The organism is Paenibacillus marchantiophytorum (genome assembly GCF_014640555.1).
GTDB classification, from domain to species: domain Bacteria; phylum Bacillota; class Bacilli; order Paenibacillales; family NBRC-103111; genus Paenibacillus_E; species Paenibacillus_E marchantiophytorum.
The window spans coordinates 296,337-411,679 of record NZ_BMHE01000001.1 but is presented as its reverse complement, the minus strand read 5'-3'; the positions used below and the strand labels follow the sequence as shown (position 1 = coordinate 411,679).

Here is a 115,343-nt window from a genome sequence, read left to right as displayed (position 1 = left end):
AGAAGCAGCTACTGGATCGTGGAGCAAGTAAAGGATGGCGAAAGCGGCACGCGAATCGTCAGGTTGAGAAATCAGCAAACGGGACATTACATAACGCAAGGAACGCTATGGGCACCGATTAAAGGTCTTCCTCTGACCAACACGACCAAAAACCAATGGATAATGGCTAAGGGAACGTCGGAGGGCTTACTGACCTTCAGTAATGTTTATGCCAAAGGAACCGATCGCATCCCCGGTGATACCGATGAGATTGATGCCGGCAGTCAAACTTATGTGTTGAATACACAATTCGAAGATACATCAGCTCGTTCGAACAATTGGTCTGTTCTGGACCGTGCCAACGCGCAGTGGCGCATCGAGCTGGTTTCGGAGAACAAGCCCGTTCGTATAGCGAATTATACGAAGGAGCAAGTGAGTGATAAGTACCTTTTCGAAGAGCATGGCATTGTGAAATACGGCGCTTTGGCAGCAGGAACCGTTACAGGCGCAGTGTATCAATGGGTTGTGGAAGATTTCAATGGAAAGAAGCGTATCCGCAATGTAGGCACCGGTCATTACATGACGGAAGCGAATGCCGCACTGCCTGGCAGTCCTTTGCAGAGCTTGGATGGCGCAAGCGGATTGGCGGTCGGTCAATGGTCGATAGCAGCGTCCAAACAATATGATGACTATGCGACGGTACAGAGTGTAGTTTATGCGAATAGTTATTTGCATGTTATGAATGGTCTTGGATTCGCACAGTCCAGTCCGGTGAACCCGGACGCTGATGCCGCACAGTGGCTTTTCGAAGACCCATCGGTCATCGCTGGAGTTGAACAGTTCGTGCAAATTACAAATGCCTGGAATTCCCTGACTTTATTCGAAGATCAAGATGGGAATTTGAAATACGGCAATGTTCAAGAGGACGATCAGCGCGCGCATTGGGTGATTGAGAAGTTCGCTGGACGCAAGCGGATTAAGAATCGGGCCACAGGCCATTTTATCAATATGGAACATCCGGTGAATGGTCATTTGCGGGTGACGCCTGTGGAGGATGGCTGGAAGAGCGCGATTTGGGTCATTGAAACGATTAATGGAAATACGAAACAGATTCACAGTGTAAGTGATCTGAATCAAGATCCCAATCATCAGAAATTTATCAATGTGCAAAATGTAATCAAATATGCGGAATACAGCGAAATTCCCGCTGCCTGGCAAAGCAAGAATTGGCGCTTCGTACCGGTCTCAGAGGGAGTTCCGAAACCAGTTCGCTTTAAAAATAAAGCAACAAATCAGTACCTCTACGAAGATGGCAGTCATTCGCTTAAATACGGGGATAAACCCGCTAGCGATCTAGCTTCCCTATGGTTCCTGAATCCATCGCAGAATGACGCAACTTATAAATATTTGGTGAATGCCCAGACTGGATACGGGGTTACATTGGAAAATGTGGTTCCACATATTGACCAAGATTCACCGCCTGACGCTTTGATTACTTATCAAACGATAGCGACTAATTGGGCTAGCGCGAATTGGAGTATTGAGCAGTCCAGTGTTCCTGGTTATGTAACTTTCAAAAGCGGATGGACGAAAGCCCATTACATCTATGCAGATGTGAACACGCAGGACTTCAAAGTAAGTAAAGTGAAGGGCAATACGGATAGCGCCTTATTTGCTGTAGAAACCGTAACGTTGCCGCCACAGCTCCCATTCGGACAGAAGCGAATTAAGAATGTAGACAATGGAAAATATCTCTACGAAAACAACAGAGGGATTGTGATGTACGGCTCATCTGCTGTGAACGATGGCTATTCGTACTGGATCATCGAGTCTGCTGATGGGGTGCAGCGTTTCAAAAACGCGGTGACAGGTCACTATATGACCATGAATACTGCCTATGAATTCATTGCTTCCCAAGCCAGCGGCGACGCCCAAACCTCGCAATGGATCATTGAAGACATCGCCGGTGCAGGCAAGTTCTGGATTCGCAGCAACAATGGGGCTTTCAGCGATGAGTATTTAAATGTGGTGAACAACGCAGGGTACCCGGAAAGAGGATTATTCGCCCGCAATGCTGGCGGCAATGAGAAGAAGCTGCAATGGATGTTCGAGGAGGCTAAGCTGCCGTTCATTGTGCCGGATCAATCGGAGGTTCGCAATGACAACACAGCCACACCTGTTATCGATGATTCCAATTTTATTCGGATTCGCAATAAAGCGACACATGGACTTATTCAGGAATCACAGGGGGTGTTGTCGAGCGTTGCAAACGTTGATGGTGAGGCATCTGCCAGCACGCAGTGGCTTCTTCAGGACTACAATGGACATAAGCTGCTCAAGAACAGAGCAACAGGTCATTTGCTGCAAGCAATTAGCGGGACAGATGGCGTTGTAAGCAGTACCACGGATGTCCCGAATTTGAACAACCAATGGGTTGTGGACGATTTTCTTGGCTATAAGCAGATTAGAAATACAGGCAATGCACACCATTTATTCGGTGAGGCCTCATCCGTCAAACATGGTGAAATAGAGGGGCGGCTTGATTCCGCGCAATGGCTTTTTGAGCCCGTAATTGGTGATGCCGTCTACGAGGCCGAGAGTGCTTTTGTTGGCGGTGGCGTTGTGGTGGCAGCGGATGCTGCGTCTTTCACTGGTACCGGATATCTCGACCAATTCGCGACTGTCGGGGCTAAAGCGATATTGGCTGTGAATGCGCAAGAAACTGCAGCATATCAAGCAACTATTCGGTATGCAAATCCAACGGCTGCGAATCAAACACTAACGCTTGTGGTCAATGGTTTGAAAATCAAGCAGCTAATCTTGTCCGCGACATCTGGTTGGCAGGATGTGGAAGTGACGCTCCCCTTGCGTGCTGGTTACAACTCCGTTTCATTTGAATTTTTGGCTGGTGACAGCGGTCATGTGCTGCTGGATCGCTTGACTGTGCATAATGCCGTGAACAAACCTTATCGTGGGGCTATTGAGCCTTATACGACATATGAAGCTGAGTTTGGCCGGACAAACGGCAAATTGATCGGACCATCCCGAGTTTACAGAGAACTCGCGACGGAAGCGTCCGGCCGGCAAGCGGTGCAATTGGAGCAAAACGGACAGTTTGTCGAATTCCAATTAGCTCAAAAAGCCAACTCGCTCGTCCTGCGTTATTCGCTTTCCGATAGCGCGGATGGAGCGGGCATGGATGGCAAGTTGGGTCTTTACATCAACAATGTGAAAATAAAAGATCTGGATTTAACTTCGCGTTATGCTTGGGAGTACGGCAACTATCCGTGGTCCAACGATCCAGGGCAAGGGAGTGCTCATCGCTTTTTTGATGAGATTCATGCTTTAATCGGTCAGGTGCAGGCTGGTGACACGATTAAACTCCAAAAAGATGATGGCTCCAGTGTCAGTCCTTATGTCATCGACTTGATTGAGTTGGAACAAGCGCCAGAGACGGCATATCCGATGCCAAGCGGATTCCTCTCAATAACGGATTATGGCGCTGTAGCGAATGACGGGCAGGACGATTCACAAGCCTTGAAGGATGCGATAACTGCTGGCAAGGCGCAGCACAAAGGCGTTTGGATACCAGCAGGTGTATTCAATCTTGCCAATGACCATGGCAGCATTGACGCTGCCCTAAAAGACGGCGAAGAAGATACCACCCAGTTATTCATCTTGGATGACATTACCATTCGCGGTGCGGGGATGTGGTATACAACGCTGAAGGGCGCTAAGTTTTTCGCCAACGGCAGCCGCATCAGCGTGTATGATTTGACCATTGACGGTGAGCTTAACGTACGTAGGGACGATGCGCATACGAATGCTTTTGAAGGCGCGTTCGGCACCGGATCCACGGTTCAGCATGTCTGGATCGAACACACCAAAACAGGCATGTGGATTGCCAGACCTCAGCTTGCCTATGGGTTAAACAGCAACAACTACACCAATGAGTTCTATGTAGGCGGTTTAAGAATGCGCAATCTTATGGCAGATGGCATTAACTTTAGCACGAATACGAAGAACAGCATGGTGGAGCAGTCCAATGTGCGCTATGCTGGGGACGATGGACTGGCGATGTGGTCTACGGTCATCAAAGGCGCTTATCCGGATGATTTCACGGAAAATAATACATTCCGCTTTGACACGGTACAACTGCCTTGGTTGTCTAATAATATGGTCGTGTTCGGCGGTAAAGACAACAAAATGACTGATAATATTTTGAAAGATACCATTGGCTTAGGCGGCGGTATTGCGGTCTCTACACGCTTTAGTCCGCTTACACCGTTCCGTGGAACAACCCGCGTGGAACGCAATACACTCATTCGCACAGGCAGTCGTGATGCAGGACTGAACAGCAACTTTGGAGCGATTTGGGTTTATGCGGATACGAAAGCGATCGATAGCGACGTGCTTATTCAAGACAATGTCATGCTGGATAACACCTACCAGGGCATTTCGATCCAAGGAACATCACCTGTAAGCAAAGTGCTCTTCAAAAATAATGTGATCGACAAAGCAGGTACGAATGGATTGGAAGCAGCGAGTACGATAACGGGATCTGTCCAAGTAGACAATGTCATTATTCGTGGTGCTGGAGTTCAAGATGTGGCCAATAGTGCGGGGACGAATTTGACCCTTGTGGAAACAGGAAATGGTTTCTCCAGCACACATCCTGAAACGCCGATCATTCCTAATCAACCGGGTCAAAGCTCCGGAGGTGGGGGATCGATAGCAGCACCAATTGTCGTGAAGATCGATGACAAAGTGCTAAATGACGCTATTGCGAATAAGCAACAATTAATTGAGATTTCGAGTGGATCGACCAACGCGACTGTAGAAATCGAAGTGACGCTTGCTTCCTTGTTAAAAGCAGCAGCCAAACTGCCAGGGGCTCATGTTATTTTCAAGCATTTGGATGTGAGTTACGAACTGCCTTTAGACATTTCCAAACTGCTAACTGTTGAACAGCTTAATTTGCTGCAGTCAGCAGGCGGTATTCTTAGAGTGACGATAGAGAAGGTATCCGAGGCAGAGTCGAACAAGATTAAACAAAGCGCTATTGACCACAAGAGTCAACTGCTTGGCAATCCGGTTCGATTTGAAATAACCCTTGTTAGCGGTGGTCAAACGATCTCATTGAATTATTTTGGTGATAGCTATGTTACACGTACCTTGAAGCTTGAAGGTTCCGTCGATGGGGCGACTACAACAGCGGCTATCTATCAACCTGAGAACGGTGAGTTCCGTTACGTTCCTGCCGTATTCCGTAAGGATAACGGGCAAACGCTGGTTACCATTCACAGCACAAGCAACTCCATCTACACCGTTATTCAGCAAAAGCGTTCTTTTGCCGATCTTGCTGGTCATTGGGCGCAAAAAGACATTGAGCTGCTCGCTTCGAAGCTCATCGTTAATGGCCAAACAGATGCCCTCTTTGCACCTGATCAGGCGGTTACGAGAGCCGAATTCTCGGCACTTCTAGTTCGTGCTCTTGGCTTGACGGCAAGTACGGCTGGCAGTTCCCGTTTTGGTGATGTCAAGCCTGCGGACTGGTATCATGAAGCTGTCCAATCAGCAGCCCAATTCAGACTTGTCAGCGGGTACGATGACGGCACCTTTCGGCCGAATCAATCCATTTCGCGCGAAGAGATGGCTGTCATGGTTACACGCGCCTGGAAGCTTCGGGCAGGAACGCCTGGAGATTTAGCATCGCGGGATCTCTCCGCCTACACAGATGCCTGGGCTATCAGCACTTGGGCCAAGGAAGCTGTGGCCCAAGTCGTATCCAACGGCATTATCCAAGGCAAATCAGCGACCATTCTTGATCCGGGCGCGAATGCCACTCGCGCAGAGGCGACTGTCATTTTGCAGCGTTTGCTGCTGCTTATGAAATTGATGTAGTGTGCGTGTTCGAGTGATCACCCGATTTGAGAGGGAAACGTCGGAATAAGTGATCTACGTTCCGCGAGAGTGCGGCATAATGAGAGGAAAGGACCGTCAGGATTGCCCTGGCGGTCCTTTTTCTACAACGGCAACCGCAACGGCAACCGCAACCGCAATGGCAACGGCAACCGCCACGGCAACTACAACGGCAACGGCAACCGCAACCGCAACTGCAACTGCAACGGCAACGGCAACTGCAACGGCAACCCAACCGCAACGGCAACCGCAACCGCAACCGCAAACAACCTAGCCGCAGGCTGGGTTGTTCTTCGAAGACGAAGATAAGTGCTTCTCCTACCCGCCACCAGCGGGGAAAGGAGCATAAGTAGCCAAAAAAGAGCAGAGATCCCGGCAAAGCGACGCTAACGAACTGCAAACGCGCTAAGTGGGAGAACAGCGAGCTCACTGATCTAACGAACTGCAAACATGTTAAAAGGGAGAAAATGGCCTCGCAATTTTTCTAACGAACTCAAGCGGTGCTAAAGCGTTACTTAGGAGCGGAAAAGTCAGCTTTTGCGTGGAATAACGTCACTCCAGTTCTTAATTTCTTAAAATGAGCCAATTTTGGTCATATAAGGGGTATTGAGTTCATTAGGCGCGCCAGACACCAATTCAATAGAGTTTACGTCACATTTGGCTGAACGCCGACGCGGACTCCGCGAGCCAAAAAAGAGCAGAGATCCCGGCAAAGCGACGCTAACGAACTGCAAACGCGCTAAGTGGGAGAACAGCGAGCTCACTGATCTAACGAACTGCAAACATGTTAAAAGGGAGAAAATGACCTCGCAATTTTTGTAACGAACTCAAGCGGTGCTAAAGCGTTACTTAGGAGCGGAAAAGTCAGCTTTTGCGTGGAATAACGTCACTCCAGTTCGTAATTTCTTAAAATGAGCCAATTTTGGTCATATAAGGGGTATTGAGTTCATTAGGCGCGCCAGACACCAATTCAATTACGGCACATTTGGCTGAACGCGGACGCGGACTCCCTGAGCCAAAAAAGAGCAGAGATCCCAGCAAAGCGACGCTAACGAACTGCAAACGCGCTAAGTGGGAGAACAGCGAGCTCACTGAACTAATGGCTCATTGATCTAACGAACTGCAAACATGTTAAAAGGGAGAAAATGGCCTCGCAATTTTTCTAATGAATTCAAGCGGTGCTAAAGCGTTACTTAGGAGCGGGAAAGTCAGCTTTTGCGTGGAATAACGTCACTCCAGTTCGTAATTTCTTTAAATGAGCCAATTTTGGTCATATAAGGGGCATTGAGTTCATTAGGCGCGCCAGACACCAATACTGTCACCTCCCATATATCAGACACAATAAACGTAATATTAAACCTGTTCAGCGCCACATGTTGTACACTAGAATAGGATTGATGCATAAAAGAATGACGAGGTGGCCGCATGGTTAATATTTTGGTTGTGGATGACGAACCGATGATTTGTAAAGGCGTTGCTACCATATTGAAGCAATCGAAGCTGGATATTGGGGAAGTATTCATCGCGTATAACGGATTTGAGGCGTTGGATTTTATTCATTTAGAGAAAATTGATCTGGTGTTCACGGATATCCAAATGGAGAAAATGAATGGCATTGAGCTCATTGAAAATATATTTATGGAAGATCCGTCGATTCCAATTGTTATTTTATCCGCTCATGGGGAATTTGAATATGCCCAGAAAGCGATTCGTTTCGGCGCTAAGGAGTATTTGGTTAAACCGATCACGCCGCCTCACCTGGTCAATGTAGCTGCGAAGCTGCTGAAGGAGAAGGAAGAGAAGCAGCAGCATTTCTCCAATTGGGAAGGCAGCGGCGGTCTGCCGGAGCATATTTCACTGGAGCTGAATTATTATCTGAATGAGCTTGTAACCAGCACCCTGCATGCTTCCGAAGTGCCGGCCATTATGGAGAAGCTGGGAAATCGCATGACAGGAAGCTTCTATAGCATGCTGGTGATCAAGTTATCGCTCAGCCGGGGCGGTATCCACGATGAGGAAATCGCCACGCTCAAGGATCGCAGTTTGTTGAAATATGCCGCTTTGAATATCATCGAGGAGACAGCCAAGCAGTGGTGTCATCTCTTGTTCAACACGCATAATTCAACGTTTTCGCTGCTGATGCAAATCCCAGAAGAGGAGAATCGGGGAACCCAGAGCATTAACCAACTCCTGATGGTGGCCCAAATGATTCATACCAATTTGCAGAAATACGTCAACGTCAAATGTCAGATCGGGATCAGCCGGATTCGCGAGGGTGTGACGGAGTGGCCAGTTATTTATCAGGAAGCGACGGAGAGTTTGGCATGGAGCGAGACCAATAAAGGGCACTACATGTTCTACATTGATGATATTGGCAAAACAACGAATGAACAGAATTTATCCAACACGCAAGTGGATGAAGCGAACAATCGCATTGTTTATGAAACTAAAACCTATATTGAAGGTCACTTCAGCAACAAAGGCCTCAAGCTGCAAGATATTGCGGATGCGGTTCATTTGAGCCCGAATTATTTAAGCTATTTGTTTAAAAGAGTGATGGGGATCAACATTTGGGACTATGTTACCCAGCTGCGCATGGAGAAAGGCAGACAATTAATTCTCACCACGGATAAGCGCAGATACGAAATTTCTGAGGAAATCGGTTACGAATCGCCGGAACATTTTAGCAAAATTTTCAAAAAGCATTTTGGCATGAATATTTCCGAAGTGAAGCAAACGGGACCGTAACATGTGACATGATTAGCGTAATACCACACATCGCCTGTCAAGTCCGTTCCCTTTATAATCGAAATTGTAGCAGCAAACTTATAAGGTAACGATTGAAAGGGGAACTACACATGAGAAAAAGAAACGCTTCTGCACTAGGCGCAATTGCGCTCACGGTCCTATTGGCCGGATGCGGCACGAACTCAACCACCACGACAACAAGTCCTAGCCCGGCAGCAACGGCGGGGAGCACAACCGCAGCTACAACCGTTCCTGCGGCCAAGAAGGTGACGATTACAGCACAAGGCTTCAAGCCGGATCAAAAGGAAAAAAATGATCAATTAGATCAGCGTATCACCCGCTTCAAAGCCAAGTTCCCGACGGTCGATTTCAAGAAGGATGACTGGCAGTACAATCCGCTGGAAATTGGTATCAAAATGGCCTCGAACAGTGCCCCAACGGAATATACAACGTATGCAACAGAGGGGAAAGTGCTTGTCGACAAGAAATGGGTAGCCGATATTACGGATTCTATCAATAGCTGGGAACACGCCAAGGATATGAATGATCTACTGTCCAAACCATTTGTCGTGAACGGTAAAACGTATGGTGTGCCAATCGATGGCTACGTGATGACGATTACGCTTAATAAGAAATTGTTCAAAGAAAAAGGCGTGGATCTTCCGCCTATGGATTGGACTTGGGACGATCTGTTGACAGCGGCCAGAAAAATCAATGATCCAGCCAAGGGCATTGCCGGTTTCATCCCAATGGGGAAAGGTCCTGAGGCAGGCTGGAACTGGACGAATTTCCTTTATGCCGCAGGCGGGGATGTTCAAAAGCTTGATAATGGCAAAGTCGTTGGACTATTTAATTCCGAAGCTGGTTTGAAAGCGCTTGAATTCTACAAAAAACTCAAGGATGAAAACTTGATCCCGCAAAACTGGGCGCTTGGCTACGGGGATGCTTTGAATGCCTTCTCGCAAGGTCGCGGTGCGATGGTCATGTGCGGAAGCGGCAATGCAGCAGATACAGCCATTAACGAGGGCGGCATCAGCAAAGAGGATCTTGTTGTCTACCCAATGCCTTCCATTACCAAAGGCGGTAAACATACAGGCGTGCTTGGCGGCAACTACCGTGTTATCAATCCAAAAAGCGATAAAGACCAACAGCAAGTCGCGTTCAAATGGATTACAGATGAGTACTTCACAGACGATTTCTTGAACTCCACGAAGAAGGAAATCGAAGATCGCAAAGGCAAAAATCGTGTTTACATCCCGCAACCGATCAACTACTGGAAGGATTCTTCCGATTTCGGTAAAAAATACACGGATTTGTTGGCTAAATACGATAACGTTTTCAAATATGATCCGCAATTGATCAGCCTTTGGGACGGTAAACCAGAAGCTCAGTACGAAGCGCAAAAGTACTACACAGAGCTCGCTAACGTGATTCAAAAAGTGTTCACAACAAAAGATGTTGATTTGAAAAAGACACTGGAAGAAGCTTCCAACAAAGTTCAAACCGAAGTTTTTGATAAAGTGAAGGTCGAATAAGGACGGGAACAGCGGATCTAAGCCGTTTACCGGTTTAGGTCCGATTTTATAAGGAGTGTTCAAGATGGAGACAGAGCTGAGCGTAAGACCAATTGCAGCCCAGCGTGCTGCCAAGAAGAAAATGAACTGGTATTTATGGGGAACGCTGTTTATCCTTCCGGAGATTGTGTTGTTTATTATTTTTCTATGGGTGCCCATCTTCAAAGGGATCTTTTACAGCTTTTATACGATTGATTTCGTGGATGGCAATCATTTTATTGGGCTGGACAATTACGTAAGCATCTTCAAAGACAGCCTTTTATTTACTTCGATAAAAAACACCCTGTATTATATGATTTTAGGTATTGTACTCGGTTTCTGGATACCACCATTAATTGCGATCATTATCACTGAATTGAAATGGTTTCAGGGAGCAGCTCGCATTATCGGTTATTTGCCAAGCGCGGTTCCGGCTATTGTGCTTTATGGGATGTGGCAGTGGTTTTTTGATGCTGTAGGCCCAATCAACAGTCTTCTGCAGACAATTGGCTTATCCAAAATTGAATTCTTCAGCCCCAAGATGGCTACGATTTCAATTGTTTTGTTGGAAACGTGGCAAAATTTCGGCTCAGCAACGCTCATCTATATTGCGGCTGTCGTCGGCATCCCGAGAGATGTGTACGAAGCGGCTGAGATTGACGGCGCCAGCGTGTGGCAGCGGATTCGCCACATTACTTTGCCGAGCATCAAAACGTTGATGATGCTGCTTTTGCTGCTCCAAGTGATCACAACGTCACAGAACTTCCAGGCGCAATTGTCCATGACGGACGGAGGACCTAACAACGCGACACTGACGTATCTGCTGTGGATGAACCATACCGCATTCCGCGATCTTGATTTTGGCAAAGCGAGCGCGATGGGGAGCTTGATGTTCTTCTTCCTAGTGTTGTTGTCCGTTATCTACAACTTGATGCAGCGTAGGGGGGAAAAGGCATGAAGCCAGCAGATCGGGGCATTATTTCGAATTATGATATGAAAAAGGGGACTGTCAGAGTCGGCTACTTCTTGATGATTCTGATCATGATCGCGATTGCGATTACGACGCTGTATCCCTTCTTTAATACGTTCTTTGGTTCTCTCAAAACGCGGGAAGAATTTTTCTCCTTTCCACCAACCTTTTTTCCGAAAAACTGGATTTGGACGAACTACAAAGATGCCTGGAGCGGGTTCGATCTGCCGCTGCTGACCTTCTTGAAGAACACCATCTTCATTTATGTGGGCAATGTTGTGTGTTCACTGCTGTTGATCGGATTAGCCGCGTACGCGCTTTCTCATCTGCGGGTTCCTTTCAAGCGAATCATCACGCTTTTCTTTTTCTCCACATTATTGATCCCGCCAGCAACCTATATCGTTCCTAACTTCCTGAATTTGCAAAGCTTAGGGATGATTAATACGTACTGGGCTTTCTGGCTGCCAGCCGCAGCGAATGCCTATTTCATGCTGCTGCTCAAAAACTTCTTCGATGGTATCCATAAAGAAATCCTGGAAGCTGCCCGAATCGATGGTGCAAGCGAGTTTAGTTCATTTATCCGGATCGCAGTTCCGCTCTCTACGCCTATCATTGGTACGCTGTTGATGTTAACTTTTTCGACGACATGGAATGAGTTCTACTGGTCCAGCATTGTGATGACCGAGAAGAGCATGTATCCGCTCGCGACAGGGATTTACAGATATGTGATTTATTCTACGTCGGTCATTCCATGGAGTGTGCGATTCGCGATTTTGACCATGGCGATGGCGCCGCCGATCCTTTTTTTCCTTATTTTCCAAAAGTTTATTATTCGCGGTTTATCCGTGTCCGGAGTGAAAGGGTAAGGCAAAGAACGCCCCTCAGAATGTCTATTCTGAAGGCGTTCTCTTTGGCGTAAAGGAGAATGCTTCCGTTATAGCGAAGCTAGATGTACAGGGCTTGGCACGGATCGCCATCTCCGATGATTTGGTTTGAAAGGAAGGTATGCCCACATGCTGAACAGGCTGCGAAATATGAACCTGATGAAAAAGTTGATCGTTCTGCTGATTCTATTCGTCGTTATTCCAATCTTGGTCCTGGATTTGCTTGTCGCCAAGAAATTGGAATCGATTACCGAAGAACAAGTAGGCAATGCCTTGCTGCAACTGGTGGAGGGCAGTCATCTGACATTGGATCGTGAAAGCAGCGATTTTGATGAAAAAACAGAGAAGATTATGATCTCGCAGGAGATCCAGTCGTTGGTCAGTATTTCAACCTCGTCAGAGTACGAACGATTTGAGACGTTTAAGGCGCTGGACAAATACTTGAGCAATTATTCGACGAATGCCGTGCGCTATTCGCTCTTTTTTTCAGATACCGATAAGCAGTACTCTTTTGTGCCTAATTCCGACTTGCTGAATAATGGTATTTTTTATTCGACGAATCTGAATGCGCTCTCTTGGTTTAAGGAAGTCAGTCAAGCCAAGGGCAAAGGGGTTATCAGCGTAATTGATAAATTCGGATATAATCCCTACAACCAACAAACGGTGGCTTATTTGCGGCAATTGAACAGCATATATAACGGCGAGGGCGTCATCGGCTATTTGGCTGTGTCCGGTATCGAAACGCCGCTGCAGATGGATTTTACTCCCTTCGATCGCTATGCGGATGGGGAAGTGATGATGCTGAAAAATGACAATACTGTCCTTGCCACGAACACGGATAGATTCCCGATAGGCGCCAAAGCCTTTGTGCCTGCGGACAAAACGGAAGGTGTGTATAAGCTCAAGGAGGCCGATGGCGTCGAATTCATGTGCGTGCTGCATACGAGCGAAAACACGAATACAAAGCTGCTTATGCGCGTGCCGGTTCAGTCTATTATCAGCGATCACATCAGTGTACAGCGTCTTGTTGATCTCATTATGTTTATCTATTTCTTGATTTTGATTTTGGCCAGTATGTACTTCATCCAGTCGATCCTGAAGCCGATATCGCGACTGGCGCGGATTACGAATTCGTATCATCCAGGCAGACCGCTGGCGATTGCCCTGCACTCAGATAGCAAGAATGAGATCGTGCTGCTGAATAATCAATTTATCCGCATGACGGATCGCTTGAATCAGACTATTTATGATCAATATGAGCTCGAATTGAAGCACAAGGAGATTGAATTATCCATACTCCACACGCAAATTAATCCTCATCTGCTGTACAACACGCTGGAATCGGTGTATTGGCATACCCTCATGGAAGGGGCCTCGGAGTCAGCGGAGATGATTAAAGATCTGTCGCTGATTATGCGCATCGGGCTTAGCAAAGGGAAGCTGCTCATCCCTGTTATGGAAGAAATGAATCATGCGGAGGCTTATGTTCGTTTGCAGTTGTTCCGGTACGAATATGCTTTTCAGGTGCATTGGGATATGCAAGAGGAGGCCAAGCACTATTTGATTCCCAAAGTAATCCTCCAGCCGATTATCGAAAATGCCATTCTGCATGGGATTAAAAATATGAGTCAGGACGGAGAACTATGGATTAAAGTGCGCAAAGCGGACGAGAGACTTATAATCAGCATTGAAGACAACGGGTATCGTCAAGCGAATGTTGAGATGCTCAATGCAATCTTGAAAGGCAAGGAAAACAGTCGCGGCTTCGGTATTATTAATGTGCAAAAGCGGATTCAGCTGCACTTCGGCGAGCATTATGGCCTGCATTACTCTCTAAGGGAAGGGCAAGGCGTGCGGGCATGTCTTGTGCTTCCGGCTTTAACGGATGAGAGCGGACTGAAATAGCCCCTTAGCCAATGAAGTCACAATCGCTTCGATATACGCTTTTTCATGGAGTTAGGAGCCTCAGGAGGCTCTCATCTCCATGAAAATCATTAATTCTGCGGCAACCCAGGCTCCGGATGATCCTCCGAACGCCTATCCTGGCTGTTTTCTGTGACCTCAACAAAATTATCAACGGTATCCAGAACCTGGCTTAACTGCCACCTGCTGAATACAATTCGGTCGGAGAACTCGGCGTTATATATGCTTTCTTGTTTGCTAATTTTAAAACCACGGTAATTTTCATAGATCGTTCTCATACTGATCTCTCCCTCGCTTTGGTGTATCTCTTAAACTACCACCAATCACTGCATTTTGGTAGAGGTGTAAAATGATAGAAATTGTCTTCTTTTGATGACGACAAATTAGTCCAGATTAGTTGAATTTCTGCATGGATGTCGATAATTGGTGTGCGGAATGCCAAATAGAGGATTTGCCCAATCCTTATCTTTCTGCATTCCCACGGTTGACAATTATTGGGCGGGGGTGCTACAATTCATTTACATTCATAAAACCAAGTAAACTCATTGGAATTTAACAATATTTGATCTAATCTAATTCTGACCGGAAAACCGGAAGCGTGGATGCTACTATCCATGCTTTTTTTATCTAAAAAAACGGAGGTGTAATTCATGGGACTCTTATTGGACTCCATTAAACTGCTTAATAAACAAGCCGCGATTACCGATTTGGCACTTGAACATACATGTATACAAAAGGCGATATCCCAAAAACGACAAGGCACAGCATCGGCAGTGTCAACGATTCCAAAAGGTGGTTATGCCAAATGAACAGTACGAACATTTCCTATAATGACGTTCCCGTTGTCGTGAACCTGATCGGCACGGATATGAAGCTGATCCCGTCCTTATTGTCCGCATTGAAACAAAATAAGATCACGTTAGCCTCAATCCAGCATGCACCGCACCAAATTGATCTGTTCAGCTCGGAGGCGCTGCTGTACTCAGATGAGGGGGATACCTACAGGATTCCCATTTTTTAATAGTAATCATGGAACCATGCCATCTACAAAACCAGACAACTGGAGGTGCATTATCCTAAAAGGGATGGATGTGCCTCCTTTTTAATTGTGATTGTTTATTAGTATAGGAGGAAATGTCATGAGAATCGAGTGGACTTTTTCAATGAATCAGCCTTGGACGATCGATCGTGTCTTGGATTTTGTGAGCATAGCCAATCGCTATTCGTGCCAAATTTATGTAGGGTCGCAGGGGAAAATGCTGAATGCCAAAGGCTTGCTGGGCATTGTTTCGCTAAGCTTGTCGCTTGGCGCCAAATCAGCGATTCTGCTGCAGTTGGACGGAGCGGATGCACAGGAAGCTTTCGAACAAGTATCCATTCACTTGCAAAGTGGTGAGCGCCTGAGCACAAACGTCTTATCACATAGTTCGTAGTCGCTTAACCGAGAGAGGAAGATTAGCAGGCATGAACATCGAAAACATTGAAGCATTCGTCTATGTCATCCATTTTAACAGCTTCAACAAGGCAGCGGATGCATTGTTCTTATCTCAGCCTTCGGTAACGGCCCGAATTCAATCCTTGGAGCGGGAATTAAATACACTGCTTTTTGAACGAGAAGGCAGGAACTTTTCGATTACGGACAAAGGCAAGCAGTTCTTGCCCTATGCGCAGCAAATTCTTCAAACGTATAAGAAGGGAAAGCAGCAGTTGCTCAACTTGAATGCCGCCCCCAATGAGCTGAGAATAGGGAGCACGGTTTCGGTTTCCAACTATGTCATCCCCGATATTCTTCCGATTATCAAAAAGAAGTATCGCAATCTTCAAATTAAACTAACGACAGCCCCGACAGAGGTTATTCTAGAAAAGCTGCTTAATAAAGAACTTGATATCGGTTTTGTGCGCAATGTGACGCATCCGCATGTCGATTGTACGGGATTCTATGAGGACCCGATCCGGCTTTTCGTGCATCAAGGACATCCCTTTGTGGGTAAAGAGCATATTACGATTGAGGACGTAAGCCGTGAAGCACTTGTCTTTTTTGAATGCGGTTCATTGGACTGGATGAAAATTCACCGATTATTCGCGGCATTGGATCATCCGCCCAATATCGATTACCAGATCGATAATTTGGAGACCGCCAAGAAGCTGGTTGTCAAAGGGATGGGCATATCCTTCTTGCCTAATCTTTGTGCGCGCAAAGAAGTAGAGGAAGGCTTGCTTGTGCCGATCCATGTTCCTGCGCTAGGCGGGTTATCTTTGCGTACGAACCTTATTTCCCTCAAAGAATCAGCCGTTGACTTCTCGCCGGTCTGTTTGGACGCAGTCAAACAAATCATTTAGCCAAATAGGCTTGCATAGAACATTTCTATCTTACAATAGAACAACCTAATACCAAATTGACCGCTCTTAGGAGCGGTGTTACAGTAAGTACTAATACCGACAAAACCAATTGGAATTATAGATTATTGTTTGTGAGGGGGGACGATGTGGGTATTCGATTAAGTATTCTGGATCAATCTCCAATCGCGGAACATCAAACGTCTGAGGATGCTTTTCAACAGACGATAGAATTAGTGAAGCAAGCGGAAGCGCTCGGGTATCATCGATTCTGGGTGTCTGAGCATCATGACTCCGAGACCGTTGTGGGCTCATCGCCAGAAGTGCTCATTTCCTACTTATTAGCTCAAACACATTGCATTCGGATTGGCTCGGGCGGTGTCATGCTGCAGCACTACAGCCCCTATAAAGTGGCAGAGAACTTCAATGTGCTTGCTTCTCTGGCGCCGGGCAGAGTGGATTTGGGAATTGGCAGAGCACCGGGAGGGCTGCCCCGATCGACGCAGGCATTACAGCAAGAATTCACAGGCCAAGGTCCAACCCTGGCCGAGAAAATCGGGCTGTTAAATCAATATATCCATCATTCACTAGATGAAAATCATGAATTTTATGGCGTCAAAGCAGCGCCCCAACCCGACGAGCCCGCCCAACTATTCTTGTTGGGAGGAGGAGGCACAAGCACGGAGCTGGCTGCCAGCCTCGGGATCCCTTATGTGTTCGCACAATTCATTACAGGGGACGAATCGATCATTGAACGATCCTTTACCTCGTACCGGGAGCATTTCTCGGCTGATGCAGTCGCGAAGCCGCAGGCATTGCTAGCTGTATCGGTGATTATCTCAGATACCGATGAAGAAGCCGAGGCGCTTGCCGCAGGTATCGTTAATACGAAAGTTCATCTGGCAAGCGGCCGCAGCGTGACCGTCAAAACGGCCGAGCAAGCCGAGGAATTCGGCAAACAGTCCGGTGAGCCTTATACGATCGAGGAGAAACAAGCGAACATTATTCACGGCTCCAAGGAGACCGTTAGAAAGAAACTGCTCCATTTGCAAGAGAAATATGAGTTAGATGAAGTGATCATTACGGTTGCCATGAAGGAATTCAAAGAAAGACTGCGTGCGATTGTTCTTTTGCAAGAAGCATTCTCGGAACAGACTGTCTAACCATTGAGGAGGAATTACAATGTCCAAAACAAAACAATTGAAACTCGGCGCCATAATTCATGGTGTTGGAGGTAATATGTCATCGTGGAAGCATCCTGAAGCTGTTGTTGATGCCAGTGTGAACTTTCCCTATTACAAGCAGCAAGCCGAGAAAGCGGAAGCTGGTAAATTTGACCTCCTATTTATCGCAGATGGATTATTCATTAATGATAAATCGATTCCGCACTTTCTCAATCGGTTTGAACCGATCACCATTTTATCCGCATTAGCGGCTGTAACTTCCAAGATAGGGCTAGTCGGAACCTTATCGACTTCCTATAGCGAGCCTTTCACAGTGTCCAGACAGTTTTCATCCTTAGATCACATCAGCAGCGGCAGAGCTGGCTGGAATGTCGTGACTTCACCGCTTGAAGGCTCTGCGCTCAATTACAATAAGAAGCTTGAGGAGCATCCCGATCATCCGAAGCGCTACCGGATTGCTTCCGAATATTTGCAAGTGGCCAAAGGTTTATGGGATTCCTGGGAAGATGACGCATTTGTGCGAAATAAGGAATCAGGCGTCTTCTTCGATCCTGAGAAACTTCATCGCTTGGATCATAAAGGAGACTTCTTCTCAGTACAAGGTCCGCTGAATATCGGAAGATCCAAACAGGGCAGACCGGTTGTTTTCCAAGCAGGCTCTTCGGAAGATGGTAAAAATCTAGCAGCCAAAGAGGCTGACGCGATCTTTACCGGACATCCGACAGTGGATGACGCCAAGCGGTTCTATGACGATGTGAAAGGAAGAGCGGCAGGTTTCGGCCGTAATCCGGATGAAATCGTTGTGATGCCAGGTATCGGACCTATCATTGGTGCGACGGAGGAGGAGGCGGAACGCAAATATCAGGAAGTCGCCAATCTGGTGACGATTGAAGAAGCGCTTGCTTATCTCGGAAGATATTTCGAGCATCATGATTTTACGCAATATGAGGTCGATGCGCCATTCCCGGATCTAGGCGAGCTAGGGAAGAATAGTTTCCAGAGCACAACGGACCGCATTAAGCACAATGCCAAAGAGCAAGGGCTTAGCTTGCGTCAAGTTGCTTTGCAAGCGGCAACGCCTCGTCCGCTTTTCATCGGCACGCCAATTCAAATTGCCGATCGCATTCAAACGTGGTTTGAGAGCGGAGCAGCAGACGGCTTTATTGTGGGTTCAGGCGTTCCGAACGGGCTGAATGATTTTGTGGATTTGGTCATTCCGATCTTGCAAGAACGCGGCATTTATCGGACGGAGTATGAAGCCGATACGCTTCGCGGCAATCTGGGCCTGCCGTATCCAACAAACCGTTATGTGAAGGAAAAAGTAACGCACTAATATTTTAATTCCGACTTATTCGATAAGCATAGTTTAGAGGGGGAGTCAGCATGGGAAAACAAAGGAAATTAAAGCTAGGAGCTAATATAAGCGGTGTCGGAAACAGTATGTCACTGTGGAGACACCCAGACGTTGCGAATGATGCCAGCGTGAATCTGGCTTACTATCAGCAGCAAGCACAAATCGCAGAAGCGGGAAAATTGGATTTTGTGTTCATCGCTGACGGTTTGTATATCAATGAGCATTCGAATCCGCACTTTTTGAATCGCTTCGAACCGCTGACTATCTTGTCTGCACTTGGGGCGGTGACGTCCCATATCGGGTTGGTCGCTACGTTGTCGACTTCCTACAGCGAGCCTTTCACGGTTGCCAGGCAGTTCTCATCCCTGGACCATATCAGTGGAGGGCGCGCCGGATGGAACGTAGTTACATCTCCGCTGGAAGGCTCCGCCCAGAATTTCGGCAAAGGCAAGCACCCGGACCATGCGCTGCGTTACCGTATTGCTGAAGAGTATGTGCAAGTAGTGAAAGGTTTGTGGGATTCGTGGGAAGATGATGCTTTCGTGCGAGATAAGGAATCCGGTGTTTTCTTCGATTCTTCCAAGCTGCATACGTTGAATCATAAGGGAGAATTCTTTTCGATTCAGGGTCCATTGAATATTGCTCGTTCAAGGCAGGGGCATCCCGTTGTGTTTCAAGCCGGTTCGTCGGAATCCGGTAGAGATTTGGCGGCCAGAACTGCCGAAGCCATCTACACGGCACATGAAACTATTGAAGAAGCGCAGCAGTTTTATCAGGATATCAAAGGGCGGGCAGCCGCTTATGGGCGAAATCCGGATGAAATCTTGATCTTTCCAGCTTTTAATCCCGTTATCGGACGAACGCAGGAGGAGGCGGAACGCAAATATCAGGAGGTTGCGGATCTGGTCACGATCGAGAGTGCGCTCGCCTATTTGGGCCGCTATTTCGAGCATCACGACTTCTCGCAATATCCGCTGGATGAGCCGTTCCCTGACTTGGGCGACTTAGGAACGAACAGCTTCCGAGCCACGACGGATAAGATAAAAAGTGAAGCGAAGGAGCTTGGTCTGACGCTTCGTCAAGCAGCGCTTAGAGCGTCGACGCCAAGAGGTGCTTTTGTAGGCTCAGCGGAAACGATTGCCGACTTGGTGGAAAAGTGGTTCACGGAAGAAGCGGCAGATGGGCTGGTCATTCGCACGACGATTCCCCAAACCCTGAATGATTTCGTGGAGCTCGTCGTCCCGATTCTGCAAGAGCGGGGCATCTACCGCACGGAATACGAAGCAGATACACTGAGAGGCAACTTAGGCATCTCAGTTCCTGCAAATCGCTATGCCAAAGAGACTGTACAACAATAGAGGGTGAAAACCTACATAGGGGAGTGTTTGATTTTGAAGAGAGCAAAGGGTTGGGTCAAGGTAAGTACGTTTGCTTTAGCGATGATAATAGGATTAACTGGATGCGGTTCAACGAATAATGGCGATGGGAAGTCAGCTGAGCCAGGGAAACAAGAAGCCAAGCAAGCAGCAGTCGTAGGTGGGGACCTAACCTATGCGTTAGCCACTTCGCCGGATTCCTTGGATCCTCATCGAAGCGGTCTTGCCGTAGCGGTTCGGGTGCTTCGAACGATCTATGACAGCTTGGTTGTACAGCTTCCCGATGGTTCGATTAAACCATGGCTTGCCACGGAGTGGACGACAGCCCCGGATGGTCTCAGCTATACGTTCAAACTGCGCAAGGATGTGAAATTCCACGATGGCACGCCGTTTACGGCAGAAGCTGTTAAGTTCAGCTATGATCGTATCTTGGATCCGGCTACCAAAGCTGCTAATTCTGTAGCTCTGATTAAGCCGTACAAATCGTCCGAAATTATTGATGATTATACGATAAAAATTAACCTGGAAACGCCGTCCAGAGCCTTCCTCGGCAATTTAAGCCAAGCGCTATTAGGGATTGTATCCCCAACATCAGCCAAGAAGTTCGGCGACCAGTTTGGCAAAAACCCGGTAGGATCAGGGCCGTTTACCTTTGTGAAATGGGAGGAAAATGCCACGATTCAAGTGAAGCGCAATCCAGTTTATGCCTGGGCGCCTGAACTTGTAGAGAACAAAGGGAAGTCGTATTTGGATCAAATTACGTTCAGCATTGTGCCGGAAGAAGCGACGCGGGTCGGCAGTGTGCAAAGTAAACAAGTATTAGCCGGTGAGACCGTGCCTCCACAGAACATTGTTTCCCTGAAATCGGATACGAGTGTGCAGGTTCATCAAGTTAATACGACAGGATTACCCTACACCTTGTTTATTAATCAACGTAAAACACCTTGGAATGATGTCAAAGCCAGACAAGCTCTGCAAGCGGCAATTGATGTAGACGCAATTGTGAAAACACTGTATTTGGGCACTTATCCACGTTCTTGGTCACCGCTTACTCCAGGAGTTATCGGTTATGATGCCTCATTGGAAAACGGTATTAAACCAGACGTAGCGAAAGCAAGTAAGCTTCTCGATGAGCTTGGGTGGGTCAAAGGCACGGACGGCGTTCGTGTGAAAGACGGCAAAAAATTAACCTTGCACTATGTCGATGGCTCGCCGAATCGCGAGAAACGCAATGATATTGCGGTCATAATCCAACAACAATTGAAACAAATCGGCGTCGTCGTTGAAGTAGAAATTACCAAAGATACAGCCAATGTGGTTTACACCAAAGGGGACTATGACATTTATGGCAATAGTCAGGTCAACACGGATCCGAATGCGTTATATGCGTTTTATCATACTGGTGACCCCAAAGCCCGTCCAACGCTGCCAGGCCTCGCTGATCCGCAAGTGGACAAATGGCTGGAACAGGGGGCCATTGAGCCTGACGATAAAAAGCGTGTAGAACTGTATAAACAAGTTCAAAAAGCGATTATTGATCAAGCTGTGATCATTCCGATCTATGTATTCCCGTATACCGTAGCCGCATCCAAAACAGTTAAAGGTCTGAAGTTTGATCCGCTCGGATATCCACTCTTCAATGATACGTTTATCCAAAAATAACGAAATGAGGCGTTTATCTCGATGGCCAGGATCATAACAGAGAGGCTGATTGTTTCCTTGCTAGTCATTCTCGGTTCCTTAGTCCTTGTTTTCTGTATCCTCTATCTGCTTCCGGGAGATCCGGTTCTATCTATGATTGATCCCTCTTCCATGACGCCGGAGGCGATAGCGAATCTAAGGAGCCAGCTAGGCTTGAATGAGCCGTTCTATGTCCAATTTGGCCATTATGTCTTCTCCATGCTGCATGGAGATTTCGGCAAGTCATTGTTGAATAGTGAACCTGTTTTGCCCAAAATACTCAAGCATCTGCCTGCGACACTGGCCTTAACATTGGCTAGCACGTTGATATCCACCGTCTTAGGCGTCGGACTGGGTGTGCTGTCGGCCATTCACCGCAATCGTCTGATTGATGTTGTGGCGCGCATTGTTGGTTTGTTTGGGATCTCGATGCCGACTTTCTGGTCAGGGATTCTCTTGATTCTCATATTCTCTGTTTCCCTGGGATGGTTTCCGGCGATGGGGTCCAAAGGGTTGATCACGCTCGTTCTTCCTTCTCTTGCTCTTGGCTTTGTCGGTGCCGGATTCATCGTTCGGATGGTGCGAAACTCGATGCTCGAGGTTATCAACGAACAATTCATTGTGACCCTGCGGGCCAAAGGGGTATCGGAGAAAATAGTGATGTACCGCCATGCGCTTCGCAATGCTTTAATTCCGGCGATCACGATTATCGGGATTCATATCGGTGATTTGTTGGCAGGTACGGTTGTCATTGAGACGGTGTTTTCTAGACAAGGGATCGGCCGAATCCTTGCGGATGCGATTATGTCCAAAGACTTGCCTGTTGTTCAAGGGGTTGTTTTTTTCTCAGCCATCATCTATGTCTTGGTAAATTTATTAGTCGATATCTCCTATGTGTTCATTGATCCTCGAGTTCGGAGAACACAGTAAGCATACACGGAACGAGACACGGTAAGACACAAGAGAGGAGAATGAGGATGAAAGAAGCTGTTTCTACACGGGCTGTCTGGCAGAAGGGTCATTGGCAGCTTCGTTTTCCCAAATTGACACGTAAATGGAATGCGACGGAAATACTCGTTTATTTGGCTGCTATCGTCACTTTATTCATCATTGGCTGTGCGATATTTCCGGGCTGGATTGCCCCTTATGCGCCAACAGCCATGATGACAGATCAAATCCTGCAGGCGCCGAGTAAAACCCACTTGTTCGGAACGGACTATTTTGGCCGAGATATATTTAGCGTCGTTGTGTTCGGCAGTCGGGACTCGTTGTTTATCGGTTTTGCGTCTGTGCTTGCAGGTGGGCTAGTTGGCGGGATCATTGGCTCAATTGCTGGCTACATTGGCGGTGTGCTTGATACGATCTTCATGCGGATTATCGATGTTCTCATGACGATACCGGGCATATTGCTGGCTTTGGCTATTGCTGCCGCACTCGGCCCTCATTTATTCAATCTGATTTTTGCTGTAGCTGCAGCCTCTATTCCCCAATATGCCAGGGTTATGCGTGGGCAAATCTTGAGCATTAAAAACCGCTCTTTCATCACGGCTTCGCGCTCCATTGGCGCTTCAAGGGGGAGAATATTTTTCCGGCATGTGCTGACGAATGCTTGGTCTCCACTGCTTGTGATGTCCACGATTGGACTTGGCTCCTCGATCTTGGTTGGCGCAGGTTTAAGCTTCCTCGGGTTAGGTGTGCTCAAAGAGGTTCCCGACTGGGGAACATTATTATCCCAAGGCAGAGGTTACTTAACGGTTGCTTGGTGGATATGTACGTTTCCTGGCCTCGCGATTACTACATTTGTGCTATCGGTCAATTTAATCGGAGATAAGCTGCGTGACGCCTTGGATCCAAAACAGAGAAGGTCATAACTAGGGGGCGGGCAAGGTGAAGCAATTGCTGGAGATTGCGAATTTAAGTGTTGAATTTACTTCTCATTCCGGCGTTCTTAAGGCTATTGAGGACGTGTCTCTAACGATTGGGCAAGGTGAAACGGTATGTCTTGTGGGCGAATCCGGCAGCGGCAAGTCGGTTACATCCAAGTCGGTCATGCGCTTGATTGACTATGAGAATGGCAAAATTTCCGAAGGTCAGATCTGGCTGGATGGGGATGAATTGACGCGATTGCCGCAGAAAGAACTGCGGGCGCTGCGTGGCAAGAAGATGGCTATGGTTTTTCAGGAGCCAATGGCAGCCTTCGATCCCGTGTTTACCATTGGGAGTCAAATTATTGAAGTGATCATTCAGCACAAACAAGGGAATCGACATCAGGCTTGGGAGCGGGCTGTGCATTTATTGCAGCGTGTCGGCATTCCGGAACCGGAAATTCGGATGAAGCAATATCCCGGTGAAATGTCAGGCGGCATGCTGCAGCGCGCCATGATCGCTATGGCGCTTGCTTGCGGTCCGCAACTGCTCATTGCCGATGAGCCGACAACCGCGCTTGATGTGACGATTCAGGCACAAATTCTGCATTTGCTGCAGGAGCTTAAAGCGGAGTTTAATATGTCGATCCTGCTCATTACGCACGATATGGGGATTGCTGCCGAGATGGCCGATCGCATTATCGTGATGTATGCAGGGCAAATTGTGGAACAGGCTACTGTGCAGCAGTTGTTTACAACGCCTCATCATCCGTATACACGGGGCTTGCTGCGCTCCATTACAACGATAGACAGCGATCGTTCTTCGCGGTTGTTTTCCATTGAAGGGACCATTCCACCGTTATCGGAACTGCCATCGGGGTGCCGGTTTCATCCGCGCTGCCCTTATGCGTCAGATCATTGCAGGCAGGAAAGTCCACCGCTCCGTCAAGTGAATGACCGTTTAACCGCTTGTTGGCATGCGGAAGAGTTCGTTCGGCTGGAGGAATGGCAAGCTGATCGGAAGGTGTCAAGCGAAGCGGTTCCCCTCGCCGAACATCCGCGCTCAGAAGGGCAAGAGACCGTAAGGGAGACTCTTTTCGAAGTCAAAGGGTTAAGTAAATTTTATCCGCTTGGCAAAGGGGCATTCAACCGTTCTCAAGCATCTATCCGAGCTGTGGAGGATGTCTCATTTACCATTAAGAAAGGGGAAACCTTCGGTCTGGTAGGTGAATCCGGCAGCGGCAAGTCCACACTGGGCAGGGTGCTGCTGCAGCTTGAGAAAGCCACGGATGGCAAGGTGTTTTTCGGTGGACAGGATTTATCCGAGCTCTCCACCAAAGGGCTTCAGGAAGCAAGACGCGATATGCAGGTCATCTTCCAAGACCCTTACGGTTCGGTGAACCCGCGATGGAAAGTCGGCGACATTATCGGAGAACCCTTCGATATTCATCACGCTCTTAGCCGTGCGGAGAAGCGTGAGAAGGTCGAGCACTTATTGGAACTCGTCGGCTTAAACCGTGCCAGCTACGATCGGTATCCGCATGAGTTTTCAGGCGGGCAGAGGCAGCGAATTGGCATCGCGCGGGCGATTGCGCTCAATCCGCAGTTTATTCTGGCCGATGAGGCGGTATCGGCCTTGGATGTATCGGTGCAAGCGCAGATTGTGAACTTGATGCAGGATTTGCAGAAAAAGCTTGGGCTAACGTATTTATTTATCGCGCATGGTTTAAATATTGTGCGGCATATCTCGGATCGCATCGGTGTCATGTACTTGGGTAAACTGGTCGAAATTGCACCGAGTGAGGCGCTATTTCTTCATCCCACACATCACTATACCAAAGGACTGCTTTCCTCGATCCCTTCACCGGATCCAACCCGGAAACGGGAGTGGCTTGCCATTGAAGGTGAAATTCCATCCCCAGCGAATCCGCCATCCGGGTGCAGATTCCATACCCGCTGCCCGGCAGCTTCAGCCAAATGCCAAGAGGAGCAGCCGGAGTTGCGGCAAATCCGTGAAGAGCATTGGACGGCCTGTCATTACCCCTTGTAAAAGGTAGATCTTTCGTGTAACCGGGGCAACCGGTTTTCTTTCAGGCTTAATACATAGTTTATCAATTGGAATAGTGTAATATAAACATAACCCTTAGGAGGCAATTCACAATGAAAAAATTAACCATTCTTTCTTCCCTTATTCTTACCGCCGCTTTCGCAGCAGGATGCGGTGCCCAAACAAAGACTGCCAGCACAACACCGGCAGCGGCGGCAGCCACGGCGGCGGCTGGAACGACAGCGCCATCCACGCAAGCAACCGCTACAGCAGCGCCAAAAGCGGTGAAAAAGATCGTGGTGGGCACAGGAACGCAGTTCCCTAACATTTGCTTTATTGATGATAAAGGCAATCTGACTGGTTATGATGTGGAGCTTGTCAAAGAAATTGATAAGCGGTTGCCCGAGTATGAATTTGAATTGAAAACGATGGAATTCAAGAATCTGCTGCTTAGCCTGGAGACGAATAAAATTGATTTCATTGCGCACCAAATGGAAGTGAACGACGAGCGCAAGCAGAAGTTCCTTTTCAACGACGAGGCCTACAATATTTTCCCGAATAAAATTATCGTTCACAAAGACAATAACGCGGTGAAATCAATTGATGATCTCAAAGGCAAAAAGCTGTTGGTCACCGCCACAAGCAATGCCGCTGTGTTGGCTGAAAAGTATAACAAGGAACATAACACAGGCATTAACATCGTATACACGGCAGCTGGTGAAGATGCGAAGTCACTGATCAAGCAGGGACGGGCTGATGCCTCGATCAGCACGCAATTTGCTATCGATTTCGTGAATAAATCCGTAGATGCCCAGTTAAAAACAGTAGGAGAGCCATTATCCAACTCCAAAGTGTACTTTATTCTGCGCAAAGATGGCGATGAATTGAAGAAGAAAATCGATGAGGCCGTGAAAGCGATCAAAGCCGATGGTACATTGAGCAAACTGAGTACACAGTGGCTGGGAGCCGACTACACTGTGGGGAATTAGATGGGAAAATCATTCGATATCACCCTAGTCGCGAATTTTCTGCCTAAGCTGTTGTATTATTTGCCCTTGACCTTGCTTATTCTAGCAGCTTCCCTTGCTTTGGGGCTTATTCTAGGAACACTTATAGCCATTACGCGTTTGTATCGAATTCCGGTGCTGAATGAAATTTCCATCGTGTATGTTTCCTTCATTCGGGGAACGCCGATTCTGATTCAATTGTTTCTAGTGTTTTACGGCTTGCCGCTGCTGTTGGAAATTGTCCATATCAATATTTCCAGGTGGGACCCGATCTACTTCGTCATTATAACCTATGGGTTAAGCATTGCCGCGTTTAAATCGGAAAATATTCGGGCGGCGGTCAACGCCGTCGATCGGGGGCAAACGGAAGCCGCTTATGCGGTTGGCATGACGGGGACGCAGTCTTTTGCCCGAATCATAGCGCCTCAAGCGCTGCTGATTGCTTTTCCCAATTTTGCCAATTCAGTCATTGGCTTTCTGAAAGACACCTCGTTGGCTTTTTCCATTGGTGTCATGGATATGATGGGGCGCGGTCAAACCTTAATTGCGGCTACCGCTCATACGTTGGAAGTGTATATCAGCTTGACGATTATTTATTACGCAACCGTACTTATTTTTGAAAAAGTATTCAGGGTGACGGAATTCAGACTGCAAAGGCATGAACGTCCGCTAACGGGGTGAGGTAAGGGATATGAAAATTGATATTGTATTCATTTATACGGCTTTTTTTGAGATTCTCAAGGCGCTTCCGCTGACCCTTGTACTGACCTTCATTCCGCTTGTTATTGGCTTCGGTATCGGTTTATTAACCGCTTTCGCTCGCATATACAAAGTGAAATATATCTATCGGCTGCTGGATTTCTATGTTTCCTTTCTGCGGGGAACGCCGATCTTGCTGCACATCACGGTCATTTATTTCGGGCTGCCGCTCGTTATTGATCGATTGTCTGCCTATTACGGGTGGAGCTTCAAATCGTCCTCCGTGCCTTCCTTGCTGATTGTTCTGACGGCTTTCTCCATCACTGCCGGGGCGTATATGTCGGAAATCATTCGCTCCGGTATTCTATCAGTGGATCGCGGCCAGATTGAGGCGGCTCATTCCATTGGGATGTCGACGCCGCAGGCGCTTTGGCGTATTGTTGCGCCGCAAGCAATCGGTGTGATTTTACCGAATTTATGCAATATTTTTGTAGGCTTTCTGCATACTTCTTCGCTGGCCTTTACCGTATCTCAGATGGAACTTCTCGGCAAAGCAAGCGTTGTGGCGTCGGTCAGTTTAAAATTCTTGGAAGCCTATATTGCGGCAGCTTTTATTTATTGGGGTTTGACGCTGTTGGCTGAACGCTTGACGGCATTTTTGGAGAAAAAAGTCACCGTGTACAATCGAGGAGGTGTTGTATGATTCAGTTAACGAACATTCATAAGGCTTTTGGCAAAAATAAAGTGCTGAACGGTATTCATTTAACTGTTGAAAAAGGTGACGTTGTGGCGATTCTAGGGCCAAGCGGTTCCGGCAAAACAACGCTGCTGCGGTGCGTGAATTTCCTTGAGCGTCCAAATGAAGGCGAAATTTCGATTGGTGATTTTAAAATTAGCGGCAAACATCCAAGCAAGCAGGATATCCTCCAACTGCGGAAAAAAACAGCGATGGTGTTTCAGCATTATAATCTGTTTAAGCACAAAACCGTCCTGGAAAATGTGATGGAAGGTCTTGTTATCGCTCAAAAACAGCCCAAAGAAGAAGCAAGGCGCACAAGTCTCGAGGTGCTGAACAAAGTCGGGCTCTCTGACAAAATTGATGCCTATCCGAGTCAGCTTTCCGGAGGCCAACAACAGCGTGTAGGCATTGCCCGCGCACTGGCGCTTAATCCGGAAGTCATTCTATTCGATGAGCCGACCTCAGCACTGGATCCGGAATTGGTAGGCGAGGTGCTGTCGGTGATCCGCAAGATCGCGGATGATGGCGTCACTATGATTATTGTGACCCACGAAGTTAGCTTCGCGAGGGAAGTTTCGAGCCATGTTGTGTTCATGGATGGCGGCGTGATCGTAGAGCAGGGAGAACCTGAGGATGTCTTTGTTAGACCTAGAGAAGAGAGAACGAGGCAGTTCTTGAAGCGTGTAACACCGGATTGGAGTTATGTGATATAAAGGAAAGTAACGAGTGGAATTAGAAAAGGGGTGAGGACGTATACCAACCTCATATGATGTCATTATCATTGGCGCAGGGTCCATGGGAATGAGTGCCGGATATCATTTGGCGAAAAATAAGGTCAAAGTGCTGCTGATAGATAAATTTGATCCTCCGCACACTGCAGGCAGCCACCACGGGGAGACGCGGCTGATCCGTCATGCTTATTCAGGCAGTGGAACTTACACGGCAATGGCGCTTAGAGCGGATAAGCTGTGGACGGAACTGGAAGAAGCCTACGGACAGCCGTTGTTGGTCCGCAGCGGTGTGCTCAATATGGGTGCCGCGGAATCCGCGAATTTGGAGGTCAAACGGCAGGCGGCTGTTGATTTCGGAATTCAGGTAGAGCAGCTGGCTGCGGATGAAATTCGCAAACGCTGGCCCGGAGCTCAGCCTCCTGACGCTTATGTGGGCTTGTATGAAGCGAAGGCAGGTTATCTGAACAGCGAGGCTTGCGTGCGTGCCTACCGTCAGCAAGCCTTAGCCGCAGGTGCGAGACTTCTGGTGAATACGCAAGTTACCAACATTCAGGTGCACAGTAGCGGTGTTACCGTGCATACCTTGGATGGAGCCTATCACGCGGATCAGCTTGTTCTCTCTGCGGGAGCTTGGTTCGGAACATTGGAGGACATCGTTAACCTCCCCATTCGCTCTGTACGCAAAGCGGTAGCCTGGTTCCAATCGGATCAAGCGCTGTATGACGCCTCCGTCTTTCCAGGGTTTACCTTCGGGGCCGACCATGGCGGCTTCTATGGTTTTCCGAGCATTAACGGCTCCGGCGTGAAAATCGGCCGGCATGATGCGGGCCAAGTGTGGAAGCCTGGGCAGTTGTTCGCGCCGTTCGGTGCGTATCCGGACGATGAACAAGATTTGCGCCGAGCGCTGGAAGCCTTTCTGCCGCAAGCAGCAGGGAGAGTGGTTCGCACGGCTGTATGCAAATATGAAGTGACGCCAGATGAACACTTCATTATCGATCGTCATCCCGTACACAAGCATGTGCTGCTTGCGGGAGGTTTCTCTGGCCATGGCTTCAAATTTGGCAGTGTCGTCGGTGAAATGTTGAAGGATTTGATCCAGAAGGGTCAAACGGACTACGATATTTCCTCCTTTGCCTTATCCAGGTTTCAGAATGCGGAAAGTGTCCAATAAATAGGAAGGTGATGACATGAGCGAGGTGTATCGTTTAGCAACGATTGACGATGCAGAAGAACAATTTCAAGTAATTCATCGCGCGTATGCGTCTATCCGCGAGCTGGGCATTACGTTTCTAGCAGCGAATGCGGATATTGATCTCATTAAGGATAATTTGCTGAATAATACCAACTATGTACTAGAGATTGACGGTTCTATTGCGGCTACTCTTTCTTTGAAAAATTTGCCGGAACTGACTGAGCTGCCCTTCTTATATTGGTTTGCAGTTTCACCAGCTTACAAGAATCAAGGTATTGGCAATCGGCTGCTCGCGTATGTGGAAGAAGTGATTGTGCGCGATACTCTGCTCGCAGACGGAGTCGTCCTTGCTACTTCGCAAAACCATCCGTGGCTGCTTACGATGTACCAACGAAAGGGTTATGAAGCCTTTTTCCAAAGGCCGCTTGGAGATTCGGATACATTAATCTTTTTGAAGAAAAAGTTGTTAAAGCAGGCTAGTCTTGCCCAATAAAAGCAGAAAAGAGCAGTCGTTAGCAAGGGGAACGACTGCTTTTGCTATTCTGTGCTTATTTGTGTTACAGTTAGTTTAGAGGTGATGTAGATGTTGAAATTGGGGATTTTGGACCAATCACAAATAGGCGAAGGCCGTAATGCTGCAGAAACGTTAGTTGAAACGACAGAACTGGCGCAAGAAGCAGATCAACTTGGTTATACACGTTATTGGGTATCCGAGCATCATGCCTCGCAAGCGCTGGCTCATTCCAGCCCAGAAGTGCTGATTGCTCATCTGGCGGCCAAGACGAAGCGGATTCGCTTAGGCTCCGGCGGTATTATGATGCCGCATTACAGTGCTTATAAAGTAGCAGAAAATTTTCGTTTGTTGGAGGCTCTTCATCCTGGACGAATCGATGTAGGTCTGGGGCGCGCGCCCGGCGGGATGCCGATTTCTACACGCGCACTGCAAGAGGGCAAGTATACAGGCGTCGACCAGTACCCGCAGCAGGTGGCGGATTTGACGGGCTATCTCCATGATGCGCTGCCGGGGAATCACCGATTCGCCGGGCTTCATGCGTCGCCTGTCATCAACACAGCACCGGACATCTGGCTGCTAGGCTCCTCGTATGACAGCGCCCGAATTGCCGCGGATCAAGGAGCTGCTTTTGGCTTTGCGCAATTTTTCGGCAATGCGGATTGCGAACAAGCTTTGCGCATTTATCGGGAGCACTTTAAGCCATCGATCTTGAATGCACAAGCCCATTCTCTGGCGGCCATTCTGGTTATTTGCGCAGATACGGAAGAAGAGGCCAAGCGTTTGGCGACGAGCACGGACCTATTCTTTCTCTCGCTGGGCCGCGGCGCGCTGCTGCCATCTTTCCCATCTGTAGAGACGGCGATGAACTATCCGTATACGGAATCCGATCTACAGCTGATTCGCGGCCGTCAGCACAAACGGGTTGTCGGAACGCCGGAGCAAGTGAAGGCGGAAATTCTCAAGTTGAATGAAGCGTACCAAGCGGATGAAATCATGGTCGTATCGCCGATTCATGACGCGGCGGCACGTGTTCATTCTTATCGCTTACTGGCGAAAGCTTTCGAGTTGCAAGGATAAACTTGTATAGACAGGTCACAATTTGCAGCAAATATTTGCGTTTTTCCGCGTCTGCCTTTACACTTAAAACAAAAATGGAGTGGTGAAATGAGTAAAGGCAGAGTGTGGAACAAAGGAAAACGCAATGGCGGCGGCGGACCTGCGCCGGGAACGAGCTACAAAGAAAAGCTTGAAGCTACCTTGAAAGAAAAAGGCAAGTATGTTGAAGTTATTGATCTTAAAAATCCGATTAACCAAGTGAAGCAGATGAATCGTGACAATTGGGTGGAACGTCCTGTTCGTGTAATCGGGCAGAAGCCGAAAGTATAGGAACAGCAATGTACCAAAGAGCCTCAATTCATCCGTGATGATGATTGAGGTTTTTTTAGATGATATGTTTTGGGGTGAGCGCGGAGTTGCTCCAGCCGCCCTGTGCGAACAGAGTCAGGGAACTGCAGTCCGCTATTCTAGCCAAAAGTATCCATATCGCAGGGGTGAGGGAACTACAGTCCGCTATTTTGCTGTTTCAAGGCAAATTCAGCGTTTTTCGTGGAAATAAGACCCTGTAGTTCCGCTAATACCACAGCATCCCAGCTATTTGCCTATATAGCGTCCTCTAGTTCCCTTAACAGGTTTTGTCGCTACTAAGAGGCTGATCTCTCAGGGCGGCGAAGCCGTTTTTCTTTTTCGTGCTGCGGTGGAAAATGTCCATGTACATTGATTCCATATTACTTATAATTGGGGTAATGGATACAATGCAGTAAATAATTAATAGAGGTGCTTACGATGGAGAATGGTGAGAGATGGTGTCAAATTGACAATAAGGTAGATAGCGATTGTTCGCTTACGCTGGAATTGAATCATATGTATAAATCCTCTTGGTTTGATCAAATTGTCAGGCTGCCTGAACAGATGGGACAAGGATACTGGCGGCGTGTGCAACCCAATTCATTTTTGGAATTGGTTATTTGTGATGTTTCCTTTCATGACAATATGAAAATGAGCAGCAAGGAAGGGGGGAACAGCCTAAACCTTGGATTTTGTCTAGGGGAGAGCATACATTGGAGCGTTGCTGGGCAGCCAGGGGAGTTTGGGTTGGAGTCTGGCGGGGTGTCGGTCTATGGTGATAATGATGCAAGCAATAATTGTCAGTATGAGCGAGACAGACGTTTTCAAGGATTGACGATTAAATTCAATCATACGGAGTCGAATGGCGCGCTGCAGCATCTTCCTTTGCACAAACTGACTTCGGTGTTAGCGGCTAATTGCGGACTGTATTATAACACGGAATCGACCCCCGCCCTGAAGCGGGTTGTTCATGAGATTACGCATTGTCAGTACCAAGGGGATATCAAACGTATTTATTTGGAAGGAAAAGTTATGGAGTTAGTTGCTATTTATTTAAGCGAATCTTTGATGGAGAAGAATCTTAGCAGCACTTCCACATCAGGGTTATCCCGAACAGATATAGCAAGCCTGCACCGTGCCAAAGACATCGTCGATGCCGATTTGATTGCTCCTCCTAGTCTGGCGGCGCTTGCCCAGTGTGTTTGCCTTAACGAATTTAAGCTCAAGAAAGGGTTTAAGCTGTTATTTGGCCTGCCCGTTTACGCTTATGTAATTGATCAACGACTGGAAAGAGCTTTTGGATTGTTAAGAGAAAGCCACATCACGATTACGGAGGCAGCTTCTGCCGTCGGTTTCGGTAAAGCGGGCCATTTTTCGGAACATTTCAAAAAGAAATTCGGTGTCAATCCTTCCGATTATTTCCGACATCTGAAGCGCTAGCCAAGCATTCAATCCGTTTTCGTGTCTTAAAACTCCCGATTGGGGTATCTCCATCCAGAACATCTGTGAGATAGTAGGTTGCGACAACTGATGATGACGAATAGAGCATGAACTTTTTTTTCAAGTTCAATTGATAATGATTATTATTATCTGTGAGTTAGGAATCAGGGGATGTTACAACATGATGAGATACCGGGAGGAGAAAGTCAATGAGAAACGTAATGAGATTGGCCGTTGTATGCTGCATTCTGGTGTTGGCGGGATGCGGGATTTCACAGACAAGCGGAGGAAAGGAATCTTCCAAACAACAGGTAATTGTTAATCCGAATAGCCAGAAGGTCACGGTTCCGATAAATCCAAAGCGTATCGCCGATCTATCGGGATCAACAGAGGAACTTTTGTTGCTCGGGATTAAACCCATTGCCTCAGCGAATGCGGATTATGGAGATCGGAAGGTGTTTTCCCCGACAATTAAGGATCCTTTGGGGAAGGATACAGTTAATCTCGGATGGTATGGGGAAGCAATCAGTGTAGAGGCAGTGATGTCGGTTGAACCGGATTTAATTATTCTTGGCAGCTTGTTCAATCAGGAAATGTACGATCAGTTATCGAAAATCGCGCCTACTGTAATTGTCCCGCACCCTTATTATGAGTGGAGAAACCGATTGGATTTCCTAGCCAAGCTTCTTGGAGAAGTAGATAAGAAAGATAAATGGTTGGAAACCTACGAAAGCAAGGTCGCAGCATGGAAGAAGAAGTTGGAACCAATTCTTCAGGGGGAGTCTTTAGCAGTCATTGAAACTTATCCCAAAAATCTAGTCGTCTATTTGTCCACGGGAACGGCTGAGCTTGTTTACAAGGATCTGGGCATCAAGAAGGCGACGGGAATTCCAGAACCAGAAGCTTGGGGCGGCATTCAAATCGCTCTGGAAGGATTGTCTACGATCAACCCAGACCATTTGATTTTCATGGAAAACAGCGAAAACAAAATGAGTGACAGTCAGGTATGGACCAATATGAAGGCCGTACAGAAGAAGAACATCTACAAGATCACGAATGTCGATAACTATAATTATTCCTATACAGCATTGGGTCGCATGGTTCTATTGGATAAGCTTGGACAGCTAATTCTGGATAAACATAAACAAAGCTAGGATGAACAGGGAGGATGAGAAATGGATTCGAAAGTTGAAATGAGGAGCTTACTGCAAATTGCCAGTGAGAAAAAAGGGCTGCTGATCGTAGCAAGCTTGTTTTCAGTCATTTCCAGTTTGCTGCAAATCGCTCCTTTTGTCTCTGTGTACATCATCGTTCAAGAGCTTCTGCAGCATGCTGGTAATCCAGCGGGCGCTGATCAGGCACTTATTCTGTATTGGGGTATCTTTGCCTTGGTGGCTTTGATTGGCGCTTTGGTCGCGCTGTATATCGGGGGCATGTGTTCACATATCGCAGCCTTCCGTATTCTCTATGAGCTGAGAGTGTGGCTTACGGAGCATATAGCCAAGGTGCCGATGGGTTACCATACCTCAACAGCAACAGGCGAATTGAAGAAGATTATCGAGGTTAGCGTTGAAAAAATAGAGAAATTTATCGCCCATCAATTGCCTGATATCGTAAGCGCAGTTATGATTCCAATTCTGTTGATTGGCTATTTGTTCTGGATGAATTGGAGTTTGGCGCTCGTGCTGCTGGTCCCTATCGGCATTGGCTTCTGGCTGCAAAGCAAGTTATTCGGCAGCGCGAGCGGTCAGCAAGCTTATCGCGAGTTTCAGCATGCTGTAGAAAACATGAATGCGACAGGCGTGGAATATATTCGGGGCATGCCTGTGGTGAAAATATTCGGGATCAAAGCAGATTCCTTTCTAACGTTCAAGCAAGCGGTTGTCGAGTATCGTAATATTTCGTTGCGAATAACGGATTTATATAAGATACCATATGGTCTATTTTATGTAATTGTCAGTTCATTGTTCACTTTCGTTGTCCCTGTTGGCATTCTACTCTCAAGCGGCAATGCTGGCAGCCAATCGTTCGCTATTACTTTCCTGCTCTTCATTATTCTTACCCCCAGCTTATCCGTGCCGCTGTTGAAATTAATGTTTGTGGGCAGTGGAATGAGAGAAGTGGTGGAGAACAACAAGCGGATCGAAGCGGTTTTCGCGGAGGCTATCGTGATGGAGCCGTCTTCACCGCAGGTCCCAACAGCGTATGATATCACTTTCAAGAATGTCTCATTCGCCTATGAACGCACAACCAGCAAGAATTTCAAACCGATCTTGAAGGATGTTCAATTTATGGCAAAAGCCGGCGAGATGACGGCCTTAGTCGGTCCTTCCGGCGGAGGCAAATCAACGATTGCCAGTCTGTTGCTGCGCTTCTGGGACGTTCAGGAGGGAGAAATCGCGATAGGCGGCGTATCGCTTCGCGATATGGGTACGGAAATGTTGATGGATAAGATTTCCTTTGTATTCCAGGACGTGCATCTGTTCTATGATACGATCGAAGCGAATATTCGCATGGGCAATATCGATGCATCCGAAGCTGAAGTGATTGCGGCTGCCAAGACGGCCTGCTGTCATGAATTTATTACGAAGCTTGCTCAAGGTTACGCCACCAAGATCGGTGAAGGCGGCACCTATCTATCTGGCGGCGAGGCGCAGCGAATTGCTATTGCGCGGGCCTTGCTGAAGAACGCCCCCATTCTGGTGCTGGATGAAGCGACAGCCTATGCAGATGCAGAAAATGAAAAGAAAATCCAAGGTGCACTGGTTGAACTTGTCAAAGGGAAAACGGTCATTATGATCGCGCACCGTTTGTCTACGATTCGTGCTGCCGAGCAGATACTGGTCGTGCAAAAAGGAGAAATCGTAGAGCGGGGAACACATGACGAACTGCGGGCCCTGAGCGGATTATATGAACAGATGTGGCAAGCTCATATCAGCTCGGCTTCATGGAAGCTCGGCGTGAAAGAATCCACGCTGACGGATCGCAAGAAGGAGGGCTCAAGCCATGAATCGTTACTTTACTAACATTTCTGGAGGGAATATCCGAAATTTGTGGCCTTCTGCCTTTGCCGCCGTATTGGATGGAATCGTTAAAGTGATTCCAGCGGCGCTGCTGGTTGATCTATTCAACACGTACTACGTTTTCATTGCTGATCCGAATAAGGCTTTAGATGTCAGCCGGCTTTGGATAGATTGTATTATTTTGTTCGTCTGGCTATTGGTATCGTATGCTACATTTGCGCTGCTGTATGATAAGTCTTATCGCGCAGCTTATACCTTGGCTGCCGATGGAAGGCTCAAATTGGCCGAGTATCTGCGTCATTTATCCCTAGGCTATTTTGGCAAACGTGATCCCGGTGATTTAACGAATTTATTGCTAGGCGATTACGCGCAAGTCGAACATACGATTTCTCATAATGTGCCACAACTTATCACGGCCATTATGCTGCCAATCTTAGCGTTAGTTGGCTTAGTATTCCTCGATTGGCGAATGTCACTGGCCATGTTCATGGCTATACCGTTGGGCGTGCTGTTATTATGGCTGACAGACAAGCTTCAGGCACAGCTCAGCAGGAATCATGTTCAAGCCAAGAATGAAGCAGCAAGTCGGCTGCAAGAATATTTAACTGGCATTCGTGAAATTAAAGCACATAATCTGGGTGGGAAAAGATTCGAACGATTGCGTTTGTCCTTTGATCGCTTGATGCGCGCATCTATTCGCCTGGAAGGCATCATGGGACCTGTGATTATGGGAGCGATGCTGCTGACTCGTTCCGGTATGACAATTATGATTGTTGTCGGCAGTTATCTATTGGCAAGCGGTACACTTACACTTCCTGTCTTTCTCCTGTTCCTGTTGGTGGGGAGCCGAATTTTTGAGCCATTGACCTTGGTGCTGATGAGCTATGGCGAAATACGTTATTCGGCTTATAGTGCGCAGCGCATCATGGACGTGCATAGGGAACAGCCGATGCAGGGGACCTACAGCATAAAGCCGTATGGCTCGATTGTTTTTGATCGGGTAACCTTTGGTTATGAGGCTCATTCGCCCGTGTTGAAAGACTTGTCTTTCACCATTGAGCCCAGAACGATCACGGCTTTGGTTGGGCCTTCTGGCAGCGGGAAGAGTACCGTAACACGCCTCATTGCCCGCTTCTGGGATGTAGATCAGGGGTCGATCAGCATTGGTGGGCAAGCGCTGCGTGATGCCGATCCGGAGAAACTTTTCAAGCATATTTCGATGGTATTCCAAGATGTGTATCTATTCCAGGATACCATCGGCAATAACATCCGAATCGGGAATATGGAAGCTACTCAGGAAGCAGTAGAAGAAGCGGCCAAGCGGGCGTGCTGCCACGAATTCATCTCCCAATTGCCACAAGGTTATGACACGCCAGTGGGAGAAGGTGGCTCCACGCTATCAGGCGGGGAGAAGCAGCGACTTTCCATTGCGCGCGCTTTATTGAAAGATGCCCCGATTGTGCTGCTAGACGAAGCAACGGCCTCGCTCGATCCCGAGAACGAATCCGCTGTGCAGCAAGCCATTAATGAGTTGGTTGCGAATAAAACCCTGATTATCATCGCCCACCGCCTAAAAACCATTCAAAACGCAGACAGCATTCTAGTGCTGGATGAAGGTAGGCTTGTTCAAAAAGGCACGCATAGTGAGCTAATCTTGCAGGATGGTATCTATGCGAATCTATGGAACTTGCAGCAGGATTCTGACGGTTGGCAAGTGAAGTAGCAGAAGATGTGCAGCTTTGTTGCTCCTCCTCCTCCTAAGCTAACAGGAAAAGCTCCCGTTATTCTAATGAATTCCGCATGAAAAGTTGGATTACATGGAAAAGCTCCCTCTATTACTGATGAACGCTCGCAGAATTGCGATATTCTCAGAGAGTAGAGGGAGTTTTTCCCGTTAGATGGCTGAAAAAAGTGGTTTTAACAAAAATAGCAGGAGAAATTCCTATAAAATTTGTTTTGTAGCTATCACAGAATATTGTCCTGCGCGATAGTAGGGATAGTCCATCTTCACTTGCACTTGCTGCACGAACACGGAATCCGTAAGGGATTCAACGACAAACAGTCCTAAGTCTAGCGAGGCCGAAACGCCGCCTCCGGTAAAGAGATTTCCGTCTTTGACAAGACGTGTTTCGATAACCTCAGCACAGTAAGGGGCTAATAATTCATAAGCAGATGGATTGGTTGTGGCCTTCTTGCCTTGAAGAAAACCGGCTGCCCCTAGCAACAATGCACCTGTGCAGACTGAAACTTTGTAAGTGGCGGCAGATGCAGTTTGGAGCCATGTGATAAAGTCAGCATCATATCGTAGTTGACGGGTTGCAAATCCACCTGGGACAAATACTAAACCATAACCGGAAAGATCGGGAGAGACACGATTAGCTTTCATTATTAACCCGCGATCATCGGTTATTTCCTCTTGCATGGCACAGAAGTCCCAGGAAACATCAGCTTTTGCCCCCAGTATCCGCAGCCAAGTAATTGCTTCATAGAACCCTGTGAAGTCTAGCGTTGTTACACCATCAAACAAAACGAAGGCAATTTTCATAGTGAAGCACCTGACCTTTCTTGTGTCCATAAAACAAAAAAAAGCACTTGATCTATGATCAAATACTTTGCCCAGGCGTACGGCTGTCTGCAATGTGCTCCCTCATGGTACCCCATGTTTACGCCAGTTACACATCGGTTCAATTACAAGTATTTTACAATTATTATCCTAAAATTTCAACTTCATTTTTCGAACGAATAGCACGACTTATTCCTGTGTTATCCCCATATGAATGGAAGAGGAGTTTGCAAACAGGCGAATAGGGGTTCACAGGGAGGAGGGGATACATGCATGAAATCCGTATTTAAACTGGAATTAGAAGAAGCCAGGGTCATGATCGAAGCGGGTGTTCAAGCAGCAAGAACTGCCGGCACAGCGGAGACGATCTGCATTGTCGATGATGGCGGGTATTTGATTGCGCTGGAACGAATGAATGGTGCTCGGAATACGAGTCCTGACATGGCGATTGCCAAAGCCTTCACCGCCAGCGGTCACAGGCGATCGACGCACTTATTCACGCAGCCTGGGGGGCCGGCGACGATTCATGGGGAAGCTTTTGGCATACATGCGATGATGCCGGGCAAGTTTGCTATTTTCGTTGGCGGTATTCCAATTGTGGTTAATGGAACTGTCATCGGGGGCGTCGGTGTCAGCGGAGGGAACGGGGAAGATGATATTGCTGTTGGTGTTGCGGCACTGAAGGCGCTGCAGGGTCATTTGGGGAATTCTTACACGGTTCTAACGGAGCCTGATATCAAAAAGTAAGCGATTTAACGAGCCAAAAGAGGGCCGCTTTCAAGTAGATATCACTACTTAAAGGCAGCCCTATTTTTATCCCAAAAGACCTCGTACATATTGAATCGTGGTATCTAAATTATCATCCGAGACCATCTCTAGCGAAATATCAACGCCTGGCTTGGCTTGATGAAGCTTGTCCAGAAAAGATTTTGTTTGGAAAATACCTTGCCCAGAGCGCACGGCTTCGAGCTTATCGCTTTGCACGTTAACATCCTTCAAATGAGCAAGAACGATCCGATCTCCGAAGGCAGCAAAAGCTTGATCAAGAAATGCCTCCTGCGATTCAATTGCTGTGACCGGGAGCAAGTTGACCGGATCAAAGACGACACCCAGATTGCTTGAGGGAACTTCTTCCAGAATCCGTGCCATTTTTGCGCTGCTGGACAGTGTATGTGTGGCAACAGGCTCCAAACCGATGAAAACACCCCAGCGTTCCGCTTCCTCTGCTAGTTCCTCGACGGTTTGTTTAAGTGTCGTCCAGCCAATGTCTTCATAACGCTCAGCATCGTGAGCGAGATAAGTCGTTAATTCAGCGGTTTCCGTTGCGACGATGGAAGTCCCGAAATCTCGGGCGAATCGCAGATGCTCTTTGAACCGATTGATCTCAAGACGCCGCTGCTGCGGGTCCGGATGAATCGGATTGATATAGCAGCCGAGCACGCCGATGCGTATGCCGGCACGGTGAAACTGCTCACCGATATGGTTCGCTAGTGCGGGACTAAGTTTGCCAATACTTGTGTCGATATCACGAATCGCTTTACTGAGCGCCAATTGCACGAAGTCTACGCCTCGTCCGCTAAGCTTCTCCGTTAGTTGCTTCAGTGGCAGCTGTCCGACTGTATGAGCTAACGTGCCAATCCCCATTATCTCGCCATCCATCCGCCGTCCACGCACAGCACGTGACCGTTCATATAGTCAGAAGCCGTGGAGGATAGGAAGACAACCGGACCTTTGAGATCCTCCGGAGATCCCCAACGACCTGCCGGAATACGATCAGTGATCGATTGTGTGCGTTTCTCGTCTTTCAGAATTGGCGCTGTGTTGTTCGTTGTCATATAACCAGGGGCAATCGCGTTGATCTGAATGCCTTTTCCAGCCCATTCGTTGGCTAGCGCTTTCGTCACGCCGGCAATCGCATGTTTGCTGGCTGTATAGCCAGGCACGTTAATACCGCCTTGATAAGTGAGCATGGAGGCAATGTTGATGATTTTGCCGCTGCCGCGTTCAATCATATGGCGTCCAATCAATTGGCACAAGAAAAAGGCGGAGTTCAAGTTTAAGTCTATGACATCATGCCAATCTTGACGGCCATGATCGACAGCTGGCGTACGGCGGATGATGCCCGCATTATTCACGAGAATATCGATGCTGCCATAGAGACCGACTGCTTTATTCACAACATCCTCCAAGATGTCTTCGTTGCTAAGATCTGCCGCAATTAGTTCGGCTTTGCCGCCCAACGCGCGGATAGCTTCTACGGTTTGTACGCTTTCGGAAGAGGAAACGGCAATCACATTCGCGCCCGCTTCAGCAAGTCCGATGGCCATTGCTTGACCAAGACCGCCGGAAGCGCCGGTTACGAAAGCTGTTTTGCCTGCTAAATTAAAAAGTGTCATGAACAATGCTCCTTATCACTAGTGAGTTACAATCGGAACGCCTGCTTCTGTAAACTGTTGGGCTGTTTCGGCGGGGAGCGAACGATCCGTTAGGATCATGGCTACCTCAGATAGCGCCGCAAAAGTTCGCAATGCGCATTGACCGAATTTGTAATGATCGACAACGCCATATACGACAGCACTGGACTTAATCAAGGCACGCTTATAATCGACAAGATCACTTGTATAGATCGTAAAGCCATGCTGCAAATGAACGCCAGTGGCAGAAATAAATGATTTCTGAATGTTGAGCTTGCTTACATACTCTGATGCTTCAGGACCTGCAAGCATGTTGCGAAGCCGGTAGCCTCCCGGCACCACCAAACGAATCTCATCTTTGTGGACAAGCTCTGAGATGATATAGAGATCATTGGTGACAACAGTAAGCGGCTGATTATCCAGCCGCCTAGCAATTTCTAATGTTGTGCCGCCGCCGTCGAGGGCAATTATGTCTCTGGGCTGAATATATCGCAGAGCGAGTGTGGCAATCTCCGATTTCTGATCGGCATGCTTGATATTCGGCTCTTTGGCCGAAAGGATGCCCAGCTGATCGCTCTGGGCTAGCATCGCGCCGCCGTGAATACGGAGAAGCAGGCCTTTTTCCTCAAGTTTGGCGAGATCCTCGCGAATCGTTTTGCCTGTCACATCGAGTCGCTCGCTAAGCTCGTTAACGGTGACTTCTTTCTGTGACAGCAGGATTTCCATAATAGTTTCATACCTGCGTAAAGGGTTCATTGGTTGTCTATTTAAGGTCTTTCATCGCGACTGGGTCCATATCGTCGAAAATTTGATTTTCGCCGGCCATACCCCAAATGAATGTGTAGTTATTCGTGCCTACACCGCTATGAATGGACCAGCTTGGGGAGATTACCGCTTGCTCATTGCGCATAACAACGTGGCGCGTTTGTTGCGGCTCGCCCATCATATGGAAAACAACCGCATCTTCCGGCATATCGAAGTAGAAGTACACTTCGGAACGGCGGTTATGCGTATGGGAAGGCATCGTGTTCCACATATTGCCCGGTTTCAAAAGCGTCATGCCCATAACGAGCTGACAGCTTTGTGCGCCGCCTGTGTGGATATATTTATAAATCGTGCGCTCATTGGATGTATTGATATTGCCTAAGTGAGCTGGTGTAGCTTCACTGATGGAGATTTTCACTGTCGGATACGTTTGGTGCGCTGGTGTAGAGTTGAAGTAGAATTTGGCTGGATCAGCCGCATTGTCACTTGCAAATGTGATCTCTTTGGAGCCAAGACCGATATAGATGCCATCCTTGGATGCCATGTTGTATACGGTGCCGTCAACTGTAATTGTACCAGGACCGCCGACATTGATGATGCCGATCTCGCGGCGCTCCAGGAAGTACTCAGCAGCCATTTCTTTCTTGTCAGCTTGCAGTTGAAGCGAACCTGTAATCGGAAGAACACCACCGATAATGAAACGGTCTACGTGGGAGTATACGAGTGTAATCTCATTAGCTGTGAACAGCGAATTAATTTGAAACTCAGCTTGAAGGCGTTTCGTATCAAATTGTTTGACTTCATTAGGGTGGGATGCATAGCGAATATCCATAGGTTAATCTCTCCTTGGGTTGGTTTATTTATGTTGATATACGTTCATATAGGTTTAATTTACTTCAATCATCCGGATTAAGCAAGGATTTTCCGTTTGTTGTTTCAAATCTTGCCTATTCGGTGAATAAAGGGGACAGAAGATGTAAACAACAACCTTACAGGAGGTTATTCTATGGATAAAAGTCATTATTTTGATCGTGTATGCAACGATACGATTCCAACTCAACCAGATGAAGAGGATACGACATCCACGGATATGGTGAGTGACGCTGTCGAGGAAATCATGGATAATGTAAAAAAAGCGTTCTCGACCGACGATTCTGAAGATCGTGATTAGAACGTGAATCGGAATATGGACCGTCAGGGGTGACATGAAACCTTCTGACGGTTTTTTATTTGCGTCCTCTCCAAATAATGGTTGAATAAATATACTGATAAATGTATAATTATGCAATGTTGTTTATAAATAAGCATTCGGAAAGGTGATGTCAGCGTGGAAAATGTCAAAGAACGCACAGAGGAACTTCTGCATGAAGCGAACTCATCTATTTTATTTGTAGCCAATCGGCCTCAGATCGTGATGGAGCATGGCGAAGGAATGTATGTCTGGGATACGGAGGGGAAGAAGTATTTGGATTTTATCGGCGGCTGGGCGGTCACTGCTTTAGGGCATTCTCCCAAAGTCATTGCAGATGCCTTAGTGCAGCAAGCGGGCAAGCTGATTAATGTGAGTCCGGCTTTCTATAATAAGCCGATGATTGAGTTCGCCCAGTTGCTTACAGGGCTGAGCGGGTTAGAGCGTGTATTTTTTGGCAGCACGGGGGCTGAGGCCAATGAAAGTGCCATTAAGCTGGCTCGCAAATATGGATCCGTCTGTAAAGGCGGAGCGTATGAGGTGATTACAGCGAACCGCAGCTTCCATGGCAGAACGCTGGCCATGATGGCGGCTACCGGCAAACCCCAGTGGGAGCAAAAGTTTACTCCGCAGATGCCTGGCTTCGTCAAGGTGCCATTTAATGATATCGAAGCGGTTCGTTCAGCAATAACACCTAAGACATGTGCGGTTATGCTGGAACTTATCCAGGGAGAAGGCGGCGTTCATGAGGTCAGTCTGGACTATGTGAAGGAACTGCGCAGTCTCTGTGACGAGCAAGGTGTGCTGCTGATTTTCGATGAGATCCAAACTGGACTTGGTCGAACAGGCCGTATGTTCGCTTTCGAGCATTACGGTGTAACCCCGGATGTGCTAACTTTGGCCAAAGGTATTGGCGGCGGATTCCCGCTTTCAGCGATGCTGGCCAAAGAAGCATTTAATTTGTTCGAACCGGGAGATCAAGGCGGCACTTATACAGGGCAGCCGCTAGGGATGGCTGTAGGGCTGGCCGTTGTGGGCGAGTTGATCGAGCGTAAATTGCCAGCGCAAGCGGCCAAACAAGGTGCCTATTTGCAAACTAAGCTCCGTGAAGTTCAGGCCAAGTATGGCCTAAGCGGTATTCGCGGCAAAGGCTTGCTGCTTGCTTTTGATCTTCCTGAGCCTCGTGGTGAGGAATTGGTAGCAGCCTGTCTAGAGGCTGGATTATTAATTAATTCCTCAAGCCCGCAGACGATTCGCTTAATGCCAGCTCTTGTCGTTACCGATGAGGAGATTGATCGGATGATGAGTATTTTATGCGCTGTGATGGACCAGCTCATCTTGAAATGACAGTAAGAAAATCCCTTCCGCTGGAAGGGATTTTTCTTTTTACCTAGAGGCAGTTACAATGGCTGTACTAAGTTGTGCAATGTGAACGCGATTGCAGGTGAAAGGAGCTCCTTATGACCGATAACGGAAAGCTATTCCCAGCGCTGGAGTCAGCGCCACCGAGCCATCCGCAAGTGATGGCGTACTATTTTAAACAATGGCTTGGCTTCGATATGCCTTTTCATCGTCATGATGCGGTTGAAATTATGTACACGATTCAAGGTTTCTGTGTCGTAGAAATTCAGACTAATGCCTCGCAGGTGGACAGTGTGAGTCTCAAAAAGGGCGAATTTATTATCATTAACGCGAATGTTCCGCATCGTTTGATCGTAGAGGAGGAGAATCCGTGCCGGATGCTCAATGTAGAGTTCCGCTTCATGGAGCAGAAGGGCGTATTTCCTTCTATTCAGCAATTGGCGTCGGAAGAGAGCTTATTGGCCGCTATTTTGGGCGTGGCTTCGCCCTATTTGGTGCTTCGTGACCCGGATGAAGTGTACCATATCATGAAAAGTTTGGTGCTCGAATTGGACAAATCGCCTGCGAAGAGTGACACGATGGTGCAATTGCTGATTGCACAGTTGTTGATTCGGATTGCGAGACTTTGGCGTGAAGCGACGTCCGGCGGTTTGGCGCAGAGTGAATGGTATGTGAAGCAAAGCCTGGATTATTTGCATCAAAATTATGACCGCGACATCCAGGTTAAGGATATTGCGGGCGCCGTTAATTTGCATCCAGGCTATTTGCAGCGCATTTTCAAATCGGTCACAGGGCAAACCTTGATGGCTTATTTAACAGGGATTCGGATGGAAAAAGCCAAGATGCTGCTGCTGGAAACCGATGTGCCAATCGCTGAAATCAGTGATTATATCGGGGTTGGCAGCCGGCAGTATTTCCATATGCTGTTCAAAGACTACACGAACAGTACACCGACAGAATTTCGTAAATCGATGAATACTCATCAAATGAACTATCCGAAAGAAAGTTAGAATTTTTGACAACTTTTAGCTGAGGAAGTTAGGAATTTGATAACGTTTTCTCTTGTCTGCTTGCTATAATATGACTTGTAGAGTAAACGACAGAGAGGACGATTCAGATGTCATTTAAAGTAACTTTTATCGGTGCAGGCAGTATTGGTTTTACACGGGGACTATTGCGGGATTTGCTCGCAGTGCCAGAATTTCACGATGTACAAGTTGCTTTTACAGACATTAATCAACATAATTTAGATATGGTGACCGAGCTTTGCCAAAGGGATATCCGCGAGAATGGTTTGGCTATTGAGATTCAAGCAACGACGGACCGCAGAGCAGCTTTGCAGGATGCGAAGTACGTATTATGTACAATTCGTGTTGGAGGTTTGGAAGCCTTCGCGACGGATGTCGATATCCCGCTGAAATATGGCGTCGACCAATGTGTAGGTGATACGCTGTGTGCCGGCGGAATTATGTACGGGCAGCGCGGCATTTCGGAAATGCTTCGCATTTGCCAGGATATCCGCGAGGTGGCTTCGCCTGATGTTCTGCTGTTGAATTATGCGAATCCGATGGCCATGCTCACTTGGGCTTGCAACAAATACGGTCAAGTGCGGACCATTGGCCTATGCCATGGCGTCCAGCATGGACATAAACAGATTGCCGATGTATTCGGCTTGTCCAAAAATGAAGTAGACATCATATGCGCCGGGATCAATCACCAAACGTGGTATATCCAAGCTAGCCATAATGGCAAGGATTTGACGGGCGATCTGCTGGAAGCTTTCGAGCAGCATCCGGAATTTGCCCGTACCGAAAAAGTGCGTATCGATATGCTGCGTAGATTTGGCTACTACAGTACGGAATCGAATGGTCATTTGAGTGAATATGTGCCTTGGTACCGCAAGCGGGCGAGTGAAATCCCGGATTGGATTGATATGGGCAGCTGGATTAACGGAGAAACAGGCGGCTATTTGCGCGTTTGTACAGAGGGACGCAACTGGTTTGAGACCGATTTCCCGAATTGGATGAAAGATCCGGCTTATGTTTATGCGGCGGAGAAACGTAGTGAAGAACACGGCTCCTATATCATTGAGGGACTGGAAACCGGCCGTGTGTATCGCGGACATTTCAACTTGGTCAATCGCGGAGTCATTGCCAATTTGCCGGATGACGCGATTATTGAAGCGCCTGGATATGTGGATCGGAACGGCATCTCGATGCCGCATGTAGGCGAGCTGCCGCTTGGACCAGCTGCTGTCTGCAATGTCAGCATTTCTGTTCAGCGCCTGGCCGTTGAAGCGGCTGTGCATGGCGATGACAAGCTGCTGCGTCAAGCTTTTATGATGGACCCGCTCGTAGGCGCCGTATGCAATCCCAAAGAAATTTGGCAGATGGTGGATGAAATGCTGGTTGCGCAGGAAGCATGGCTGCCGCAATACGGCTCTGCAATTGCCGAAGCCAAAGCGCGCCTTGCCGCTGGAAATTTAGTGCCGACGCGCAGTTATGAAGGCGCCGCCCGCGTTAAAGTGAAAACCGTGGAAGAAATGCAGCAGGATCGTAACGCTGCGAACAAAAATGCTGGTGAAGCGGATAAGGGCAAGGATCGGGCGACAGTTAATTCGTAATCTAGATGTTCGTTTAGATCCAAGTATGTTCATTTAGGTTCTTTTGAGGTATACTAGCTGGGTGAGTGAAGGACCGCTTGCGGTCCTTTTTTGAAATATAAGAGTTTATATGTTTTGGAGTGAGCGCGGAGTTACTCCAGCCGCCTTGTGCCAACAGAGGGAACTACAGTCCGCTATTCTAGCCAAAAGTATCCATATCGCGGGGGTGAGGGAACTCCAGTCCGCTATTTTGCTGTTTCAAGGCAAATTCAGCGTTTTTCGTGGAAATAAGACCCTGTAGTTCCGCTAATACCCTAGCATCCCTGCTATTTGCCTATATAGCGTCCTCTAGTTCCCTTAACAGGGTTTGTCGCTACTAAGAGGCTGATCTCTCAGGGCCGCGAAGCCGTTTTTCTTTGGTTGGAATAAAGAGGTTGCTACAACGAAAGGGGAAAGTTAGATGTCTAATATTGGCGTATGGGAAGCAGCTGAGCCCGGCGTAACACGCTGCATTCTGAAAGCGGAAGTTGGTTTAATGATGATGGAAGTTCACTTCGAGCCCGGTGCCATCGGATACCAACACAGCCATGTCCATGAGCAAATGTCCTATTGTTTAAAAGGTAAAATAGAGTTTACCATAGATGGTGAAGTTACTGTCATTACGCAAGGTCAGACCGCGTACATCCCGAGTGGAGCGAAGCACGGCGTTACTGCCTTGGAAGAGTCCGCTTTACTAGACGTATTTACTCCGATTCGTGAAGATTTGGTGAAACGCTAATCAGCTATGCGGAGATAAGCTCTTGGTGCTTTTGCAGAGGGTGTATTCGCTATCGAACAGCAATTTGTAAAAAGAACCTAGCCTGTTGGCTGGGTTCTTATTTTTGGGGCAAGAGTTACAACAGTTGATAGCCCATATACAGCGCTACGGCCCAGATCAAGCAAGCCGATATTTTATTTAGTCTGGCGAGGAAGAGTCCGCTGGAATCCCGTTTCCCTACAACGCGCCCCGCAAAAGCCAAGCCGCAAAACCATAGCCAAGAAACCAGAATGACGCTGAGTGTGAACAGCCATTTGTCGCTGCCGGTATAATGCAAAGAGTTCGTCCCTATGACACCAATCGTGTCCATAATGGCATGCGGATTCAGCAACGAAACGGAGGCGGCGAAGACGATTTGTTTGCCTGGCGTGCTGACTTGCTGAGCTGATGAGGCACCAGATTTGCTTTTCCACAGCACCCACCCCATATACAACAGGAAGATGAACCCACAGCCGTAAAGTATGACTTGCAGCCAAGAAAAACTTAGCACTATGAACGACATGCCCAGAACCGCGGCTAAAATGAGGCCTGTATCGCAAATCGACGCTGTGAGAATAGCTGGCAATGCCCGCATGTAAGTGCGCTGACTGGCCCCTTGATTGAAAATAAACACATTTTGTACGCCGACGGGTAAAATAAGCCCTAAGCCCAGCATTAATCCATGTAATACGGTGGTTAACAAGTGAAACGCTCCTTTACGTAAACCTTCAATACCTCCAGTATAAAGGAGTTCGCCTGTTTGTCTCCCTCCAAATGGATGGTGAATGACCCAACCAAATGATATAGTAAAGCAGGAAGGAGGGGGTTCAAATGGACTGGAAGCCTGACTTCTCGTCAGAAATCCCATTATATGTGCAGATTAAGGATAGTATTAAACTTAAAATATCACTTGGCGAATGGGCGGTAGGAACCAAAATTCCAGCGCAGCGGACATTGGCTGATCAGCTTGGAGTCAATCGCAGCACGGTAGTAACGGCACTGAGCGATTTGATAGATGAGGGGTTATTGGAAGGCAACACCAAGGGCGGGACCAGAGTCGTCAATAATGCTTGGAATTTGCTTGCTGCCTCGCCGCCACCGGACTGGAGCTCCTATGTGCAGGCAGGAACTTACTATCCGAATCAGCCGGCCATCCAGCAGATCAATCGGGCAGAATTCCAAGAGGGGATTATTCGTCTGGGCACCGGCGAGCTTTCCCCTGATTTGCTGCCATCCGCACAGATGAAAAAAATCTTTGAAGAAAGCTCGTTGAATCCCTTCGCTCTGGGTTATGAGGAGCCAAAGGGAAATCTGTATTTGAGGAAGCAAATCACCGCCTATTTGCAAGGAATCGGCATCCATACTTCGCCGTCCGCTATTTTGATCGTATCGGGAGCGCTGCAAGCGTTGCAGTTGATTTCGATCGGACTTTTGCAGCGAGGATCTTCCATTCTTCTGGAAAGTCCATCTTACTTGTACTCCATACACGTGTTTCAATCCAGCGCTATGAAGCTGATCGGGTTGCCTATGGATGAAGAGGGCGTGCGAACCGATCACATCAGCCGCTACAAAAAAGGCCACAACGCTTCGCTGCTCTATACGATCCCTTCTTTTCATAATCCTACAGGCACCTTAATGACAGAAGCTCGGCGTCAGGATTTGATGACTATTTGCGCAGATGAAGGGCTGCCTATTATTGAGGATGATGCGTACCGGGAGTTGTGGTTCGATAACCCGCCACCATTGCCGCTCAAGGCCAGGGATCCTAATGCATTGGTTCTCTATCTAGGTAGCTTGTCCAAGACATTGAGTCCAGGTTTGCGAATTGGCTGGGTGGTCGCCCCAGAGCCGGTAATCGAACGATTGGCCGATATCAAAATGCAAAATGATTACGGCTCAAGCTCCGTATCCCAGTGGGCTGCCGCAGAATGGCTGGGCAGGGGCCTCTATCAGGAGCACCTCGTATTTGTTCGGGAGCAGCTCCAAATGAGGCGTGATCATACGGTGCAGCTGCTGCAAACGCATTTCAAAGACATTGCCGAGTGGTCAGTCCCGGCAGGTGGTTTCTATATTTGGCTGCGCCTTACCTTGGACATTCCGATGCATATGTTGTTCGAGCGGGCTTGCAAAGAGGGGGTATTGCTGAATCCCGGTTCCATTTATAGCCGGCATACGGGCAACTATTTGCGGATTTCATATGCCTATGCGAAGCAAGAGGAGCTTGAAATAGGGTTAAAGCAGCTTGCTATATTAATCAAATTGCTGCACAGGGAGTGAGCGGGTCTCGTTATAGATGAATATTGACGGGACGCTGCGGCCGCTGTAAAGTAACATTATTGAATTTTTGATTAAAATTCGAAATGGGGAAATGGTGAGCAGATGACGAACAGTGGTAAATTCGCATGGACATGGACAATCAGAGAAGAAGATTTGGAAGAATACGTTCGCATGCATTTGGCCCCATGGCCGGAAATTATGGAGGAACACAGCAAAGCCGGAATCAGAGATTATTCCATCTTCCAGAATGGCGCGCAGTTTTTCTACTGCTTCCTGTGTGATGATATCGAGGCCGCATTCGCCTATTTAGCGGAGAGTGACGCTTGCAGTCGCTGGAATGCGATTACGTCCAAAATGGTTGTCGGTTCCTTCGACTTCCGTGAAGCTGTGCCGATTCAACCGATGGCCGAGGTTTTTTATTTGAAATAAGGTAAAGCCCAGGGAAGCGATTGCTTCCTTGGGCTTTTATGTTTTGGGAGTGTCTCCTGGCTGTGGGCCCCCTAGCTGTGGCCACCAGCCCCTGCCATAGCCTAGCCCTGACCACCGGCGTCCCCATTGTGGGTCTGACGCGTTGGAAATAAGGTAGCTGAACTTGCTTATTTGTTCGATTTGCTCCTTTTATGAAGGCATAAGCAAGCTGTGAATGCTTATTGGCTGTCTTTATCGCCAAAAGGTAAGGAAATGCAGCAGATAAGTACATCCAGCTCCCCGTGCGTGCAATTGTAGATGATCTAGTAGCTGGCCGCAGGCTGATTCTATAGCGATGGTGATAACAGGGCCAAAAGAGTGAAAAATAGCGTTAAAGTCAACGCTGAGCGAGAATGCACCACTGTAAGACTGAAAAACAGTCTTACAGCAAAGGAAAAGCCCCGCAAAGCAAAGTCAGCAGGGCCAAAAGAGTGAAAAACAGCGTTAAAGTCAACGCTGAGCGAGAATGCACCACTGTAAGACTGAAAAACAGTCTTACAGCAAAGAAAAAGCCCTGCAAAGCAAAGCCTGCAGGGCCATAAGAGTGAAAAACAGCGTTAAAGTCAACGCTGAGCCCGAATGCGCTACTGTAAGACTGAAAAACAGTCTTACAGCAAAGGAAAAGCCCTGCAAAGCAAAGCCAGCAGGGCCATAAGAGTGAAAAACAGCGTTAAAGTCAACGCTGAGCCTGAATGCACCACTGTAAGACTGAAAAACAGTCTTACAGCAAAGAAAAAGGCCTGCAAAGCAAAGCCAGCAGGGCCATAAGTGCAAACAGCAGCGTCTCCCCAACATGAAAGGCTGCGCTCATCATCCTAACTAGGCGTCGCTTATCATCCTAACTAGGCTGCGCTCAACATCCTAATCACGCTGCGCATCCTCCGTCAGTGGAAACGAGATTTCTACCTCTGTCCCTTTTCCAGGGACGCTCCGAAAGGCAAAATTCGCAGGGGCTCCGAAGTAGTGGCGGATTCGCTCCATGACATTTTTGACGCCGTAGCTGCTGCCCCCGATTTTGCTTCGGCTGATTCCCGCCATCATATCTTCGACTTGATTGGCGCTCATGCCGACTCCGTCATCCTTGATTAGCAACCGAACGGTATCATTCACCAATTCCCCTTGAATGGTGATGGTGCCTTCCCGCTGCGTGCGACCGAGGATGCCATGCAAAATGGCATTTTCAACTAATGGCTGCAGGGTGATTTTGGGGATGGACTGTTCAAGCAGGGCGTCTGGGACGTCGATGTGAAATCCAATTTTATTCTCAAAACGAATATTCTGAATTTGAACATAGAAAGAAACATGCTGCAGCTCTTCGCGCAGGGTAATGATATCCTTGCCGCTGCTCAAGCTGACTTTGTAGAAGCGAGCCAGAGCTTTCACGACTTTCTTGATATCGGAGTTCAACCCGCTGTCGGCCATCCAGTTGATGAGATCCAGGGTATTATACAGAAAGTGCGGGTTAATTTGCGATTGCAGCGCTTTGAGCTCGGCATTTTTCACTTCTTGTCCCAAGCGATAATGTTCTTTGTTCATCGTGCTAATCTGTTCGATCATGTAGTTATAAGTTTGGATTAGCTCGCCAATTTCATCTTTGCCTTGCGTTTGAGCCAGCGCGATGAGGTTCCCTTTCTGCACATCCCGCAAGCGGCTCGTCAGCTGGGTAATCCGCCGTGTAACGGAGAACGAGAACAAGTAGGCTAGCAGATAGGCGATTACGGTGACTATCAACAGGATGACTAGCAAATCATTGCGCAGCTGATGGCTTTGCTGAACGACTTCATCGAGCGGAATGACGGTGACCATCCCCCAATTGGATGGCAGCTGCCGGAACAAATAATAGTTGTTATTCGTTTGCCAAGTCGTAGAAACAGTATCGGCTGTAATCTCGGGCAAATCGACTTCACGGAAAGCGACCGGATCAGATGCAAGGACGATCTGATGGTTTTGATCCACGAGAAACGTGGTGCTGTTTCTGACCACATTCGCCTTGCGAAGCATAGTCCGAATCGTTTCGGCCTGCACATCGACGCGCAGCTGCCCGATGGGCAGCGAGTAATTATTCGGGTCGAGGATGCTGCGAACCACATAGAGCGAAGAATCGTCCTTGGAAGCATGCGCCTTTGCGCCCAATTCAGAAGGGGAGCACCACAAGTATTTGGCGTGGAGCTCTTTCAAACGATCGAAGCAGGGGCTCTCATTCGTTTCCCCCAAGGGCAGGAAATTCTCCGTCTCATTGGCGAAAATAAACGCGCTGGGCACGTAGAGAATGACGCGCGAGATGTCCAGACTGTCCTGCATGGAGCGAAGCAGCTTCTTGAGATTGCTGTAATCCTGCAGCTCGCGGTTGATATCCTGGGTCACATTATTATCCAGCAAAATGTCGGATATGGTGGAGTTGGACACCAGGATGTTCGTCGTTTCTGCAATGCGCTGCACGCGATAATTAAGGAATGAATACGTCTGATCGAAGCCTTGCTTGGCCGAGTATGTCACGTGGTTAATGATGATATCAGACATTTTCTCGGAAGCAATGAATTGATAGAAACCGAGCGGAAGCATAATCAGCAGCAAATAGCTGTACATGATTTTGTGGCGCAATTTCGTATTGTAGAGCCATTTGCGAAAGATTTGAATAAAGGAAAAGATCATAATTGGCAGCGCTCCCGGTATTCAGACGGCGTCATGCCTGTAGCTTTGCGGAAGTTTTTGGCGAAATGCTCCCCATCCTTAAAGCCCACTTGCGAAGCCACGTCAAGCACCTTCAAACGGTTGTTGCGCAGCAAATCCTTTGCTTTGTCCATCCGATATTCCGTGACGTATTGCTTAATCGTTTTACCCGTCGCTTCCTTGAAAATGGAGATGAGATGCGAAGCGGTCATCTGCATATGATCGCTGACATCCTGCACAGAGAGGTCGTCATCTGCGAAATGAAGATGAATAAACCGAATGATGCGCGAACTGGTAGAGGACAAGCCGCCGCTTGAGCGTTCCTTGAGCGTCTTCTCCAATTCCTCCAGTTTAAGTCTTGTAACCCGCTGGACATCGTCCAGATAATGACATTCCTGAATAAGCTTCCATGCGACGTTGTTTTCTTCGGAGGTATCAAAAAGCTTAATATTGCGGCTTTGAGCGAATTTATCCATTTCCAGAATGAAACGATAATAGAGCTCTTTGACGCTGACGATTAAAGTGCCTGGATGCTGGCGGATTTCGGCCGTCAACCGTTGGAGCAACTCGGCAACTTCCATGAAATTCTCCTCGGCCAGCGCTTCCGTGAATCGGTTGAAATGCTCAGGTTGATCTTGAAAATGCTGGGAGTGAGCATCGCTTCCCCGGTTATCCTGCAGCATTAAGGAGCATGGCTTATGAAAAAACGATTCTTGCAGCCTAAGAACAGCTCTGGTGTAGGATTCTTGAAGCTGCATGGCTGACGGTACAAGTTTGCCTGCTGCAATTGAAAAAAGCTCAAATTCTCCCTTCAAGGCGCTGGACAATTCATAACACATAGACTGCAAACTGCTGCTTTCGAGTTGGCTTTTCGGGTGTGAAAAGAAATGAACGATGACGTGATTTTCGTCTTTCCAAGCAAATAAGAAGGGCGTATCGTTGGAGGCTAACGCCGCGTCCAGCAGCAACTCGAATGTTTCTTTCTTGGGTTTGGGAGAAACCAGCTTCATGAGCGCTGTCGCTGCTGGTGCTTGCAAGGAGGCTGTGAAGTCAGCAGCCAAAAGACGTGTGCGCAGATCTTCTTCCTCATATCCGCCGCGAATCAGCATCAATGCTGTTTCTTGCTTCATGTAGCTTTTGTTTTCTTTGGCTACCGTGTCATTGGCAACATGGCGCTGCTCCTCCAGGCATATTGCGATTGCGCTGCGCAGAGCGTCCTCTAATTCCTCGATATCAATCGGTTTTTCTACGTAGCTAACCGCTTTCAAAGTAATCGCTGCTTTTAAGTATTCCTTATCCGCATATCCGCTCATAAAAACAATTTTGCATTGCGGATACTTGCGGCGGAGGTGAAAAGCAAGCTCAACCCCGTCCATTCGGGGCATCCTTATATCCGTAAGCACAATATCTGGTTTGAATTGTTCCGCGATCGCAACAGCCTCAAGTCCATCAACAGCTTCCTTCATTTCCGTGATTCCAAGCGAGTCCCAAGCGACCGACTTGAGCACGCCTTCTCTGGTGAATTTCTCATCTTCTGCAAATAGAAGTTTCATGTTAGGCAGCCCCCCTTAGATGTAGCTATAGATTATCGCATATTTGGCTCCAGCACCACTGGTTCATAGGCGATCTGCAAAACTTACAGGCAATCGATATTTTAGCGGGTTACTTCGATTCGCCGAGCCTGTTAATTTAGATATAGGAGAGAGACAACTAGAACCGGATGGGGGAATGGATAGAGATGAGAACAGGACTCCTGTATCGAATGAGATCCAAAAAAACGCTGCTGCTGATGATCGCGCCAGCAGTCCTGTACTTCTTGCTTTTCAGCTATGTGCCGATGGCAGGAATCGTACTGGCGTTCAAACAGTATCGGTATGATTTGGGAATTATGGGTTCGCCTTGGGTTGGACTGGATAATTTCAAATTCTTTTTTATGACAGGCGATGCCTTTAAGGTGACGCGGAACACCTTGCTGTATAATGCCGCTTTCATTCTAATTAACAATGTTTTACAGATTATTGTGGCCATCTTTATGGCGGAAATCGGCTCCAAGCTGTTCCGCAAAACGGCGCAAACCTTGATGTTCTTGCCGTATTTCTTATCCTGGGTTGTCGTAGGAGCGGTTGCCTATAACCTGTTTAATTTCGAACACGGGACCATTAATACGCTGCTGCGCACGCTCCATATGCCGGAGCTAGACATCTATACAACGCCGGAGTATTGGAAATACATACTTGTCTTTTTCTCGGCGTGGAAAGCAGTTGGCTACGGAGCGGTTTTCTATATGGCTTCCATATTAAGCATCGATCGCGAGACTTACGAAGCAGCGGAAATCGACGGCGCGAATGTGTTCCAGCGTATTCTCTACATTACGCTGCCCTCCCTGAGACCGACGATTACGATTCTTGTTTTGCTGGCTATTGGCGGAATCTTCCGCGGCGATTTCGGACTCTTTTACCAACTAGTAGGCAACAATGGTCTGCTTTACCAGACAACAGATGTCATCGACACGTATGTGTATCGTTCCTTACTGGTAAACAATGAAATCGGCATGTCGTCTGCCATCGGATTCTATCAATCGATTCTGTGCTTTATAACTATCATGGCCACGAATTTCCTTGTGCGTAAATCAGATAAAGATAATGCCTTATTCTAAACATACAGCCATTTGCGGGGTGAACCTATGAGTACGACTAGCGTAAAAAAAAGTCATATCGACCAGAGAATGCTGGACATTATTGGCTATGTGTTTATCACAGTGATTTGTTTGGCATGCTTGATTCCGTTCATCTTGATTATCAGCGGATCATTGACGAGTGAATCTTCCATCACAAGTGATGGATTTCGGCTATGGCCTAAGGAGTTTTCTTTAGGCGCCTATACATTCGCTCTGAAACATCCGGAGCAATTCGTGAGTTCTTATCTGCTGACCATTGCTTTGACGGTGACAGGCACCATAGTTGGACTATTCATATCCGCGATGGCAGCCTACGTGCTGCAGCGACAGGATTTTGAATGGCGCAGCGGTTTCTCTTTCTTCTTCTACTTTACGACCTTGTTTAACGGGGGACTTGTTCCCTGGTACATCTTAATGGTTAACTATTTACACATGAAGAACACCTTCTGGGCACTGCTGATGCCGCCGCTGTTGAACGTGTTCTACATCATTATTCTGCGTACGTTTCTGCGGAGCATCCCGGATGCGATTACCGAGTCTGCCAAAATCGATGGAGCAGGGGATTTCACGATTTTCATCCGACTGATTCTGCCTTTGGCGAAGCCGGGGCTTGCGACAATTGGGCTGTTCACAGCGCTTAATTATTGGAACGATTGGTTCAACTCCTTGCTGTTTGTGCAGAATGAGAAATTGTACACACTGCAATATTTATTGTATAAAATGCTGGGCAATCTCGAGGGCATTCGCAAAGTGATGGCAATTACCGGGATGCAGGTGACCGATTTGCCAGGAGAAAGCTTGAAGATGGCTCTCGCCATTCTGGTAACAGGTCCGATTATTTTCCTGTATCCGTTCGTTCAGCGTTATTTTGTGCAAGGATTAACGGTTGGAGCTGTCAAAGGATAACCCCGGGAATTCCAATTCCCGGTTATCATAAATTATCTATTATTCATAAGGGGAGAACACAATGGCAACTACTAAGAAATTAGCCGCACTTAGCCTGGCTTCACTTTTCGTCATGGGAACGGTACTGACGGCTTGCGGATCCAAGGATGCAACACCTACGCCAAGCACATCTGCGACACCTCAAGCAAGCGCTTCCGCGACTTCGAGTTCAGGCATCGATACAAGCAAAGAAGTGAAATTAAAGATGGTGCTGCTGGGCTCCAAGCCCAAAGCTTTCGACGAAGTGTATGGTGAAGTGAATAAATTGATGAAGCAAAAAATTAACGCAACGCTGGATGTCAGCTTCCTGGATTGGGGCGAATACCAGCAGAAATATCCGCTGATGTTCGCAGCGAACGAGGATTTCGATCTTGTATTCTCGGCGGTCTGGTCCTATTATGCGCAGCAAGCTACGAAAAACGGCTTTATGGAATTAACCGAAGATATGATTAAGAAGTTTGCTCCGAAAACGTGGGCGGAAGAGCCGAAAGTCGCATGGGAGCAAGCGAAGATTAACGGAAAAATCTATATGGTGCCGCAAAATAATTTTGAATACAGCTATCATTTGGTTGGCATTCGTGGAGATTTGCGTCAGAAATACAACCTGCCCGAACTTAAAACGTATGATGATTATGTGACTTATTTGAAAACGATTGCCGAAAAAGAGAAAGATTTCAAGCCTAGTATTGGCGTGAGTGAGTTCAATACCGTTGAGCTAGTGCAGCCGAATGAGTGGAATTTCGTTGTTCCTCAGCTGCCAGTTGCTTATAAAGTAACGGAAGGTTCCGGCAAATTGTTCAATTATGTCGATACGCCGGAGTTTGCTACGTTCTCCAAGAAAATGTTCGATACGCAAAAAACAGGCGCATGGTCGAGGGATGCGATCGCTAATAAAGTAGACAAAACGCAAGCTTTCAAAGACGGTAAATTAGCATCTGTGGAATGGAACCTGGGAACATTATTGCGCACCAAATCCGAGATGCAAACGACTCATCCGGATTGGAAAGTTGAATTGTATGATTTGAGCGCGGACAAGAAACGATTGTCCAATGCTTTCATCAACAATGGGATGTCGATCCACGCGGGCTCCAAAAATTATGAGCGCGCCTTGATGGCCATCGACTTGCTTCGTTACGATCCAGAAATTCATGATTTGACGAACTATGGCATCAAAGGCAAGCATTACGAGCAAGTAGGCAAAGATCAATTCAAACCGCTTCCTGCATCAGCCGATTTCCCGCCATCCGGAACAGATCCTTGGGGCTGGAACTCGCTGAACGAGCGTCTGGATTCTACGGTTGCTGCTGAAACACAGAAATTCACAGAGGATTGGAAGAAATCCGTCACAGTAAATCATCCGTTGGAAACTTTCACATTTGATGATTCCAAGGTGAAGAATGAAGTGGCTGCGGTCAGCAATGTGATGGATAGTTACGGGAAACCGCTCTTCTATGGGCTGGTTGATCCGAACGATGCTGCACATGGATTGAAGATATTCAATGATAAGCTCAAGCAAGCCGGCATCGATAAAATCTTGGCCGAAATGCAAAGGCAAGCCGACCCGGTTATCGCCAAAAAATAATAAACCTGTTAAACTTGGATGATATCATTCTATCAATTAAATTCATGAGGTGATTGTGATGTCGTTCAAATATCCACCCATAAGTCCTAAACTCCCTGTATTCATGCATGGCGCTGATTATAATCCAGATCAGTGGCAGCATGATCCACATGTACTTGAAGAAGACATTCGGATGATGAAATTGGCCAAATGCAACGTCATGGCGATTGGTATCTTCGCATGGTCAGCGCTGGAGCCGAGCGAAGGGACGTTTACCTTCGAATGGCTGGATCGCGTGCTGGATTCTTTCGCCGCCAATGGTTTGTATGCTTGGTTGGCAACTCCAAGCGGAGCAAGACCTGCCTGGATGGCGGAGCAGTATCCAGAGGTTCTGCGCGTTGGCGCTAACCGTGTGCGCAACTTGTTCGGCGCGCGCCACAATCATTGCTATACATCCCCGGTGTACCGGGAGAAAGTAGCCATCATGAATGCGCGCTTGGCAGAACGATATGCCCATCATCCGGCTGTTGTGGGCTGGCACATTTCCAACGAATATGGCGGGGAATGCCATTGTTCGTATTGCCAGGATGCGTTTCGTGGCTGGCTGCAGCGTAAATATGGCACACTCGATGCCTTGAATATGGCTTGGTGGACCTCCTTCTGGAGTCATACGTACACGAGCTGGACACAAATTGAATCCCCTGCACCGCATGGAGAAAATTTGGTTCATGCGATGAACTTAGACTGGAAACGGTTCGTAACTGACCAGACGGTGGACTTCTGCCGCCATGAAATCGAGCCACTGAAAGCGGTTAACGTTCAACTGCCAGTGACTGCGAATTTGATGGAAGGGTATGAAGGCTTGAATTATTGGAAGTTTGCCGACTTATTGGATGTGATTTCATGGGATGCTTATCCCATGTGGCATGATGCTGCGGATCAGAGCAATCTGGCTGCATGGTTTGCGATGAATCATGATATCTTCCGTTCGCTCAAGGGTGGGCAGCCTTTTCTGTTGATGGAAAGCACGCCAAGTCTAACGAACTGGCAAGCGATTTCCAAATTGAAGAAGCCGGGCATGCATTTGCTTGCTTCCTTGCAAGCTGTAGCCCACGGCTCTGATTCGGTGCAGTACTTCCAGTGGCGCAAAAGCAGGGGCGCAAGTGAGAAGCTGCACGGCGCGGTCATTGATCATGTGGGGCATGAACACACGCGTGTTTTCAAGGACGTTGCTGAACTGGGCGGCGCCTTGGAGAAGCTGACAGACGTCATAGGCACACAGGTGCCTGCACAAACGGCTCTCATTTTCGATTGGGAAAATCGCTGGGCGGTGAAAGATTCGCAGGGGCCGCGCAATGCGGGAATACATTATGAGGCAACGGTGTTGAATCATTATCGCGCTTTCTGGGATCAAGGGATTCCGGTGGATGTGATTGATATGGACTGTGATTTCAGTTCCTACAAGCTGATCGTGGCTCCCATGTTATATTTGGTTCGCCCTGGTGTTGGTGAACGAATTGAACAATTCGTAGCAGGCGGCGGTACCTTCGTGACCACGTATTGGTCCGGCATCGTGGATGAGAATGATCTGTGCTTCCAGGGAGGGTTTCCTGGGCCGCTGCGCCGTACGCTTGGCATCTGGTCCGAAGAGATCGACGGCCTGTATGATCATGAGAAGAATCGTCTTGTACTTAACGATGATAATGAGTTGAAGTTGACAGGCGAGTACGAGACGAGCGAGCTTTGCGACTTGATTCACACGGAAGGTGCGCAGACGCTTGCGGTCTATGGGGATGACTTCTATGCAGGCCGACCGGCACTGACCGTACATGCTTTCGGCGAAGGCAAAGCGTACTACATCGCGACGCGCACAGAGCAAGCTTTCCTTCATCAATTCTACAAGCAGGTTGCGTCGGAAGCGGGAGTTGAACAGGTTCTGCAAACGGAACTGCCAGCCGAAGTCACGGCTCAAGTTCGTACGGATGGCGAACATGAGTATATTTTCCTCATGAACTTCAGTCAGCACGCGCATACGATTACATTGGATGGTCAGCGCTATTCGGATATGCTTACAGCGGAACTTGTAACCGAATCGAGCTTGCTGCTGCCGCCATATGGGGTACGCATTATGAAAAGAAACAAGCGGGAATTGAACTAGCAATCACGCATTGTTGAACGATATAAGGATGTTCGGGAGTTGATTCCGGCATCCTTTTTCGTTACCCTTAGAGGATTAAGCATCACTCATCACGAAGAAACTGTCCAATCCTGTCCTTATTCAGCCAAGAAATGTGGTGAAGCTCTCATGAGATCCGGTATCCGTCTGTGGTTTAATCAAATACGCAATTTACGCATCAAAGCGAAACTGTTTCTGTTGATAACAGTCTCCATGGCTGTCAGTTCTTGCATATCTCTGGTGGGGCTGCAGATCGCCTATTCGATATACGATCAGCAAATTTATGAGAAATCTGCACAAGTGCTCAACCTTTCCTCAACATTGATCGAAAATGAATTGAACAAAGTGGAAAGACTAACCTTCAGCATCATGTCGGACGAACAGATTCAGCAGAATCTAGTCGTCATGAACACAAGCGAATCCGACTATACGCGGATACAATCCCGGGCTAAACTTGTGGATCGATTGGTTCAATATATCAATTCCGAGACCTATATTACCGCTGCAGACATTGCGGACCTCCGGGGAAACAGTTATTCCAGCGGCAATTTGACAACGCTTTCTCCGGAGCGGCGCGCGCTCATTACGCGTGTTTCCGAACTGGGCAGCGGCAGTTTGGGCTGGGTCCCGCCTGACACGCTGGATTACAGTCTGATTGCTACCAGGCAAATTCGTTCCTTTGATAATCTGGATTTAAACAAACTAGGCACCTTGGTGCTGCATGTGAATTTAGATAAGATCGTTAATCAATATGCCAGAGAAGCCGTTACCCGGGATGGCGAGCTCCTCATTGTCTCCGAGGGAAACATGATTTATCCGCATACTGCCGCTATGAAATGGATGGTCAATGAGAAATTGTCAGTGGAGTCCGCTTCCAAGGGATTTCGCATTATGGAGCAAGATGACGAGAAATATTTCGTATCGCATATTCATTCTGACTATTTGGGGTGGACCTATTACAATACGCTGCCCTTCCAAACGATATTCAGCCATATTTTGCTGATGAAAAATTGGATGATCGCTGCCTTTCTGATTAGCTTTTTCCTCCTTGTCGGCTTCGGCATGACCGTAGCGCGCAGTGTGACACGGCCGATCGAAGGCTTGATCAGCAACATGCGGGGTCTACAAATCAGTGATCTGGAGAACTCCGAGCTGCCGACGTTAGCGCCATTATCTCAGCAGATGGATGAAGTGGGGCTGCTCCAACGCACGTATCGGATGATGATTGTGCGCATTCAAGAATTAATTAAAGAGAATTACACGAAGCAGTTGATTATCAAAGAAACCGAATTCAGATCGCTGCAAGCACAGATTAATCCGCACTTTTTGTATAACACGTTGGAATCTATCAACTGGATTTCGAAGATGAATGGCCAGAAGCAAGTGTCGCAAATGGTGGAATCCCTCGGCTATTTACTCCGCTCATCGATCAGCATGAAGCAGGATATGATCTCGGTGGAGGATGAGCTGCAGCTAGTCCAGCACTATATTACAATTCAACGCGTCAGATTTGAAGAACGGCTTGATTTCAGGCTGGATGTTAAGGCGGATTTATTGACGCAAAGCATTCCTAAGCTAACGCTCCAGCCGCTCTTGGAGAACGCGATTAAATATGCGGTAGAGGTGATGTTGGAGCCTTGCGTAATCCGAATTAGCGGCCAAACGGAGGGAGACATGGTCCTTTTAGTCATCGAGGATAACGGTCCTGGCATTGATGAAGCCTATTTGGAGCAAATATTGACCGGCGAGCGGAAATCCAAAGGCACGGGAATCGGTCTGAAAAATATTGATGAACGAATTAAATTGACCTTCGGCGATGAATTTGGTCTACAGGTTGAAAATCGTTTGGACGGCGGGGCGCGTATTACAATCCGTCTGCCCATTATGAAAAGAGGATAATCGCTTATGTATAAAGTGCTGCTGGTTGATGATGAACGGATGATTCTGGAGGGGATATCAACGATTGTAGATTGGCAATCCGTCGATACGCAGTTGATCGGAACCGCGCGAAACGGCATTGAAGCGTATGCTTTTGTAGGTGAGCATGCGCCAGATATTATTATCAGCGATATTCGAATGCCTGGCATGGATGGTTTGCAGTTGGTGGCCAAAGTGAAGGAAACCCACCCCCATACCCGTTTCATCATGCTATCCGGGTTTGACGAATTTGAATATGCGCAAATTGCTATGCAGTATGGCGTGAAGCATTATTTGCTGAAGCCCTGCAACGAGAACAGCATTCTGAATGCGCTGAGTGAAATTGTTGCGGAGTACAAGCAGGAGGAAAGCAAGGAAGGTTTCGTGCAATCGATGAAAGCGAATTTGCAGAAGGTGCTGCCGCATGTCAAAGAGCAGTTCCTCAAGGAGTTCGTGACGAATAAATCGTATGGCAGCCGCGACTGGGACTATTATCAGGAGCTGTTTGGACTGCAGGTTAGCGGTAAGAAAGTCCGGCTATTGTTGTTCCGCTTGGACGGCCAGTTCGAATACGAGCATCTTTTTGCAGTGAAAAATATTGCCGAGGATTTGCTGGATGAGCCGCTGCTCAGCTCAACCATCGCTGAACAAATTCTCATTCTGATCGAGGATCAGGTAGGAATTGAGCGATTGCAAGAGCAAATCAAAGAGATTCGGCGTATTTTCACGCTGTATTACAAAATGGATGCGACCGTAGCCCTCAGCGAAGCCGGAGAGATCGTGGAAGCGCGCCGCCTGTATCTGCAAGCGCTGGATTGTCTGAGCCACCGCTTCTATCTTGGCGAAGGCGGGCTGATTACGATGCGCGATATTCTGGATGCGAATATGCCCAGCAAAGTTGATTTCGTCTACGACGATGATCGGATTCTACTGCCGATTAGAGCTGGCAACTGGGAGGAAGCTGAAACCAGCATCGACGCTTTTCACGATCAGCTTATTCATTCCAGGCTTCCGATCCAGACAACCAAGTCGTATGTCATTCAATTATTTATTTCGATTACAAGGCTCTGCAGTGAGCAGCAAATGAATATTTATATGGGCCTTATTGGACAAATATCGCAAATGGAAACGATGCAGGCGATCATTCAGCCCCTCAAACAAATGGCCTCCGAAATTACCCAGACCAACTTTGAGCAAAATAAAAACAAACACTCGCAAGTGGTCCAGAAAGTAATCGATATTGTGAAAACTGAGCTAGGCAATGCTGAGCTTTCGCTGAACTGGGTCGCGCATCGCATGCTGTATATGAATCCGGATTATCTCGGGAAATTGTTCAAGAAAGAAACGGGCGAGCGCTTCTCCAACTATGTCGTTACCGTAAGAATCAAGAAGGCGATGGACCTTATCAAGCAGAATGACGATGTGAAAATGTTTGAATTAGCCGAGCAGTTGGGCTTTGGCGACAATCCGCAATACTTCTCTCAAGTATTCAAAAAGATCGCGGGCTGCGCCCCCTCTGAGTATAAAAAGCTGTCAACGTAGACATGGTTTTCACTGTTTTTTAAACATTTATCGCGGTTAATTAGATTCAACTTTCGCTCCCGGAAGTAGATAATAAGACATGTGGAGCGCAGGTGACGCATAAGGGGAAACGAACTATGAAACGCACAATGATCTCAATTCTGCACCTCGCTCTTCTATTCACGACAGTTATAGGATGCAGCTCGAATGGGCAATCAGCGAATGGGGGAACGGGGACACCACGGACGATTGAAACGGGGAAAAGTGGAAGTAAACAGGAGGTCAAGCTGCGCATTGCCTGGTGGGGCGGTCAAGCACGGCATGACTATACGTTAAAGCTGATCGCGATGTATCAAGATTTGCATCCTGAGGTTCAGATAGATACGGAATATGCGGGCTTTGATGATTATTGGAAAAGGCTGGCTCCGCAAGCCGCGGCGAACCAACTTCCGGATCTGATCCAGATGGATATTTCGTACTTGACGCAATACGGCACGAAGGAGCAATTGGAAGATTTAACGAGCCTGACGAGCAGTGGAACGATTAACGTTCGATCTGTTGAATCGGCCACGATTAATACCGGACGAGTCGGCGGCAAGCTGTATGGCATCCCGCTTGGGATGAATGCGATGGGGGCGACCTTCGATGCTGCCATGCTGGAGAATGCGGGGATTTCATCCATTCCACCGAATTGGACCTGGTCCGATTTGGAGCAAATTGCGAAGCGGATGAAGTCACAGGGCAAGGTGCTCGACCATATGCGATTCGATCAGTTTTTTCCTTACTACTTGCGAACGCAGAATCAGCATTATTTTAGCTCGGACGGTACAAGTCTTGGGTTTAGCGATCCCCGCTATTTTATAGATTACTTCAAGATGTACCTTAGATGGTATGAGGCAGGGTATATGCGCGAGTGGAATAAAGAGGCGTTGTCCAAATTGACACCTGAAGAGAATCCGGTTGTGCTGGGCGATGGATTTATGACGATGGCTTGGTCCAATCAATTTGCTTCCTTGCAGGAGGCTGCTAAAAAACCGCTAACGCTGATCGGTCTTCCGGGACCTAATGAGAAGCTGGGGCTTTATTTGAAACCAACGATGCTGTTCTCCATTGCCAAGAGCTCCAAGCAAAAGGCAGAAGCAGCCAAATTCATTTCGTGGTTCCTGAATGATGTGGAAGCGAACAAACTCATTAAAGGCGATCGCGGTATTCCGATTTCCAAAGATGTGAAGGAAAGTTTGAAGCCTACATTGTCAGAGGGAGATCAGAAAATCTATGACTATATGGCATGGGCGGAGCAAAACAGCAGCAGCATGGATCCCCCAGATCCGATAGGTGCAGCGGAAGTTAGCAAACTGCTGCGGGATATGCAGGAGCAAATTTTGTACAAAAAGCTTTCGGTCGAAGAAGCAGCTGCCAAATTCACCAGAGAAGCGAATGCGGTACTGGCCAAAAACAAGAAATAAGGGTGCAACGCGGGGGCTTACGGCTTTAGGGAAGCCCCCTCCACCCAATAAACAGAATTTAACGAACGTGAGGGAGTGGAACTATGAAACTACGTGAAAATGATCACATAGTCGGTTATGTGTTTATATCACCTTTCATCCTGGGATTTCTGATTTTCACGCTGTTTCCGATGATTTCATCGTTATACTTTTCATTTACAGAGTATGATTTATTATCAGCCCCAAGGTGGGTAGGGTTCGCTAATTATGAGAAAATGTTCACGAATGATGATAAAATATGGGATTCGATCAGGGTGACGCTGACCTATGTATTGACTTCCGTTCCGCTGCGATTGATTATCGCCTTGCTAGTCGCTATGCTGCTTAACCGCGCTGTGCGCGGCATCGGTCTTTACCGGGCTACCTACTACCTGCCTTCCTTGATAGGCGGAAGCGTCGCGGTATCGATCATGTGGCGTCAAATTTTCGGTGACAAAGGGCTCATCAATGCTTTCCTTGACAACATTGGCATTCACACGACGATCTCTTGGATCGGCTATCCGGCAACAGCGCTTGGCACGTTAGTCTTGCTCTCCGTATGGCAGTTCGGTTCCTCCATGCTGATCTTCCTGGCTGGTCTCAAAAACATTCCAGGTACGTATTATGAGGCTGCAAGTGTAGACGGGGCAGGACCTATTCGCAAATTTTTTCACATCACACTGCCTTTGTTAAGTCCGATTATTCTTTTTAATCTCATCCTGCAAACGATTTCAGGCTTCCTGACGTTTACGCCGGCCTACATTATTTCCAATGGCGAAGGCGGGCCGCTGAACAATACGCTGCTGTACTCGCTCTATTTATTCCATCGGGCATTCGTTTTCTTCGAAATGGGTTATGCTTCAGCGATGGCTTGGTTCATGCTCATTTTGATCGGCGTTATTACATTGGTTATTTTCAAAACTTCGAAATATTGGGTTCATTACGAAAGCTAGGAGGAATCTGACATGGTGTTAACTAGGAAAAGTGTAAGAACGGTGCTGTATCATCTCCTTGTATGCTTGATCGCAATTACAGCGATTTATCCGATCCTATGGTTGGTTGCCAGCTCACTGAAACCGAATGCTGAAATCTATACAACAGCGACCAGTTTGATTCCGAGCCGACTGGAGTGGAACAATTATGTTTCGGGTTGGAAGGGCTTTGCTGGCATAACATTCGCAACATTCATGAAAAATTCGTTCATTATCGTTATCCTTTCCACGATTGGCGCGGTCGTATCCTCCGCCCTGGTCGGTTATGGCTTTGCCCGAATTAAATTTTTTGGCAGCAAATTCTGGTTCGGAGCGGTTATGCTGACGCTGCTGCTTCCGCAGGATGTCACGATCATTTCGCAATATATTTTATTTGCCAAAATTGGCTGGCTATCCAGCTTCAAACCGATAATTATCCCGCAGTTCTTCGGAATTCCGTTCTTCATCTTTCTGATCATGCAATTTATTCGCACCATTCCGCCGGAATTGGATGAAGCAGCCAAGATGGACGGATGCAGCAAGTACAGCATCTTTTACAAAATCATTGTCCCGTTAATTGTACCTGCACTCGTGACTTCCGCGATTTTCTCCTTCTATTGGAGATGGGATGATTTCTACACGCCACTGCTGTATTTGAACAATCCAAGCTTGTATCCGGTTTCCTTGGCTTTGAAATTATTTTTGGATAGTGAATCCCTCAACAACTGGGGTGGCATGTTCGCCATGTCGACGTTATCTCTGGTTCCGATCTTCGTTGTGTTCATCATCTTCCAGAAGTATATTGTGGACGGGATATCGACGAGCGGATTGAAAGGATAAGAAAGTATGACTACGGATATAGACAATATGATTCAATTGGGAGGAAATGAAGAGATGCCAGCCTTACAATTTGATGCCGATGAGATTCGCAAAGTGATTGACCGCGTAGTGCGCAGAACGTTCCGTATGGACTTTAATTGGGATTGGCCGGGCGGTGTGGCTTTCTATGGCGTAACGGAAGCCTTCGAAGCGACGGGGAATGAGGAATACCTGCAATTATTGAAGGAATGGGTGGATGAGAAACTGGAGGATGGGCTGCCTAAGCTGTCAGTTAACGGCATCTCAATCGGTCATTCGCTGCTCACCCTGTACAAAGAGACCGGTGAAGAGCGGTACATGGACATCGCGACCCAAATGGCCGAATTCCTCACGCATGAAGCTGAACGCTTCGGCGAAGGGATCTTCCAGCACACCGTGAATTCGGAAACGTATAACTTTCCGGAGCAGGCCTGGGTCGACACCATGTTCATGGCTGGGTACTTCTTACTGCGGATTGGCGCTATGCTCAAACGTGATGATTATTTCGCAGATGGACTGAAACAATATCATGGACATGAGAATTACTTGCAGGACCCTACGACGAATTTGTACTATCACGGTTGGGATCACCTCGCTCAGACTCATATGTCTGGCATGTTCTGGGCTCGCGGCAATGCTTGGGCCGCCATCACGATGGCTCGCGCGCTGCGGCTGGTCCATGTGACGCATCCTTCTTTTATGATCTTGGAGGGCTCGCTGCGAGATCAATTAAGCGCTCTGGTTCGTTTGCAGGACGAAAGCGGTTTGTGGCATACCGTTGTTACGGACACCACGTCCTATCTGGAAACCTCAGGTTCCGCCGGAATCGCAGCGGCGCTGATCGGTTCAGGACCGCTGTACAACAAATATACGAACAAATCGATTCAGGGCATTCTTTCCCGGATTACGGATGATGGAACGGTAACCGGCGTTTCAGCAGGAACGGCTGTGATGAGAGATATTGACGGCTACAGAGGCGTGCCATACAAGCGTATTCAGGGCTGGGGACAAGGTTTGGGACTAACCTTCCTGTCTTCCTTGCTGAATCGCAAAGATTGGTAGGTCGATTCCGATGAGCGTACATTTGCGGTTTGATTTCGGCCCTGAAACGAGCGCTGCGAAGGACGGCTATACCAAAGTCAGCTCCAGCACGGTCTATGACGAAGCCAGCGGCGATAGCTTTGGCTTCCTCTCTGGCGGCAGCGTGTATGAGCGTGAAAGAGGCCGTCAGCAGGCGCTGCGGCAAGACTTCTGCATTCCGGTTGGCGCTGCTTTCCTTGTGGATGTACCCAATGGGAATTACACGATCCATACGTTGATGGGCGACCAAATCACGGCAACATGTACAACGTTGAAGGAGGGATCCGGCCGCATGCTGTTATCGGAATTCGTGACTGCTGCTGGTGAGTTCGCCAGCAACAGTTTCACCATTCATGTGTCGGACGGGCGGCTGCGTTTGGTTTTCTCTGGCGTAGCGCCGCGGATCAACGCGCTGGAGATCCTCGCTGCACCGCAGGCAGCAACGCTGTACCTGGTCGGGGATTCCACCGTGACCGATCAGCCAGAGGAAGGCTACCCCTACACGGGCTGGGGACAAATGCTGCCGCTGTTCGTGAAAGCGGATGCTGCGGTAGCGAACTATGCCGTTTCCGGCCGCAGTTCCAAAAGTTTTTTGGACGAAGGGCGATTAGCGCCAATTCTGGAAAACTTGGGTGCGAATGATTACTTGATCATTCAGTTCGGGCATAACGATCAGAAGCTGGACGCGGAGCGGGCGACGGCGCCATTTTCAACGTACAAAGAGCATTTGTCCATCTATCTTCATGAAGCTAGACAACGGGGAGCTACTCCGATACTTGTCACTTCCGTCCAGCGAAGATCGTATGACGCTTTGGGTAATATCATAGATTCACACGGTGATTACTTAACGGCTATGAAACAGTTGGCTGTGGAAGAGGATGTAGCTCTGATTGATTTGGCCGAAGCAAGCAGACAATTGTTTGAAGCGCTCGGGGAAGAGGCGACGAAATCCTTGTTCATGTGGGCCTACCCTGGGGAATTCCCGAATTTCCCCAAAGGGGCCGAGGATAATACACATTTTCAAGAACTCGGTGGGATTGCCATCGCTAAGCTCGTTGTAGATGATATCAAGAAGCAGCAGATTGATCCGCTTGTACGTTATCTGCGTTAGAAGATAGTACTTGCTTAACCAGTCTCATCCAGGTCTATTTCCAGACTTGGATGGGACTGGTTTTTCCTGTGCTATCGTCACTTGAATATGGGCTTTGTTGTTGGGGGCTCTGGGTTGAGTATTATTGGAGTTCATCCAATCAAATCGACTTGAGGGCTGTTGAAATCAGCCTTCTACTGGATTTAATCCAACGGATTTGCTTAAAATCGCCCTCAAGGGGCTGATTTGCTGAATTTCACTGCAAAAAATCCAGTGGAAGTGTGTTTCTGGTCGTTAGTGGGACGATTGCATTGGAGTAAATCCAATGCAATCGTGCGTTGATCTGGAAGGGGGGGGAGAGGAGGAGTCGGGTACCTCCCAATTACAGCTACTCCAAGGAATAAGAGCCTGTAGGAGCTTTTATTTGCGGAAAAGCGGGAGTTTTGAGCAGGATAGAAGTCTTTGGAGACTCTTATCTTGTCTTAGACAAGATAAATCGCAGCTGCTCCAAGGACTAAGAGCCTGCAGGAGCTCCTAACTGCGGAAAAGCAACGCTTTCACGCTGAATAGAAGCCCTTGGAGACTCTTAATCTTACTCCACTCGCACAATCGATACGTCATCAATCTGCAGCGAAGTCAGCCCCGGGGAATCGATATAGAAGCCGATATCCAGGCTGCCATTGATTACTTTAACGGTGGACTGAATCAGTTGATAACCGCTGCTGGGCAGGATGCTGTTGTACACGGCTTTCCCGCCATAGCCAGCTAGCTCCATGCGAACGGTGCTCGGTGTCTTCCCGTACACGGTTTCTTTGACCCATGCGCTGATAGTATAAGTGCCGCTGGGCAGTGCGCTTAATTTCTGGTGGACGCTCATCTTGTAAGCTTTCGCATCCCAGAAATATAGCTTGAAGTTCCCGCTATGCATATCGTAGCTGTCGACACCATACTTGGCAGTTTGCCCAGCAGGATGCCATTCTGTCCAACCCCCGATCGTGCCCAGCTCAAAGTTCCCATTCACAATCAGCGGCGTTGCCGCATTCGTTAAACGCTCAGTGTCCAAGACCATGCCATCCAAATGGATGTTGCCATTGTCCGAAGCGGTATGTTCCAGCGTGACGAAGTTCACGCCTTTCTTCAAATGGATGCGATCCTGCTGACTCGCCCATGACTGCCATCCTGAGGTCGCGGCGAATGAAACCAGATGAGAGGGATCTGCCGTAACTCCTTTCCCATCGGTTGCGCTTGCATGAAGGCTGCCAGCTGCTCCTGATCCATTGGCATAACGATAGGAGAGCGCGTAATCACCTTCCTCAATGGCTTGAACGGCATAGACAATTTTAGCGCCCGTAATTTGCAAGCCGTCGACAAACCCAAAACCTTCATAACCCGCATAGTTATTGTTAAAATGGGTGCCATTCATCCAAGTTGCGACTTCAGCCGCGTAGTTGACCTTGGTGCCGGTCGGTTCAATTTTGACCACTTTGGATGCATGCTTGGCAAGCGAAGGGCTGTAGGCAGATAAGCTGCCGAGATTTGCTCCCGTCCACAGCTCTGTCGTCTTCGCCGATCCAACAATTCCCAAATCATGCGAATAGTTCACCGAACGCGCAGCGGTTTGATCCGAGCGATTGAACAATCCGACAATCCAGCTTCCGTCTGCCGTTTGTCCCAGCCATTTCTCTGAATTCCTCGCGCTAGGGTCGCTGCTGAACGAATTCCCATTGTTATAGTATGGTTTTCCGACAAAGCCTTGGTTGTGCAGTTCGAGCATATTTTTGTTGGTATAAAAGCTGCGGTTCTGTCCAATCGTGGAATATTGATCAGCAATCGCAATAGGCGACCCGGCCATCGTAAATAAATTAATGATCGTTTTGCGTTCCTCATCGGTTTTGAACGTATGCATGCGGATAAAATCGCCATCAAGAATCATGTTGGAGCCGCGTCCAGCAATATCCGAGAATCCGGTGAAGCCCTGGAAAGGGTTGGCCCATTGGGACCAGCTGTTCACCCAATTCTGACGTTGACCGCTCAGATTTTCCCACCCGCCATGCGCCAGGTCTTCATTGATTCTTACCATATCGCCATAAGGCAGTTCACCGGCGGCATGGTTATTCAGATGCGGCATAACGAGGCTTAGTTCCATCTCATTGCCAGCGGCCTCCTGCATCCAGCGCAACGCGGTTTGATAGTTCTCCGCACCATGATTAACGCCAATCGTTTTGCCTTTATCTGTGCCAGTTTCATACCAAGACAGGAAGTCTATGCGCAGATAAGGCACCCCGAGCTGTTTGAAATAATTCACATACCCTTGAATATAGGCTTTAGCGCCGGGCTTGGTCACGTCTACCCAATATAAATCATCATTGAATTTGTCGGCAGAACTGGCGATATCACCGACTTTATAAGTGGTTCCAATCACCGTTTTCGTTGGATCTGCAGCCGCGCTTCGTGTGACCCAAAGGGGATTATAGTAAACGCCCAACTTCATGCCTTTATTTTGGATATAGGAAGACCAGTAGGACCAATCATGCTGCCAACTATCGTTATGCGACAGAATGTAACCGTTCTCATTTGTGCGCTGAGCACCCTCAATCCAGCCATCTGAAGCGATCATATCATAGCCAGAATCTTTGTAATCGCTTGCAATCCAATCGATATTTTTTTTCCATTCGGCCTCATCCATAGGCGCGTTTCGCGTGTACTGATTCTCATAAGTACTCCAGTACAGAGGGCCTGTTCCATTTCGCGTATATTGACTTTCCCTTGCTTCTACGGTTTGTGCAGTGATTGTTGTCAGGAATAGAAGTGCGCAGCTGAAAGCTAAGAAATGAACGAGTTTGTTTTGGCGCAAAGAGGTTATCATCATGGTGGTAGTTCCTCGCTTTCGGTTGATCATTCGGTACATTCTCATCATAACGGAAAGCTGGCTAAGTAACTATGACCTGATTTAACCAGTATATTTTTCGAGAAAAAGATAGATGTCCGTGGCAATACTGAGAGATTTGCATACGTTGAACGTAAAGATTATTTCATTTACTTGAGAGATGGTGAGATGTTTGAAGATTCGAAAAGCGGTCATCCCAGCAGCAGGTTTGGGTACGCGATTCCTACCGGCGACCAAGGCATTGCCCAAGGAAATGCTGCCTATCATTGATAAGCCGACCATTCAATATATTGTTGAGGAAGCGGTAGCTTCAGGCATTGAGGAAATCATCATTGTAACTGGGAAAGGAAAACAAGCGATCGAGGATCATTTCGATAGTTCCTTTGAGTTGGAGAACCACTTGAGAGCTGCCGGAAAGCTAGAACTGTTGCAGCGGGTACAGGAGCCAACCCAGTTAGCCAAAATTCATTATATCAGGCAAACAGAGCCCTTAGGTTTGGGACATGCGATCTGGTGCGCTCGTGCGTTTGTTCAAAATGAACCCTTTGCTGTACTGCTTGGCGATACGTTTTTTGACGGGCAAACACCAGCTCTGGCACAGTTGATTCAAACTTATAATCGCTATCAGACCTCTATTATCGGTGTACAGGAAGTAGATGCGCAACTAGTATCCAATTATGGTGTAGTCGAGGCGAAACCTCTATATGAAGGAATTTACCATGTTACGAATTTGATAGAGAAACCAGCGCCTGAAGATGCAGTATCGAACCTTGCCATCCTCGGGCGTTATATTCTGACACCGCGCATTTTTGACTTGTTGGCCAAGCAGCAAGCAGGCATTGGCAGCGAGATACAATTGACAGATGCCTTGCGGACGCTGAACGAATTTGAAGCCATGTACGCTTGCAAGGTCCAAGGCTGCTGGCATGATATTGGCAACCATCAAGGTTTCATTGCAGCCATACTAGCCGAAGCGAATAAAAGACCTGAGATCAAACGATGGCTTCATGAACATCTGGCACATATGAGAAGAGAAACGGAGTGAATGCTAATGAAACGGCTTCATATTATTCAAGTCATTTCTAACTTTCCGAACGCTCAAAAGCTGCCCCCAACCAACCAAGGAGGCACGGAAAAGGTTGTCTATGAACTCACAGAAAATCTTGTAAAAAGAGGTCATCATGTGACGGTTTTCGCAGCAAGAGGAAGCCGCACAAGCGCCAATTTGAAGCCATTCCCCAAGGGCCTTCGCGGCAAAGGAATCGCCAAATATGTGATAGGCAACTTGCCGAGGCACGTAGATGTTATTCATGACCATACCTTTGATTCTGCGCTTGGGAAGTTAAACCTGAGAATCCCAACCGTATGCACGCTCCATCTGCCGGTTAAACATCGTGTGAAGCATCCCGTTTATGTTTCCAAGCGAGCCAAACAAGTCATGGGGAAAAATCGCGGCGATTATGTGTATAACGGGATTAATCCAAGCGAGTATGAATTCAGCTCCAAGAAGCGGAATTATATGGCATTCATGGGTCGGATTTTACCGGAAAAAGGTGTCCTGCAAGCGATAGAGATTGCGGAGAAAACGAATAAAAAACTGATTATTGCGGGTCCAATCAAAGATAAAGAATGGTTTCGCCGTGTATTGGCCCCGCGCATCCGCCGCAATCCCAATATCCATTTTGTCGGACCGATCGGCGGCCAGAAGAAGCAAAAACTTCTGAAAAACGCGCACTGCGTCCTGTTTCCCTCTCTTTGGGAAGAACCGTTTGGTTTAGTGATGATTGAAGCGATGGCTTGCGGAACACCGGTCATTGCGCTTAATCGCGGCGCTGTTCCTGAAGTGATGGCCGGTTTCCCACAGTTAATCTGTAGATCGATTCCTGAAATGGTTGCCAAAGTCCAACAAGGAAACTTCCCAAACCCGCACGTACTTAGACGCTATGTCATTCGTCGGTTTACAACCTCTCGAATGACCCAACGCTATGAATCTATTTACCGGCGAGTAATGAAAAAATAAGCCAGCTTATGGTGCTGATTTGTTTGAATAGCAGCTGTTGAACCTAGCCTACGGCTAGGTTTTTTGGCACGCTCTTGCCCATGGGTGAATATACTGCCATTAATTCCGTCACTAGGAATCGAGGGAGGAAACGGATGCGTACTTACAAAGTAAAACGCGATCAACGTGATTTTCGTGATTATTTTTATCGCAGTGTTAATTATATTCGTGAATCGCAACTGCCTCGGCAAATGGATTTGCGGAAGCAGTTATCACCTATCGTGAATCAAGGGCAGCTCGGCTCATGTACATCCAATGCCATTGTAAGTGGACTGCGAGAGTATTGGCTGCGCCGCGAAAGCGATTCTAACGTTCGGTTGTCTCGCTTATTCCATTATTGGCATGAACGGAAGCTCGAGGGCAACGTCAATCAAGATGCCGGAGCAACTGTCCGTGATGGGATGAAGGTGCTGCACAAAATAGGCGTGTGTCCTGAAACGGAGTGGCCATATCGCATAAACCAATATAAAGTGAAACCGGATGAAGAAGCGGAGCAAGCGGCAAGCTCCTATCGTATCGGCAGTTATCATCGCATCCATGACTTGGCCGGCATCAAAGCGGCTCTAGCAGACGGTCAGCCTGTTGTATTTGGCATAAGGCTGTATGAGTCTTTTGAAAGTGCAGCAGCGGCAAGAACGGGGAAGATTCCTTATCCTAATCGCAAGAAAGAACTGGTGCTAGGCGGACATGCGCTGTTGGCTGTCGGTTATAAAGACGGCAAGAGCAAAGGCAAAGGGTACATCATCGCTCGAAATTCATGGGGGAAAGCTTGGGGAGACAGCGGGTATTGCTACTTGCCTTATACATTTTTCAAAAACAAAGCGCTCACTTTTGATTACTGGACCGGCAAATAAGAAAGGGGATTGCTCCATGTTAAGTGTAGAAGATGCGAACAAGGTGATTGCCTTTTTATCAGCAGCCTATTTTGCAACGAATGACCAACAGGCGAGAGCGGAGTTTAATCGGTTGGCGAACGAGCTGAGAAAAGCTTCCGGCCAGCCTGTGCAATAAGCAAGCAAATCACCCGGAAACGAGGGCGGCTTTTATATGCCAGAAGAGTTGCAGAAAGAGGAACTCATTCTCCTAATTTTAGTTTTATATGTCCTGCTAACTTTGTTGCTCATTTGTTTTTTATAAAATAACAATGAAAACAGCCGCTTGCGCATCACGCGCAAGCGGCTGTTTTGACTTGTTTAGAACCCTTTATATTGAGGTTCTTCATTTTCTAATTGCTGGACACGGGAAGAAACTTGAGTGACGATGTCTTGGGTTGATTTGGCCGCAGTTTCATACAACTGCTTAGCTTCTTGATTTTGTGTGCTGAGCGCGAAAGTTTCTAAGCTAGCTTGTGCGCTTTTTAGAGAAGCCAACGTTGTTTTTACCTGTGCGGACACGGTCATGAAGGTTCACCTCGTAATAGAATTTTGCAGCAAGGATGATCGTTTGGCGTCAAAACCTTGTTTGCGCTATTTAATATGCCCCGACTTTCCCTTTACATAAATAACAAATAAACCCATTGAAAATTAATGATACTTGGCCTCCAAAAAGCACATAATGACATGGATTGAAGTGATAAGTAAGGGAGGATATGGCGATGCCGGATTGGTTGCATATTGTAGTAAGAGCTACGTCAACATTGGTTTTATTGTTTGTTTTAACTAGGATTTTAGGGAAAAAACAGATATCTCAATTAACGTTTTTCGAGTATGTGATCGGGATTACCCTTGGAGACCTGGCAGGGGCGATTTCCACGGATGTGGAAGCGAATTTCGGACATGGCGTTATTGCTATTCTTGTTTGGTGCTTCGTACCGCTTGGAATGGAATTGCTCACACTGAAAAGCAAAACCTTGCGCAACTGGGTTGATGGCAAAGGGACTGTCCTCATCAAAGAGGGGAAAGTGTTGGAGGATAATTTGAAAAAAGAAAGGTTCACGGCGGACGAGCTGCTCGAACAATTGCGCTCCAAGAGTGTCTTCCGTGTAGCGGATGTGGAATTTGCCATGTTGGAAGCCAGTGGAGATATCAGCGTGCTCCTCAAAAGTGAGTTGCAGCCTTTGACACCGAAGCATCTGAACATGAAATTAGTAACGGAAAAGCCGACGCAAACAGTCGTGATGGATGGTGAAATTCAAAATGAGCCGCTCGCTGCGGCTGGCAAAGGTCGTGGATGGTTGCACGAGGAACTGGATAAAATAGGCGTAACCATAGAGAATGTTTTCCTCGGCCAAGTGGACACCCATGGGGAGCTCACCGTAGATTTATTCGATGACAAGCTTCAGGTTCCGGCACCAAGTGCAAGACCCATGCTGCTTGCTACCTTGAAAAAGTGTGAAGCGGATTTGGAACTATTCTCACTCACGACGCAGCATGAGCAGGCCAAGATGATGTATGAGTCTTGCTCTGAGCAGCTAACGAAAGTCATTCAATCAGTCACAACCATCTTGAGAAGCTAGACACTTGGATGAATTGGAGGGAAAGGCATGGCGAATAACAAGAAAAAAACATTAACCATGACGCAGCAGGAATATCAGAAGTTGGCGAAGGAGCAAGAACCCAAACGCCCTGTTTTGAAAAATTGCATGCGCGCCTTTTTGGTTGGAGGCATTATTTGTTTAATCGGGGAATGCTTTATGCATATGTATGTCAACTGGTTTGGTTTTACGGAGAAAACGGCTGGAAATCCGACAGTGGCTACCATGATCATCATTTCTGTCATTTTAACAAGCTTCGGTGTCTACGATAAAATTGCCCAATGGGCAGGGGCAGGCAGCGCGGTGCCTGTTACCGGTTTTGCGAACTCCTTATGCTCCGCAGCGATTGAGCATCGGGCAGAAGGGCTGGTCCTTGGGGTTGGCGGGAACATGTTCAAATTAGCGGGTTCAGTTATTGTATTTGGGACCGTTGCAGCTTTTTTAGTTGGCATCGTGCATCTTATTATTATGGGCGGGAGTTGACCATATGCTCAAGGGGCATCAAAGCTGGATTTTCCCAAATCGGCCCGTCATCCTATCGACGGGCACTGTTGTCGGGCCTGACGAGGGCAAAGGGCCAATCGCCGATGATTTTGATCTTGTGCACGACGATTTGACGATGGGCCAAAAAACATGGGAAAAAGCGGAGAAGGTACTGCTGGAAGAAGCCGCACAGCGTGCATTGGATAACGCAGGGCTGACTGGCGGTCAGATTCAGTTCTATCTTGGAGGGGATCTGATGAACCAGATCATCTCCAACACGTTCGCTGCACGCACACTGGGGATGCCGTATCTGGGCTTGTTCGGTGCTTGCTCGACCTCCATGGAAGGTCTGGCACTCGCCGCGCAGCTGATCGATTCAGGCGCCGCCAAGCATGTGATGGCAGGCACCTGCAGCCACAACTGCACGGCGGAGAAACAGTTCCGTTATCCGACGGAATACGGCTCTCAGAAGCCGCCGACGGCGCAGTACACCGTAACCGGCGCTGGTGTCGCCGTGCTGGGCACTTCCGGTGACGGACCTGTCGTCACCTCGGCTACGATCGGTCGGATCGTCGATATGGGCATCACCGATCCGTTCAACATGGGCGCGGCTATGGCGCCCGCGGCCGTGGATACGATCCAGGCGCATCTCCGCGATCTCGATCGCGAGCCTGGCTATTACGATCTGATCATCACCGGAGACTTGGCGGAGGTTGGGGTGAACATTGCGCGGGAGCTGTTCGCCAAGCACAAGGTGCCTATCGAGCAAACGACCTATAGCGACTGCGGGTTGCTCGTCTACGATAGGGAGAAGCAAACCGTTCAAGCGGGCGGCAGCGGCTGCGGCTGCTCGGCAACCGTCACCTATGGGCATTTGCTCAAACGGATGAAGAAGGGAGAGCTCAAGCGTATTCTCGTCGTCGCGACGGGCGCATTGCTTTCTCCGCTTTCCTTCCAGCAAGGGGAGAGCATTCCTTGTATAGCGCACGCAGTTTCTATTGAGTCTGGGGGGTTGTACGCATGAGTTTTGTATGGGCTTTTATTATCGGCGGCGCGATCTGCGTGTTTGGGCAACTGCTCATGGATGTAGGGAAACTGACACCTGCACATACGATGAGTACGCTCGTCGTTTTAGGAGCAATCGCGGACGGTTGCAACTTGTACGATCCTTTCATTGAATTCGCTGGTGCTGGCGCTACCGTGCCGATCACCAGCTTTGGCAATGCGCTCGTGCACGGCGCCCTTGAAGAACTGCATAAAGATGGCTATATCGGCATTATTACCGGTATTTTCAAGGTCACAAGCGCGGGGATTTCGGCAGCCATTATCTTCTCTTTCATAGCTGCCGTCTTTGTGAAACCCAAAGGATAAATAAAGTGATCAACAAGCCCTTTCGGATCGAACCGAAAGGGCTTGTTCTGCGTCTAAACAGCATGGTTAATTTTAACAAATAAATTTAGAGGAATTGCAAGTATACGGACGAAAAGCTTTGCTGTAAACTGGATTTACGCAACGCAAACTTTAAGGAGGATCAAGACATGGAAACTGCCACCCATCATCATGTAGAAGTTCTGGCTAGGCTGAAAGCGAATTTAGAATCCTGCATACTTGGCAAGAGCTCTGAGATTGAATTATTACTTACTGCGATGCTGGCCGGCGGACATGTTTTGCTGGAAGATGTTCCTGGAACAGGCAAGACAGTTCTGATCAAAGCACTTGCTCGCTCGATAGACGGTCAATTTCGCCGCATTCAATGCAATCCCGATTTATTACCTTCGGATATTACCGGTGTTTCTATATATCATCCCAAAGAAGAGAAGTTTCTGTTTCGTTCAGGACCGATTATGACGAATATTTTACTCGTCGATGAGATCAATCGGGCTACGACCAAAACCCAGTCAGCGCTTCTGGAAGCGATGGAAGAACAGCATATCACGGTTGACGGGGATATTCATGAACTTCCTTCGCCGTTTCTGATGCTCGCCACGCAGAATCCGATTGATTTCGAAGGCACCTACATATTGCCGGAAGCGCAGCTGGACCGTTTCATGATTAAGCTAAGTTTGGGATATCCGAGTGAAGCTGCCGAGAAGCTGATGATTGCTTCCCAGAGCAAGCTGCACCCGATGGAGTCGCTGCAAGCTGTAATGAACACCGCGGAGGTACTCTCGATTCAAGACCAGGTTAAGCATGTTCATCTGGATGAAGCTGTTGCCGATTATTTAGTGACCATAGCTCGCAAAACACGCGATCATCAAGCAGTGTTCCTAGGAGCAAGTCCGCGAGCTACACTGTCGCTAGTGCTTGCTTCCAAATCATTTGCCTTTCTGCAAGGAAGAGATTATGTCATTCCGGATGATATTAAGTACCTTGCTCCCTATGTGCTTGGCCATCGGATGATTCTTCATACGGAAGCCCGCATGGACGGAGCCACGATCTCTTCCGTTCTCGGCGCGATTTTCGAGCAGGTCCGCGTGCCGGTACGATTGGAGAAGTGAGCCTATGAATCGACCGGTATTCAAACGATTCGGGGCGCGGCCCCGGTTTCCGGCACCTCTATGGCTTCTGATCGCCTGCTTCACCGCAAGCTTGTTCTTCCTGCTGTTCCAAGGCGGTAAGCTCGCTTCGATGCTTTTTATCATCATAACGCTCTTATCCATCTACCTGCTATCAGGCAATTGGAGCGGCATCAGACGCGCACAAGGAACTCGCAAGCTTTCTAATCTGGGCCAGGAAGCCCAACTGGAAGCAGGGCAATCCTTGCAGATTGGAATTGGCGTGCAAATCCCCGGCTTTTGGCCGATCCCGTATATGATGATCAGGGACCAACTCATCCGTCTGAATGGCGAAGAAACCATTTTTGAAGGATCGCTTGTGCCAGATTGGAAAAGGAAAGGGGAATTGCTGTACAGCACACCGCCTTTGCGAAGAGGGTATTATAAGTTTGGCGCTACGGAGTGTTTGACAGAGGATATTTTTGGCTTCTTTCAGCACAAAGGCCGTTTGGATCTTACGCAGTCGCTAACGGTATATCCGCAAACGGTCGTGATTCGGGAGTGGGCGCAATTTCACCAAATGCTCAAAGGGATGCAGCATCACTCGACAACGACGAGAGCCCACCGTGAAACGACGCAAATCAACGGGGTGCGCGAATATATTTATGGGGACCGGCTATCTCGGATTCACTGGAATGCCACAGCCAAAACAGGGACATGGAAGTCCAAAGAGTTCGAGCGTGAATCGCTTCCCAAAACGATCATCTTGCTGGATCGCACCGCCCGTGCTTATGGGGAAGTAGCTGAATTTGAGCTGGCAGTATCTGTAGCAGCTTCGTTATTTCGCTACGGTGCCAGTCGCGATTTGGCGTTAGGCTTGCTTTCCATCGGCAAGGAATCCACGTTCTTTGAAGCGAAACAAAGCCAGAATCATCACAAACACATTCTCAAGCATCTAGTCGGCGTCGAAGCAGATGGCTATCGCTCCTTGAATCAGATCCTCAAGGAACATACACGCGAGCTGCCAGCTGGTTGTTTCTTCGTTATCATTTCTCCGCAGAAAGGAGCCGTGATGATGCAGGTATTAACGTATCTGGAGCATTTGCAAATGAATCCTTGTCATATCTGGGTCCATGATAGGTCTCCTCAAGCTAGCAAACCACTGGGTGCACAGCAGGATAAACAAGAAGATTGGATTAAAGCTATCCGTTCGCAGGGTTATATGGGGTATGAGGTCAACCAATTAACGGACTTGCCCAATCTGTTGGGAGGGGCAAAACGTTATGCCTAACTCCATCTGGAAAAAGTTTCTGTTTGCCGATTGGGAGCAGCGTGTCAGCGCCATTCTGACCGGGGTTTTCCTCTATCAATTCGTGATTTGGATTATGAAAGAGGATGGTCTGTGGCTTCCCCAAACTGTCTCTTTCGTCACAGCTTCATTGTGCCTGATCGCATTTACGTACTTCTTGCCTCGACTCCACGGCGCATGGCGTTTCATTCTGCAATTCCTGTTGATACTATGGCTGCACGGCTGGGGAATGGGTTATCACTTCGTCGCTGTGCATGTGACATCATGGCATGAAACTTTGCGCTGGATTGCTTTAAATGCCGGGCAATTGGAACCTTTCATTTGGTTCAGCCTATCGGCTTGCGTCACGTATCAATTCGCTATGTGGTCTGTTCAATCCAGAGTGCGGATCGTCGTGCTAATTTTCGTCAGTGTCATGTTTTTTGCCATCCGTGATTCCTTCAGCACGATTTTTCTATGGCCACAGGTTGCCATTGTCATTCTTTGCGGCTTTTCGCTGTTGATGCTTCGCCATATGGCCCGCTTGAAGGAACGCGCGCCTGTGATTTGGGAAACCATCACGGATTACCCGTCAGCGCTGATCGTACCCGTTGTTTTGATTGTCGGTGTAACCTTTCTGGTTGGACTTGTTGCACCAACGGTGAGTCCGATTATCACCGATCCCTACACAGCCTGGAAGGTCAGCCGCGGAGAATCCGTTCCGCTTCTAGGCAAAGGCATCAGTGTTACAGCTTCTACGGCTGATGCTTCCTCTGGCTACAGCCGTGATGACAGCCGGCTGGGAGGCGGCTTCCGTTATGATTACACACCGGTCATGACGGTTGAAACAACGAGACGAACCTACTTCCGTGGAGAAACGCGTGCCTTATATAATGGAAAAGGGTGGGAGGCTAGTCCTACTGAGCGCAAGCTTCCGGTTAATCGCGTTAATTTGAACCCGCTTCCGCTTGACCCGCGATTCGATCAGTCCATGCTGCAAACGCAAGAGGTGAAACAGAAAGTCGTCATGCAGCGGGAAGAGGTATTTCCCGTGCTGTTCGGAGGATTTGCTATTCAGAAAATAGACGAAGTGAATCAAGGCGAGAATCCGTTCCAACGAATTTTATGGTCACCTCGTCAATCGGAACTCCGTTTTACAGGCAAAAGCAATTATCCCAAAGATTATGTCATTACGACACAGGAGCCGATTCTGGAAGAAGCCTTATTGCGTGAAGTGAAAGCCGATTATACGAACAAGCCGGATTGGGCTGAGTATTTGCAAGTGCCGACCGAATTACCTGAACGTGTGAAGCAGTTGGCACTTGATATTACCAAGTCGGCAACAAATCCGTATGATCAAGCCAAACTAATCGAAAAGTATTTGTCCGAGCACTATCCGTATACGAACACACCGGATGAAACAAAAGGCAAGAGCAAGGATTTCGTGGATCGCTTCTTATTCGAAGTGAAGCAAGGCTATTGTGATTATTATTCAACCGCTATGGCTGTCCTTACGCGCTCGATTGGTCTTCCTACACGTTGGGTAAAAGGTTATTCATCAGGTGTCTCGCCAGTACCTGACCAGATCAGAGACTTTGGTATTTTGGGTCAATTGGGAGCCGCAATCAATGCAAATGCTGAGGGGACATATACGATCAGAAATTCAGATGCCCATTCGTGGGTAGAAGTTTATTTTGAAGGTTTCGGCTGGATATCTTTTGAACCGACTTCAGGCTTCAAGCTGCCGAATCTGTTCCCTGAGGTAACGCCGCCTCCTGTTCCGTTAACAACAGAAACGGACCCCTTGCCTGAAGTAGAGTCAACAGAAGCGGCGCCAAGCTTTACTTGGCTATGGCTAACTTTAGGTGGTATAGCAGCAGCTTTTGTGGTTGCTGCTGGCCTATACTTCGCAATGAGAAGCGAGGTTTGGAGCGCTTGGCGAACACGCCGCAAAGAATTACAAGTGATTAATTTTAATCAAAAAATTATTGTTGAATTTGAAAAACTGCTGCGACTAAGCCGCCGCAGAGGCTATTTGCGTCTGGAACATGAAACGATGAGAGAAGCGGCAACACGGTGGGCGAATCAAAGCAAGTGGATGAAAAAAGAGCTGGAAACGGTGATTGAGCTCTTTGAACGAGCCAAGTATAGTCAGTTGAGTTCGACAGAAACAGATTACCAAACGGTTAATCAGTCGATAAGCCGATTAAAAGAACAGATGAAATAGCAGGAGAAGCCACTTCCCTAATAGGGAGTGGCTTCCCTGTGAGAGGAGATATTCATATGGCGTTTATAGATTGTCACTTTTATTCAGATTCTCTTGGTGTATCCGCATCGATGCACGTCATTTTGCCGCAAGCCGCGCAAAGTCAAATCGGGTTAGCTTCATCTGTTTATGGGGACAAGCATCCGACACTTTATTTGCTCCACGGTTTGTCCGATGATCATACCATTTGGATGCGCAGAACCTCGATTGAACGATATGCATCAGAGCTTGGCATTGCGGTGGTCATGCCTGCTGTGAATCGCAGCTTCTATGCCGATATGGCGTCTGGACCTAACTACTGGACGTTCATCAGCGAGGAGCTTCCTGCTCTCGCCCGATCCTTTTTTCCATTAGCTGAAGAAAGAGAATTGAATTATGCGGCAGGACTTTCCATGGGCGGTTACGGAGCAATGAAGCTTGCGCTAACGCATCCAGATCGGTTTGCTGCAGCGGCTAGCTTATCCGGAGCTTTGGACATTTCCGGCCGGGCCATCAGTTTTCCGAATGATTTCAAACTGATTTATGGCGATGTTACGAAGATTAAAGGCAGCGGCGACGATTTATTTCATTTGGCCGATCAACTGTCGGTGTACCAAGGGGTTAAGCCTGAACTCTATCAATGCTGTGGCACGGAAGATTTCCTGTATGAAGATAATATCAGGTTCCGTGATTATTGCCGCGATTTGAAGCTGAACCTGACCTATGAAGAAGAGCCAGGCACACATGAATGGGGCTATTGGGATCGCAAGATTCAAAATGTATTGAACTGGCTGCCGCTTCCGGCACGTTCCTAGAGCGAAAATATGTTCTTTTTCTTTTTGCAACAAACGGGTCACTATGGTATAGTTTCACGTATATGTCGAGGAAGCAGTTGGAGGGAAGTTGTTTGCTGAAAAAGCTCATACCCAGACAGTCCGTACATACAATCTATGATATTGATGCCAATCACCTTTGGGATTTTGGCGTTCGCGGAATCATTACAGATCTCGATAACACACTGGTAGGCGCGCGTGATCCGCATGCGACTCCTGAGTTAATAGAGTGGTTGAAACAGCTGCAGAAGATGGGCTTCAAGGTGGTCATTGTGTCCAACAACAACCATGGCCGCGTTTCCGCCTTTGCCGAACCTCTGGGCATTTCGTTCATCCATCGTGCCAAGAAACCTACGAACGTCTCATTTCACAAGGCTATGAAGCTGCTTGGTACGAATGTCAGACAAACAGCGGTCATAGGCGATCAAATGTTAACAGACGTTCTAGGCGGCAATCGATTGGGGCTTTATACGATCCTGGTTCAGCCGATCTCCATTGCGGATGAAGGTTTTTTTACGAAAATTAATCGCCGTATTGAGAAGTGGGCTTTGAAGAGGATGAAGAATTAGGAGGTTTCATGATTACAGAAACAGTGAATCGTTGTGCAGGCTGTGGTGTCCTTCTGCAAACGGAAGAAAAAGGCAAGCTCGGTTACATACCAGCCGAAGCGATGGACAAGGAGCCGCTGATTTGTCAGCGCTGCTATCGCATTAAACACTACAATGAATCTTCGAGTATCACTCTCCAGCAGGACGACTTCCTGAAATTGTTGGGACACGTCGGTCAAACCAAAGCGCTGGTTGTGAAAATCGTAGATATTTTTGACTTTGAAGGCAGTATGATCAGTGGTTTAGCCCGCTTTGTTGGCTCGAATCCGGTTCTGCTTGTCGTCAATAAAATCGATTTGCTGCCCAAAGTAACGAACGCCAACAAAATTATTAATTGGGTGCAGCGCAGAGCCAAGGAAGAGAATCTCAAGGTCGTGGATATTATTCTTTGCAGCGCGAAGAAAAATATTGGCTTTGATCGTGTAATTACCGCTGTGCAAGAGTATCGCGGCAACATGGATGTCTATGTGGTTGGAGCCACGAATGTGGGCAAATCAACGTTGATTAACCGCTTGATCAGCGACTACAGCGACTTGGATTCGGAACTTACGACGTCGCAGTACCCTGGCACCACGCTGGATCTCGTGAAGATCCCGTTAGATGACGGGAAATTTATTGTGGATACGCCGGGGATTGTTCATAGGCACCGGTTAACAGAAGTGGTGAAGAAGCGTGACTTAGCCCGCATTATGCCGGATAAGCCGCTAAAACCGATGGTTTTTCAATTGAATGAAGCCCAAACGTTATTTTTTGGCGCCTTAGCCAGATTTGACTTTATTAAAGGGGAGCATCAGTCCTTTACTTGCTATACATCCAATGCGGTGCAAATTCACCGCACCAAACTAGAACGTGCGGATGCGTTGTATGAGGAGCACAAAGGTGTTATGCTGGCGCCTCCGAATCTAGCAGATCTGGAAGAACTGCCTAAGTTTGTGAAGCATCCGCTGCACATTCCTAAGGGGAAACAGATGGATGTGCTGATCTCAGGTTTGGGTTGGATCCGTGTCAATAGTATCGCTGGAGCGGAACTTGCCGTTCATGCACCTAAGGGGATTAAAGTTATCGCGCGTGAAGCATTGATATAGGGAGACCGGAGGAAACCATGGAGAAGAGCCGCACAATTGACAGTCATACGATTCTATACGGGGTATTCGGAGATCCGATTCGGCACTCCCGTTCCCCGATTATGTTAAATCGGGCTTTTCAAGAAGCCGGCATTAATGCGGTATACGCAGCTTTTCATGTTCGTCCTGATGAGCTGGGCAATGCGGTTCGCGGGATTCGGGCGTTAGGCTATCGTGGAATCAATGTAACCATTCCGCACAAAGTGGAAGTCATGCCATATCTCGATGCGATTGATGAAGGCGCCAGAATTGTTGGCGCTGTGAATACCATCGTGAATGAAGCTGGCAAGCTTGTCGGCTACAACACCGATGGCATCGGGTATGTTAGATCGCTTAAAGAAGAGACGGGCATTGTACTGACAGGTAAACGTGTGCTTCTCCTTGGGGCTGGCGGCGCGGCAAGAGGTGTTGCTTACGCGCTGGCCAAAGAAGGTGTAGCCTGTATTTATATAGCAAATCGCACCAAGGAACGTGCCATTGAGCTTGCGGAAACAATCAGCGCCTATACGAAGACTGTTGGACTGGGGCTTGATGAGCTTGGGGATATTGTGGATGAGGTTGATTTTGTACTCAATACAACATCAGCTGGCATGCATCCTCATGTCGATGAGCTTCCAATGCCGATAGAGCTGCTGCGCGCACACCATTTAGTCAGTGATTTGATTTATAATCCGCGGATCACGCGATTTTTGCGTGAAGCGGAAGCCAAAGGTGCCCGCATCCATGGCGGACTTGGCATGTTTATTTATCAAGGCGCATATGCCTTCGAATATTGGACTGGTACCCCTGCGCCCGTAGCGGCGATGAGACAGGTGGTAGAACAGTCGTTAGCTGAATAAGAATGAATAGAGGGACATCTATGTTATCAGGCAAACAGAAACGTTATTTGCGCTCCATGGCGCACCATGTAGATCCAATTTTTCAAGTTGGCAAAGGCGGAGTGAACGAACATTTGATTCGTCATATCCAAGAAGCACTGGAAGTGCGTGAACTGATCAAAATTACCGTACTCAACAACAGCGGCGAAGATCGCGATGAGGTAGGTACGGAGCTTGCGGAGAAATCCGGAGCTGAGCTTGTGCAGGTTATTGGCAAAATGGTTGTGCTCTACAAAGAATCGCGTGACAAGAAGAAGATCGAACTGCCGCGCTAAAGAGGTGGAAGCATGCTGGTCGGAATTATGGGAGGAACCTTCGATCCGATTCATACCGGGCATTTGATCGCCGCAGAGCGGGCGAGGGTGGAAGCAGGTCTGGATGAAGTTTGGCTGATGCCGGCTAATGTGCCTCCGCACAAGCCAAATGCCCCAAAGGCATCGATCCAGCAGCGTTGGGAAATGGTTTGCCTTGCCGCTGAAGGCAATCCTTTTTTTCGGCCGATTGATATCGAAATGACCAAAGGCGGCGTATCTTATAGTATCCAGACCATTGAGCTGCTGCTCAAGGAATATCCGGATACAGAATTTGCTTATATTATAGGTGCAGATATGGTTCAATATTTGCCGCAGTGGCATCGCATCGATGACATCGTGCGGCATATTCGTTTTATTGGTTTAGCAAGGCCTGGCTATGAACTCGATATGGATCAGCTTCCCTTGCCTATTCGTAGTCGGGTATCGCTCGTCCCCATGCCGCAAGTAGATATTTCTTCAACGATTATTCGTGAGGAAAGGCAGCGCAAACGCTCTGTTCGCTACTTGGTTCCAGAGGCTGTGAATCGTTTCATGGAGGTGAACCGATTGTATGAATCGTGAGAAGCTGATTGCCGCTGTTAAGGAACAAATGCCTGAAAGACGCTGGCTGCATACGCTTGGCGTTATGGAAACCAGTGTGATCTTAGCCAAGCGTTTTGGCGGAGATACGGAGAAAGCGGACTTGGCAGCTATTTTGCACGATTATTGCAAGTATTGGCCTGTACAAGAGCAAGCTAAGATTATTAGGGACAACGCCTTGCCGCAGGACTTGTTGCAGTTCGACAAAGAACTATGGCATTCCCATGCCGGAGCCTTTATCGCCAAATCCCAATTTGGGATCGTGGATGAAGAAGTTTTGGATGCCATTCGTTACCACACCTCCGGTCGTGAAGCGATGACATTGCTCGATAAAATCGTTTGTTTGGCAGACTATATGGAGCCAGGACGCGACTTTCCCAGTGTTGATCGTATTCGTGAACTTGCCGAGATCAGCTTAGAGCAAGCATTGATTGCCGGGTTTGATTCTACGATCGCTTTTTTACTTGCCAAAGGCAAGCGGATTTATCCATTGACCATTTTGACACGCAATGATTTGATTCAGCAAATAAAGACTTAATATTTGGAGGATGATTGAATGAGTAAAAACCCAGAGGAAATATTGGCATTTGTCGTAGAAGCAGCCGAGGATAAGAAAGCGGCAGATGTTGTCACGCTTAATCTGCAAGGCGTATCGCCGATTGCGGATTACTTCGTTATTTGTCACGGCAACAGTGAGACACAAGTGCAAGCCATTGCTGGAGAAGCCCGCAAAAAAGCGCACGAAAACGGTGTGAACATCCGCGGCTTCGAGGGTATTGATACAGCAAGATGGGTCCTGCTTGATCTGGGGGATGTTGTCCTTCATGTTTTCCATCGCGATGATCGGGAATATTACAATATCGAAAGACTTTGGTCCGATGCCAAGGTTGTGGAGCGCGTATGAGACTGGAAGCAGGATCCCTTGTTACCCTCGAGGTAGCAAGGGAAGTTCCGCCTAACGGTTACTTTCTGAGCGACGGCTATCAGGATGTGCTGCTGCCTTATGCGGAGATTGTAGGGAAGATTAAGCCTGGGGATCAAGTGGAAGCTTTCCTGTTCCACGATACACAGGATCGATTGATGGCGACTTTGAAGCGTCCGTTGATTCAAATGGGTGAAGTGGGCTTGCTTGAAGTGGTTGATATCCACCCGAGATTTGGTTATTTCCTCGAAATGGGTTTAGGCCGCAATCTGCTGCTTCCATATCGGAACGTGCCGGAACTGGAAGAGCTGCGCCCACTCGTAGGGGACAAAGTATTTGCCACCCTGGCGCATGATCGGCAAGGGCGTCTAATTGCCAAATTGGCGCTGGAAGAGGATCTAGCGCCTCTATGTGTGCGTGCTCCTTCGAGTTGGAGCAATCAGTGGGTCAAAGGGCGTGTATATCGTCCGCTGCAAATCGGTACGTTCGTCATCTGTGAAGCCGGTGTGCTTGGCTATGGGGTTATCGGCTTGATCGCTGCACCGGAACGCACACGCTTGCTGCGTGTGGGGGAACTGGTTGATCTGCGCGTTGCTTTTGTGCGGGAAGAAGATGGACGAGTGAACTTGTCGATGCGGCTTGCTAAGGAAAAAGGACGTGATGAAGACGCAGATAAGATACTCAGTGTCCTGCGTGAGCGTCCAGGAAATGCAATGCCCTTTTCCGATAAATCGTCGGCTGACATCATCAAGGATCGATTCGGCCTTAGCAAAGCAGCTTTCAAACGCGCCCTGGGCAAGCTGATGAAGGATGGGCTCATTTATCAAGAAGAGGACTGGACCTATCTGAAGCCAGAGGAGACGCAAGGCTGATATGAGCTACCAAAAATTCGCCTATACGTATGACCGTTTAATGAATAATATGCCTTACGAGGATTGGCTTCGTTTCGCCAATGAAGGCTTCGAGCGGTTTGGCCTTCAGCCCTCGGCAATTGTCGATCTTGGATGCGGTACCGGCAATATCACGATTCCGTTAGCCGCAGCAGGCTATCAGATGACGGGCATTGATTTGTCAGAAGATATGCTGGCTGTCGCTGAGCAGAAGGCTGGAGAGCATAAAATGCCGTTTCGCGGCGGCGCGATTCGTTGGGTGCAGCAGGATTTGCGGGAATGGGATCTGGGCGAGCAAGCTGACGCGGCGATTTCTTTCTGTGACAGCTTGAATTATTTGCTAGAGGAAGACGAGATTGTCGATGCTTTCCGTCAAACATACGAAGGACTTAAATCAGGCGGGTTGTTTCTTTTTGATGTGCATACGCCCGAGCAGTTATTCGCTTATGCGGAATCTCAGCCTTTTTTCTTAAACGAAGACGATGTTGCCTACATATGGACAAGCGAGCTCGATGAGGCAAGAGTCCAAATTGAACACGATTTGACCATCTTCGTCAAAGATGAAGGAAACAAGGGGACTTTTCGAAGAATCGATGAAATCCATCAACAGCGAGCCTATCCTCTGGAATGGCTGGAACAAATGCTGCTGGATGCCGGTTTTGCAGAGGTCCATTTGGCTGCTGACTTCACCTGGGAACTACCGACCCGTGCAACGGAGCGCGCTTTCTTTATAGCCAAGAAATAAACCTGAGAAGTCGGGCGCCGCTTGACATGACGGCATTATTTTACATATAATCAAAGCTAATCAGATGTGCTTAAAGCTAAGAAGAGGATCAGTAACTTGTACAGCATCTCTCAGAGAATCGGTTAAAGGGTGGAAGCCGGTAGATGTTAGTCTTGTGAACTCGCCTCGGAGCTAGAAGGTGAACCACCAGCAGGCTTGGTGCTAGCCGGATCGTCTCACCCGCGTTAAGGGGCAGAGTGAACACAGGCATAGTATGCTTCGTGTTAACTAGGGTGGTACCACGGGAATCTAACCTCTCGTCCCTAGCGATATCCGCTAGCGATGAGGGGTTTTTTGGTGCTTATAGCACTTTGAACTTAGGGAGGAAATTAGACATGACACAGGAAACCAAAGAAACGAGAGAGACGCAAGGCTATAATCCGCAAGCGGTGGAATCCAAATGGCAGGGTTATTGGGATGCGAAGAAAACATTCAAAGTTTTGGAAAATTCGGATAAGCCGAAATTCTATGCACTGGATATGTTCCCATATCCGTCCGGGGCGGGTCTGCATGTCGGGCACCCAGAAGGCTACACGGCAACGGATATTGTTTCGCGCTTTAAACGGATGAGAGGGTATAACGTGCTTCATCCGATGGGATGGGACGCTTTCGGACTTCCTGCCGAGCAGTATGCCCTTGATACAGGGAATGATCCGCGCGAGTTCACGAAGAAGAATATTGATACGTTCCGTCGCCAAATTAAGTCGCTCGGTTTCTCATATGATTGGGATCGTGAAATCAGCACGACGGACCCGGAATACTACAAATGGACACAGTGGATTTTCATCCAACTGTACAATAAAGGGCTTGCTTATGTAGACGAGGTTCCTGTTAACTGGTGTCCGGCTCTGGGCACGGTGCTTGCGAACGAGGAAGTCATTGATGGCCTGAGCGAGCGGGGCAACCATCCGGTTATTCGCAAACCGATGCGCCAGTGGATTCTGAGAATCACGGAATATGCGGAGCGGTTGCTGGAAGATCTGGAGGAGCTGGATTGGTCCGAAAGCATCAAAGATATGCAGCGCAACTGGATTGGAAAATCAACAGGGGCAGAAGTGCATTTTGCGATTGAAGGCCAGACAGAGCACAAGCTGACTGTGTTCACAACACGTCCGGATACGCTTTTCGGGGCCACGTATTGTGTATTGGCTCCGGAGCACGAACTGGTTGCGCTCATTACGACAGCCGATCAGGAAGCTGCGATCAAGGAGTACCAAGAGAAGGCATCCCGTAAGAGCGATCTTGAGCGTACAGACCTTGCCAAAGACAAATCAGGCGTATTTACGGGCGCATATGCGATAAACCCAGTGAATGGCGCTAAGGTGCCGATTTGGATTGCTGATTATGTCCTTGGCGGATATGGAACTGGCGCTATTATGGCGGTTCCAGGGCACGACCAACGTGACTGGGAGTTTGCTAAACAGTTTGATTTGCCGATTATTGAAGTTGTGCAAGGCGGAAACATCGAACAGGAAGCCTATGCAGGCGATGGCGCTCATGTGAACTCTGATCCGATTAATGGCTTGAACATTGAGCAAGGGATCAGCCACATGATCGCTTGGCTGGAGCAAAATGGCAAAGGGCAAGGCAAAGTGACCTACCGTTTGCGCGATTGGCTGTTCAGCCGCCAACGCTACTGGGGAGAGCCGATTCCGATTCTCCACCTCGAAGATGGCACGATGAAGCCTGTTCCTGTGGATCAGCTTCCACTCTTGCTGCCGCAGGTTGACGAAATTAAGCCTTCAGGCACAGGAGAATCACCGCTGGCGAATGTTTCGGAGTGGGTGAATACGATTGATCCAGAAACAGGCATGAAAGCTCGCCGCGAGACGAATACGATGCCGCAATGGGCTGGAAGCTGCTGGTACTACCTGCGCTTCATCGATCCGCATAATGATAAGGAGTTCTGCTCACACGAGCTGCAGCAGCAATGGCTGCCTGTCGATTTGTATATCGGTGGTGCGGAGCATGCTGTGCTTCACCTGCTGTATGCGCGTTTCTGGCACAAAGTGCTCTACGACCTTGGCTTCGTTCACACCAAAGAGCCATTCCATAAGCTTGTAAACCAAGGGATGATCCTTGGGGAAAATATGGAGAAAATGAGTAAATCTCGCGGCAACGTGGTGAATCCAGACGATATTGTTAGCGATCAAGGTGCGGATACCTTGCGTATTTACGAAATGTTCATGGGACCTCTGGAAGCCACCAAGCCGTGGAACACGACGGGTGTAGATGGGATCTACCGTTATTTGAATCGTGTATGGCGTTTATTCGTAGATGAGAATGGGCAAGTTCAAGCCAAAATCAGTGCGGACGAACAGTTGGGCAGCGATAGCTTCAAACGTACATGGCACCGCAGCATCAAGAAAATTACCGAGGATTTCGAAGCACTTCGTTTCAATACAGCAATCAGCCAAATGATGATTTTCGTCAATGAAGCGTACAAGACGGAGCGTTTGCCCCTTGAAGCTATGAAGAACTTCGTTCAAGTGCTGTCGCCGCTTGCTCCGCATCTAGCTGAAGAGTTATGGGAGAAGCTGGGCGGTACAGAGTCCATTACGTATGAGCCTTGGCCAACATATGATGAGGCATGGACTGTGGATAATGAAATTGAGATCGTCGTTCAGGTTAACGGCAAGATTGTTGATCGCGTACTGATTTCCAAAGATACAGATGAAGCGGCGATGGAAAAAATTGCTTTTGATCTCGACAAAGTCAAAGAAGCGACCGCCGGAAAGGCCGTTCGCAAATTGATTGTCGTCAAAGGGAAGTTAGTTAATATCGTTGTAGGTTAATCGATCAAGATGACGACGGAGAAGGTTACTGCTTCAATGTAAAGCGATGCTCAGCCTTCTCCAAGTCTTCTTCATATTTAGCATGAGTTGCGATGATGACACGTGAGAATACCCCAGCAAGCTCTTCCTCCAAGATGCGGAGGCCCTCTTCTGTAATACCCCCAGGAACGGAAACTCGCTTTTGCAAGGAAATAGGGTTAAAGCCCCCCGTTGTCAGCAATTTTCCTGTGCCCAGCGTCATTTCACTCGCAAGCAGTGTGGCTTCCTCATTAGAAATCCCCGTCGCTTCAACAGCGGCATCAATGAACGATTGCAGAAAATTGGCTAGAAAAGCCGGCCCGCAGCTCGATAGATCGGAAGAAATACGCGTATAATTTTCAGATACGGATATTGGCGAAGAGATGTGTGCGAAGAGGTTCTCAAGCCACTCTTTATCCTCTGGCTGCATGCGATTGCCATGAATGCACAAAGTAGCTCCGCTAAGGACATAATTCGTAATACTCGGTATAACTTTACTTATTTTCGCTGGAAGAAGACCTTCCAAATGCTTAATGAGGACAGGACTTGTGATGGATACAACAAATTGTGAGGGAAGCACGTCCTCTTTAATTTCATCAATAACCTTTTTGAATTCAGATGGCTTCACGCAAAGAAAGATCAGATCGCTCTCCTGCACAACTTCTTTATTCGAGCGGGCCACTTGAAGCCCAGGATATCTCTCCGCTAGCATCTCTACTTTATGAATCGTTCGATTCCCAGCAATAATTTGCTCCGGATTGAAAGCCCCAGAATGAATAAAAGCTTCAATTAGAATACTTCCCATACTCCCAGTGCCGATGAATCCTGCTTTCATCTAGTAATCCCTCCCGAAAAAATCAGTCACTTGTGTACCTATTTATCGCTCTGAGTCCGTATTTATTGCCATTCGGATGCTTTTTCATTTATATGTCTGCGGTTGCGCTATTATGCAAAGGGAGGATGATTCGTGGATTTTTTTCGTTCTAATAAATCGAGGCTTCTGCTGATTGTGGCTGCGATTAGTTTATTTATGTCTGTTGCGTGGCCTTTTATTCTTGGGGGAAGATCTCGCATCGAGACGAAGTTCGAACCGATGAATCGACAGATGCAAGTCATGATTGACCAACAAGAAGAGGGGCCGAGCGCTTTGCCTGAAGATCAGCCATCCAAAGTACTGGAAGCCACATCAACGGCTGCTTCGAGGAGCAAGCCTCAAACAGTTGCTCCGGACTTCAAAGGCAAGCTGGATTTAAATATCATGACCTTCGAACAATTAAAGGATCTGCCGGGCATTGGCGATAGCAAAGCACAAGCTATTCTGGACTATCGTTCCCAGAAAGGAAGTTTCACTCAGGTAGAGGAATTAATGGAAGTCAAAGGGATCGGGGAGAGGATGTTAGTTAAGTTAAAGCCATTGCTGTATGTGAGTTCACCGTAGTTCATCTTTTATTTTGAGGGGAAGTATGAGAGAATACTAGAAATGAAAAAAGGAATTCAATGTCAGTGTCATTGAAGATTTGAGGAGGAAATAGCTCCGTTATGAGCATTCGTAAAGATTGGGATACGTATTTTTTGGATATTGCCTATATGGCCTCTACACGTTCCAGGTGCAATCGACGTCATGTTGGCGCGGTGTTGGTTCAAGGCAAGAAACTGCTGGGAACGGCCTACAATGGTGCTCCTATGGGGGTTGCGGATTGTACAGAAGCAGGTTGTATGCTGGTAGAAGAAATTGAACTGAAAGTCGTGGAAGAGATAGAAGAAGTGATTCGCAAGCAGCGTTGTATTCGAACGATTCATGCGGAACAGAATCTGCTGTTGTTTACGGATCGCGAAGATCGCGAAGGCTCTACCGTCTATGTCACGGATCAACCCTGCTGGACGTGTGCGAATATGCTGGCGAACAGCGGCGTAATCGAAATCGTGTTTCACCGGGGGTACCCCAAGGATCATGAGAAGGTCAGTCAGTTAATGGACGCCAGAGGGATAACTTTCCGGCGTATGGAAGCTTATGAGCCTCCGCCAGGCACGGTGTCTGAGGTCATTAATTAGAATGCAATCCAATAATGAATCCAATCATACAATCCAGTGATGAGGAAGAACCTCTTTCTCGCTCGAACCTTCTTAGAAGGGTGAGCGGGGGAGAGGTTCTTTCTATTCCTGGCAAGAGAGGGGGCTGAGCGATGGACATGTTATTGAAACGACCAGTTGTTCTAGGTTGCTGTCTGTGGATAACTGGTTATGCGCTTGCGCTCTATAGTGAGCTGCGGTGGTTGAACTTCACGACGAGCGCGCTGATGCTTGGTGCGCTCATCGTAATTTCTGCGCTGCGCCTGCCCTTCAGGCAGCCGCTGTGCGCTCTGTTGCTGGTCGGTGCAGCCTATGGCTACTACCAAGGGGCCGACCAGCGCAACGTCACCATGCTGCCGCTGGCACAGCAGCAGCAAAGTCTTGACGGCAGCGAGGTCACGCTGCTCGGCCGGATTGGCAGCCCTGTCACCGTCGACGGCGACAGGGCCAGCTTCACTGTGGAAGCGGCGTCCGTCCGCTTCCAGGACACCGCTTTCCCGCTCGGCGGGGAAAGCGTGCAGGTCTCGCTGCGCCTGCTGGAGCAGGCGCAGCAGGGCGTGGCGTCGGGCTGGCGCCGAGGCGACGCCCTCACGCTGGCCGGGACGCTGCGCAGCCCGTCCCCGGCACGCAATTTCGGCGGCTTCGACTACCGCCGATACCTGCGCCTTCACCACACCCATTGGCTGTTCTCAGCCAAAGGAGTGGATCAGGCGCAGGTGGAGCCTGCGGCTGCGCGCATTAGCGTCGTCCAGCTGCTGCGCTGGAACGACGAGCTGCGCGGCAACCTCAGCAGGCGCATGGACATGATATTCCCCGCGCCGCAGGCGGGGTTTATGAAAAGCATGCTCATCGGGCTGACGGATGATCTCGACCCAGAGCGGTTTCAGCAGTTTTCGGAGCTGGGATTGACGCATATTTTAGCGATTTCCGGCTTGAATATTGCCGTTTTTCTGGGGGTATGCATCTGGCTAATGCGCCGAATGAAGCTGACCCAAGAAACCTATCTGCTGATTTGCATAGGCTTATTGCCCTTCTTTATTTTGCTGACAGGAGCATCTCCCTCCGTTATAAGGGCTGGGCTGATGTCGATCGTGGTTCTACTGGCTGCCCGAAAAGGGCTGATCAAGGATATTTTGCACATCATGGCCCTCGTTGCTTGGATCATGCTGCTATGGAATCCGTATTTTCTGCTGGATGTCAGCTTTCAGCTGTCTTTTTTGGTCACCCTCGGTCTCATTCTTGGTGTACAGCGTATCAACGAGCTGCTTCAGCCCTGGCTGCCTTCTTCTTTGATACGAAACAGCGCCTCAATCACCTTGGTTTCTCAGTTGGTTTCTTTTCCTGCCTCGATTTATTATTTTAATCAGTTTTCTTTATTATCATGGCTGGCAAACGCTATTTTGGTTCCTGTGATCAGTATGGTCGTGTTTCCGGCTGGTTTGCTTGCTTTGGTTGTAGGTCTCGTATATGTTCCGGCAGGACAAGCCATTGGTTGGTTGATTTCTTGGCTTAATGAGCTGATATTTTGGTGCACGGACAAGCTCCAACAGCTGCATGGTTTTAAGCTGATTTGGGCAACACCGAGCTTGGCTTGGATTGCCTTCTATTACGTGCTGCTAGTCTGGATCTATTGGTTGTGGTGGCGCTTGTCGCAAACGAGCTCGACGATGTATCCGATTATGCTTGAAGTGACTCCAAACAGAAGGAGAATGAATCTGCCTCTATGGTTAGGCGCAGCGCTGTTCAGCTTTCTTGCTTTGCTTGTCATGGGGTATTATCCGGAGCGATTCAGCCATACAGGGCTTGTGCAGTTTATTGATGTAGGTCAAGGAGATGCTATTCTGATTCGCACTCCTAACGGTAAACATATCCTGATTGACGGCGGGGGAACACTGACATTCCGCAAGCCGGGGGATGGCTGGAAGGCGAGGAAAGATCCTTACGAAGTGGGGGCTAAGCTGCTCGTACCGCTGCTCAAGAAACGTGGTGTTCATCAACTGGATCTTGTCGTTCTCACCCATGAGGATGCCGATCATAGTGGAGGTTTGCAAGCGGTAGCCTCGCAGATTCCAGTCAAACAGTTTCTATTTAACGGCACTTTCAAACCAGGTGCTCAAACGGCTAAGTTATTTGAAACCTTGTTAACGCGCGATGTTCCGCTCATGCCTGCGCATGTTAGCCATTGGATTCAGATTGATCCGCAAACGCGACTACAAGTGCTCTATCCGGTTGGAAGCAACGAGCAGAGGCTTGAGATTGTGAAAGAGCAGAACGCGCAATCGGTTGTCTTTTTATTAGAAATGCAAGGAACCCGCTGGTTGTTCACCGGGGATATGGAGATGGAATCCGAAGCGAAGGTGTTGGCGCAGCTGCGAGACCATCCAGATTTACTTGATTTGAATGTGAGCTCGAGTGGCAGCAGACCCATGATTGATGTACTAAAAATAGCTCATCATGGCAGCAAGACATCAACCACGCAAGAGTGGCTAGATTATTGGAATCCCTCTTGGGCAGTGATTTCTGTTGGGGCCATGAACACGTATGGGCATCCGGCGCCTGCCGTTCTTGAGCGTCTGCTTAATGAGGGGATGGTCGTCTTTCGAACGGATCAGATGGGGGAAATTCAGGTGGAAGTTCGCCCCGAAGGTCTGTTTTCACGGTTGAAATTATCTGGGTCCTAAGACTTAGGGCATTTGGCACGCGTAACAAGGGAAGTTACATAAAAATGATTGAAATGATCATTTTAGCAGAAGGAATTTATTGAAATATGTCGAAATTGTAAATTAGCTGTTAATTAATTACATTAATCGACTTGGTGGTGAAATTATTTATGTCAAAAAAATCCAATGCATGGCAAGCGAAATTGCAGTCAGTTGGGGTTAAGCTTAGTTTATCAATTATTGCCAGTAGTCTATTTTTTGTTATTTTTATGGGAATCGCCTCTTACCAGATTTCTAAAAATGTGATGCAGACAAAAGTCACCGATGCTTCGCTGCAAACCATTGTGCAGGCTGGTCAGAAATTGGATTTTTTGTATCAATTGTATCAGAAGCTTGCCTTACAGCTTGTGATGGATGCTCCACTACACCAACAGGTGAGCAAAGCTTCGAAATTAAGTAAAGATTCTCGGGAATACAATGAGAATATGTCTACGCTGGAAACAACGTTATCCGCTTACATTTACTCTAATGATGGTATTCAGTCGATGGAATTGTTTACACCTGCAGGAGATATCATCCAGACCAAATCAAGTTTGATGTCACAGAAAAACTATGCTGCTCAGGACTGGTTCAAAGCTATTGTAGCCAAAGATGGAGACCCGGTGTGGTTGTCTTCGAAATTGAAGGATAATCGAATTACATCATCGGTTATTACGGTAGGCAGCTTGATTCATCAAGCTAACTCCGAGGAATTTTATGTGGCGCTTTTTGATGTCAGCCTAGACATTGTCAAAAATCAATTATCGCATATTCAACTCGGTGATACGGGGATTATTCAAGTGCTGGATGGATCGGGCTTGGTCATCTACAGTCAAAATGCATCTCAAATGGGAGCTGCCACAGGGTATCCGTTAAGCGTGGAAAGCATGAGCAAGAAGAGTGATTCTTTCCTTTCGAGTGATGCGGACCAACAGATTGTCTTGTCCAAATCAGAAGCGACAGGTTGGTTTACCGTAGGTATAATTCCCATTGATGATCTAACCAAGGATATGAAAATTATTTATAATTTAACGATTATTTTCTCGTTATGCGCGCTTGTTCTGGCAGCTGGCATTGGTTATTTGGTCGCAAGAATGATTGGGAAACCGCTTAACCATATTCGGAATTTGATGGAGGATGGGGCTGGCGGTGATCTGCGAATTCGCGTGCAAACCAACGCTAAGGATGAGATTGGCCAGTTAGGAACGAGCTTTGATACCATGATGAAGCAAATTACAGAACTGTTCAAACAGACAACGCATTCGTCAGAGGAAGTGTTGGTCACAGCCGCGGAATTATCTGCGTCATCCAAACAAACAGCCGCATCTGCCAACGAAATTGCAGTAGCCATCAATGAAATTTCCAGTGGCGCATCTGGCTTGGCTTCGCAATCGGAGCGCGGCAACGAGCTGACCATTCATATTGGACAACAAATCTCCAGTGTTGTGGAGGCTAACGGGGTGATGGGCATTGCGGCAGAGGAGATGCAAAGCTCAAGCCGCATCGGTACGCAGTATATGGAAGAGGTTATCGCCAAAACGAGCATGACCGAAGAAATCACACGTTCTATGGTTGATAAGGTTGACAAGCTCAAGGAGAGCACCCTTTCGATTCGCAAAGTGCTGGATATCCTAAGCCAAATGACGAAGCAGACCAACATTCTATCCCTCAATGCTACCATTGAGGCGGCACGCGCCGGAGAAGCAGGGAAAGGGTTCATGGTTGTCGCCGATGAAATTCGTAAGCTAGCTGATCAGTCGAGAAAATCGATCGAGACGGTTGGTCAAATTACGGAAACGATTCAGAATGAGATTATAGATACAGTAACCGTTCTCTCCGAGGCTTACCCGATCTTTCAGGAACAGATTCATTCTGTCAAAGAAGCCGACTTGCTGTTCAAGCAAGTACAGGGCAGAACGGTCAGCTTCATCGAACAATTGGGCTCTGTCAGCCAAACGGTCATGAAGTTGGAAGAATCGCAATTCGTGCTTAGTGATACGATGATGAACGTAAGTGCGGTCTCTGAGCAATCTCTGGCTAATTCTGAACAAGTGGCTTCCTTGAGTTCCGAACAATTAAGCATAAGCAAAGGCTTAGTTCAATTATCGGACAAATTAGAGAAGCTTTCCGTTGCTCTCCAGGATTCTCTGTCCAAATTCAAAGTTTAAAATAGGCGCAGCCCAAGAAGATGATTTCCGGTAAAGGAATGTCTTGTTGGGCTTTTTTACTTATTCATTTTCTTGGAGCAATGCTTCTCCATAGTTCGCAGGCTGCTGAGAAACCTGTTCAGGATCGGCTGTTTGCATCCATGGCGGGTCGCCATATTTATGCAGCGTTTGATTGATCCAGTAAATACCCAGTGGAACAACGTAAGATAATAGGGTGCAAAGCACGACTAAACCGGATGGGATTAAGCCAATGAAAGATGACCACATGGTCTTATTGCTCCTTCGATACTTCAAATATATTTCCGACTCGTCGGATAATAACCTGAGCTTGTACTTCAACTTCTGCTTGGGAAAATAGATTCGAGCCTTGATCCCAATTCTCAGAGATTGGCTTCCACATTTTGTAGTGATTTTCATACAGATACGAGCCGAGTCCCAGAGCATCTTTCTTGTAAGTTTTTTGAAGTTTCGCAATGACTTTATTCGTATTCTTGATAAGTGTTTCTTCCAGTTTTTTTTGCAAGGATGCCAGTGTTTTGGATTCTGTCGGATCGCCGTCGGTGAGCGATTTATCGAGAACACCCTCAGCCACTAATTTAATCGTAAATTTAAAGTGGCTAGGGCTTGTCTGTTTAACGATGAATTTGCGTCTTGCTCGCTCGACTTTAAATCCAATGATTTCATCGCTAACATTCGCTTCAACCGTTCCTCCCTTCACTTCCTTGGTGATAAAGTTGAGACCTTGGGTTTCTTCCCCATTCAAGAATCCAACCAATTGATTGGTTGCACCGTCGAATAAGGCACTTCCATTCAAACTTAGATCTTTATTTTCTTTTTTTACTTTTTGTATCACATAGCTTTCGCGTTTGATTAAATTCTCATGGACATCTCCAATTCTCGACTGGGGCAGCATGTAGTTGGTTTTTTTATTATTTTTGGCAATCGAAGCGATGTAGTCAATCGGTGTGGTTTCATTATTCGGCTGAATGTCTAGGATATCCGAAGCTTTTCCTTCCGCGATTAACACTTGGACGCCTCTGCGCATCTCGCTATTCCTTAGGAAATAGTCCAGCATGCTGGGGAATGCAGATTTACTCTTCGCCACCTCGCTGGACACAATGATAACTTTTAAATGTTCGAAATAAGGAGTTCGGCTTGTCTTGGCCGCCATTCTTGCGGCAATAGCAGGCATGGAGTTTCCCGAAGTTGAAATGTTGAAATAGGCTTGCGTGGCATGAGGCGCGCTATTATTTTGGGTACTGCTTTGCTTCAAACCGCCTGGAACCATCATTTGAAAGGTGCCTGTGTACAGTTTTTTTTCTCCTGCTTCTTTGTAGTCCACGGCAACCCCTACAACAAATCCTCGATCATTGATTTCTACGCGATCCCAGCACCCTGTTAAGAGCAAGACAACACAGCCAAGTCCTAATAAGGTTAATAGGGGTTTAAGTGACATCACTTTTCACTCCTCGAAGCTTTGCGACCATAAAAATGATGATAGGAAACAAGATGCTGACGATTACGCCGTAATGCGTTATAACGCTACTTATTTTAGCAAAATCCGTTAAGTTTTTTGGAAACATGCAAAGTAAGTAAATGATAGGACTTAATAGAAAGGTCAATTGGATATGTTTTTTTTTAGGGAAAATCGAATGGAGCGCAAACACAGCACAATCATAGGCCATAACGGTTGTCGTGAAGACAGCCATAATCCATATTGTAAAAAAAATCGACTCAAAACGTTCGAAAAATTCGCCCGGAATTTGCATTTCTTTGGCTAATTCTACGGCAGGGTAAGTAATTTCCTGCAGCGTCATCTGTGAAAATACGCCTACACATACAAGATAGATGGCTGTATACAGAATGACGGGGAGTAGGATGCCGATGACTACGGCTTTTGGGGCATCCTTAGGGCGGTTCATCAAGCAAATATAGAATAGGATGATTTCAAACCCCAAGAGCGAAAAGGCCGTATTTTTAATACCAACGGTTATTGCTTTCCAATCCGTGATGAAAAACGGTTTTAATTCTTTGGAATCAAAAATTCCCAGACTGAACAGCAGGACGAGTACCGTTATGGTGATGACAATCGGGATAAACAGGATGTTTAATCGAATAAGGCCAACGCGAGTGCCTGATACCCCATTTACGACAACAAGCAAGAATGCTAAGGAAATGACTTCGACAGGCGTATTCTCAAATAAATACTGCTTGGAGATATTGGCTATCGCTCTAACCTCGTAAGCGGCAAAGCAGAGAAAATAAGCAGAAAGGGAACATACAGCTATGATGGCGAGCGGTTTCGTAACGGCAGCAGTCGCATAGGCAAAATAGCCCTGTTTGCTAAAGTGAGTTGCAATATAGGCGAGCAGCCAGGCAAAGCCGGCAGCGATAATACCTGCAATAAAGATGGATATCCACCCATCCGACGATTGGACGGTCTTCGCCAAATCCCGCGGCAGCATAATGACGCCTACCCCTATAATCATCGAGGAAATGGTAATCACCATATCCAAAAAACCAATCTCTCGATCACCGTATTCAAAGGTTTTCATGTTATTTTCTCCTCGGCAGCATACGTTCTTCATTTTTGGTTTGCAGCATTTTGGGCCGTTTTCTCAGAAAGAAAAGAGGGGCCCTCAGGATGAGATCTTTCCAGTCACGAATAAATATCGGTGCAAACGGTGTTGAGTACGGAATGCCAAAGCTCTTCAGATTAACGATGTGGATGTTGATCATGATGTAAGCCAGAATGATGCCGTAAAGCCCGAAAACGGCGGCAATCAGCATAATGCCGAATCGCATCATGCGCAGTGATATGGCGAAGGAATAAGACGGCAAGGAGAAGGAAGCAATGGCTGTGACCGCTACGACGATGACCATAACGGGACTGACCATGCCTGCGGCTACAGCAGACTCCCCGATGACGAGTCCTCCAACGATCCCTATGGTTTGACCAATCGGCTTCGGCAGCCGCAAGCCTGCTTCTCTGAGCAGTTCCAAGGTAAATTCCATGACAAAGGCTTCGATGACTGCGGGAAACGGTACGCCTTCTCGCGCCCCGGCTATGGAGAAAGCCAGTTTGGAGGGAATCATGCCATGATGAAATTCGAGTAAAGCAATATAAAGAGCAGGCAAGAAAGTGGCGATGAAAGCGGAAATCATCCTTAAGGCGCGTGTTAGGGTGCTAATCAGCCAATTTTGATAAAAGTCTTCGGGGGATTGCATGCTGGATGCGAAGGTAATTGGCAAAATGAGAGCGAAAGGGTCGCCATCCACCAAAATTCCCACGCGTCCTTGGAGAATGGAGCCAGACACTTTATCAGGCCGTTCCGTATTCAAAATAACCGGAAAGGGACTAAGAAAGCTATCCGCGATCCATTGTTCTAGATATCCGGACCCTTCTATATCGTCGATATCAATTGTGTTTATTCTGCGGGTGACCTCCTTCACCAGCTCAGGATGAACAATATCCGCGATATAGGTAACGACAACTTCTCTTTTCCCTCTGCTTCCGATTTGATAGGTATCGAAGACGAGGTTTTTATCTTTAATTCTCCTGCGGATCATTGCTGTATTTGTCCGCAGATCCTCGGAAAAGCCTACACGGGGACCGCGAATGATGGACTCTGTTTGTGATTCTTCAACAGCGCGTGTTTTCCATCCGCAGCTGGAAATTAGAATGCCTTGCTGCAGTTTGTCGAGCAGCAGAAGGGTGTTTCCTGACATTAAAGCCGATAGCATGTCATCCACAACATCTTCGATTTCAAGATCATACGTCGTTAATATTTGCTGCGTCAAAATGGTCATAAGTTCAGTAGGGGACGCAGCTGCATGATGATAAGAATGGAGCATAGGTTTTAGCAGTTGGTCATTGATAAGCGTGGTGTCCACTAGCCCGTCAAAGCTGACTAACGCACAGGGGTGCTGTTCCTCGCCAATGGTGAACTCCCTTATCATCAGATCGCTTGGGTTATGCATCTGCATTTTAATCATGGCGAGGTTATCTTGTAATTCAAGAGCAAGTCCTTGGTTGAAAGGGGAAGCGGTCTGATTTTTACTAATTTGCGTCGTTGCCGGGATGGTTGCTCGTCGGATCGGTTTTCTGCCGAATAATTGTTTAAACATGAGCTGCTTCCTCCCCCGCGTTACAAACTACTACCCTCAATATTTACCGTTTTGCCCTAAATTAACCGAGAATGACATTTGTCATCCGAAATTGATGATAGCTGTGAATGAACATGTGATTTTGATTGCGTTAAGATAAGACTATAACCAACACATAGCGAGGTGGAATATGAAATCAATCATCCAATTGGATCAAGTAACCAAAGAATTTAAAGGAAAACCAGCTGTAGATGATTTGTCTTTAACCATTAATGCGGGCAGTGTTGTTGCGCTATTGGGTCCCAATGGTGCTGGAAAAACGACAGCAGTTTCAATGATGCTCGGACTTCTGCAGCCAACTAAAGGGAAGATTCGTATTTTGGATGGCCATCCTCAAGATAAAGCGGTTCGTAATCGTATGGGCGCCATGCTGCAAGATGTCAATGTGATTGATGGTTTGACAGTTCTGGAGACGATTGATTTATTTCGACATTATTACTCGAATCCGCTGCCGCTGCATCATCTGCTGCATATTTCTGGACTGGAGTCGGAGAAAAATAAAAGGGCTTCTGCACTATCCGGGGGACAGAAGCGGAGACTGGGTTTTGCGCTTGCCTTAGCGGGTGATCCGGAATTGCTTTTTTTGGATGAGCCAACGGTCGGGATGGATATTACGGCGAGACAGCAATTCTGGGAAACGGTTCGGACCATGGCGGCTAAAGGCAGAACCATCATTCTCACGACGCACTATTTGGAAGAAGCGGACAGCATTGCGGATCGCATTGTCGTGATTAACAAAGGGAGATTAATTGCTGACGGCACTTCCACAGAAATTAAAGCATCCACCAATCGGAAGACGATTCTGTTCACTGCAGGCGCAAATTTAACAGAGGACCAGCTCTCATCGCTCCCTTCTGTGGGGGAAGTGGTGTGGAGCGGCCGAAAGGTCAAGATTACGAGTCCAGACACCGATGAAGTTATCTTCGCTATGATTCAAAGGCAGTTGGATATTAAAGATATTGAAATTCATGCTGGCGGATTAGAAGATGCCTTTCAATTTCTTGTTCAACAATAAACTTCCATGTAAGGAGATGACAATGCCATGCGAGCTATGATTGCACAGTGTAAAGCAGAACTGTTAAGAACCTTTCGGAATAAACGTTTTTTTATGTTTTCGTTAATTATGCCAGCCATTTTTTACTTTATTTTCTCCTCGATGGTCGGGGATAATACAGAAGTTGGTGGGGTTTCCTGGAAGGCCTACTATTTGATGTCGATGACTGTTTTCGGGGTGGTCGGAGCCTGTGTGAATACGTTAAGCATTAAATTTGCCCAAGAGAGGACGCAGGGTTGGCTGCGCATGATTGAAATCACGCCGCTCCCTTCTAGCGCCTATGTGCTGTCCAAAATTGTGTCGCATTCCATTATTAATCTGGTGACGATCATCTTTATGTTTTTGCTTGGCGGTATTGTCAAAGGAGTAGATCTTACTTTCATGCAATGGGTAGGTTGCGGCTTGTGGATATGGCTTGGTTCACTACCCTTTATGGCACTGGGGCTGCTAATCGGAACCTGCAAAAGTGTCGAGGTCACACAAGTCGTGGCGCAAATCATCTTTATGGGAACATCCATACTTGGCGGACTTTGGTTCCCCACGCAGGCTATGCCCAAGATCATGCAAACCATTGCCCAGTTTGTGCCTACTTTCCGCTATGGTCAAGGAGCATGGAATATCATTTCGGGCGCAGGGCTTACTTGGAGTGGAGTGCTGTTATTGAGCGTGTACGGGATTGTTTTTGTGGTATTATCTACGTATATCCTGCAAAAACAGAAAGCGGCCTAATGGATGAATAAATCTCCGGGTAATCGGAAAAAACCTTTTGACCTTTGGTATTTGTGGTTCTTTTATTTAATATTTCCCGTGATGTCCCTGTCGTCAATGCCGCTTCCACAAATGTGGATCGGCTTTGCTTTGTTAGCATTTTTTGCGCTTTGTGTCACACTAGGCTTCAAAGATGCAAAGCGAAGGTTGATTTATGTTGTGGTCATTTGTTTGTTGGTCATGTATTTTGCCACAATGTATAGTCCCTATCTGATTTATATGTTTTTTTATGCGATACCTTTAATGGGGCTGCTCCCGACAACAAGACAGTTCATATCCACGCTCGTCACACTGGTGGCAACGGTCGTGTTTATTATCTTACTGGATTTCGATCAATTCTACGGAGATGGTCTTTGGTACTTCTTGCCTTCTCTCGTTGTTATGCTCGTACTTCCTTTCGGCATTCGATCACGCATGAAAGCGACAGAATTGAAGATGAAGTTGACGGTAGCCAATGATGAGATTGCCCGTCTAGCCATGCTGGATGAACGGCAGCGGATTTCCCGCGATTTGCATGATACACTGGGGCATACGCTTTCTTTGATTACATTAAAAAGTGAATTAGCAGAGAAGTTGATTTTCAAAAATCCAGAGCAGGCTCTGCTTGAAGTGAAAGATATTCAGTCTACATCCAGAGCTGCTTTGAGACAAGTGCGTGAATTGATATCCGGGATGAACACGGCCTCTGTTCTGGAAGAATTAAAGAAGTCGGAAGAGATTCTGCAAACCGCGGGAATCGTGTTAGTTCTTGACAATACGATGGAGCTATCTGTCGTACCTCCAATCGTTCAAAACATTTTGGGAATGATCTTGCGTGAAGCGATAACAAATGTCATTAAACACACAGGAGCGACCAAGTGCACTTTGCGGCTATGGGAAGCAGCGGATATCTGGGGGATGAGCCTGTCTGACAATGGCCCTGCCTGCGGACAGCCCAAACCAGAGCAGCCTTCATCAGGGCGAGGACTTTTGGGCATGAAGGAACGTTTGGCATTCATTGAAGGAACGATGTCATTTCATAAAGGAACGGATATTGAAACGAAGCTTGTCGTTCAAATCCCTCGAATTATTAAACATTCATAAACGGAAGAGGAGAACATGAGTGAGAGTTATAGTTGCTGAAGATCAAGGAATGCTGCGAGGAGCTCTGAGTGCACTGCTGGATCTAGAAGAGGATATTGAAGTTGTCGGTCAAGCTGCGAATGGGGAGCAGGCACTGGACATGATTCAATCACTGAAACCGGATCTGTGTATTATGGATATCGAAATGCCTAAACTGACAGGACTGGACGTGGCTGAGAACATCAAACAAAACAATATGGCATGCCGCGTGGTCATCTTAACGACATTCTCTCGTTCCGGCTACTTTCAGCGGGCTATGAAAGCCGGCGTCCATGGATACCTATTGAAAGACGCACCCATTCAGGAATTAAGCGAGGCGCTTCGCAAAGTAGAGCAAGGGGGCAGGGCGATTTCGCCTGAGCTGGCCTTGCAGTTCTGGGAAGCTGAGAATCCTTTAACCAGCAAGGAACAGGACATATTGAAGTTGATTGCACAGGGGTTATCAGCTGGCGAGATGGCTAAGCAGCTATTTCTTTCAAGCGGAACCATTCGCAATTATGTCTCGGAAATACTGCAAAAGTTGGAAGCCAAAAACCGGATCGATGCGATTGCGATTGCGGAGAAGAATGGTTGGCTTTCATGAGAAAAGCTCGTGACTCCGCGTTTGGAGTTCACGGGCTTTTTCCATATCTGTGGTACTAGATAAACATAGTACTATCCCAACTTTTAAAATGATTTACAATGAATAATAATTTGAGGTTTTAGAAAGGGAGGCGCGCAACGAGGAAGGGAGCCGAAACTTATCCGGCTGATTTACGTCTAACAGGTGTATTTATTTAAGAAAGTTTGTTATTCTGGTAGTTGCAAGTCGCCATATTAAATTATTCTAAAAGATTTGCAACCTTATGAGTCGCAGCCGCGTCTGTAAGATTGCAAGAGGGAGGGATCCCAGTGGTAGCACCCGAACTGGTTAGATCAGCTCAAGCCGGTGATCGTGATGCTCTCATTACCCTATTGCGAGAAATTGAATCTCACGTCTATCGAACCGCTTATTATATTTTGAATAATGAACAGGATGCCCTTGATGCTTCACAGGAGGCGCTCCTTCGGATTTATACAAAAATTAATTCGTATGAAGAAAAAGCGTTATTCAAGACGTGGGTGCAGCGGATAGTTACCAATATCTGCATCGATAAATTTCGCAAGGCGAAACCTACGGTTTCTATTGATGAGCATGATATGACCTTTACTGCAGAGCATAATGTTGAATATGAAATTATGTCCGGCTATTTAGCCAAAGACATTCGAGAGGCAATTGATAAGCTTCCCGAACACCATCGTTCTGTTGTTGTTCTTCGTTATTTGCAGGACTTTTCGTATCATGAAATTGCAGAATCGCTGAACTTGCCACTGAATACGGTGAAGTCATACTTATTTCGAGCGAGACATCAGTTACAGTCGTTGCTCCAAGACTATCAGAAGGGAGGTGTTCGGGGATGAATTGTCAAGAGGTGATGGAACTTATGCAAAGACAACTGGATGGTGATCTGGAAGCACATGAGCAAGATGAGCTGCACGCTCACTTAGCATACTGTTTGGACTGTGCACAGATGTTTGAACGTTTACAGAGATTGTCCGATGAGTTGACCCAATTACCCAAGGTTGTTCCTCCATACAGTTTAGTCGACGCTATTATGCCGCAAATATCCGAATTGGATAAGCTTGCCGCGGCATCCATTACCGACAAGGTGGCTGTCTTCAGCACGAATGCAAGTCAGATGGATCATGGACAGACCTCAAAACTCCCTAGGACACGCCGAGTTGGATCACAATTCTCATGGAAATTCGCAGGCGGGATCGTAGCCGCTGGCCTTATCCTTGGTTTCTTCGCATTTAATATGCAGCATCCTGTCATGGATAATGCCGATGGACTTATACCCGCAAGAAGCAGCGCAGAATCCAAAAGTTCAGAACAAGCAGCGGGAGCTGCTCGCAAATTGGTAACGACCGATTCGGCGATCGAGAACAAAGATGCCAATCCAACCGATGTCGTGCCGGTTCCATCAAGTCAAGCACTGACGGATACGATGGAGAAATCAGACAACAAACAAGCACCTGCTGCTTCTTCAAAGGCAGAGGGGACAGGGCCTCAAGCAACGACGGACGCTAAGCTTGAGAAACCGCAACCCATCACGCAAGACACAAACAAAAGCACGAATCAAATGAAAGTTGCTCCTTCGACATCCGAACCGGCACGTATGCAGGATCCTGCCCCATCTTCCGTTGGGGGGAAGAAGGACACAGAGATGAGCTTAACAAACCAGGCTGCATTAGGTGGCGCTGTTAATAGTCATGAGAAGCAGGTCGATCCCAAAGATGCTGCTTCATCGAAAGCGGGAGAGCAATCGCCTGCGCCGCTTGCCAAGAAAGGGGCGGATTCCAGTGATGCAGTAGGATTCCAATCTTTGTATGCGGCTCCTGTGAATGAACTGCATTCAAAAACAGATGCTTATGTAGCGGTAGTTGAAAAGCAGCACGTCGTTATTCGCAGCAGCAAGACTCTAGAAGTAGTATTTGAGTCCAAACAAATTTGGAAAACCGATGATCCCATCACGCTAGTGGAATGGTCTAAGGATGAGATCTTGTTCTATCAAGTAGAGAGCGGAGGCTCCCTGCACACGAGTCGCATCGATCTCAAAAACAAAACGGAAGTGTCTCCATAAAACTTGTGATGCGAATGCACCAAAAGAGTTACTTTTGCATATGCTGTAAGAAATTGAAGCAAGCAAAGCAAAATAACGGTTCGTCCACACGGTTTAAGGTTTCTAGAGCCTTTCGCCGGTGTTTAAATAGACTAACAAGGGGATTGCGGCAAAGTCTTAGGGCTTTGACGTAGTCCCTTTGTTGTTGGTAGAATGTAGGCAAGGAGTGGACGCTAGCCATGGACGCCAAAAGAGCTTTGAAAGATATTCAAGCAGGCCGCCCTGCACCCGTTTATTTGTGCTATGGGCCTGAGAAATATAAAATGCGGGAATTTATTCAAGTATTAACCGATTTGCTTATTGAACCCGAACACAAGGAGTTTGCTGTCAGCAAATTCGATCTAAGTGAAATCAGCCTTTCAGCCGTTCTGGAAGATGCTGAAACGCTTCCCTTTATGGTGCCCAAGAAGCTGGTTATAGCCAAGAACGCTTTGTTTTTTACTGGCGCTAAGGAGAGCACGAAGATTGAGCATCATTTGGATCGCTTAACCGATTATTTGAAATCTCCGGCCGAGCATACCGTTGTCGTCTTCACAGTGGACGCTGACAAATTAGATGAGCGCAAGAAGATTGTCAAAGCGCTCAAGGAGCTGGAAGCTGCCGTTCCGTTCCTTTCCTTGAATGCGGATGAGCTGCAAGTTTGGGTGACGGGACAAGCCCAGCAGCGCGGCTTTACATTCGTGAAGGAGGCAGCCGACCAGCTGATTCTCTACACGGGAGGCAATTTACAGTCTTTGTCTGCTGAGATTGAGAAGATCTCTCTGTATGTTGGAGCAGGCTCGGAGGCTACGGTTGAAGTCATTGACCAACTTGTGGCGCGCAGTACGGAGCAGAACGTATTTATCCTTATTGAGGACATCGTAAATGTCCGTTTGGAACGGGCGTTCGTTATTCTGGAGGAATTGCTCAAGCAGCGTGAGGAGCCGATTAAGATCGCCTCGTTGATTGCGCGGCAATTTCGGATCATGCTCCAAGTGAAGGAACTTGGCAAACAGGGGTATTCCCAGCAGCAGATGGCTTCGCAGATCGGCCTGCATCCTTTTGCGGTGAAGATCGCAGAAGGGCAAGCGAGGCGGTACGATATTCAAAAGCTGAGTGCGATTATGTCTCAACTGGCCGATTTGGATTATCAGATGAAAACAGGCAAAATCGATAAAGTATTAGGGTTGGAACTATTCCTTCTCAGGCTGGCCGCCTAAAATGGAATAGTTGCGGAGAAGGGGATGTCTCTCACATGGCTTTTAAAGCTTTGAGAGCATCCTCCTCTTCGTTATTCCCTAACCAACAGCGGACAAAACTTCTTCAGCGAACAAATAAGAGCCTCCAGAGGCTCTTATTTGCGCAAAAAGCAGCCGTTTCTCTAGAATAGAAGCCTTTGCAGACTCCTATCTGCAACCAAACAAGTCCAAACTCCTCGGAACGAAGCAATAAGAGCCTTCAGAGGCTCCTATTTGCGCAAAAAGCAAGCCGTTTCTCTAGAATAGAAGTCTTTGCAGACTCCTATCTCGCAAGAGCACGACCAAATAAATGCAAAAAAGGTTGCCCTCAAGTAGAATGATCTACATGGAAGGCAACCTCTTTGTTTTTATGTCCTTGTATTACGCTTGGGCCGTAAGAGCGTTTAGCTTTTTAGCCAGACGGGACTTCTTGCGGTTAGCGGCATTTTTATGAATTAAACCTTTAGAAGCAGCTTTGTCTAATTTCTTAGAAGCAAAAACTAGAGCCTCAGGGGTTACAGCAGTTTCGAAAGCTTTCACAGCAGTACGCAGAGCGGACTTTTGGGAAGCGTTACGAAGACGGCGCTTTTCGCTAACTTTTACTCGTTTAATAGCGGATTTAATGTTTGGCATGAAATTCACCTCCTACTTACAAAACACGGTTCAACGTTACATTTGTATGTTTGCTGACAACTTTAAGTATTCTACCATGCAACAATTGAAAATGCAAGACCTACCAATAGGTTTTAAGAGGTTATCCCTTTTGCATAAGGGCTCAAAATTCATCACACAATATAGGATGCAAGGCACCTGAGAAAGGGGAACTTCTATGGACTTAGGCTCATTTACAACACATACCGATCTCGCGCTCGACGCAAGGGACATGGCTCATGCCGCCAATCAGGGGCAGCCCATTCCGGGCATTCAACAAGAATCCTCCCGGGAGAATGGTGTCAGGGTTACCAAGATCAACGTTCTGAACGAAGAAGGCTCCAAAGCGCTTGGTAAGCTTCTCGGTCACTATATAACGATAGAAGTACCTGCTCTTCGGGAGAAAGACAGCCAATTGCAGGACCGCGTCGCCACGAAACTAGCCCAGGAGTTCGAACAATTTCTACGTGAAATCGGGATCCCCAAGAATGCCAAAGCCCTCATCATCGGCTTGGGTAATGCCAATGTAACACCCGATGCGCTCGGCCCCTTGGTGGTCGAGAATGTGATGGTAACGAGGCATTACTTCGAGTTGGTTCCAGAGGATGTAAGTCCCGGATACAGAGCCGTCAGCGCCGTAGCGCCTGGGGTGCTGGGAACGACAGGGATCGAAAGCAGTGATATTGTGCAAGGGATTGTAGATATGTCTAAACCTGATTTCATTATCGCCATTGATGCATTGGCTTCCAGATCCCTGGATAGAGTCAATACGACGATTCAAATTGCTGACACAGGTATTCACCCAGGTTCCGGCATCGGGAATAAACGCAAGGGATTAACCAAAGAGAATCTAGGCATTCCCGTTATCGCAATCGGGGTTCCAACCGTTGTGTATGCTTCAACGATAGTGAATAATGCCTTTGACCTTATGCATAAGCATTTTAGCGAGCAGACAAGCAACACAGGGCAAATTCTCGGCCTTCTGGACAATATCCATGAGGATGAGCGGCTGCAGCTTGTAAAAGAGGTGCTAAACCCTGTAGGGCACGACTTGCTCGTTACGCCTAAGGAAATTGACCAATTTATTGAAGACATTGCCAATATTATTGCAAGTGGCTTGAATGCCGCCTTGCATGATGCGGTAAGTGTTGAGAATGTTGCCGCATATACGCACTGAAAATGACGGAGAACGGTGTCCACGGTTGTGGTGGATGCCGTTCTTTCTTTTTGTCCAATTCCAGAAAATATGGAAGGAGATAGGAGGTCTGCGTCGAAATAACTGACGATGATCTCTATGTTAGGAAGTGATTCTAGTGAACAGTGCGCAGCGAGCGAAGCTATTTATCGGGTCATCTGCGGAAAGTATTGAAGTGGCGGAGGCCTTGCAGTCTAATTTACATTTTATATTCGATGTTACGATCTGGAGTCAGCTCCTTTTTCCACCTTCACATACCACACTCGCTCCGCTAATTAAGCAAGCGAAGGCCAGCGATTTCGCAGTGTTTGTTTTTCAACCTAACGATTTGACCTTATTGCGAGATTCATTGGTCAGTTCGGTGCGGGACAATGTCATCCTGGAGCTCGGTTTATTTATTGGTCAAATTGGTTTGGAAAGAACCTATTTTCTCATTCCCGAAAAAGAAGAACTGCATATTGCTACCGATTTGATCGGACTAACACCGCTTACTTATCATGCGAACCACCCCTCTGGGTTAATGGCAGGACTTGGTCCCGCGTCCTACACAGTGAAGCAAATGTTGGGGGAGTTAGGATTGAGGGCAAAATGAAACCTAAACTGTTCATTGGCTGCTCCCAAGCGGGCACACTTTGGGGGGAATTCTTTCAATCGCAGCTGACAGCTGTCTCGGAAGTCACGCTGATTAATCAGGGGGTATTGACGGCTTCCCAGCATAAATTAAAAATGCTAAAAAAACATATTGAAGAGTGCGATTTCGCCCTGTTGGTTGTAACGAACACAGATCGTCATGATCCTCCGAACTATGCGAATATACTCGTATTGATCGGTCTATGCATCGGTGAATTGGGTCATAGCCGGACGTTCATTGTCCAATCACAAGGCAGTCAACTGCCTGACTACTTGGAAGGGTTCACGCCTTTGCTCGTTGATGACGGTGAGGAAGCAGCGCCGCTAGCCGAACTGGCAGGTCCTCATCTGTATCCGATTAAACTTAGCATGAGTCAGCAGAAGAAACGCTTCAAGGCGTCTGATATGAGAAAAAATGAGGCGATCCGCAGTTTTTTGTTCGATGCTTTGGATTCGCTTAGTGTATCCAGTGTAGATTATGACCGTGTTTTGGATAAATTCCATAAGACATTTGATACCAATTGTGGTATAATCGAGCTTCAAGAAGTGACTGCAGCAACGCTCTTTGAACTTCGGGATGACGGGGTGACCTTACAGCAGTTCGGTCGAGCCGGTCAGGTAAGCAATAATCACAGCTTCCACGTGAACGACGCCAACAGTTACCTAGCCGAATGTTACCGCAGCCAAGATACGAACATCATCTTAGGCCGGGCCAAAGACAAAGAGGATGGCGAGTTTGAATATATCTACTGCGTGAAGCTGCATCCAACGATTGTTTCCTCCATCCATTTCAAGACGAGAACGGATATTCCGCCGCGCAATCATCATCAGGTGATGATGGAACTATCGGAAAAAAATGCGAAGCTTGTGTCTTCACTTAAATCCATTGTGAAAGGAAGGATGCTTTATGCTGAAGCACATGAAGAAAGTTCGTAACCGATTAACCCCCAAGAAAGAACATCAACCCAGTGACAAGTCACTGCTCAAACTATATACAGGACCAACCGTATTAAACAAAACAAGCGGGGTAACGATCGTAGCCAAAGGCTCCTTCGATTTTGAATCTCTCGCGTAATCATAGGCTCGAACAAGATTAGGTCGTCCACAGGTTATTAACCTGGAGGGCGGCCTTTTTTGATATATAAGAATTTATATGTTTTGGGGTGAGCGAAGCTTGCCCAGAATTTAAATGTTGGAGATTGACGCCAGTCTCCAGGCTTGGGTTGTAGGCGGCCCATCACGTTGGAGTGGTTCGATGCGATGAGAAC

At 47.6% G+C, this 115,343-nt stretch carries 103 protein-coding genes, 1 riboswitch and 1 other annotated feature (1 of these 105 only partly in view); of the genes, 86 read left to right on the top strand and 17 right to left on the bottom strand.

Annotation, left to right across the window (positions count from 1 at the left end; translation table 11 throughout):
• From IEY34_RS01850 to IEY34_RS01820, 7 genes are all read left to right on the top strand, one after another.
• Positions 1–5,883: the 3' portion of an S-layer homology domain-containing protein gene (locus IEY34_RS01850; protein WP_189006726.1), read on the top strand. It extends 657 nt beyond the left edge of the window; the window shows 5,883 of its 6,540 coding nt (coding positions 658–6,540); its start codon lies off the left edge, out of view; the stop codon is at positions 5,881–5,883.
• 79 nt (positions 5,884–5,962) lie between these two features.
• Entirely contained in the window at positions 5,963–6,175 is a 213-nt protein-coding gene (locus IEY34_RS01845) for a hypothetical protein (protein ID WP_189006724.1), read from the top strand.
• A 1,151-nt stretch (positions 6,176–7,326) separates the two neighbouring features.
• Positions 7,327–8,649: a response regulator gene (locus tag IEY34_RS01840; RefSeq protein ID WP_189006722.1), complete on the top strand. Its 1,323-nt coding sequence runs from the start codon at positions 7,327–7,329 to the stop codon at positions 8,647–8,649.
• A 110-nt stretch (positions 8,650–8,759) separates the two neighbouring features.
• Positions 8,760–10,184: an ABC transporter substrate-binding protein gene (locus tag IEY34_RS01835; protein ID WP_189006720.1), complete on the top strand. Its 1,425-nt coding sequence runs from the start codon at positions 8,760–8,762 to the stop codon at positions 10,182–10,184.
• A 64-nt stretch (positions 10,185–10,248) separates the two neighbouring features.
• On the top strand, positions 10,249–11,160 hold the full coding sequence (locus IEY34_RS01830) for a carbohydrate ABC transporter permease (protein ID WP_229757413.1): 912 nt from the start codon (positions 10,249–10,251) through the stop codon (positions 11,158–11,160).
• Positions 11,157–12,038 carry a carbohydrate ABC transporter permease gene (locus IEY34_RS01825; RefSeq protein WP_189006719.1) on the top strand — a complete coding sequence of 294 codons (882 nt, stop codon included), beginning with the start codon at positions 11,157–11,159 and terminating at the stop codon, positions 12,036–12,038. Before IEY34_RS01830 ends, IEY34_RS01825 begins: the two co-directional genes overlap by 4 nt.
• A 147-nt stretch (positions 12,039–12,185) precedes the next feature.
• Positions 12,186–13,961, top strand: a complete 1,776-nt coding sequence (locus IEY34_RS01820) for a sensor histidine kinase (protein WP_189006716.1) — start codon at positions 12,186–12,188, stop codon at positions 13,959–13,961.
• Between the two features lie 89 nt (positions 13,962–14,050).
• On the opposite strand, the gene IEY34_RS01815 is transcribed toward IEY34_RS01820, so the two are convergent.
• Entirely contained in the window at positions 14,051–14,257 is a 207-nt protein-coding gene (locus IEY34_RS01815) for a hypothetical protein (protein WP_189006713.1), read from the bottom strand.
• Between the two features lie 372 nt (positions 14,258–14,629).
• On the opposite strand from IEY34_RS01815, the gene IEY34_RS01810 reads away from it, so the two are divergent.
• The 23 genes from IEY34_RS01810 to IEY34_RS01700 all read left to right on the top strand — a co-directional run bounded on the left by IEY34_RS01810 (position 14,630) and on the right by IEY34_RS01700 (position 38,294).
• Positions 14,630–14,788 (top strand): hypothetical protein, encoded by a 159-nt coding sequence (locus IEY34_RS01810; protein ID WP_189006709.1) that lies wholly within the window; start codon positions 14,630–14,632, stop codon positions 14,786–14,788.
• A complete protein-coding gene (locus IEY34_RS01805) occupies positions 14,785–15,000 on the top strand; it encodes a hypothetical protein (protein ID WP_189006706.1) in 216 nt (71 codons plus the stop codon). The genes IEY34_RS01810 and IEY34_RS01805 overlap by 4 nt, the downstream gene beginning before the upstream one ends.
• 118 nt (positions 15,001–15,118) lie before the next feature.
• Entirely contained in the window at positions 15,119–15,412 is a 294-nt protein-coding gene (locus IEY34_RS01800) for an HPr family phosphocarrier protein (RefSeq protein ID WP_189006703.1), read from the top strand.
• 31 nt (positions 15,413–15,443) lie between these two features.
• Entirely contained in the window at positions 15,444–16,319 is an 876-nt protein-coding gene (locus IEY34_RS01795; RefSeq protein WP_189006700.1) for a LysR substrate-binding domain-containing protein, read from the top strand.
• Positions 16,320–16,465: 146 nt separating this feature from the next.
• Positions 16,466–17,479: an LLM class flavin-dependent oxidoreductase gene (locus IEY34_RS01790; protein WP_189006698.1), complete on the top strand. Its 1,014-nt coding sequence runs from the start codon at positions 16,466–16,468 to the stop codon at positions 17,477–17,479.
• A gap of 19 nt (positions 17,480–17,498) precedes the next feature.
• Positions 17,499–18,833: an LLM class flavin-dependent oxidoreductase gene (locus IEY34_RS01785; protein WP_189006695.1), complete on the top strand. Its 1,335-nt coding sequence runs from the start codon at positions 17,499–17,501 to the stop codon at positions 18,831–18,833.
• 50 nt (positions 18,834–18,883) lie between these two features.
• Complete coding sequence (locus tag IEY34_RS01780; RefSeq protein ID WP_189006692.1) at positions 18,884–20,212, top strand: LLM class flavin-dependent oxidoreductase; 1,329 nt, start codon at positions 18,884–18,886, stop codon at positions 20,210–20,212.
• Positions 20,213–20,293: 81 nt separating this feature from the next.
• Positions 20,294–21,892: an ABC transporter substrate-binding protein gene (locus IEY34_RS01775; protein WP_189007070.1), complete on the top strand. Its 1,599-nt coding sequence runs from the start codon at positions 20,294–20,296 to the stop codon at positions 21,890–21,892.
• A 21-nt stretch (positions 21,893–21,913) separates the two neighbouring features.
• Positions 21,914–22,840: an ABC transporter permease gene (locus IEY34_RS01770; protein ID WP_189006689.1), complete on the top strand. Its 927-nt coding sequence runs from the start codon at positions 21,914–21,916 to the stop codon at positions 22,838–22,840.
• 47 nt (positions 22,841–22,887) lie between these two features.
• Positions 22,888–23,781 carry an ABC transporter permease gene (locus IEY34_RS01765; protein WP_189006687.1) on the top strand — a complete coding sequence of 298 codons (894 nt, stop codon included), beginning with the start codon at positions 22,888–22,890 and terminating at the stop codon, positions 23,779–23,781.
• A 16-nt stretch (positions 23,782–23,797) separates the two neighbouring features.
• The gene (locus tag IEY34_RS01760) at positions 23,798–25,825 is read left to right on the top strand and encodes an ABC transporter ATP-binding protein (protein WP_189006685.1); all 2,028 of its coding nucleotides are present in this window, start codon (positions 23,798–23,800) and stop codon (positions 25,823–25,825) included.
• Positions 25,826–25,935: 110 nt separating this feature from the next.
• Positions 25,936–26,811 (top strand): transporter substrate-binding domain-containing protein, encoded by an 876-nt coding sequence (locus IEY34_RS01755; protein WP_189006683.1) that lies wholly within the window; start codon positions 25,936–25,938, stop codon positions 26,809–26,811.
• Positions 26,812–27,510 carry an amino acid ABC transporter permease gene (locus IEY34_RS01750; RefSeq protein WP_189006681.1) on the top strand — a complete coding sequence of 233 codons (699 nt, stop codon included), beginning with the start codon at positions 26,812–26,814 and terminating at the stop codon, positions 27,508–27,510.
• Positions 27,511–27,520: 10 nt separating this feature from the next.
• Positions 27,521–28,231, top strand: coding sequence for an amino acid ABC transporter permease (locus IEY34_RS01745; RefSeq protein ID WP_189006680.1), 711 nt, complete (start codon positions 27,521–27,523; stop codon positions 28,229–28,231).
• Positions 28,228–28,980: an amino acid ABC transporter ATP-binding protein gene (locus tag IEY34_RS01740; RefSeq protein ID WP_189006678.1), complete on the top strand. Its 753-nt coding sequence runs from the start codon at positions 28,228–28,230 to the stop codon at positions 28,978–28,980. The genes IEY34_RS01745 and IEY34_RS01740 overlap by 4 nt, the downstream gene beginning before the upstream one ends.
• Before the next feature lie 40 nt (positions 28,981–29,020).
• Positions 29,021–30,169 (top strand): N-methyl-L-tryptophan oxidase, encoded by a 1,149-nt coding sequence (gene solA, locus IEY34_RS01735; RefSeq protein ID WP_189007068.1) that lies wholly within the window; start codon positions 29,021–29,023, stop codon positions 30,167–30,169.
• 16 nt (positions 30,170–30,185) lie between these two features.
• The gene (locus IEY34_RS01730) at positions 30,186–30,683 is read left to right on the top strand and encodes a GNAT family N-acetyltransferase (RefSeq protein ID WP_189006676.1); all 498 of its coding nucleotides are present in this window, start codon (positions 30,186–30,188) and stop codon (positions 30,681–30,683) included.
• Between the two features lie 90 nt (positions 30,684–30,773).
• Entirely contained in the window at positions 30,774–31,781 is a 1,008-nt protein-coding gene (locus IEY34_RS01725) for an LLM class flavin-dependent oxidoreductase (RefSeq protein WP_189006674.1), read from the top strand.
• A gap of 87 nt (positions 31,782–31,868) precedes the next feature.
• Complete coding sequence (locus IEY34_RS01720) at positions 31,869–32,090, top strand: hypothetical protein (protein WP_189006672.1); 222 nt, start codon at positions 31,869–31,871, stop codon at positions 32,088–32,090.
• A gap of 456 nt (positions 32,091–32,546) precedes the next feature.
• Positions 32,547–33,548 carry a helix-turn-helix transcriptional regulator gene (locus IEY34_RS01715; RefSeq protein WP_229757411.1) on the top strand — a complete coding sequence of 334 codons (1,002 nt, stop codon included), beginning with the start codon at positions 32,547–32,549 and terminating at the stop codon, positions 33,546–33,548.
• 209 nt (positions 33,549–33,757) lie between these two features.
• Complete coding sequence (locus tag IEY34_RS01710; RefSeq protein ID WP_189006663.1) at positions 33,758–34,702, top strand: ABC transporter substrate-binding protein; 945 nt, start codon at positions 33,758–33,760, stop codon at positions 34,700–34,702.
• A gap of 21 nt (positions 34,703–34,723) precedes the next feature.
• The gene (locus IEY34_RS01705) at positions 34,724–36,574 is read left to right on the top strand and encodes an ABC transporter ATP-binding protein (protein WP_189006660.1); all 1,851 of its coding nucleotides are present in this window, start codon (positions 34,724–34,726) and stop codon (positions 36,572–36,574) included.
• Positions 36,555–38,294, top strand: a complete 1,740-nt coding sequence (locus IEY34_RS01700; RefSeq protein WP_189006656.1) for an ABC transporter ATP-binding protein — start codon at positions 36,555–36,557, stop codon at positions 38,292–38,294. The genes IEY34_RS01705 and IEY34_RS01700 overlap by 20 nt, the downstream gene beginning before the upstream one ends.
• A gap of 219 nt (positions 38,295–38,513) precedes the next feature.
• Here the strand turns inward: IEY34_RS01700 and IEY34_RS01695 are convergent, their stop codons facing one another.
• Positions 38,514–39,116 (bottom strand): DJ-1/PfpI family protein, encoded by a 603-nt coding sequence (locus tag IEY34_RS01695; protein ID WP_189006653.1) that lies wholly within the window; start codon positions 39,114–39,116, stop codon positions 38,514–38,516.
• 62 nt (positions 39,117–39,178) lie between these two features.
• A riboswitch (ZMP/ZTP riboswitch) is annotated at positions 39,179–39,257 on the bottom strand.
• Positions 39,258–39,407: 150 nt separating this feature from the next.
• Here IEY34_RS01695 and IEY34_RS01690 point away from each other — a divergent pair.
• Complete coding sequence (locus tag IEY34_RS01690) at positions 39,408–39,881, top strand: GlcG/HbpS family heme-binding protein (RefSeq protein ID WP_189006651.1); 474 nt, start codon at positions 39,408–39,410, stop codon at positions 39,879–39,881.
• Between the two features lie 66 nt (positions 39,882–39,947).
• Here IEY34_RS01690 and IEY34_RS01685 read toward each other — a convergent pair whose 3' ends face one another.
• From IEY34_RS01685 to kduI, 4 genes are read right to left on the bottom strand one after another with little or no spacing between them, the layout of a single operon-like run.
• A complete protein-coding gene (locus IEY34_RS01685) occupies positions 39,948–40,793 on the bottom strand; it encodes a sugar phosphate isomerase/epimerase family protein (RefSeq protein ID WP_229757410.1) in 846 nt (281 codons plus the stop codon).
• Entirely contained in the window at positions 40,778–41,530 is a 753-nt protein-coding gene (gene kduD, locus IEY34_RS01680; protein WP_189006648.1) for a 2-dehydro-3-deoxy-D-gluconate 5-dehydrogenase KduD, read from the bottom strand. Before kduD ends, IEY34_RS01685 begins: the two co-directional genes overlap by 16 nt.
• A gap of 18 nt (positions 41,531–41,548) precedes the next feature.
• A complete protein-coding gene (locus IEY34_RS01675; protein WP_189006645.1) occupies positions 41,549–42,304 on the bottom strand; it encodes a DeoR/GlpR family DNA-binding transcription regulator in 756 nt (251 codons plus the stop codon).
• 7 nt (positions 42,305–42,311) lie between these two features.
• The gene (gene kduI, locus IEY34_RS01670) at positions 42,312–43,145 is read right to left on the bottom strand and encodes a 5-dehydro-4-deoxy-D-glucuronate isomerase (protein ID WP_189006642.1); all 834 of its coding nucleotides are present in this window, start codon (positions 43,143–43,145) and stop codon (positions 42,312–42,314) included.
• A 174-nt stretch (positions 43,146–43,319) separates the two neighbouring features.
• Between kduI and IEY34_RS01665 the strand changes: the two genes are divergently transcribed.
• The 5 genes from IEY34_RS01665 (at position 43,320) to IEY34_RS01645 (ending at position 48,244) form a co-directional block, all read left to right on the top strand.
• A complete protein-coding gene (locus IEY34_RS01665) occupies positions 43,320–43,484 on the top strand; it encodes a hypothetical protein (protein ID WP_189006639.1) in 165 nt (54 codons plus the stop codon).
• Positions 43,485–43,640: 156 nt separating this feature from the next.
• Complete coding sequence (locus IEY34_RS01660; protein WP_189006637.1) at positions 43,641–44,849, top strand: aspartate aminotransferase family protein; 1,209 nt, start codon at positions 43,641–43,643, stop codon at positions 44,847–44,849.
• Between the two features lie 113 nt (positions 44,850–44,962).
• The gene (locus IEY34_RS01655) at positions 44,963–45,874 is read left to right on the top strand and encodes an AraC family transcriptional regulator (protein ID WP_189006635.1); all 912 of its coding nucleotides are present in this window, start codon (positions 44,963–44,965) and stop codon (positions 45,872–45,874) included.
• Positions 45,875–45,981: 107 nt separating this feature from the next.
• Positions 45,982–47,487, top strand: coding sequence for an alpha-glucosidase/alpha-galactosidase (locus tag IEY34_RS01650; RefSeq protein WP_189006633.1), 1,506 nt, complete (start codon positions 45,982–45,984; stop codon positions 47,485–47,487).
• Positions 47,488–47,926: 439 nt separating this feature from the next.
• Positions 47,927–48,244, top strand: a complete 318-nt coding sequence (locus IEY34_RS01645; protein WP_189006632.1) for a cupin domain-containing protein — start codon at positions 47,927–47,929, stop codon at positions 48,242–48,244.
• Between the two features lie 115 nt (positions 48,245–48,359).
• Here the strand turns inward: IEY34_RS01645 and IEY34_RS01640 are convergent, their stop codons facing one another.
• Positions 48,360–48,965 carry a LysE/ArgO family amino acid transporter gene (locus tag IEY34_RS01640; RefSeq protein ID WP_189006631.1) on the bottom strand — a complete coding sequence of 202 codons (606 nt, stop codon included), beginning with the start codon at positions 48,963–48,965 and terminating at the stop codon, positions 48,360–48,362.
• 128 nt (positions 48,966–49,093) lie between these two features.
• On the opposite strand from IEY34_RS01640, the gene IEY34_RS01635 reads away from it, so the two are divergent.
• Together IEY34_RS01635 and IEY34_RS01630 are read left to right on the top strand one after the other, a co-directional pair.
• Positions 49,094–50,539: an aminotransferase-like domain-containing protein gene (locus IEY34_RS01635; RefSeq protein ID WP_189006628.1), complete on the top strand. Its 1,446-nt coding sequence runs from the start codon at positions 49,094–49,096 to the stop codon at positions 50,537–50,539.
• A gap of 102 nt (positions 50,540–50,641) precedes the next feature.
• On the top strand, positions 50,642–50,968 hold the full coding sequence (locus tag IEY34_RS01630) for an L-rhamnose mutarotase (RefSeq protein ID WP_189006626.1): 327 nt from the start codon (positions 50,642–50,644) through the stop codon (positions 50,966–50,968).
• 900 nt (positions 50,969–51,868) lie between these two features.
• On the opposite strand, the gene IEY34_RS01625 is transcribed toward IEY34_RS01630, so the two are convergent.
• A complete protein-coding gene (locus IEY34_RS01625; protein WP_189006624.1) occupies positions 51,869–53,659 on the bottom strand; it encodes a cache domain-containing sensor histidine kinase in 1,791 nt (596 codons plus the stop codon).
• Entirely contained in the window at positions 53,656–55,230 is a 1,575-nt protein-coding gene (locus IEY34_RS01620) for a response regulator (protein ID WP_189006620.1), read from the bottom strand. The genes IEY34_RS01625 and IEY34_RS01620 overlap by 4 nt, the downstream gene beginning before the upstream one ends.
• A 185-nt stretch (positions 55,231–55,415) precedes the next feature.
• Between IEY34_RS01620 and IEY34_RS01615 the strand changes: the two genes are divergently transcribed.
• From IEY34_RS01615 to IEY34_RS01565, 11 genes are all read left to right on the top strand, one after another.
• Positions 55,416–56,333, top strand: coding sequence for an ABC transporter permease (locus tag IEY34_RS01615; protein ID WP_189006617.1), 918 nt, complete (start codon positions 55,416–55,418; stop codon positions 56,331–56,333).
• Between the two features lie 27 nt (positions 56,334–56,360).
• Positions 56,361–57,260: a carbohydrate ABC transporter permease gene (locus tag IEY34_RS01610; protein WP_189006614.1), complete on the top strand. Its 900-nt coding sequence runs from the start codon at positions 56,361–56,363 to the stop codon at positions 57,258–57,260.
• Positions 57,261–57,321: 61 nt separating this feature from the next.
• Complete coding sequence (locus tag IEY34_RS01605) at positions 57,322–58,881, top strand: ABC transporter substrate-binding protein (RefSeq protein WP_189006611.1); 1,560 nt, start codon at positions 57,322–57,324, stop codon at positions 58,879–58,881.
• A gap of 58 nt (positions 58,882–58,939) precedes the next feature.
• Positions 58,940–61,018: a beta-galactosidase gene (locus IEY34_RS01600; RefSeq protein ID WP_189006608.1), complete on the top strand. Its 2,079-nt coding sequence runs from the start codon at positions 58,940–58,942 to the stop codon at positions 61,016–61,018.
• A gap of 147 nt (positions 61,019–61,165) precedes the next feature.
• A complete protein-coding gene (locus IEY34_RS01595) occupies positions 61,166–62,935 on the top strand; it encodes a sensor histidine kinase (protein ID WP_189006606.1) in 1,770 nt (589 codons plus the stop codon).
• 6 nt (positions 62,936–62,941) lie between these two features.
• Entirely contained in the window at positions 62,942–64,495 is a 1,554-nt protein-coding gene (locus IEY34_RS01590; RefSeq protein ID WP_189006604.1) for a response regulator transcription factor, read from the top strand.
• A 116-nt stretch (positions 64,496–64,611) separates the two neighbouring features.
• The gene (locus IEY34_RS01585) at positions 64,612–65,940 is read left to right on the top strand and encodes an ABC transporter substrate-binding protein (protein ID WP_189006602.1); all 1,329 of its coding nucleotides are present in this window, start codon (positions 64,612–64,614) and stop codon (positions 65,938–65,940) included.
• A gap of 83 nt (positions 65,941–66,023) precedes the next feature.
• Positions 66,024–66,911, top strand: coding sequence for a carbohydrate ABC transporter permease (locus tag IEY34_RS01580; RefSeq protein ID WP_189006600.1), 888 nt, complete (start codon positions 66,024–66,026; stop codon positions 66,909–66,911).
• A 12-nt stretch (positions 66,912–66,923) separates the two neighbouring features.
• Positions 66,924–67,769, top strand: coding sequence for a carbohydrate ABC transporter permease (locus IEY34_RS01575; RefSeq protein WP_189006598.1), 846 nt, complete (start codon positions 66,924–66,926; stop codon positions 67,767–67,769).
• A gap of 54 nt (positions 67,770–67,823) precedes the next feature.
• Complete coding sequence (locus tag IEY34_RS01570) at positions 67,824–68,849, top strand: glycoside hydrolase family 88/105 protein (RefSeq protein WP_189007062.1); 1,026 nt, start codon at positions 67,824–67,826, stop codon at positions 68,847–68,849.
• A 10-nt stretch (positions 68,850–68,859) separates the two neighbouring features.
• Positions 68,860–69,978 (top strand): rhamnogalacturonan acetylesterase, encoded by a 1,119-nt coding sequence (locus tag IEY34_RS01565; protein ID WP_189006596.1) that lies wholly within the window; start codon positions 68,860–68,862, stop codon positions 69,976–69,978.
• A gap of 571 nt (positions 69,979–70,549) precedes the next feature.
• Here IEY34_RS01565 and IEY34_RS01560 read toward each other — a convergent pair.
• Entirely contained in the window at positions 70,550–72,826 is a 2,277-nt protein-coding gene (locus IEY34_RS01560; RefSeq protein WP_189006595.1) for a carbohydrate binding domain-containing protein, read from the bottom strand.
• Positions 72,827–73,016: 190 nt separating this feature from the next.
• Between IEY34_RS01560 and galU the strand changes: the two genes are divergently transcribed.
• The 4 genes from galU (at position 73,017) to IEY34_RS01540 (ending at position 75,914) form a co-directional block, all read left to right on the top strand.
• The gene (gene galU, locus IEY34_RS01555; protein WP_189006593.1) at positions 73,017–73,889 is read left to right on the top strand and encodes a UTP--glucose-1-phosphate uridylyltransferase GalU; all 873 of its coding nucleotides are present in this window, start codon (positions 73,017–73,019) and stop codon (positions 73,887–73,889) included.
• Between the two features lie 6 nt (positions 73,890–73,895).
• Positions 73,896–74,864: a glycosyltransferase family 4 protein gene (locus tag IEY34_RS01550; RefSeq protein WP_229757409.1), complete on the top strand. Its 969-nt coding sequence runs from the start codon at positions 73,896–73,898 to the stop codon at positions 74,862–74,864.
• Positions 74,865–74,998: 134 nt separating this feature from the next.
• Positions 74,999–75,757 (top strand): C1 family peptidase, encoded by a 759-nt coding sequence (locus tag IEY34_RS01545; RefSeq protein WP_189006590.1) that lies wholly within the window; start codon positions 74,999–75,001, stop codon positions 75,755–75,757.
• 16 nt (positions 75,758–75,773) lie between these two features.
• Positions 75,774–75,914, top strand: coding sequence for an N-acetylmuramoyl-L-alanine amidase (locus tag IEY34_RS01540; RefSeq protein WP_189006588.1), 141 nt, complete (start codon positions 75,774–75,776; stop codon positions 75,912–75,914).
• Between the two features lie 182 nt (positions 75,915–76,096).
• Here the strand turns inward: IEY34_RS01540 and IEY34_RS01535 are convergent, their stop codons facing one another.
• Positions 76,097–76,303 (bottom strand): DUF1657 domain-containing protein, encoded by a 207-nt coding sequence (locus IEY34_RS01535; protein WP_079411817.1) that lies wholly within the window; start codon positions 76,301–76,303, stop codon positions 76,097–76,099.
• 194 nt (positions 76,304–76,497) lie between these two features.
• Here IEY34_RS01535 and IEY34_RS01530 point away from each other — a divergent pair, with 194 nt between their 5' ends.
• From IEY34_RS01530 to leuS, 18 genes are all read left to right on the top strand, one after another.
• The gene (locus tag IEY34_RS01530) at positions 76,498–77,358 is read left to right on the top strand and encodes a DUF421 domain-containing protein (RefSeq protein ID WP_373291137.1); all 861 of its coding nucleotides are present in this window, start codon (positions 76,498–76,500) and stop codon (positions 77,356–77,358) included.
• Positions 77,359–77,385: 27 nt separating this feature from the next.
• Entirely contained in the window at positions 77,386–77,859 is a 474-nt protein-coding gene (gene spoVAC / locus IEY34_RS01525; protein ID WP_189006583.1) for a stage V sporulation protein AC, read from the top strand.
• A 4-nt stretch (positions 77,860–77,863) separates the two neighbouring features.
• Positions 77,864–78,883, top strand: coding sequence for a stage V sporulation protein AD (gene spoVAD, locus IEY34_RS01520; protein WP_189006580.1), 1,020 nt, complete (start codon positions 77,864–77,866; stop codon positions 78,881–78,883).
• Positions 78,880–79,230 (top strand): stage V sporulation protein AE, encoded by a 351-nt coding sequence (gene spoVAE, locus IEY34_RS01515; protein ID WP_189006577.1) that lies wholly within the window; start codon positions 78,880–78,882, stop codon positions 79,228–79,230. Before spoVAD ends, spoVAE begins: the two co-directional genes overlap by 4 nt.
• Before the next feature lie 167 nt (positions 79,231–79,397).
• Positions 79,398–80,357: an AAA family ATPase gene (locus IEY34_RS01510; protein ID WP_189006574.1), complete on the top strand. Its 960-nt coding sequence runs from the start codon at positions 79,398–79,400 to the stop codon at positions 80,355–80,357.
• Between the two features lie 4 nt (positions 80,358–80,361).
• Positions 80,362–81,645: a DUF58 domain-containing protein gene (locus IEY34_RS01505; RefSeq protein ID WP_189006571.1), complete on the top strand. Its 1,284-nt coding sequence runs from the start codon at positions 80,362–80,364 to the stop codon at positions 81,643–81,645.
• Entirely contained in the window at positions 81,638–83,869 is a 2,232-nt protein-coding gene (locus tag IEY34_RS01500; RefSeq protein WP_189006568.1) for a transglutaminase TgpA family protein, read from the top strand. Before IEY34_RS01505 ends, IEY34_RS01500 begins: the two co-directional genes overlap by 8 nt.
• A 56-nt stretch (positions 83,870–83,925) precedes the next feature.
• Positions 83,926–84,702, top strand: coding sequence for an alpha/beta hydrolase (locus IEY34_RS01495; protein WP_189006566.1), 777 nt, complete (start codon positions 83,926–83,928; stop codon positions 84,700–84,702).
• A gap of 92 nt (positions 84,703–84,794) precedes the next feature.
• Positions 84,795–85,289: a YqeG family HAD IIIA-type phosphatase gene (locus tag IEY34_RS01490; RefSeq protein ID WP_189006564.1), complete on the top strand. Its 495-nt coding sequence runs from the start codon at positions 84,795–84,797 to the stop codon at positions 85,287–85,289.
• Positions 85,290–85,297: 8 nt separating this feature from the next.
• On the top strand, positions 85,298–86,413 hold the full coding sequence (yqeH, locus tag IEY34_RS01485) for a ribosome biogenesis GTPase YqeH (protein ID WP_189006561.1): 1,116 nt from the start codon (positions 85,298–85,300) through the stop codon (positions 86,411–86,413).
• Positions 86,414–86,430: 17 nt separating this feature from the next.
• Complete coding sequence (gene aroE, locus IEY34_RS01480; RefSeq protein ID WP_189006558.1) at positions 86,431–87,291, top strand: shikimate dehydrogenase; 861 nt, start codon at positions 86,431–86,433, stop codon at positions 87,289–87,291.
• A gap of 20 nt (positions 87,292–87,311) precedes the next feature.
• Complete coding sequence (gene yhbY / locus IEY34_RS01475; protein WP_189006555.1) at positions 87,312–87,605, top strand: ribosome assembly RNA-binding protein YhbY; 294 nt, start codon at positions 87,312–87,314, stop codon at positions 87,603–87,605.
• Positions 87,606–87,617: 12 nt separating this feature from the next.
• On the top strand, positions 87,618–88,205 hold the full coding sequence (locus tag IEY34_RS01470; protein ID WP_189006552.1) for a nicotinate-nucleotide adenylyltransferase: 588 nt from the start codon (positions 87,618–87,620) through the stop codon (positions 88,203–88,205).
• A complete protein-coding gene (yqeK, locus tag IEY34_RS01465; RefSeq protein ID WP_189006549.1) occupies positions 88,195–88,761 on the top strand; it encodes a bis(5'-nucleosyl)-tetraphosphatase (symmetrical) YqeK in 567 nt (188 codons plus the stop codon). The genes IEY34_RS01470 and yqeK overlap by 11 nt, the downstream gene beginning before the upstream one ends.
• 18 nt (positions 88,762–88,779) lie before the next feature.
• Positions 88,780–89,127, top strand: coding sequence for a ribosome silencing factor (gene rsfS / locus IEY34_RS01460; RefSeq protein ID WP_189006546.1), 348 nt, complete (start codon positions 88,780–88,782; stop codon positions 89,125–89,127).
• Complete coding sequence (locus IEY34_RS01455; protein WP_189006544.1) at positions 89,124–90,017, top strand: CvfB family protein; 894 nt, start codon at positions 89,124–89,126, stop codon at positions 90,015–90,017. Before rsfS ends, IEY34_RS01455 begins: the two co-directional genes overlap by 4 nt.
• A gap of 1 nt (position 90,018) precedes the next feature.
• Positions 90,019–90,780, top strand: a complete 762-nt coding sequence (locus IEY34_RS01450) for a class I SAM-dependent DNA methyltransferase (protein WP_189006541.1) — start codon at positions 90,019–90,021, stop codon at positions 90,778–90,780.
• 69 nt (positions 90,781–90,849) lie between these two features.
• Positions 90,850–91,087, top strand: a binding site (T-box leader).
• Between the two features lie 67 nt (positions 91,088–91,154).
• The gene (gene leuS / locus IEY34_RS01445) at positions 91,155–93,614 is read left to right on the top strand and encodes a leucine--tRNA ligase (RefSeq protein ID WP_189006539.1); all 2,460 of its coding nucleotides are present in this window, start codon (positions 91,155–91,157) and stop codon (positions 93,612–93,614) included.
• A gap of 25 nt (positions 93,615–93,639) precedes the next feature.
• On the opposite strand, the gene comER is transcribed toward leuS, so the two are convergent.
• A complete protein-coding gene (gene comER, locus IEY34_RS01440) occupies positions 93,640–94,467 on the bottom strand; it encodes a late competence protein ComER (protein WP_189006537.1) in 828 nt (275 codons plus the stop codon).
• A 132-nt stretch (positions 94,468–94,599) separates the two neighbouring features.
• On the opposite strand from comER, the gene IEY34_RS01435 reads away from it, so the two are divergent.
• The 4 genes from IEY34_RS01435 (at position 94,600) to IEY34_RS01420 (ending at position 100,569) form a co-directional block, all read left to right on the top strand.
• The gene (locus tag IEY34_RS01435) at positions 94,600–95,070 is read left to right on the top strand and encodes a ComEA family DNA-binding protein (protein WP_229757408.1); all 471 of its coding nucleotides are present in this window, start codon (positions 94,600–94,602) and stop codon (positions 95,068–95,070) included.
• Between the two features lie 101 nt (positions 95,071–95,171).
• Positions 95,172–95,684, top strand: coding sequence for a deoxycytidylate deaminase (locus IEY34_RS01430; RefSeq protein ID WP_189006535.1), 513 nt, complete (start codon positions 95,172–95,174; stop codon positions 95,682–95,684).
• A 131-nt stretch (positions 95,685–95,815) separates the two neighbouring features.
• Positions 95,816–98,383, top strand: coding sequence for a DNA internalization-related competence protein ComEC/Rec2 (locus tag IEY34_RS01425; RefSeq protein WP_229757407.1), 2,568 nt, complete (start codon positions 95,816–95,818; stop codon positions 98,381–98,383).
• 149 nt (positions 98,384–98,532) lie between these two features.
• Positions 98,533–100,569: a methyl-accepting chemotaxis protein gene (locus IEY34_RS01420; RefSeq protein WP_189006533.1), complete on the top strand. Its 2,037-nt coding sequence runs from the start codon at positions 98,533–98,535 to the stop codon at positions 100,567–100,569.
• A 60-nt stretch (positions 100,570–100,629) separates the two neighbouring features.
• On the opposite strand, the gene IEY34_RS01415 is transcribed toward IEY34_RS01420, so the two are convergent.
• From IEY34_RS01415 to IEY34_RS01400, 4 genes are read right to left on the bottom strand one after another with little or no spacing between them, the layout of a single operon-like run.
• Complete coding sequence (locus IEY34_RS01415) at positions 100,630–100,836, bottom strand: hypothetical protein (protein ID WP_189006530.1); 207 nt, start codon at positions 100,834–100,836, stop codon at positions 100,630–100,632.
• A gap of 4 nt (positions 100,837–100,840) precedes the next feature.
• A complete protein-coding gene (locus tag IEY34_RS01410; RefSeq protein ID WP_189006528.1) occupies positions 100,841–102,025 on the bottom strand; it encodes a Ger(x)C family spore germination protein in 1,185 nt (394 codons plus the stop codon).
• Entirely contained in the window at positions 102,015–103,124 is a 1,110-nt protein-coding gene (locus IEY34_RS01405; RefSeq protein ID WP_189006525.1) for a GerAB/ArcD/ProY family transporter, read from the bottom strand. Before IEY34_RS01405 ends, IEY34_RS01410 begins: the two co-directional genes overlap by 11 nt.
• Position 103,125: 1 nt before the next feature.
• Positions 103,126–104,697 carry a spore germination protein gene (locus tag IEY34_RS01400; protein WP_229757406.1) on the bottom strand — a complete coding sequence of 524 codons (1,572 nt, stop codon included), beginning with the start codon at positions 104,695–104,697 and terminating at the stop codon, positions 103,126–103,128.
• 169 nt (positions 104,698–104,866) lie between these two features.
• Between IEY34_RS01400 and IEY34_RS01395 the strand changes: the two genes are divergently transcribed.
• From IEY34_RS01395 to holA, 7 genes are all read left to right on the top strand, one after another.
• Positions 104,867–105,751, top strand: coding sequence for an ABC transporter ATP-binding protein (locus IEY34_RS01395; RefSeq protein WP_189006522.1), 885 nt, complete (start codon positions 104,867–104,869; stop codon positions 105,749–105,751).
• A gap of 27 nt (positions 105,752–105,778) precedes the next feature.
• Complete coding sequence (locus IEY34_RS01390) at positions 105,779–106,519, top strand: ABC transporter permease (RefSeq protein WP_189006519.1); 741 nt, start codon at positions 105,779–105,781, stop codon at positions 106,517–106,519.
• A gap of 3 nt (positions 106,520–106,522) precedes the next feature.
• Positions 106,523–107,641: a sensor histidine kinase gene (locus tag IEY34_RS01385; protein WP_189006516.1), complete on the top strand. Its 1,119-nt coding sequence runs from the start codon at positions 106,523–106,525 to the stop codon at positions 107,639–107,641.
• Positions 107,642–107,660: 19 nt separating this feature from the next.
• Positions 107,661–108,263, top strand: coding sequence for a response regulator transcription factor (locus IEY34_RS01380; protein ID WP_189006513.1), 603 nt, complete (start codon positions 107,661–107,663; stop codon positions 108,261–108,263).
• 308 nt (positions 108,264–108,571) lie between these two features.
• The gene (locus tag IEY34_RS01375) at positions 108,572–109,120 is read left to right on the top strand and encodes an RNA polymerase sigma factor (RefSeq protein ID WP_189006510.1); all 549 of its coding nucleotides are present in this window, start codon (positions 108,572–108,574) and stop codon (positions 109,118–109,120) included.
• Complete coding sequence (locus IEY34_RS01370) at positions 109,117–110,343, top strand: anti-sigma factor (RefSeq protein WP_189006507.1); 1,227 nt, start codon at positions 109,117–109,119, stop codon at positions 110,341–110,343. The genes IEY34_RS01375 and IEY34_RS01370 overlap by 4 nt, the downstream gene beginning before the upstream one ends.
• Before the next feature lie 218 nt (positions 110,344–110,561).
• Complete coding sequence (gene holA, locus IEY34_RS01365; protein ID WP_189006504.1) at positions 110,562–111,581, top strand: DNA polymerase III subunit delta; 1,020 nt, start codon at positions 110,562–110,564, stop codon at positions 111,579–111,581.
• Positions 111,582–111,980: 399 nt separating this feature from the next.
• Here holA and rpsT read toward each other — a convergent pair whose 3' ends face one another.
• Positions 111,981–112,232, bottom strand: a complete 252-nt coding sequence (gene rpsT, locus IEY34_RS01360) for a 30S ribosomal protein S20 (RefSeq protein ID WP_189006501.1) — start codon at positions 112,230–112,232, stop codon at positions 111,981–111,983.
• 196 nt (positions 112,233–112,428) lie between these two features.
• Between rpsT and gpr the strand changes: the two genes are divergently transcribed.
• From gpr to IEY34_RS01340, 4 genes are all read left to right on the top strand, one after another.
• On the top strand, positions 112,429–113,427 hold the full coding sequence (gene gpr / locus IEY34_RS01355) for a GPR endopeptidase (RefSeq protein ID WP_189006498.1): 999 nt from the start codon (positions 112,429–112,431) through the stop codon (positions 113,425–113,427).
• A gap of 136 nt (positions 113,428–113,563) precedes the next feature.
• Positions 113,564–114,037: a TIR domain-containing protein gene (locus tag IEY34_RS01350; protein WP_189006495.1), complete on the top strand. Its 474-nt coding sequence runs from the start codon at positions 113,564–113,566 to the stop codon at positions 114,035–114,037.
• The gene (locus tag IEY34_RS01345) at positions 114,034–115,011 is read left to right on the top strand and encodes a TIR domain-containing protein (RefSeq protein WP_189006492.1); all 978 of its coding nucleotides are present in this window, start codon (positions 114,034–114,036) and stop codon (positions 115,009–115,011) included. Before IEY34_RS01350 ends, IEY34_RS01345 begins: the two co-directional genes overlap by 4 nt.
• Positions 114,983–115,150 (top strand): hypothetical protein, encoded by a 168-nt coding sequence (locus tag IEY34_RS01340; RefSeq protein WP_189006489.1) that lies wholly within the window; start codon positions 114,983–114,985, stop codon positions 115,148–115,150. The genes IEY34_RS01345 and IEY34_RS01340 overlap by 29 nt, the downstream gene beginning before the upstream one ends.
• Positions 115,151–115,343 lie beyond the last annotated feature (193 nt).

Bases quoted from the DNA above. Each gene is read 5' to 3' on its own strand.
- IEY34_RS01845 (WP_189006724.1), top strand. From the start codon at position 5,963: ATGAGAGGAAAGGACCGTCAGGATTGCCCTGGCGGTCCTTTTTCTACA.
- IEY34_RS01840 (WP_189006722.1), top strand. From the start codon at position 7,327: ATGGTTAATATTTTGGTTGTGGATGACGAACCGATGATTTGTAAAGGC.
- IEY34_RS01835 (WP_189006720.1), top strand. From the start codon at position 8,760: ATGAGAAAAAGAAACGCTTCTGCACTAGGCGCAATTGCGCTCACGGTC.
- IEY34_RS01830 (WP_229757413.1), top strand. From the start codon at position 10,249: ATGGAGACAGAGCTGAGCGTAAGACCAATTGCAGCCCAGCGTGCTGCC.
- IEY34_RS01825 (WP_189006719.1), top strand. From the start codon at position 11,157: ATGAAGCCAGCAGATCGGGGCATTATTTCGAATTATGATATGAAAAAG.
- IEY34_RS01820 (WP_189006716.1), top strand. From the start codon at position 12,186: ATGCTGAACAGGCTGCGAAATATGAACCTGATGAAAAAGTTGATCGTT.
- IEY34_RS01815 (WP_189006713.1), bottom strand. From the start codon at position 14,257: ATGAGAACGATCTATGAAAATTACCGTGGTTTTAAAATTAGCAAACAA.
- IEY34_RS01810 (WP_189006709.1), top strand. From the start codon at position 14,630: ATGGGACTCTTATTGGACTCCATTAAACTGCTTAATAAACAAGCCGCG.
- IEY34_RS01805 (WP_189006706.1), top strand. From the start codon at position 14,785: ATGAACAGTACGAACATTTCCTATAATGACGTTCCCGTTGTCGTGAAC.
- IEY34_RS01800 (WP_189006703.1), top strand. From the start codon at position 15,119: ATGAGAATCGAGTGGACTTTTTCAATGAATCAGCCTTGGACGATCGAT.
- IEY34_RS01795 (WP_189006700.1), top strand. From the start codon at position 15,444: ATGAACATCGAAAACATTGAAGCATTCGTCTATGTCATCCATTTTAAC.
- IEY34_RS01785 (WP_189006695.1), top strand. From the start codon at position 17,499: ATGTCCAAAACAAAACAATTGAAACTCGGCGCCATAATTCATGGTGTT.
- IEY34_RS01780 (WP_189006692.1), top strand. From the start codon at position 18,884: ATGGGAAAACAAAGGAAATTAAAGCTAGGAGCTAATATAAGCGGTGTC.
- IEY34_RS01775 (WP_189007070.1), top strand. From the start codon at position 20,294: ATGATAATAGGATTAACTGGATGCGGTTCAACGAATAATGGCGATGGG.
- IEY34_RS01770 (WP_189006689.1), top strand. From the start codon at position 21,914: ATGGCCAGGATCATAACAGAGAGGCTGATTGTTTCCTTGCTAGTCATT.
- IEY34_RS01765 (WP_189006687.1), top strand. From the start codon at position 22,888: ATGAAAGAAGCTGTTTCTACACGGGCTGTCTGGCAGAAGGGTCATTGG.
- IEY34_RS01755 (WP_189006683.1), top strand. From the start codon at position 25,936: ATGAAAAAATTAACCATTCTTTCTTCCCTTATTCTTACCGCCGCTTTC.
- IEY34_RS01750 (WP_189006681.1), top strand. From the start codon at position 26,812: ATGGGAAAATCATTCGATATCACCCTAGTCGCGAATTTTCTGCCTAAG.
- IEY34_RS01745 (WP_189006680.1), top strand. From the start codon at position 27,521: ATGAAAATTGATATTGTATTCATTTATACGGCTTTTTTTGAGATTCTC.
- IEY34_RS01740 (WP_189006678.1), top strand. From the start codon at position 28,228: ATGATTCAGTTAACGAACATTCATAAGGCTTTTGGCAAAAATAAAGTG.
- IEY34_RS01730 (WP_189006676.1), top strand. From the start codon at position 30,186: ATGAGCGAGGTGTATCGTTTAGCAACGATTGACGATGCAGAAGAACAA.
- IEY34_RS01725 (WP_189006674.1), top strand. From the start codon at position 30,774: ATGTTGAAATTGGGGATTTTGGACCAATCACAAATAGGCGAAGGCCGT.
- IEY34_RS01720 (WP_189006672.1), top strand. From the start codon at position 31,869: ATGAGTAAAGGCAGAGTGTGGAACAAAGGAAAACGCAATGGCGGCGGC.
- IEY34_RS01715 (WP_229757411.1), top strand. From the start codon at position 32,547: ATGGAGAATGGTGAGAGATGGTGTCAAATTGACAATAAGGTAGATAGC.
- IEY34_RS01710 (WP_189006663.1), top strand. From the start codon at position 33,758: ATGAGAAACGTAATGAGATTGGCCGTTGTATGCTGCATTCTGGTGTTG.
- IEY34_RS01705 (WP_189006660.1), top strand. From the start codon at position 34,724: ATGGATTCGAAAGTTGAAATGAGGAGCTTACTGCAAATTGCCAGTGAG.
- IEY34_RS01700 (WP_189006656.1), top strand. From the start codon at position 36,555: ATGAATCGTTACTTTACTAACATTTCTGGAGGGAATATCCGAAATTTG.
- IEY34_RS01695 (WP_189006653.1), bottom strand. From the start codon at position 39,116: ATGAAAATTGCCTTCGTTTTGTTTGATGGTGTAACAACGCTAGACTTC.
- IEY34_RS01690 (WP_189006651.1), top strand. From the start codon at position 39,408: ATGAAATCCGTATTTAAACTGGAATTAGAAGAAGCCAGGGTCATGATC.
- IEY34_RS01685 (WP_229757410.1), bottom strand. From the start codon at position 40,793: ATGGATGGCGAGATAATGGGGATTGGCACGTTAGCTCATACAGTCGGA.
- kduD (WP_189006648.1), bottom strand. From the start codon at position 41,530: ATGACACTTTTTAATTTAGCAGGCAAAACAGCTTTCGTAACCGGCGCT.
- IEY34_RS01675 (WP_189006645.1), bottom strand. From the start codon at position 42,304: ATGAACCCTTTACGCAGGTATGAAACTATTATGGAAATCCTGCTGTCA.
- kduI (WP_189006642.1), bottom strand. From the start codon at position 43,145: ATGGATATTCGCTATGCATCCCACCCTAATGAAGTCAAACAATTTGAT.
- IEY34_RS01665 (WP_189006639.1), top strand. From the start codon at position 43,320: ATGGATAAAAGTCATTATTTTGATCGTGTATGCAACGATACGATTCCA.
- IEY34_RS01655 (WP_189006635.1), top strand. From the start codon at position 44,963: ATGACCGATAACGGAAAGCTATTCCCAGCGCTGGAGTCAGCGCCACCG.
- IEY34_RS01650 (WP_189006633.1), top strand. From the start codon at position 45,982: ATGTCATTTAAAGTAACTTTTATCGGTGCAGGCAGTATTGGTTTTACA.
- IEY34_RS01645 (WP_189006632.1), top strand. From the start codon at position 47,927: ATGTCTAATATTGGCGTATGGGAAGCAGCTGAGCCCGGCGTAACACGC.
- IEY34_RS01635 (WP_189006628.1), top strand. From the start codon at position 49,094: ATGGACTGGAAGCCTGACTTCTCGTCAGAAATCCCATTATATGTGCAG.
- IEY34_RS01630 (WP_189006626.1), top strand. From the start codon at position 50,642: ATGACGAACAGTGGTAAATTCGCATGGACATGGACAATCAGAGAAGAA.
- IEY34_RS01625 (WP_189006624.1), bottom strand. From the start codon at position 53,659: ATGATCTTTTCCTTTATTCAAATCTTTCGCAAATGGCTCTACAATACG.
- IEY34_RS01620 (WP_189006620.1), bottom strand. From the start codon at position 55,230: ATGAAACTTCTATTTGCAGAAGATGAGAAATTCACCAGAGAAGGCGTG.
- IEY34_RS01615 (WP_189006617.1), top strand. From the start codon at position 55,416: ATGAGAACAGGACTCCTGTATCGAATGAGATCCAAAAAAACGCTGCTG.
- IEY34_RS01610 (WP_189006614.1), top strand. From the start codon at position 56,361: ATGAGTACGACTAGCGTAAAAAAAAGTCATATCGACCAGAGAATGCTG.
- IEY34_RS01605 (WP_189006611.1), top strand. From the start codon at position 57,322: ATGGCAACTACTAAGAAATTAGCCGCACTTAGCCTGGCTTCACTTTTC.
- IEY34_RS01600 (WP_189006608.1), top strand. From the start codon at position 58,940: ATGTCGTTCAAATATCCACCCATAAGTCCTAAACTCCCTGTATTCATG.
- IEY34_RS01595 (WP_189006606.1), top strand. From the start codon at position 61,166: ATGAGATCCGGTATCCGTCTGTGGTTTAATCAAATACGCAATTTACGC.
- IEY34_RS01590 (WP_189006604.1), top strand. From the start codon at position 62,942: ATGTATAAAGTGCTGCTGGTTGATGATGAACGGATGATTCTGGAGGGG.
- IEY34_RS01585 (WP_189006602.1), top strand. From the start codon at position 64,612: ATGAAACGCACAATGATCTCAATTCTGCACCTCGCTCTTCTATTCACG.
- IEY34_RS01580 (WP_189006600.1), top strand. From the start codon at position 66,024: ATGAAACTACGTGAAAATGATCACATAGTCGGTTATGTGTTTATATCA.
- IEY34_RS01575 (WP_189006598.1), top strand. From the start codon at position 66,924: ATGGTGTTAACTAGGAAAAGTGTAAGAACGGTGCTGTATCATCTCCTT.
- IEY34_RS01570 (WP_189007062.1), top strand. From the start codon at position 67,824: ATGCCAGCCTTACAATTTGATGCCGATGAGATTCGCAAAGTGATTGAC.
- IEY34_RS01565 (WP_189006596.1), top strand. From the start codon at position 68,860: ATGAGCGTACATTTGCGGTTTGATTTCGGCCCTGAAACGAGCGCTGCG.
- IEY34_RS01560 (WP_189006595.1), bottom strand. From the start codon at position 72,826: ATGATGATAACCTCTTTGCGCCAAAACAAACTCGTTCATTTCTTAGCT.
- IEY34_RS01550 (WP_229757409.1), top strand. From the start codon at position 73,896: ATGAAACGGCTTCATATTATTCAAGTCATTTCTAACTTTCCGAACGCT.
- IEY34_RS01545 (WP_189006590.1), top strand. From the start codon at position 74,999: ATGCGTACTTACAAAGTAAAACGCGATCAACGTGATTTTCGTGATTAT.
- IEY34_RS01540 (WP_189006588.1), top strand. From the start codon at position 75,774: ATGTTAAGTGTAGAAGATGCGAACAAGGTGATTGCCTTTTTATCAGCA.
- IEY34_RS01535 (WP_079411817.1), bottom strand. From the start codon at position 76,303: ATGACCGTGTCCGCACAGGTAAAAACAACGTTGGCTTCTCTAAAAAGC.
- IEY34_RS01530 (WP_373291137.1), top strand. From the start codon at position 76,498: ATGCCGGATTGGTTGCATATTGTAGTAAGAGCTACGTCAACATTGGTT.
- spoVAC (WP_189006583.1), top strand. From the start codon at position 77,386: ATGGCGAATAACAAGAAAAAAACATTAACCATGACGCAGCAGGAATAT.
- spoVAD (WP_189006580.1), top strand. From the start codon at position 77,864: ATGCTCAAGGGGCATCAAAGCTGGATTTTCCCAAATCGGCCCGTCATC.
- spoVAE (WP_189006577.1), top strand. From the start codon at position 78,880: ATGAGTTTTGTATGGGCTTTTATTATCGGCGGCGCGATCTGCGTGTTT.
- IEY34_RS01510 (WP_189006574.1), top strand. From the start codon at position 79,398: ATGGAAACTGCCACCCATCATCATGTAGAAGTTCTGGCTAGGCTGAAA.
- IEY34_RS01505 (WP_189006571.1), top strand. From the start codon at position 80,362: ATGAATCGACCGGTATTCAAACGATTCGGGGCGCGGCCCCGGTTTCCG.
- IEY34_RS01500 (WP_189006568.1), top strand. From the start codon at position 81,638: ATGCCTAACTCCATCTGGAAAAAGTTTCTGTTTGCCGATTGGGAGCAG.
- IEY34_RS01495 (WP_189006566.1), top strand. From the start codon at position 83,926: ATGGCGTTTATAGATTGTCACTTTTATTCAGATTCTCTTGGTGTATCC.
- yqeH (WP_189006561.1), top strand. From the start codon at position 85,298: ATGATTACAGAAACAGTGAATCGTTGTGCAGGCTGTGGTGTCCTTCTG.
- aroE (WP_189006558.1), top strand. From the start codon at position 86,431: ATGGAGAAGAGCCGCACAATTGACAGTCATACGATTCTATACGGGGTA.
- yhbY (WP_189006555.1), top strand. From the start codon at position 87,312: ATGTTATCAGGCAAACAGAAACGTTATTTGCGCTCCATGGCGCACCAT.
- IEY34_RS01470 (WP_189006552.1), top strand. From the start codon at position 87,618: ATGCTGGTCGGAATTATGGGAGGAACCTTCGATCCGATTCATACCGGG.
- yqeK (WP_189006549.1), top strand. From the start codon at position 88,195: ATGAATCGTGAGAAGCTGATTGCCGCTGTTAAGGAACAAATGCCTGAA.
- rsfS (WP_189006546.1), top strand. From the start codon at position 88,780: ATGAGTAAAAACCCAGAGGAAATATTGGCATTTGTCGTAGAAGCAGCC.
- IEY34_RS01455 (WP_189006544.1), top strand. From the start codon at position 89,124: ATGAGACTGGAAGCAGGATCCCTTGTTACCCTCGAGGTAGCAAGGGAA.
- IEY34_RS01450 (WP_189006541.1), top strand. From the start codon at position 90,019: ATGAGCTACCAAAAATTCGCCTATACGTATGACCGTTTAATGAATAAT.
- leuS (WP_189006539.1), top strand. From the start codon at position 91,155: ATGACACAGGAAACCAAAGAAACGAGAGAGACGCAAGGCTATAATCCG.
- comER (WP_189006537.1), bottom strand. From the start codon at position 94,467: ATGAAAGCAGGATTCATCGGCACTGGGAGTATGGGAAGTATTCTAATT.
- IEY34_RS01430 (WP_189006535.1), top strand. From the start codon at position 95,172: ATGAGCATTCGTAAAGATTGGGATACGTATTTTTTGGATATTGCCTAT.
- IEY34_RS01425 (WP_229757407.1), top strand. From the start codon at position 95,816: ATGGACATGTTATTGAAACGACCAGTTGTTCTAGGTTGCTGTCTGTGG.
- IEY34_RS01420 (WP_189006533.1), top strand. From the start codon at position 98,533: ATGTCAAAAAAATCCAATGCATGGCAAGCGAAATTGCAGTCAGTTGGG.
- IEY34_RS01415 (WP_189006530.1), bottom strand. From the start codon at position 100,836: ATGTGGTCATCTTTCATTGGCTTAATCCCATCCGGTTTAGTCGTGCTT.
- IEY34_RS01410 (WP_189006528.1), bottom strand. From the start codon at position 102,025: ATGTCACTTAAACCCCTATTAACCTTATTAGGACTTGGCTGTGTTGTC.
- IEY34_RS01405 (WP_189006525.1), bottom strand. From the start codon at position 103,124: ATGAAAACCTTTGAATACGGTGATCGAGAGATTGGTTTTTTGGATATG.
- IEY34_RS01400 (WP_229757406.1), bottom strand. From the start codon at position 104,697: ATGTTTAAACAATTATTCGGCAGAAAACCGATCCGACGAGCAACCATC.
- IEY34_RS01395 (WP_189006522.1), top strand. From the start codon at position 104,867: ATGAAATCAATCATCCAATTGGATCAAGTAACCAAAGAATTTAAAGGA.
- IEY34_RS01390 (WP_189006519.1), top strand. From the start codon at position 105,779: ATGCGAGCTATGATTGCACAGTGTAAAGCAGAACTGTTAAGAACCTTT.
- IEY34_RS01385 (WP_189006516.1), top strand. From the start codon at position 106,523: ATGAATAAATCTCCGGGTAATCGGAAAAAACCTTTTGACCTTTGGTAT.
- IEY34_RS01370 (WP_189006507.1), top strand. From the start codon at position 109,117: ATGAATTGTCAAGAGGTGATGGAACTTATGCAAAGACAACTGGATGGT.
- holA (WP_189006504.1), top strand. From the start codon at position 110,562: ATGGACGCCAAAAGAGCTTTGAAAGATATTCAAGCAGGCCGCCCTGCA.
- rpsT (WP_189006501.1), bottom strand. From the start codon at position 112,232: ATGCCAAACATTAAATCCGCTATTAAACGAGTAAAAGTTAGCGAAAAG.
- gpr (WP_189006498.1), top strand. From the start codon at position 112,429: ATGGACTTAGGCTCATTTACAACACATACCGATCTCGCGCTCGACGCA.
- IEY34_RS01345 (WP_189006492.1), top strand. From the start codon at position 114,034: ATGAAACCTAAACTGTTCATTGGCTGCTCCCAAGCGGGCACACTTTGG.
- IEY34_RS01340 (WP_189006489.1), top strand. From the start codon at position 114,983: ATGCTGAAGCACATGAAGAAAGTTCGTAACCGATTAACCCCCAAGAAA.